The 112,889-nt window shown below is 52.5% G+C and carries 118 protein-coding genes, 1 other RNA gene, 1 pseudogene and 3 other annotated features (2 of these 123 only partly in view); of the genes and pseudogenes, 96 read left to right on the top strand and 24 right to left on the bottom strand.

The window, feature by feature from the left end:
* The 17 genes from EVJ34_RS03260 to EVJ34_RS03180 all read left to right on the top strand — a co-directional run.
* Nucleotides 1–98: the 3' portion of a hypothetical protein gene (locus EVJ34_RS03260; RefSeq protein WP_131484675.1), read on the top strand. 610 nt of this gene lie to the left of the window's left edge; only the last 98 of its 708 coding nucleotides appear in the window; its start codon lies off the left edge, out of view; its stop codon occupies nt 96–98.
* 138 nt (nt 99–236) lie between these two features.
* On the top strand, nt 237–824 hold the full coding sequence (locus EVJ34_RS03255; protein ID WP_236636627.1) for a Maf family protein: 588 nt from the start codon (nt 237–239) through the stop codon (nt 822–824).
* Nucleotides 825–853: 29 nt separating this feature from the next.
* Complete coding sequence (radC, locus tag EVJ34_RS03250) at nt 854–1,477, top strand: RadC family protein (protein WP_236636626.1); 624 nt, start codon at nt 854–856, stop codon at nt 1,475–1,477.
* A gap of 61 nt (nt 1,478–1,538) precedes the next feature.
* A complete protein-coding gene (locus EVJ34_RS03245) occupies nt 1,539–1,982 on the top strand; it encodes a hypothetical protein (RefSeq protein WP_236636625.1) in 444 nt (147 codons plus the stop codon).
* A gap of 127 nt (nt 1,983–2,109) precedes the next feature.
* Nucleotides 2,110–2,946 (top strand): DUF2785 domain-containing protein, encoded by an 837-nt coding sequence (locus EVJ34_RS03240; RefSeq protein WP_131484672.1) that lies wholly within the window; start codon nt 2,110–2,112, stop codon nt 2,944–2,946.
* 205 nt (nt 2,947–3,151) lie between these two features.
* On the top strand, nt 3,152–4,189 hold the full coding sequence (locus tag EVJ34_RS03235; RefSeq protein WP_021066877.1) for a rod shape-determining protein: 1,038 nt from the start codon (nt 3,152–3,154) through the stop codon (nt 4,187–4,189).
* A gap of 13 nt (nt 4,190–4,202) precedes the next feature.
* Nucleotides 4,203–5,093 carry a rod shape-determining protein MreC gene (mreC, locus tag EVJ34_RS03230; protein WP_131433530.1) on the top strand — a complete coding sequence of 297 codons (891 nt, stop codon included), beginning with the start codon at nt 4,203–4,205 and terminating at the stop codon, nt 5,091–5,093.
* A 1-nt stretch (nt 5,094) separates the two neighbouring features.
* A complete protein-coding gene (gene mreD / locus EVJ34_RS03225) occupies nt 5,095–5,589 on the top strand; it encodes a rod shape-determining protein MreD (RefSeq protein ID WP_131434278.1) in 495 nt (164 codons plus the stop codon).
* Nucleotides 5,590–5,594: 5 nt separating this feature from the next.
* Nucleotides 5,595–6,263 carry a septum site-determining protein MinC gene (locus EVJ34_RS03220; protein ID WP_236634492.1) on the top strand — a complete coding sequence of 223 codons (669 nt, stop codon included), beginning with the start codon at nt 5,595–5,597 and terminating at the stop codon, nt 6,261–6,263.
* Between the two features lie 5 nt (nt 6,264–6,268).
* On the top strand, nt 6,269–7,126 hold the full coding sequence (gene minD / locus EVJ34_RS03215) for a septum site-determining protein MinD (RefSeq protein ID WP_131433534.1): 858 nt from the start codon (nt 6,269–6,271) through the stop codon (nt 7,124–7,126).
* Between the two features lie 42 nt (nt 7,127–7,168).
* Nucleotides 7,169–8,494: a ribonuclease E/G gene (locus EVJ34_RS03210; protein WP_131484671.1), complete on the top strand. Its 1,326-nt coding sequence runs from the start codon at nt 7,169–7,171 to the stop codon at nt 8,492–8,494.
* 55 nt (nt 8,495–8,549) lie between these two features.
* Nucleotides 8,550–8,621 (top strand) — a sequence feature (ribosomal protein L21 leader region).
* A 15-nt stretch (nt 8,622–8,636) separates the two neighbouring features.
* Nucleotides 8,637–8,945 (top strand): 50S ribosomal protein L21, encoded by a 309-nt coding sequence (gene rplU / locus EVJ34_RS03205; protein ID WP_015881153.1) that lies wholly within the window; start codon nt 8,637–8,639, stop codon nt 8,943–8,945.
* Nucleotides 8,946–8,948: 3 nt separating this feature from the next.
* Entirely contained in the window at nt 8,949–9,284 is a 336-nt protein-coding gene (locus tag EVJ34_RS03200; protein ID WP_031200131.1) for a ribosomal-processing cysteine protease Prp, read from the top strand.
* A 12-nt stretch (nt 9,285–9,296) separates the two neighbouring features.
* Nucleotides 9,297–9,578, top strand: a complete 282-nt coding sequence (rpmA, locus tag EVJ34_RS03195) for a 50S ribosomal protein L27 (protein WP_016508537.1) — start codon at nt 9,297–9,299, stop codon at nt 9,576–9,578.
* 76 nt (nt 9,579–9,654) lie between these two features.
* The gene (locus EVJ34_RS03190; protein WP_131433541.1) at nt 9,655–10,095 is read left to right on the top strand and encodes a Spo0B domain-containing protein; all 441 of its coding nucleotides are present in this window, start codon (nt 9,655–9,657) and stop codon (nt 10,093–10,095) included.
* Nucleotides 10,096–11,385, top strand: coding sequence for a GTPase ObgE (gene obgE, locus EVJ34_RS03185; protein WP_034776868.1), 1,290 nt, complete (start codon nt 10,096–10,098; stop codon nt 11,383–11,385).
* Nucleotides 11,386–11,400: 15 nt separating this feature from the next.
* Nucleotides 11,401–12,687: a hemolysin family protein gene (locus EVJ34_RS03180; protein ID WP_368665985.1), complete on the top strand. Its 1,287-nt coding sequence runs from the start codon at nt 11,401–11,403 to the stop codon at nt 12,685–12,687.
* Nucleotides 12,688–12,731: 44 nt separating this feature from the next.
* On the opposite strand, the gene EVJ34_RS03175 is transcribed toward EVJ34_RS03180, so the two are convergent.
* The 4 genes from EVJ34_RS03175 to EVJ34_RS03160 all read right to left on the bottom strand — a co-directional run bounded on the left by EVJ34_RS03175 (nt 12,732) and on the right by EVJ34_RS03160 (nt 15,967).
* A complete protein-coding gene (locus EVJ34_RS03175; protein WP_131433547.1) occupies nt 12,732–13,508 on the bottom strand; it encodes an NUDIX domain-containing protein in 777 nt (258 codons plus the stop codon).
* Between the two features lie 124 nt (nt 13,509–13,632).
* A complete protein-coding gene (locus EVJ34_RS03170; protein WP_131484669.1) occupies nt 13,633–14,214 on the bottom strand; it encodes a DedA family protein in 582 nt (193 codons plus the stop codon).
* 105 nt (nt 14,215–14,319) lie between these two features.
* A complete protein-coding gene (locus tag EVJ34_RS03165) occupies nt 14,320–14,859 on the bottom strand; it encodes a transcription repressor NadR (RefSeq protein WP_131484668.1) in 540 nt (179 codons plus the stop codon).
* Entirely contained in the window at nt 14,837–15,967 is a 1,131-nt protein-coding gene (locus EVJ34_RS03160; RefSeq protein ID WP_236636623.1) for a cysteine desulfurase family protein, read from the bottom strand. Before EVJ34_RS03160 ends, EVJ34_RS03165 begins: the two co-directional genes overlap by 23 nt.
* 95 nt (nt 15,968–16,062) lie before the next feature.
* On the opposite strand from EVJ34_RS03160, the gene EVJ34_RS03155 reads away from it, so the two are divergent.
* The 8 genes from EVJ34_RS03155 (at nt 16,063) to yajC (ending at nt 23,612) form a co-directional block, all read left to right on the top strand.
* The gene (locus EVJ34_RS03155; protein ID WP_131484666.1) at nt 16,063–17,502 is read left to right on the top strand and encodes an L-aspartate oxidase; all 1,440 of its coding nucleotides are present in this window, start codon (nt 16,063–16,065) and stop codon (nt 17,500–17,502) included.
* Nucleotides 17,456–18,325, top strand: coding sequence for a carboxylating nicotinate-nucleotide diphosphorylase (nadC, locus tag EVJ34_RS03150; RefSeq protein WP_131484665.1), 870 nt, complete (start codon nt 17,456–17,458; stop codon nt 18,323–18,325). Before EVJ34_RS03155 ends, nadC begins: the two co-directional genes overlap by 47 nt.
* The gene (gene nadA / locus EVJ34_RS03145) at nt 18,288–19,367 is read left to right on the top strand and encodes a quinolinate synthase NadA (protein ID WP_131484664.1); all 1,080 of its coding nucleotides are present in this window, start codon (nt 18,288–18,290) and stop codon (nt 19,365–19,367) included. Before nadC ends, nadA begins: the two co-directional genes overlap by 38 nt.
* 83 nt (nt 19,368–19,450) lie before the next feature.
* On the top strand, nt 19,451–20,038 hold the full coding sequence (gene ruvA / locus EVJ34_RS03140; RefSeq protein ID WP_021066894.1) for a Holliday junction branch migration protein RuvA: 588 nt from the start codon (nt 19,451–19,453) through the stop codon (nt 20,036–20,038).
* A 10-nt stretch (nt 20,039–20,048) separates the two neighbouring features.
* Nucleotides 20,049–21,044, top strand: coding sequence for a Holliday junction branch migration DNA helicase RuvB (ruvB, locus tag EVJ34_RS03135; protein ID WP_131433561.1), 996 nt, complete (start codon nt 20,049–20,051; stop codon nt 21,042–21,044).
* Between the two features lie 20 nt (nt 21,045–21,064).
* Nucleotides 21,065–22,108: a tRNA preQ1(34) S-adenosylmethionine ribosyltransferase-isomerase QueA gene (gene queA, locus EVJ34_RS03130; protein WP_131484806.1), complete on the top strand. Its 1,044-nt coding sequence runs from the start codon at nt 21,065–21,067 to the stop codon at nt 22,106–22,108.
* Nucleotides 22,105–23,250, top strand: coding sequence for a tRNA guanosine(34) transglycosylase Tgt (gene tgt / locus EVJ34_RS03125; RefSeq protein ID WP_131484663.1), 1,146 nt, complete (start codon nt 22,105–22,107; stop codon nt 23,248–23,250). Before queA ends, tgt begins: the two co-directional genes overlap by 4 nt.
* Before the next feature lie 83 nt (nt 23,251–23,333).
* Nucleotides 23,334–23,612, top strand: coding sequence for a preprotein translocase subunit YajC (gene yajC, locus EVJ34_RS03120; protein ID WP_021066898.1), 279 nt, complete (start codon nt 23,334–23,336; stop codon nt 23,610–23,612).
* A 25-nt stretch (nt 23,613–23,637) separates the two neighbouring features.
* Here the strand turns inward: yajC and EVJ34_RS03115 are convergent, their stop codons facing one another.
* Complete coding sequence (locus EVJ34_RS03115) at nt 23,638–24,792, bottom strand: NAD(P)-binding domain-containing protein (protein ID WP_131484662.1); 1,155 nt, start codon at nt 24,790–24,792, stop codon at nt 23,638–23,640.
* A gap of 177 nt (nt 24,793–24,969) precedes the next feature.
* Here EVJ34_RS03115 and EVJ34_RS03110 point away from each other — a divergent pair, with 177 nt between their 5' ends.
* Both EVJ34_RS03110 and EVJ34_RS03105 read left to right on the top strand, forming a co-directional pair.
* Entirely contained in the window at nt 24,970–26,754 is a 1,785-nt protein-coding gene (locus EVJ34_RS03110) for a methyl-accepting chemotaxis protein (RefSeq protein WP_131484661.1), read from the top strand.
* Nucleotides 26,755–26,757: 3 nt separating this feature from the next.
* Nucleotides 26,758–27,066, top strand: coding sequence for a hypothetical protein (locus EVJ34_RS03105; RefSeq protein ID WP_131484660.1), 309 nt, complete (start codon nt 26,758–26,760; stop codon nt 27,064–27,066).
* A 101-nt stretch (nt 27,067–27,167) separates the two neighbouring features.
* Here EVJ34_RS03105 and zupT read toward each other — a convergent pair whose 3' ends face one another.
* On the bottom strand, nt 27,168–28,022 hold the full coding sequence (gene zupT, locus EVJ34_RS03100; RefSeq protein WP_131484659.1) for a zinc transporter ZupT: 855 nt from the start codon (nt 28,020–28,022) through the stop codon (nt 27,168–27,170).
* A gap of 219 nt (nt 28,023–28,241) precedes the next feature.
* Between zupT and secD the strand changes: the two are divergent.
* The 7 genes and pseudogenes from secD (at nt 28,242) to aspS (ending at nt 39,571) form a co-directional block, all read left to right on the top strand.
* Nucleotides 28,242–30,456 (top strand): annotated as a pseudogene (gene secD / locus EVJ34_RS16030) (protein translocase subunit SecD).
* 102 nt (nt 30,457–30,558) lie between these two features.
* Entirely contained in the window at nt 30,559–32,850 is a 2,292-nt protein-coding gene (recJ, locus tag EVJ34_RS03085) for a single-stranded-DNA-specific exonuclease RecJ (RefSeq protein WP_131484656.1), read from the top strand.
* A gap of 1 nt (nt 32,851) precedes the next feature.
* Nucleotides 32,852–33,370, top strand: a complete 519-nt coding sequence (locus EVJ34_RS03080; RefSeq protein WP_034776883.1) for an adenine phosphoribosyltransferase — start codon at nt 32,852–32,854, stop codon at nt 33,368–33,370.
* 188 nt (nt 33,371–33,558) lie between these two features.
* Complete coding sequence (locus tag EVJ34_RS03075) at nt 33,559–35,748, top strand: RelA/SpoT family protein (protein WP_131433579.1); 2,190 nt, start codon at nt 33,559–33,561, stop codon at nt 35,746–35,748.
* 16 nt (nt 35,749–35,764) lie between these two features.
* On the top strand, nt 35,765–36,208 hold the full coding sequence (gene dtd / locus EVJ34_RS03070; protein WP_131433581.1) for a D-aminoacyl-tRNA deacylase: 444 nt from the start codon (nt 35,765–35,767) through the stop codon (nt 36,206–36,208).
* Nucleotides 36,209–36,246: 38 nt separating this feature from the next.
* Nucleotides 36,247–36,482 (top strand) — a binding site (T-box leader).
* 39 nt (nt 36,483–36,521) lie between these two features.
* Complete coding sequence (gene hisS, locus EVJ34_RS03065) at nt 36,522–37,802, top strand: histidine--tRNA ligase (RefSeq protein ID WP_131484655.1); 1,281 nt, start codon at nt 36,522–36,524, stop codon at nt 37,800–37,802.
* The gene (gene aspS, locus EVJ34_RS03060) at nt 37,799–39,571 is read left to right on the top strand and encodes an aspartate--tRNA ligase (RefSeq protein ID WP_131484654.1); all 1,773 of its coding nucleotides are present in this window, start codon (nt 37,799–37,801) and stop codon (nt 39,569–39,571) included. Before hisS ends, aspS begins: the two co-directional genes overlap by 4 nt.
* A 38-nt stretch (nt 39,572–39,609) precedes the next feature.
* On the opposite strand, the gene EVJ34_RS03055 is transcribed toward aspS, so the two are convergent.
* Together EVJ34_RS03055 and EVJ34_RS03050 are read right to left on the bottom strand one after the other, a co-directional pair.
* A complete protein-coding gene (locus EVJ34_RS03055) occupies nt 39,610–39,801 on the bottom strand; it encodes a hypothetical protein (protein ID WP_131484653.1) in 192 nt (63 codons plus the stop codon).
* On the bottom strand, nt 39,798–40,148 hold the full coding sequence (locus EVJ34_RS03050; RefSeq protein ID WP_131484652.1) for an iron-sulfur cluster biosynthesis family protein: 351 nt from the start codon (nt 40,146–40,148) through the stop codon (nt 39,798–39,800). Before EVJ34_RS03050 ends, EVJ34_RS03055 begins: the two co-directional genes overlap by 4 nt.
* Nucleotides 40,149–40,266: 118 nt before the next feature.
* On the opposite strand from EVJ34_RS03050, the gene EVJ34_RS03045 reads away from it, so the two are divergent.
* Nucleotides 40,267–41,979 (top strand): ABC transporter ATP-binding protein, encoded by a 1,713-nt coding sequence (locus EVJ34_RS03045; RefSeq protein ID WP_131484651.1) that lies wholly within the window; start codon nt 40,267–40,269, stop codon nt 41,977–41,979.
* Nucleotides 41,980–42,067: 88 nt separating this feature from the next.
* Nucleotides 42,068–43,102, top strand: a complete 1,035-nt coding sequence (locus tag EVJ34_RS03040; RefSeq protein WP_131484650.1) for a zinc-binding dehydrogenase — start codon at nt 42,068–42,070, stop codon at nt 43,100–43,102.
* Nucleotides 43,103–43,144: 42 nt separating this feature from the next.
* Here the strand turns inward: EVJ34_RS03040 and EVJ34_RS03035 are convergent, their stop codons facing one another.
* Nucleotides 43,145–43,789 carry a YczE/YyaS/YitT family protein gene (locus tag EVJ34_RS03035; protein WP_131433597.1) on the bottom strand — a complete coding sequence of 215 codons (645 nt, stop codon included), beginning with the start codon at nt 43,787–43,789 and terminating at the stop codon, nt 43,145–43,147.
* Nucleotides 43,790–44,134: 345 nt separating this feature from the next.
* Between EVJ34_RS03035 and EVJ34_RS03030 the strand changes: the two genes are divergently transcribed.
* The 3 genes from EVJ34_RS03030 to EVJ34_RS03020 all read left to right on the top strand — a co-directional run bounded on the left by EVJ34_RS03030 (nt 44,135) and on the right by EVJ34_RS03020 (nt 46,474).
* A complete protein-coding gene (locus EVJ34_RS03030) occupies nt 44,135–45,349 on the top strand; it encodes a DASH family cryptochrome (protein WP_131484649.1) in 1,215 nt (404 codons plus the stop codon).
* 75 nt (nt 45,350–45,424) lie between these two features.
* A non-coding RNA gene (ssrS, locus tag EVJ34_RS03025) (6S RNA) lies at nt 45,425–45,611 on the top strand.
* Between the two features lie 95 nt (nt 45,612–45,706).
* Nucleotides 45,707–46,474: a tRNA threonylcarbamoyladenosine dehydratase gene (locus EVJ34_RS03020; protein ID WP_021066918.1), complete on the top strand. Its 768-nt coding sequence runs from the start codon at nt 45,707–45,709 to the stop codon at nt 46,472–46,474.
* Nucleotides 46,475–46,498: 24 nt separating this feature from the next.
* Here EVJ34_RS03020 and EVJ34_RS03015 read toward each other — a convergent pair whose 3' ends face one another.
* A complete protein-coding gene (locus tag EVJ34_RS03015; protein ID WP_131433601.1) occupies nt 46,499–47,806 on the bottom strand; it encodes a replication-associated recombination protein A in 1,308 nt (435 codons plus the stop codon).
* Nucleotides 47,807–47,866: 60 nt separating this feature from the next.
* Between EVJ34_RS03015 and cymR the strand changes: the two genes are divergently transcribed.
* Genes cymR through EVJ34_RS02995 form a run of 4 tightly spaced genes read left to right on the top strand, consistent with a single transcriptional unit; the run spans nt 47,867 to nt 51,223 of the window.
* The gene (gene cymR / locus EVJ34_RS03010; protein ID WP_131433603.1) at nt 47,867–48,274 is read left to right on the top strand and encodes a cysteine metabolism transcriptional regulator CymR; all 408 of its coding nucleotides are present in this window, start codon (nt 47,867–47,869) and stop codon (nt 48,272–48,274) included.
* An 11-nt stretch (nt 48,275–48,285) separates the two neighbouring features.
* A complete protein-coding gene (locus EVJ34_RS03005; RefSeq protein WP_201739643.1) occupies nt 48,286–49,428 on the top strand; it encodes a cysteine desulfurase family protein in 1,143 nt (380 codons plus the stop codon).
* A gap of 3 nt (nt 49,429–49,431) precedes the next feature.
* Complete coding sequence (gene mnmA, locus EVJ34_RS03000) at nt 49,432–50,553, top strand: tRNA 2-thiouridine(34) synthase MnmA (protein ID WP_034776905.1); 1,122 nt, start codon at nt 49,432–49,434, stop codon at nt 50,551–50,553.
* Nucleotides 50,474–51,223 (top strand): tetratricopeptide repeat protein, encoded by a 750-nt coding sequence (locus EVJ34_RS02995; protein WP_236636622.1) that lies wholly within the window; start codon nt 50,474–50,476, stop codon nt 51,221–51,223. The genes mnmA and EVJ34_RS02995 overlap by 80 nt, the downstream gene beginning before the upstream one ends.
* Before the next feature lie 44 nt (nt 51,224–51,267).
* Here EVJ34_RS02995 and EVJ34_RS02990 read toward each other — a convergent pair whose 3' ends face one another.
* The 3 genes from EVJ34_RS02990 to EVJ34_RS02980 all read right to left on the bottom strand — a co-directional run bounded on the left by EVJ34_RS02990 (nt 51,268) and on the right by EVJ34_RS02980 (nt 52,597).
* Entirely contained in the window at nt 51,268–51,714 is a 447-nt protein-coding gene (locus tag EVJ34_RS02990) for a hypothetical protein (protein ID WP_131433611.1), read from the bottom strand.
* Complete coding sequence (locus EVJ34_RS02985; RefSeq protein ID WP_131484648.1) at nt 51,711–51,986, bottom strand: hypothetical protein; 276 nt, start codon at nt 51,984–51,986, stop codon at nt 51,711–51,713. The genes EVJ34_RS02990 and EVJ34_RS02985 overlap by 4 nt, the downstream gene beginning before the upstream one ends.
* A gap of 62 nt (nt 51,987–52,048) precedes the next feature.
* Complete coding sequence (locus EVJ34_RS02980) at nt 52,049–52,597, bottom strand: VOC family protein (protein WP_236636621.1); 549 nt, start codon at nt 52,595–52,597, stop codon at nt 52,049–52,051.
* A gap of 118 nt (nt 52,598–52,715) precedes the next feature.
* Here EVJ34_RS02980 and EVJ34_RS02975 point away from each other — a divergent pair, with 118 nt between their 5' ends.
* From EVJ34_RS02975 to EVJ34_RS02905, 15 genes are all read left to right on the top strand, one after another.
* Complete coding sequence (locus EVJ34_RS02975; protein WP_131484646.1) at nt 52,716–53,402, top strand: magnesium and cobalt transport protein CorA; 687 nt, start codon at nt 52,716–52,718, stop codon at nt 53,400–53,402.
* 70 nt (nt 53,403–53,472) lie between these two features.
* Nucleotides 53,473–55,680 (top strand): SF1B family DNA helicase RecD2, encoded by a 2,208-nt coding sequence (gene recD2, locus EVJ34_RS02970; protein ID WP_131484645.1) that lies wholly within the window; start codon nt 53,473–53,475, stop codon nt 55,678–55,680.
* Between the two features lie 310 nt (nt 55,681–55,990).
* Nucleotides 55,991–58,630, top strand: a complete 2,640-nt coding sequence (gene alaS, locus EVJ34_RS02965) for an alanine--tRNA ligase (RefSeq protein ID WP_131484644.1) — start codon at nt 55,991–55,993, stop codon at nt 58,628–58,630.
* A gap of 37 nt (nt 58,631–58,667) precedes the next feature.
* Nucleotides 58,668–58,934 (top strand): IreB family regulatory phosphoprotein, encoded by a 267-nt coding sequence (locus EVJ34_RS02960; RefSeq protein ID WP_029595797.1) that lies wholly within the window; start codon nt 58,668–58,670, stop codon nt 58,932–58,934.
* A gap of 1 nt (nt 58,935) precedes the next feature.
* Nucleotides 58,936–59,358, top strand: a complete 423-nt coding sequence (ruvX, locus tag EVJ34_RS02955) for a Holliday junction resolvase RuvX (protein WP_029595796.1) — start codon at nt 58,936–58,938, stop codon at nt 59,356–59,358.
* Nucleotides 59,359–59,372: 14 nt separating this feature from the next.
* Nucleotides 59,373–59,672, top strand: coding sequence for a DUF1292 domain-containing protein (locus EVJ34_RS02950; RefSeq protein WP_021066932.1), 300 nt, complete (start codon nt 59,373–59,375; stop codon nt 59,670–59,672).
* A 71-nt stretch (nt 59,673–59,743) separates the two neighbouring features.
* Nucleotides 59,744–60,886 (top strand): endolytic transglycosylase MltG, encoded by a 1,143-nt coding sequence (mltG, locus tag EVJ34_RS02945; protein ID WP_131484643.1) that lies wholly within the window; start codon nt 59,744–59,746, stop codon nt 60,884–60,886.
* Between the two features lie 66 nt (nt 60,887–60,952).
* Nucleotides 60,953–61,594 (top strand): O-methyltransferase, encoded by a 642-nt coding sequence (locus EVJ34_RS02940; RefSeq protein ID WP_201739645.1) that lies wholly within the window; start codon nt 60,953–60,955, stop codon nt 61,592–61,594.
* A 16-nt stretch (nt 61,595–61,610) separates the two neighbouring features.
* Nucleotides 61,611–62,246, top strand: coding sequence for a uridine kinase (gene udk, locus EVJ34_RS02935; RefSeq protein ID WP_131434282.1), 636 nt, complete (start codon nt 61,611–61,613; stop codon nt 62,244–62,246).
* Between the two features lie 66 nt (nt 62,247–62,312).
* Nucleotides 62,313–62,786: a transcription elongation factor GreA gene (gene greA, locus EVJ34_RS02930; RefSeq protein ID WP_029595793.1), complete on the top strand. Its 474-nt coding sequence runs from the start codon at nt 62,313–62,315 to the stop codon at nt 62,784–62,786.
* Between the two features lie 55 nt (nt 62,787–62,841).
* Entirely contained in the window at nt 62,842–63,546 is a 705-nt protein-coding gene (mtnN, locus tag EVJ34_RS02925) for a 5'-methylthioadenosine/S-adenosylhomocysteine nucleosidase (RefSeq protein WP_131433627.1), read from the top strand.
* A 75-nt stretch (nt 63,547–63,621) separates the two neighbouring features.
* Entirely contained in the window at nt 63,622–64,581 is a 960-nt protein-coding gene (locus EVJ34_RS02920) for a beta-ketoacyl-ACP synthase III (RefSeq protein ID WP_131433629.1), read from the top strand.
* Nucleotides 64,578–65,810 carry a beta-ketoacyl-ACP synthase II gene (gene fabF, locus EVJ34_RS02915; protein WP_131433631.1) on the top strand — a complete coding sequence of 411 codons (1,233 nt, stop codon included), beginning with the start codon at nt 64,578–64,580 and terminating at the stop codon, nt 65,808–65,810. The genes EVJ34_RS02920 and fabF overlap by 4 nt, the downstream gene beginning before the upstream one ends.
* A 66-nt stretch (nt 65,811–65,876) precedes the next feature.
* A complete protein-coding gene (locus EVJ34_RS02910) occupies nt 65,877–67,409 on the top strand; it encodes a peptide ABC transporter substrate-binding protein (protein ID WP_131484642.1) in 1,533 nt (510 codons plus the stop codon).
* Nucleotides 67,410–67,612: 203 nt separating this feature from the next.
* Nucleotides 67,613–69,271, top strand: coding sequence for a peptide ABC transporter substrate-binding protein (locus tag EVJ34_RS02905; protein WP_131433635.1), 1,659 nt, complete (start codon nt 67,613–67,615; stop codon nt 69,269–69,271).
* A gap of 117 nt (nt 69,272–69,388) precedes the next feature.
* On the opposite strand, the gene trpS is transcribed toward EVJ34_RS02905, so the two are convergent.
* Nucleotides 69,389–70,390, bottom strand: a complete 1,002-nt coding sequence (gene trpS, locus EVJ34_RS02900) for a tryptophan--tRNA ligase (RefSeq protein WP_131433637.1) — start codon at nt 70,388–70,390, stop codon at nt 69,389–69,391.
* Between the two features lie 47 nt (nt 70,391–70,437).
* Nucleotides 70,438–70,645, bottom strand: a binding site (T-box leader).
* A gap of 46 nt (nt 70,646–70,691) precedes the next feature.
* The gene (locus EVJ34_RS02895) at nt 70,692–71,060 is read right to left on the bottom strand and encodes a DUF3899 domain-containing protein (protein ID WP_131433639.1); all 369 of its coding nucleotides are present in this window, start codon (nt 71,058–71,060) and stop codon (nt 70,692–70,694) included.
* Nucleotides 71,061–71,332: 272 nt separating this feature from the next.
* On the opposite strand from EVJ34_RS02895, the gene EVJ34_RS02890 reads away from it, so the two are divergent.
* The 5 genes from EVJ34_RS02890 to EVJ34_RS02870 all read left to right on the top strand — a co-directional run bounded on the left by EVJ34_RS02890 (nt 71,333) and on the right by EVJ34_RS02870 (nt 77,251).
* A complete protein-coding gene (locus EVJ34_RS02890) occupies nt 71,333–72,949 on the top strand; it encodes a peptide ABC transporter substrate-binding protein (protein WP_131433641.1) in 1,617 nt (538 codons plus the stop codon).
* 302 nt (nt 72,950–73,251) lie between these two features.
* The gene (gene opp3b, locus EVJ34_RS02885) at nt 73,252–74,178 is read left to right on the top strand and encodes an oligopeptide ABC transporter permease (protein ID WP_131433643.1); all 927 of its coding nucleotides are present in this window, start codon (nt 73,252–73,254) and stop codon (nt 74,176–74,178) included.
* Nucleotides 74,178–75,203, top strand: coding sequence for an oligopeptide ABC transporter permease (opp3C, locus tag EVJ34_RS02880; RefSeq protein WP_131433645.1), 1,026 nt, complete (start codon nt 74,178–74,180; stop codon nt 75,201–75,203). Before opp3b ends, opp3C begins: the two co-directional genes overlap by 1 nt.
* 24 nt (nt 75,204–75,227) lie before the next feature.
* Nucleotides 75,228–76,301: an ABC transporter ATP-binding protein gene (locus EVJ34_RS02875; protein ID WP_131433647.1), complete on the top strand. Its 1,074-nt coding sequence runs from the start codon at nt 75,228–75,230 to the stop codon at nt 76,299–76,301.
* Nucleotides 76,301–77,251 (top strand): ABC transporter ATP-binding protein, encoded by a 951-nt coding sequence (locus EVJ34_RS02870; RefSeq protein ID WP_131433649.1) that lies wholly within the window; start codon nt 76,301–76,303, stop codon nt 77,249–77,251. Before EVJ34_RS02875 ends, EVJ34_RS02870 begins: the two co-directional genes overlap by 1 nt.
* 73 nt (nt 77,252–77,324) lie before the next feature.
* Here EVJ34_RS02870 and EVJ34_RS02865 read toward each other — a convergent pair whose 3' ends face one another.
* Nucleotides 77,325–77,855 carry an HD domain-containing protein gene (locus EVJ34_RS02865; RefSeq protein ID WP_131433651.1) on the bottom strand — a complete coding sequence of 177 codons (531 nt, stop codon included), beginning with the start codon at nt 77,853–77,855 and terminating at the stop codon, nt 77,325–77,327.
* A 223-nt stretch (nt 77,856–78,078) separates the two neighbouring features.
* Here EVJ34_RS02865 and EVJ34_RS15790 point away from each other — a divergent pair, with 223 nt between their 5' ends.
* The 4 genes from EVJ34_RS15790 to EVJ34_RS02850 all read left to right on the top strand — a co-directional run bounded on the left by EVJ34_RS15790 (nt 78,079) and on the right by EVJ34_RS02850 (nt 80,933).
* Entirely contained in the window at nt 78,079–78,216 is a 138-nt protein-coding gene (locus tag EVJ34_RS15790) for a hypothetical protein (RefSeq protein ID WP_201739646.1), read from the top strand.
* Nucleotides 78,217–78,395: 179 nt separating this feature from the next.
* Nucleotides 78,396–78,794 (top strand): transcriptional regulator SpxA, encoded by a 399-nt coding sequence (gene spxA / locus EVJ34_RS02860; protein ID WP_131433653.1) that lies wholly within the window; start codon nt 78,396–78,398, stop codon nt 78,792–78,794.
* 180 nt (nt 78,795–78,974) lie between these two features.
* Nucleotides 78,975–79,631, top strand: coding sequence for an adaptor protein MecA (mecA, locus tag EVJ34_RS02855; protein ID WP_131433655.1), 657 nt, complete (start codon nt 78,975–78,977; stop codon nt 79,629–79,631).
* A 69-nt stretch (nt 79,632–79,700) separates the two neighbouring features.
* A complete protein-coding gene (locus tag EVJ34_RS02850; protein WP_131484641.1) occupies nt 79,701–80,933 on the top strand; it encodes a DUF2254 domain-containing protein in 1,233 nt (410 codons plus the stop codon).
* A gap of 42 nt (nt 80,934–80,975) precedes the next feature.
* On the opposite strand, the gene EVJ34_RS02845 is transcribed toward EVJ34_RS02850, so the two are convergent.
* Nucleotides 80,976–81,698 (bottom strand): SDR family NAD(P)-dependent oxidoreductase, encoded by a 723-nt coding sequence (locus EVJ34_RS02845; RefSeq protein WP_131484640.1) that lies wholly within the window; start codon nt 81,696–81,698, stop codon nt 80,976–80,978.
* A gap of 81 nt (nt 81,699–81,779) precedes the next feature.
* Between EVJ34_RS02845 and cls the strand changes: the two genes are divergently transcribed.
* Genes cls through pepF form a run of 3 tightly spaced genes read left to right on the top strand, consistent with a single transcriptional unit; the run spans nt 81,780 to nt 86,185 of the window.
* Nucleotides 81,780–83,291, top strand: coding sequence for a cardiolipin synthase (cls, locus tag EVJ34_RS02840; RefSeq protein WP_131484639.1), 1,512 nt, complete (start codon nt 81,780–81,782; stop codon nt 83,289–83,291).
* Nucleotides 83,292–83,303: 12 nt separating this feature from the next.
* The gene (locus tag EVJ34_RS02835) at nt 83,304–84,365 is read left to right on the top strand and encodes a competence protein CoiA (protein WP_131484638.1); all 1,062 of its coding nucleotides are present in this window, start codon (nt 83,304–83,306) and stop codon (nt 84,363–84,365) included.
* Between the two features lie 17 nt (nt 84,366–84,382).
* Nucleotides 84,383–86,185 carry an oligoendopeptidase F gene (pepF, locus tag EVJ34_RS02830; RefSeq protein ID WP_131433665.1) on the top strand — a complete coding sequence of 601 codons (1,803 nt, stop codon included), beginning with the start codon at nt 84,383–84,385 and terminating at the stop codon, nt 86,183–86,185.
* Nucleotides 86,186–86,403: 218 nt separating this feature from the next.
* Here the strand turns inward: pepF and EVJ34_RS02825 are convergent, their stop codons facing one another.
* Entirely contained in the window at nt 86,404–87,177 is a 774-nt protein-coding gene (locus EVJ34_RS02825; protein ID WP_236636620.1) for a DsbA family protein, read from the bottom strand.
* Between the two features lie 84 nt (nt 87,178–87,261).
* Entirely contained in the window at nt 87,262–87,843 is a 582-nt protein-coding gene (locus tag EVJ34_RS02820) for a CYTH domain-containing protein (protein WP_201739912.1), read from the bottom strand.
* Between the two features lie 108 nt (nt 87,844–87,951).
* On the opposite strand from EVJ34_RS02820, the gene yjbM reads away from it, so the two are divergent.
* Genes yjbM through EVJ34_RS02805 form a run of 3 tightly spaced genes read left to right on the top strand, consistent with a single transcriptional unit; the run spans nt 87,952 to nt 90,275 of the window.
* Nucleotides 87,952–88,596 carry a GTP diphosphokinase gene (gene yjbM, locus EVJ34_RS02815; protein WP_131433667.1) on the top strand — a complete coding sequence of 215 codons (645 nt, stop codon included), beginning with the start codon at nt 87,952–87,954 and terminating at the stop codon, nt 88,594–88,596.
* 11 nt (nt 88,597–88,607) lie between these two features.
* Nucleotides 88,608–89,405, top strand: coding sequence for an NAD kinase (locus EVJ34_RS02810; protein ID WP_034776962.1), 798 nt, complete (start codon nt 88,608–88,610; stop codon nt 89,403–89,405).
* 3 nt (nt 89,406–89,408) lie between these two features.
* Nucleotides 89,409–90,275, top strand: a complete 867-nt coding sequence (locus EVJ34_RS02805) for an RluA family pseudouridine synthase (protein WP_131484637.1) — start codon at nt 89,409–89,411, stop codon at nt 90,273–90,275.
* Nucleotides 90,276–90,315: 40 nt separating this feature from the next.
* Here EVJ34_RS02805 and EVJ34_RS02800 read toward each other — a convergent pair whose 3' ends face one another.
* Nucleotides 90,316–91,482, bottom strand: coding sequence for an FtsW/RodA/SpoVE family cell cycle protein (locus EVJ34_RS02800; RefSeq protein WP_131433672.1), 1,167 nt, complete (start codon nt 91,480–91,482; stop codon nt 90,316–90,318).
* Nucleotides 91,483–91,631: 149 nt separating this feature from the next.
* On the opposite strand from EVJ34_RS02800, the gene fabI reads away from it, so the two are divergent.
* Nucleotides 91,632–92,405, top strand: coding sequence for an enoyl-ACP reductase FabI (fabI, locus tag EVJ34_RS02795; RefSeq protein WP_131484636.1), 774 nt, complete (start codon nt 91,632–91,634; stop codon nt 92,403–92,405).
* Nucleotides 92,406–92,490: 85 nt separating this feature from the next.
* Nucleotides 92,491–92,679: a hypothetical protein gene (locus EVJ34_RS02790; protein ID WP_021066964.1), complete on the top strand. Its 189-nt coding sequence runs from the start codon at nt 92,491–92,493 to the stop codon at nt 92,677–92,679.
* A 2-nt stretch (nt 92,680–92,681) separates the two neighbouring features.
* On the opposite strand, the gene EVJ34_RS02785 is transcribed toward EVJ34_RS02790, so the two are convergent.
* Nucleotides 92,682–93,191, bottom strand: coding sequence for a YjcG family protein (locus tag EVJ34_RS02785; RefSeq protein ID WP_131433676.1), 510 nt, complete (start codon nt 93,189–93,191; stop codon nt 92,682–92,684).
* Between the two features lie 174 nt (nt 93,192–93,365).
* Between EVJ34_RS02785 and EVJ34_RS02780 the strand changes: the two genes are divergently transcribed.
* The 7 genes from EVJ34_RS02780 (at nt 93,366) to EVJ34_RS02750 (ending at nt 98,967) form a co-directional block, all read left to right on the top strand.
* The gene (locus EVJ34_RS02780; RefSeq protein ID WP_131434288.1) at nt 93,366–93,911 is read left to right on the top strand and encodes a phosphatidylglycerophosphatase A family protein; all 546 of its coding nucleotides are present in this window, start codon (nt 93,366–93,368) and stop codon (nt 93,909–93,911) included.
* On the top strand, nt 93,911–94,495 hold the full coding sequence (locus EVJ34_RS02775; RefSeq protein WP_131433678.1) for a phosphatase PAP2 family protein: 585 nt from the start codon (nt 93,911–93,913) through the stop codon (nt 94,493–94,495). The genes EVJ34_RS02780 and EVJ34_RS02775 overlap by 1 nt, the downstream gene beginning before the upstream one ends.
* Nucleotides 94,492–95,022, top strand: a complete 531-nt coding sequence (locus EVJ34_RS02770) for a hypothetical protein (protein WP_131484635.1) — start codon at nt 94,492–94,494, stop codon at nt 95,020–95,022. The genes EVJ34_RS02775 and EVJ34_RS02770 overlap by 4 nt, the downstream gene beginning before the upstream one ends.
* Nucleotides 95,022–95,213, top strand: coding sequence for a hypothetical protein (locus EVJ34_RS02765; RefSeq protein ID WP_131484634.1), 192 nt, complete (start codon nt 95,022–95,024; stop codon nt 95,211–95,213). Before EVJ34_RS02770 ends, EVJ34_RS02765 begins: the two co-directional genes overlap by 1 nt.
* Before the next feature lie 170 nt (nt 95,214–95,383).
* Nucleotides 95,384–97,402, top strand: coding sequence for a BglG family transcription antiterminator (locus tag EVJ34_RS02760; protein WP_131484633.1), 2,019 nt, complete (start codon nt 95,384–95,386; stop codon nt 97,400–97,402).
* Between the two features lie 3 nt (nt 97,403–97,405).
* Complete coding sequence (locus tag EVJ34_RS02755) at nt 97,406–97,672, top strand: PTS sugar transporter subunit IIB (protein WP_131433686.1); 267 nt, start codon at nt 97,406–97,408, stop codon at nt 97,670–97,672.
* Between the two features lie 32 nt (nt 97,673–97,704).
* Nucleotides 97,705–98,967: a PTS ascorbate transporter subunit IIC gene (locus EVJ34_RS02750; RefSeq protein ID WP_131433688.1), complete on the top strand. Its 1,263-nt coding sequence runs from the start codon at nt 97,705–97,707 to the stop codon at nt 98,965–98,967.
* Between the two features lie 53 nt (nt 98,968–99,020).
* Here the strand turns inward: EVJ34_RS02750 and EVJ34_RS02745 are convergent, their stop codons facing one another.
* Both EVJ34_RS02745 and EVJ34_RS02740 read right to left on the bottom strand, forming a co-directional pair.
* Complete coding sequence (locus EVJ34_RS02745; RefSeq protein ID WP_029595769.1) at nt 99,021–99,308, bottom strand: FHA domain-containing protein; 288 nt, start codon at nt 99,306–99,308, stop codon at nt 99,021–99,023.
* A gap of 273 nt (nt 99,309–99,581) precedes the next feature.
* Nucleotides 99,582–100,313, bottom strand: a complete 732-nt coding sequence (locus tag EVJ34_RS02740) for a hypothetical protein (RefSeq protein ID WP_131433690.1) — start codon at nt 100,311–100,313, stop codon at nt 99,582–99,584.
* Nucleotides 100,314–100,464: 151 nt separating this feature from the next.
* Between EVJ34_RS02740 and EVJ34_RS02735 the strand changes: the two genes are divergently transcribed.
* From EVJ34_RS02735 to EVJ34_RS02695, 9 genes are all read left to right on the top strand, one after another.
* Nucleotides 100,465–101,037 carry a GNAT family N-acetyltransferase gene (locus EVJ34_RS02735; RefSeq protein ID WP_131433692.1) on the top strand — a complete coding sequence of 191 codons (573 nt, stop codon included), beginning with the start codon at nt 100,465–100,467 and terminating at the stop codon, nt 101,035–101,037.
* The gene (locus EVJ34_RS02730; protein WP_131484632.1) at nt 101,034–101,747 is read left to right on the top strand and encodes an alpha/beta fold hydrolase; all 714 of its coding nucleotides are present in this window, start codon (nt 101,034–101,036) and stop codon (nt 101,745–101,747) included. The genes EVJ34_RS02735 and EVJ34_RS02730 overlap by 4 nt, the downstream gene beginning before the upstream one ends.
* Nucleotides 101,740–102,300, top strand: coding sequence for an NADPH-dependent FMN reductase (locus tag EVJ34_RS02725; RefSeq protein ID WP_131484631.1), 561 nt, complete (start codon nt 101,740–101,742; stop codon nt 102,298–102,300). Before EVJ34_RS02730 ends, EVJ34_RS02725 begins: the two co-directional genes overlap by 8 nt.
* Nucleotides 102,301–102,369: 69 nt before the next feature.
* A complete protein-coding gene (locus tag EVJ34_RS02720; protein WP_034776991.1) occupies nt 102,370–102,609 on the top strand; it encodes a hypothetical protein in 240 nt (79 codons plus the stop codon).
* A 71-nt stretch (nt 102,610–102,680) separates the two neighbouring features.
* On the top strand, nt 102,681–103,772 hold the full coding sequence (locus tag EVJ34_RS02715) for a virulence factor (RefSeq protein ID WP_131484630.1): 1,092 nt from the start codon (nt 102,681–102,683) through the stop codon (nt 103,770–103,772).
* A gap of 242 nt (nt 103,773–104,014) precedes the next feature.
* Nucleotides 104,015–104,209 carry a hypothetical protein gene (locus EVJ34_RS02710; RefSeq protein WP_131484629.1) on the top strand — a complete coding sequence of 65 codons (195 nt, stop codon included), beginning with the start codon at nt 104,015–104,017 and terminating at the stop codon, nt 104,207–104,209.
* Between the two features lie 100 nt (nt 104,210–104,309).
* Nucleotides 104,310–105,119 (top strand): BsuPI-related putative proteinase inhibitor, encoded by an 810-nt coding sequence (locus EVJ34_RS02705; protein ID WP_236636619.1) that lies wholly within the window; start codon nt 104,310–104,312, stop codon nt 105,117–105,119.
* A 117-nt stretch (nt 105,120–105,236) separates the two neighbouring features.
* Nucleotides 105,237–106,052: an ammonia-dependent NAD(+) synthetase gene (nadE, locus tag EVJ34_RS02700; RefSeq protein ID WP_131484628.1), complete on the top strand. Its 816-nt coding sequence runs from the start codon at nt 105,237–105,239 to the stop codon at nt 106,050–106,052.
* Nucleotides 106,053–106,086: 34 nt separating this feature from the next.
* On the top strand, nt 106,087–106,953 hold the full coding sequence (locus EVJ34_RS02695; RefSeq protein ID WP_131484627.1) for a PhzF family phenazine biosynthesis protein: 867 nt from the start codon (nt 106,087–106,089) through the stop codon (nt 106,951–106,953).
* Between the two features lie 249 nt (nt 106,954–107,202).
* On the opposite strand, the gene EVJ34_RS02690 is transcribed toward EVJ34_RS02695, so the two are convergent.
* A complete protein-coding gene (locus tag EVJ34_RS02690; protein WP_131433706.1) occupies nt 107,203–107,592 on the bottom strand; it encodes a disulfide bond formation protein B in 390 nt (129 codons plus the stop codon).
* Nucleotides 107,593–107,702: 110 nt separating this feature from the next.
* On the opposite strand from EVJ34_RS02690, the gene EVJ34_RS02685 reads away from it, so the two are divergent.
* From EVJ34_RS02685 to EVJ34_RS02665, 5 genes are all read left to right on the top strand, one after another.
* Nucleotides 107,703–108,581, top strand: coding sequence for a transcriptional regulator CcpC (locus tag EVJ34_RS02685; protein ID WP_131433708.1), 879 nt, complete (start codon nt 107,703–107,705; stop codon nt 108,579–108,581).
* Entirely contained in the window at nt 108,578–109,699 is a 1,122-nt protein-coding gene (locus EVJ34_RS02680) for an N-acetyldiaminopimelate deacetylase (protein WP_131433710.1), read from the top strand. Before EVJ34_RS02685 ends, EVJ34_RS02680 begins: the two co-directional genes overlap by 4 nt.
* A 269-nt stretch (nt 109,700–109,968) precedes the next feature.
* On the top strand, nt 109,969–111,357 hold the full coding sequence (locus tag EVJ34_RS02675) for a cytochrome ubiquinol oxidase subunit I (RefSeq protein ID WP_131484626.1): 1,389 nt from the start codon (nt 109,969–109,971) through the stop codon (nt 111,355–111,357).
* Nucleotides 111,358–111,371: 14 nt separating this feature from the next.
* Complete coding sequence (locus EVJ34_RS02670) at nt 111,372–112,403, top strand: cytochrome d ubiquinol oxidase subunit II (protein ID WP_131433714.1); 1,032 nt, start codon at nt 111,372–111,374, stop codon at nt 112,401–112,403.
* A 107-nt stretch (nt 112,404–112,510) separates the two neighbouring features.
* Nucleotides 112,511–112,889, top strand: partial view of a potassium channel family protein gene (locus EVJ34_RS02665; protein WP_131433716.1) — the 5' portion only. It continues 284 nt past the right edge of the window; 379 of the gene's 663 nt are visible here — the first part of the coding sequence; it begins with the start codon at nt 112,511–112,513; the stop codon falls past the right edge of the window.

The following is a 112,889-nucleotide window of genomic DNA, read 5'->3' as shown; positions in this document are numbered from 1 at the left end:
ATCGCCCGGACCTCGATCAACTCGTTGAGGACCGCTACGTGCCGGCGCAGACGTTCACCCCGAAAGACATCCCGGTGTACGACTATACGACGCCATGATTCGAACGTCCCTTCAAAAGAAGGGGCGTTTTTTTGAGGCGTCGCGCATTGTAAACGCCTGCCCGTTTGCCTACAATCGACAGTGAAGTGTGATACGGGAAAGAAGGCCGTTACGCACATATGGAAGGAGTCGTTACAATGAAACCAACACAGAAACGTGTCATCCTCGCCTCGATGTCGCCGCGTCGGACCGAGCTGTTGACCCAGGCCGGTATTTTGCATGAAGTCATTCCGTCAAACGTCATCGAAGGAACGAACGGACGGGAACATCCGGACGAATATGTCGGACGCCTCGCCCGCGAGAAAGCGATGGACGTCGCTCGAAACAACCGTGACGCCGTCGTCGTCGGCTCAGATACGGTCGTCGTCTTAGACGGTGCGATTTTAGAGAAGCCGAAAGACCGGGACGACGCAAGAGACATGCTGCAACGGCTTTCGGGAGCGACGCATGAAGTACTCACCGGCGTCAGCATCATCGGGCCCGAGCGGCAAGACTTGTTCGTCACGACGACGCACGTCACCTTCATCGATATCCCGGACGCGTGGCTCGACGGCTACCTCGATTCGACGGAGCCGTACGATAAAGCTGGCGCCTATGGCATCCAAGGGTCGGGCGGTCTGTTCGTCGAACGGCTCGAAGGCGACTTTTATAACGTCGTCGGTCTGCCAATTCGTCCGCTCGTCGAGACGCTCGAGCGACACGGGGTAGCGCCGCGCTTTCTGTGAATGAAGCGAAAGTTGGTGAAGGAATGACCATGGTGCTCGACCGAAGTGTTGAATCCGCGATCGCCCGGCTACTCCAAATCGGGGGCAGGGGTGGCGACCCGCACGAAACGGCCCGACGGCTGTCCGATGTGTATCCTTCGCTTCGGGCGCTGTCGCAGGCGTCCGTGAGCGACCTCTGTCAAATCGAGGGCATGACGAAAAAGAAAGCCGAGCAGTTGCTCGCAGCGTTTGCGATCGGTCTCCGTTACGTCGAGGAACCGAAAGTGGAGACGCCGACAATCCGTTCGCCACAGGACGCCTATGAACTGCTCCGTGACGAACTCCGGCTGTTGAACCAGGAGCATTTCATCTGTCTATATCTCAACACGAAAAATCAGCTCATCGCGCGAAAGACGCTGTTTGTCGGCGGGCTCAACTCATCGATTGTTCACCCACGCGATGTGTTCCGCGAAGCGCTCAAACTGTCGGCCGCTTGTTTCATCGCCGTCCATAATCACCCGAGTGGCGACGCGACTCCGAGCCGGGAAGATATCGAGGTGTCAGAACGGCTCGTCGAGGCGGGCCATATCGTCGGTATCGCGTGTCTCGATCACGTGATTATCGGGGAAGACCACTACGTCAGTATGAAGCAGCGGGGCTACATGAACGGTTGAGACTGGAATTTATTTTCCAAATGAGATATCCGTTTGCTATACTAATAGACGAGGTGTTCATATGGAAAAACTGATTTGGTTATTAATGCTTGTTGTCGCGATTGTCGCGAGTTTCGTCCCGCTCGAACCACTTGTATTATCACTCGTCGTGTTTGCGTTGTTCGTCTTCATTAGTGTGGCACTGTTTCAACGGTTCCAACGAGAAGGCCATTGGCTCGACCACGTCTCGCCGCTCGTCGGTGTCGGCATCGGGATTGCTGCATGGATCGCATATGCGGCTCTGTTTGTCGCCTGGTTCAATTCCTCGCTTGATTTACAGGCGTGGCAGGTCATCCCACAACTCATTTTCATGTATATCGGGGTTTATCTGTTCGTCGTGACGACGTCGAGCTTTTTGGCAGGTGCGACCCGACAACAACCGTCGCGGTTCTTTCGACCGGTATTGATCTTTACTGTATTTTTTTACGGGGCGATGCTCTTGATCCCGCTCCAACCGGGCCTCTAAATATTATGCGAACGAAGCAGGCGCATCCGCTCCTGCTTTTTTGTGTTGGAAGGAGTCATCAACGGCTGCGTCGAACACCGAGAGTAGACGTTGGCATACGACCTACGAAGAAGGAAGGTGATCAGATATGAAAGAGGAAATCCTTTATCAAGAACAAGAGTTGAAGTTGATGTTGACGGACATCAAGGACAGGACGGTTCGATTACAAGAATTAGACGAGGAGCGGGTCATTCGATCGATGCTCCATCACATCGGCTCGACGGACCCTGAACTTCGAGATCAGTTGATTTATACGCTCTTTTACCGGTTCATCATCGAAGACGAGCAACTGACGAACGAACAACTGACTGATCTATTCAATACGACGCTCAAATACCACTTGTTTCACGGCATCGGAGAAGCGGCATCAGATACCGTCTTCACGCGATCGTTCTCGACGTTATTGATCGCCTTGATCGTGCATCAAGACCGCCAACAAGGATTTTTATCGGAACCGGATCTCGAGATGTTGAAGGCAAAGCTCCTGGCGTATCTCGATTGTGAAATCGATACGAGAGGGTACGTGCCCACAAAAGGTTGGGCCCATGCGATTGCCCATGTGGCCGATACCTTTGACGAGCTCGTCTTGCATCCATCCCTTGACGAGACGGAGTTCGGTGAGATCCTCGAGGCGTTGTGGGACAAGGTGATGTTTCCGTCCGTTTACTTACACGACGAGGATGAGCGCTTGCTGAATCCCATCTTCGCCTTGCTCGGTCGTGGGATGGACGAACATGAGATCATCGTTCTGTTAGAAGGCTTACCTGCCCGATTGAGCGTCCAAAAACAACAACTTGAGCCCGAACAGTATTGGCACGTCGTCCACAACCTGAAAACGTTTCTAAAGAGTTTCTTCGTGAAATTGTACGATGTAAACCGACCGATGCTTCAAACCGCCGTATTCGAGACGTTAAAGCAGATTTGACGAGAACCCATAAAAATCTAGGCAGGCGCTTTCACGTGCTTGCTTTTTTGATTTGCCTTTTTGTCGAAAAGAAGGCACACTAATATACGGTGAGACAGGACTGAGATGAACGTTATTGTAAATAACCTGTAATCGAATGAACGTTTTCAAACATGATTTTTCCGTTATAATAAAAAATAGTGTAACCAAGAGAGGAGCAGCACGTATGTTTCGTAGTTTTAACCGAGAAATCGGAATCGACCTTGGAACGGCAAATACGCTCGTTTATGTAAAAGGTCAAGGCATCGTTGTTCGTGAACCGTCCGTCGTGGCGTTCCGCACAGATACAGGTAGAATTGAGGCCGTGGGTAACCAGGCCAAAGATATGATTGGACGTACGCCGGGCAACGTCACGGCACGCCGTCCGATGAAAGATGGGGTAATCGCTGATTTCGAAACGACAGCGACGATGATCAAATACTTCATGGAGCAAGCACAGAAATCAAAGAGCGGTTTGTTCTCATCGAAGACGAACGTCATGATTTGTGTGCCAAGCGGCATCACGTCAGTCGAAAAACGTGCCGTCGAAGACGCAGCCAAGCAAGCGGGCGCGCGTGAAGCGTACACGATCGAAGAACCGTTCGCGGCAGCAATCGGCGCCGGTCTCCCGGTTTGGGAACCGACAGGCTCGATGGTCGTCGATATCGGTGGCGGTACGACCGAAGTCGCAGTGATTTCACTCGGCGGCATCGTGACGAGCCAATCGATTCGTGTCGGCGGTGACGAAATGGATGACGCCATTATTCGTTACATCAAAAACAAATACAACCTCATGATCGGGGAGCGGACGTCAGAGACGCTCAAGATGGAAGTCGGTTCGGCTCGCATCGATGCTTCGAACGAGAATGAGAAAATGGAGATTCGCGGTCGCGACCTCGTGACGGGTCTTCCAAAACAAATTGAAGTCTCGGCAGCTGAAGTGTGCGAAGCACTTTCGGATACGGTCGAAGCGATTCTCGCAGGCGTGAAACAAACGCTCGAGCAGACGCCGCCGGAACTTGCGGCTGACGTCATGGACCGCGGCATTGTCCTCACAGGCGGTGGAGCACTCCTTAAAAACTTGGATGACGTCATCTCGGACGAGACACACATCCCGACACTCGTCGCGGATGAGCCGCTCGATTGCGTCGCCATCGGGACAGGCAAATCTCTTGAAATGATGGACGTCCTCCGTTCAAAATCAGGCATCTCGTCGCGTCGATGAGTGGTGACACACGATGAGCCGGTTCGTACGCAATAAAAAGCTCATCATCACGCTGATCGGTATCATCTTATTCGTTGTGATTTTAGGGGTTTCGATTCGAGGACGGTCGGAATCCGCCTGGTACCAAGACGTCACGCGTGATGTGGTCGGAACGTTCCAACGGGTGTTCACGGTGCCGATCGGCTGGATGGACAGTACCGTGTCCTCGATTTCGAACGTACGAGATATTTATGAAGAGAACCGTCAGTTGAAACAACATTTGACGAAATACGCGGAAGTGTCGGTCGAGGCCGATGACCTGCGCCGTGAGAACGAAGAATTACGGCAAATGGTCGAGGCGTCCGACACGTCGCTCCGTGACTTTGACTTGATTCCCGCTGAAGTGATCGGGCGTACGCCGAACGACTGGCAACGCTACGTGACGGTGAACGTCGGGGAAGAGCGCGGCGTCGAGAAAGGCATGGCCGTCACGGCCGCCGGCGGAATGGTCGGTCGCGTCATTCAGACGAGTGCCTATACGTCGCAAGTGCAGCTCCTGTCTGACAACAACCGGACGAACAACGTCTCGGCTGTCGTCAAAGACGCTGACGGCAAGGCAACGTATGGGACGATTGACGGCTTCGACAGCGAGACGAACGAGCTCTTCTTCACGAAGGTGTCGAACAGCGTCAAGTTGAAAGAAGGCGAGATCGTGTCGACGTCAGGTCTCGGCGGACGTTATCCGGCAGGCCTCGTCATCGGTACGGTCGAGTCGATTGAAACCGACGAATACGGCGTGTCTCAAGTCGCTCGCATCAAACCCGAAGCGGACTTCAACGAGTTCTCGCAAATGTTTGTCATCGATCGAACGCTCGAAGAACCGTTTTTGACGGGTCCCGAGGAAGGAGGAGCAGCGGGTGAGTAACATGAAAGTGTTCATCGCCCTGTTCCTCCTCTTTCTTATTGAAGGGACATGGGCCGCCATCTTCTCATGGCACTATGTGACGCCGTTCTTGTATTTGACGTTGATCGGCTTGATGTACGTCAGTTTGTATGGCCGTTGGGAGTCGGCGCTCGGATTCGGTCTCGTTTTCGGGCTGTTGTATGACATCGTCTACACCGACTTGCTCGGAATTTACTTATTTACTTTTTCACTCATTCCTCTCATAGTCAGCTTCGTGTTAAAATATATAGGTGAGAATTTCTTCTCGGTCGTCATCACGTTCACGTTCATGATTCTCGTGTTTTCCTTCGGGATTTTCAGTGTCATGACGGCGGTCGGTGGGACAACCATGACCATTCAAACACTATTAGTTGAACAGATTCCAGGGACGCTCGCCGCCAACGCTGTCGCCATCGCACTGTTATATGTGCCGATGACGAAGTATGTGGCGCCGCGGCCTGTAGCGAAAAGAGGGTAGCCATGATGGAGCGTAAACGACATATTACGATAAAAGGACATCGCAACGGGATTGCAATCCACTTCAATCCACGGAGTGGCATCGATGAGGTGCTCGGAGAGCTTGAGGCCACGTTACAAGAGATGGAGCCCCCCTCTGGGCAGATTGCACTCAAATTGCACGCGGGTACTCGTTACATCGACGAGGAGCTGTCACGTCAAATTCGTGAAGTCGTCGCTCGTCATGGCGTTTTTTATATCGAGGAGCTCTCGAGCGAGGTCATGTTGACCGAAGAGGCGAAAGCGACTTACGGCAAAAAGACGTTCCACTACCATAGCGGGACGATTCGAAGCGGACAAGTGCTCGACTTCGATGGTTCGGTACTCATTATCGGGGACATCAACCCGGGGTCCGAAGTTCGGGCGACGGGCAGTATATATTGTTTAGGGACGATACGAGGAAATGTGCGTGCCGGTGTCGAAGGATGGGAAGAAGCGGTCATCACCGCCAGTCTGCTCCATCCGAAGTTTTTAGCAATTGGTGAACACGTGCTCACGTCAGACGACGACGAAGAGCTTCCGGAGATCGAGATGGGATGCGCGTATCAGACGAATCAGGGCATTGAAATGACGCGTCTCCGTCAAATCATGACAGGGCTTAAAGACGCATATGCAATGGAATTACAGAGAGGGTGAGTTTGATGGAGCAAGTAGTAGAGCCTGTACATACAGCGAAAGAAGTGAAGAAAGGTCGGGCCATCGTCGTGACGTCGGGGAAAGGTGGCGTCGGGAAGACGACTACGACCGCGAACCTCGGGACGGGTCTCGCATTGTCTGGCCACTCGGTCTGTCTCGTCGATACGGATATCGGTCTGCGGAACTTGGATATCATCTTAGGACTCGACAACCGGAGCATCTATAACCTCGTTGACGTCATCAACGGCCAGTGCAAGCTGCATCAGGCGCTCGTCCGTGATAAGCGGTTCGAAGAGATGTATCTCTTGCCTGCGGCCCAGTCGAAAGATAAGACGTCGGTCCAACCGGAGCAAGTGAAAGAAATCATCGACCAGTTGAAGACGGAATACGACTTCGTCTTGATCGACTGCCCGGCCGGTATCGAGCAAGGTTTCATGAATGCGATTGCCGGTGCCGACGAGGCTGTCGTCGTGACGACGCCTGAGAAGGCGGCTGTCCAAGACGCGGACCGCATCATCGGGATGCTCGAGCAAGCGGAACACGTCGCTGCACCGAAACTGATCGTGAACCGTGTCAAGAATCACCTCGTCGAATCAGGCGACATGCTCGACATCGATGACATCATGCGCATCTTGTCGATCGACCTGCTCGGCGTCGTCGTGGACGATGAAGAAGTCATCGCCGCCGCGAACCGCGGGGTGCCGGTCACGATGAATCCGGACAATCACGCCGGACAAGCGTACCGCAACATCACACGCCGCATTCTCGGTGAGTCGGTGCCGCTCATGTCCATCCAGACCGAACAAAAACCGGTCGGCTTCTGGGCACGGCTCATGATGAAATTTGGAATGAAAAAAGCCTAAGGCAACGCAAGTTGCCTTTTTGTGTCGAAAGGAGAGATCTGTGTGCGATTGATTTATGAACGGACCCCGTCCATTGAGCGGGCCATGCTCGTCGATGGGGAACGCCTCCTTGAGGTCGAGGAACGTTTCATCGACCAACTTTCAGTCGGGACGATTCTCGAGGCCGCGATCGAACGGATTCACCCGTCGCTCGGCGCCGCGTTTTTGACGACCGGCGAGACGACGTTCTTCCTGCCGATTGCCGAGACGCTCAAAGCGCTCGAGGCATATCCGAACGTGCCGGGCATCGGCCAAGCGGCCGTCGTCGGTGACAAACGCCTCGTCCAAGTGACGAAAGAAGGTATCAACGGCAAACACCATAAAGTGACGGAAAACATCCGCTTCGGCGGACGTTACATCGTCTACTTCCCATACGGCCGGCGCAACCTGTATAGCCGCAAGCTCGACCTCGTCGCCCAGGACCGCTTGTCGAAGGTGTTTGAGCTCGAAGAAGCGGAAGGCGTCTTGTTCCGCACAGAGTCGGGGCAAGCGAGCCCGGACACGCTTCAAGAAGAACTCGCCTTGCTACGGGCGCGTGCGAGCGACGTCATCACGGCACGTCGCGGACAGGATGAGCTGCTATGTGAACAGTTCGTGCGCCGTCATGCGGTCGATTCGGTCATATTGAACGACAAGGAAGCACAAGAGCGATTGACGCGGCTCGAGGTCGACGTCGAACGCCATGTCGGTAAAGGCCGGATGAAGGAAGCGGCCCGGCTCGACGGGGCGATCGAGAAGCTCGGACAGCGCGTCGTCTGGCTCGAAGGCGGCTCGTACGTCTTGGTCGAACAAGTCGAAACGATGACCGTCATCGACGTCAACAGCGGCAAGAACGTCGCCGTCAAGGACAAGGGACGGGCGGCCGACACGATTAACGAGGCCGCACTCTATGCGGTCATGGAGCAACTTCGGTTGCGCAACATCGGCGGTATGGTCGTCATCGACTTCTTACGCGGTTCAAAAGATGGACAGGCCCGGCTCTTGAAGAAGATGAAAGAGCTCGGGGCCCGCGACCCACGCCGCGTCGAAGTATATGGCTTCACGCGCATGGGCTTGTTCGAGCTATCGCGGGAGCGCACGGGACGTTCGATGCAAGACCGGATGACGCACGACGGGAAGCCGTCGAAGCTCGCCGTCTTCTCTCGGATCGAGCGCGCCTTGATGGAGCTCGTGCCGGAAGTCGAAGCGGTCGTCGTAAGCCTTCCGAACAAGTGGCACGACACGTCATGGGACGGGTTTGACTGTGCGGTCCTCCTCGTCGAAGGGGAAGCGGACGTGGCGTTCTACGGGACGCTCGAGGAATGTCAGAATTTCGTATCTCGTCATTGACAACGATTGAACGAGAGTGGTATTATCTATAACGTTAGTTCGTTTGGAAGCACCCAAATGGCTACAACCGCACAGAACGGGTTGAAACGGTTTCGCCCTGCCCTGGATGGCGAGTCTGAGTTTAATAAGGAGGTGCACGTATATGTACGCAATCATCAAAACTGGTGGTAAGCAAATCAAAGTTGAAGCAGGTCAAGAGATCTACATCGAAAAACTCGATGCTGATGTCGAGGGTACTGTAGAATTCGGTGAAGTTCTTTTCGTTGGTGGTGACGATGTTAAAGTCGGAGCTCCACTCGTAGAGGGCGCTAAAGTTGTCGGTACTGTGGTAAAACACGGCCGCGCTAAGAAGATCACTGTCTTCAAAATGAAAGCTAAGAAAAACTACCGTCGTAAGCAAGGTCACCGTCAGCCTTACACGAAAGTTCGCATCGAGAAAATCGAAGCGTAAGCTATGATTCGAGTAATGGTCAGACGAGACGAGACGAAGTCGATTCGTTCCGTCGAAGTGACAGGTCACGCCAACTTTGCTGAACCCGGTTCTGACTTGGTATGTGCCGGCGTTTCTGCCATCATCTTTGGGGCATACAACGCTGTCGAGGTACTCGCCGGTCAGTCGCTTCTTGTAGAAATGGCAGACAAAACAGAGGGTGGCTACTTTTATGTCGAGACGTATCCTGACGTATCACCGGAGGATATGACTCGCACCCAATTGTTATTAGAAGGGATGCTCGTGCAACTAGACACGATCGCCCATAGTTACGGTGATTATATCCAAATTGAACAATAGGAGGTGGACCTCATGTTACAATTGAACCTTCAGTTCTTCGCATCGAAAAAGGGAGTAGGATCGACTAAAAACGGTCGTGACTCGATTTCGAAACGCCTCGGCGCTAAACGCGCTGACGGACAGACTGTTTCAGCTGGATCGATTCTCTACCGTCAACGCGGTACGAAAATTCACCCAGGTGAAAACGTCGGCCGTGGTGGCGACGACACATTGTTTGCAAAAGTTGACGGCGTAGTACGCTTCGAGCGTCTTGGTCGCGACAAGAAACAAGTGAGCGTTTACCCAGTTGCGTAAGTAGAACCACGCAAAAGACTCTAGCCACTTATTTGGTTAGAGTCTTTTTTACTAGTTTTACCTAGGAGAGGATTGCATGAACTCACAGGCAGCACTGAAACTATTATCGACCGTCCGTCACGAATGGATGAATCGGCTTCAGATGATCTCCTTGTATGCGGCGCTCGAGCCTGATAGACTCGAGGAGCTGTACGAGCGATATCGTCAGCACGCCGACGAGGAGAGTGCGCTTATTCGCTTGGATTTGCCGACGACGAGTCTCGTCCTCATGCAAGCGAATTGGGAAGGACGGTTGACCTACAAGGTGTCGGCCGACCGCGTGTCGCTCGACGACGCGCGCGTGGCGGACAAGCTTGTCCGTCTTCTGTCAGGAACGGATGGACCGATTCATGTGACGTTCACGGACGGACTGATGGTCCGCGTCTTCGGTCATGTGCCGGATGGCGTGTTCACGTCAGACGAAGTGTACGAGCAGACAGTAGAGTGTTCTACGTTCGTTATAAAGGAGGGGAATTAAATGTTTGTCGATCAGGTTAATATTTTTGTAAAAGCTGGAGACGGCGGTAAAGGGATGGTTGCGTTCCGCCGCGAGAAGTATGTTCCAGACGGTGGACCAGCAGGAGGAGACGGCGGTCACGGTGGTGACGTCGTATTCGAAGTAGAAGAAGGATTGCGCACGCTCGTAGATTTCCGCTTCTCGAAAAAATTTATCGCCCACGATGGTGAAAAAGGGATGTCGAAAGGCATGCACGGACGAAAAGCGAAGCCGCTCGTCGTCAAAGTCCCACCAGGCACAATCGTGTTCGATGCATCGACGGATACGGTCATCGCCGACCTTACCGAGCACGGCCAACGGGCCACGATCGCCAAAGGCGGCCGCGGTGGTCGCGGGAACTGTCGTTTCGCGACGCCAGCCAACCCGGCACCAGAGATCGCCGAGAACGGCGAGCCAGGTCAAGAACGCGAATTGCGTCTTGAGTTGAAATTGCTTGCTGACGTCGGTCTCGTCGGATTCCCGTCAGTCGGGAAATCGACGCTCTTGTCAGTCGTTTCGTCGGCACGCCCAAAAATCGGCGCGTACCACTTCACGACGATCACACCGAACCTCGGTGTCGTCAAGACAGCGGACGACCGTGACTTTGTCATGGCGGATCTTCCTGGACTCATCGAAGGGGCGAGCCAAGGCGTCGGTCTTGGTCACCAATTCTTGCGTCACATCGAGCGGACGAAAGTCATCGTCCACATGATCGATATGAGCGGCATGGAAGGACGCGACCCGTTCGAAGACTATACGACGATCAACCGCGAGCTCGAGTCGTACAACTTGCGCCTCCTCGAGCGTCCGCAAATTGTTGTCGCCAACAAGATGGACATGCCGGATGCGCCGGAATTATTGGAAGAGTTCCAAAAGAAAATCGGAGATGACGTCAAAGTCTTCCCGATTTCGGCACTCGCCAAAGAAGGACTCCGCAACCTACTCATCGAAGTAGCTAATCTCGTGGACTCGACACCTGAGTTCCCACTCGAAGAGCTCGAAGAGAAAACGGCCACACCACGTGTCGTTTATCGTTACGAGAAGGAAGAGAAAGGGTATCAGATTCATGTCGATGAATACGAACGCTTCGTGATCACGGGGCCTCGCATCGAGAAGCTCTTCAAGATGACGAACTTCGATCACGACGAATCGATTAAACGCTTCGCGCGTCAAATGCGTCAAATGGGCGTCGATGACGACCTTCGCAAGTTGGGTGCCGAAGACGGTAGCGTCGTCGCCATCTTAGACTTTGAATTCGAATTTGTCGAATAATCTTTTATTAATGAAATGGAGTGTGAAGTAAACGTGGACCCTGTGCCCTCGTCTAGTTTAATTCTTTATGCAGTTTTAGTTATGTTGTCAGCTTTCTTCTCTTCTGCCGAGACCGCGCTCTCGAGTGTGAACCGTGTTCGAATGATTCGCATGAGTGAGGACGGGGACAAGGGCGCCAAGCGCGTCCTCCACCTCGTCGACCGGTTCGACGACACGCTCTCGACGATCCTCGTCGGGAACAACATCGTCAACATCGGTGCCGCGACAGTGTCGACGGCGATCGCCACGAGCATCTACTCGGGCGGTACCGGGCTCGTCATCTCGACGTTCGCGACGACCATCGTCATCTTGATTTTCGGTGAGATTTTACCGAAGTCGCTTGCGAAAGAGTTTGCGGAGAAGTACTCACTTCTCATCAGTGGTATTCTCATCTTCCTCGTCAAAGTCTTGAAACCGGTGACGATGATCTTTACCGGGTTGAAGAAGTTGGTGCTCCGTATGATCGGGATGAACGATAAAGAGCCGTCAGTGACGGAAGAAGAGTTGAAAGTGCTCGTCGATATGGGAGAAGAAGAAGGGGTGCTCGGCGAGACCGAAGCGGAACTCGTGCATAGCGCCTTTGCCTTCAACGACATCACCGTCGACGACGTGTTGACGCCGCGGATCGATATCCTCGCCGTCGACATCGACGATACGCTCGAAGAGATCAAAGACACGATCTTTAGCGGTGGACATTCGCGTCTACCGGTGTATAAAGACTCGATTGACAACGTCATCGGGGTGTTGTCAGAACGTGATTTCCTTCGTTCGATGATGCGTGATGAAGTGACGGACGTGCGTTCACTCATTCGTCCGCTCACGTATGTATCGCCGCAGACAAAATTGATTGAGCTGCTTCCTGTGCTCCAGCAAAAACAATCGCACATGGCTGTCGTCCTCGACGAATTCGGCGGGACGGCCGGCCTGATCACACTCGAAGATATGCTCGAGGAGCTCGTCGGAGATATTTGGGACGAGCACGACGAATCGATCGTCTATTTAAGACGACTTCGTGACGGCGTCTACGAGTGTATGGCCGACATGGATGTCGATGAGTTTGCTGATGAGATGGGAATTAAAGAACCTGAAGTAGATGCCAACACGATGGGTGGTTGGATCGTCGAACTGTTAGGTGACATTCCAGAGAAAGGTGCGCGTGTCACGTATGATGACATGACGTTCACCGTTCTCCACGTCGAAAAGCGTCGGATTCGCAAATTGCTCGTCGAGACGGGGCAATCCGAACCGGTCGAACAAGCGTAAACGAACAAAAGGAGGGACCGCCAACCGGCGGTCCCTCCTTTTGTTTAGACGGTATGATGGCGCTCGACACGTTCGAGCAGTTCGTATGGCCGGACTTTGTAGATGGCGTGCGGCATATACGTCGGGTCGATTGCATCGACGAGACGCATCTGGAAGTGATCCCGTTTGATATAGTCACCGACGTTCGACGCATCGACTTTGAAGAAGCCGACTTCTTGTGTCTCGCCTGCTTGTGGTTGCAAGTCGCCGGAGACATAGCGGGCGCGGAATGTGACGCAGAGGACGCGCGAGGAGACGTTTTGGTAGATACCGGTGATGCCCTCGACTTCGATGTCGACCCCGGTCTCTTCTTTCACTTCGCGGTGCACGGCCTCGACAATCGACTCATGCTCTTCGACTTGACCACCCGGCATCTCGTACGTGTCGCTCCGGTGCGTGTTCTGGACGAGCAATACTTCACCGGCCTCGTTCGTGACGTAGGCGGTCACGGAGACGATTGTACGCGGTGGCGTATAGTGACCGGTCGGCATCATGAATTCTTCGCTCGACTTAATATATAAATCTTTTCCGAGACGGGCTCGCTTCTTCATCGCCTCACGGCGCAAGCCGCTCGAGCGATAATCGCGTTCGACTTGTTCATAGTGCTCGCGGTCACGGTATTCCCATAGGGCCATGACCTCGCTCTTGTCGTCGGTCACCCAACGACCGACGAGACGGGCGCCGTGCGATACCTGAATCGGATACAGGTATGTATGGAAAAACTCGGTGAATTCATCTAAGCGTTCAGGACGGATGGTGTACGTTTTTCGACGATGGAACATGGTAATTCCTCCTTTGAAGGTGGTATCTCTATTCCGAGAAAAAAACGCTTTCCTCACTACTCTCTATTCGGTACCGTATCCGTTTTTCCCTCTATTCAAAAAAAGTCAGCTCGAGCGCATCTGCTCAAGCTGACTTTTTAAATAGCCGTGGATTCGTGCGGACGTAGCGGACGAGGAAGAACAGCCCGATCCCGATCCCAACATACGGCAAGAACCCGTGGGTGACCTCGCCGATTTGACGCCAATTACTGCCGAGCATCATCCCGAGTTTGACGAAGAGGAACGACCAGACGGCGAAGATGACGACGGTCACCGTCAAAAACTTACGGAACGATAACCGCATGACGCCGGCGCTGACGGCGAACAGCTGACGCCAAATGACGCTCAGACAGACAATCCAGGCACCGTACGTCTCGAACCAAGTCTCGGCGCGGCGTTGTTTCGCCTCGCTGATGCGGAACGACCGATAGAGACGGAGCGCGACAGGGCGTCCCCCGTAGCGGCCGATCCCATACAGGACGATTTGACTGATGACGAACGCCGACCAGGCAAGCAGGAAGACGAACAGGAACGAGACGTCGAGGGAACCGGTCAAGTAGCCCCCGTAAGCGAGCACGAGCTCGTTCGGGATGAGTTGGATGAAGATGCCGAGCGGGACGCTGAAGACGCCGCACCCGAGCAACAGTTGCTCGAGAAAGTGCCACATGACCGTTTCCCCCCTTTCCAAATTTTGTACAGGATGCATTCCATCCATCAGTATAACGAACATGAGGCGAAAGCAAAAGAAAAGATGTCACGTATTTGTGACATCTTAGTCGAGCTCGGAGACGAGGACACCGAGCCGCTCGAGTTCCGAGACGGCGGCATCGATGGCGTCTTCACTATCGGCCTCGAGCGTATGGATATGCAACCCACCCGTCAAATGCGACAGCGGGGCGGCCTGGTTCGCCTCGACCCGTTCGAGGAAAGCACGGACGTCGCGGCGGCTCTTCACCATCAGTTGGCCCGTCAATGACCCGTAGACCGGATGATCGATGATGACGTCGCGAATGGTGACACCTTCGTCGACGATGGCGTTCATTTCGGTCTCCATGGCCTCGGCCTCGTGACGACAGACGATTTTACGGGTGTAGGAGGACGGTGACGCCTCACCCGGTAAATAGACGTACCCGCGGGCGGTCGCGACGATTTGATGACCCTTCGCCTTCAAGAGCGACAAGTCTTGGACGACGACTTGTCGACTGACGGCGACACGGCGGGCGAGCTCGGAGCCGGTGATCGGCTCGGAACTCTGTTCAATCATTTCCAGTAACGTGCGCCGGCGTTCTTCACCGGCTAAGCGTTTGTTCATAAGATCCAACTCTCCTTGCTAAAGTGACGATGGCTTCGGCGAGTGCCGTCGTAGCCTCGACGGTCGTATCTTCGCCGAAAGAAATGCGGACGAGTCCGTGGCAGGCGCTCGTTTCATAGCCGAGCGACTCGAGCATCCGGTTCGGTCCGTTTTGGCCGGCCCGACAAGCTGACCCCGCTGAAACTTGGAACCCGAGTCCGTCTAGTTCGGTCATCCACCATTGTCCGTCCCGCTTGTTCGAGACGAACGAGAAGATGGCAGGGCTCTGCTGGTCGAACTCGAGCCATTTTACGTAAGACGATGTCTTCTCTTTCAAGATAGCACGAAACGCTAAGAAATTTCTTTCATGACGTGTCCGTTGTTCATGACGGTCAGTGAACGCTTTGACAAAAGCGCAGATGCCGGGCACGTCGACCGTCCCGGGTCGGATGCCGTACTGATGATGTCCCGGATAATAAGGTGGGGGTAACAGCCGTTCCATATAGAGTCCCCCGACGCCTTTCGGTCCCCCGACTTTATGGGCGCTGAACGAGTAGGCGTCGATGCCGTCGACGGAAACCGGAATCTTGCCGAGCGCCTGGACGCCGTCGACGTGGAACAGCACTTTCTTATATTTCAATTGGCACAGGATCTTGTGGAGCGGTAGTGTCCAACCGGTGTCCGAGTTGACGTGTTGAAACGTGACGAGCCCGATATCCCGATCGAGCAGATGCGTGAACGTCTCGTGGTCGAACCGCCCGTTCTTCAGTTTCAGGCGGTGGACGGTTACGCCTTCGGCTTCCCACTCGTCGAGGAGGAGGGCGACCGAGTCGTGCTCTTGCCACGATGTGATGACTTCACGTCCTTTCATACGTTTCCGGAGACTCGTGAGGGCGATATAGTTGCTCTCGGAGCCACTCCCGGTGAAGAGGAGCTTGCCGCGGAGCATGTCGAGTCCGAGCGCCTGCTTCAACAACCGTCGGGACTCGGTCAAGTAATCCTCAGCCATATAGCCGTGTGTGTGGAGGGAAGACGGGTTACCGTATACGTTTCGTGCCATCGCCACGTAATGGTCGAGAGCGGATTTTGTCATCGGGTGCGTCGCCGCATAATCAAAGTAACGGTTCATCGTAAGTTCCCCTTTTCTCATGTTGTCTTCTTCACAAAATTATGCGAAACTAGTTTACAAGTCAACATTACATATGAAAAACAGGTGATATACAGATGTCTTTACAGTTAGAAAGGGTCGATGTGTTGATTATCGGGGCCGGCTTGGCCGCGGTGACAGTCGCGCTCCATTTGCCTCAAACGTTGAACGTCTTGCTCGTCTCCAAGCGCGAAGTAACAAGGGCGAACTCGGACATGGCCCAAGGCGGGATTGCGAGCTCGTATTTGGAGCCGTCGAGCGTCGATCATGAGCGGGATACGCTCGTCGCCTCGAAGATGGCAGCCATTCCTGAACGAGTGTATATGCTCGTCGAAGAAGGACGGAGCGCGATTGGCGATTTGGAGCGCTTCGGAGTCGTCTTTGATCGGGACGGTGCTGCATATGCCGTCGGCCGTGAAGGGGCACATGGGATGAACCGAATCTTTCACGTCGGTGGGGACGAGACCGGGCGTCACGTGATGGCGACGCTTCGTCGACAATTGCCAGACAATGTGACCGTCATGGAACACGTCTTGATTGATACGTTGGTGAAGACAGATGGCTGCGTCAGTGGCGCGACCGGTTACAACGGTGAGACGCGCCTTCACGTCCAGGCCGGCGCCGTCGTCTTGGCGACTGGGGGCATCGGTGGACTCATCGACTGGACGTCGAATTGTCGCTCGGTCACAGGGGACGGGCTCGTCTTAGCGGAAGAGGTCGGGGCCCGACTGACAAACTTGTCGCGGATTCAGTTCCATCCGACGCTGCTCGCGGTCGATTCGCCTCATCTCGTGACGGAAGCGCTGCGCGGAGCTGGAGCGATGCTCGTCGATTCGTCAGGACGTCCTGTGATGGCCCACCATCCGCTCGGAAGCCTCGCCCCGAGAGACGAGGTCGCTCGGACACTCACGCGTCATGACGGTCCCGTCTACTTGGACACGAGCCGCGTCGAGCGGATCAAGGAACGGTTCCCGAAACTGGTGGCGACATGTGACATGCACGGAATCGACATCCGCCGCATCCCGGTACGGCCCGGACTCCATTTCCATATGGGTGGTGTCGACGTCGATGCCGACGGTCGTACGTCCGTCGCTGGGTTGTATGCGGTCGGTGAGGTCGCCGATTCGGGTGTCCATGGGATGAATCGACTCGCGTCAAATTCGTTACTCGAATGCTGGGTGTTCGGGAAGCGGGTGGCGGCAGCGGTGACGGTAGAGGAGAAGGAGAAGCCGTTCACGGTAGACGAGACGACCGTATACGAGATATCGGTTGATCTGTTCAGCCGCTATCGGCAACAGATTGGGAAATGGTTGACCATCTCGCCCCAGATTGGCGACATCACAAGTTTCTTAGAAAATACCCATGAACTGCCACAGACGAAACACGTGTCAAGACAATTAAGTGAACAGACGTTGAGTCTGAAAGCGGCACGCCTTTTGGCCCATGCCGTCATGAGAACGGAGGCTTCTAATGAACAAAATCGCATTACGCGAACAGTTGATAGCATTTTTACATGAAGACATCGGTTTCGGGGACGCCTCGAGTGCATTGATTGACCACCGCGAGACGTCCCTCGCCACGATCAGCGCCAAAGCAGACGGGGTCTTCTGCGGCATGGACGTCGTCCTTGAACTAGCGCAGTTACAGCGTTTCGTCGTCGAGTCATGTCAGCCGGACGGTACGGACGTTGTGGCCGGTGACGCGCTTTTTGTTTTGCGCGGCAAGACGCGGACGCTCCTTGAGACGGAGCGTGTGCTGTTGAACCTCGTCCAGCATTTGAGCGGGATTGCGACGATGACCCGGCGCTGTGTCGAACGCCTCGATGACCCGACGATCGCCGTCACGGACACGCGGAAGACGACGCCGGGGCTCCGCATGCTCGAGAAGCATGCCGTCCGTTCGGGTGGGGGAAAGAACCATCGGCTCCGGCTCGATGATGCCATCATGATCAAAGACAACCACATCACGGCACTCGGCGGCATCACGAACGCGGTTGAGCGCGCACGGACGCTGGCCGGTCATACGACGCCTGTCGAAGTCGAGGTCGAGACGCTCGAACAATTGCATGAGGCGATTGCGGCGAACGCGGACATCATCATGTTCGACAACCGGACGCCGGAAGAGTTGAAGTCGTGGCGCGCGCTCGTCCCGCCACATATCAAAACGGAGGCGTCAGGCGGCATCACCGTCGAGACGATCGCCCAGTATCGCGGTTCGGGCGTCGACGTCATCTCGATCGGGCAGTTGACCCATTCAGTGACGGTGCTCGATTGTAGTCTAAATCTTGTAGGGGGAATCAAACATGCAATTACTCGGAACGATGCCAGCACAATACGCTGACTTGACGATTGAACAGATGGAATCACGGATTGAAGCCATCAAAGCACGGCTGGGCAGAAGCTTATTTTTGCCGGCCCATCACTATCAAAAGGACGAGGTCGTCCAATTCGCAGATGCGACCGGAGATTCGCTCCAACTCGCACGGCTCGCCGAACAGATGAGTGACGCTGAATTTATCGTCTTCTGTGGCGTCCATTTCATGGCCGAGACGGCGGACATGCTGACACGCGATGACCAGGTCGTCATCTTGCCGGACATGCGGGCCGGATGCTCGATGGCAGACATGGCCGATATCGATCAGACGGAGATCGCGTGGGAAGAACTGACGGTTACGTTCGGCGACGGTATCATCCCGATCACGTACGTCAACTCGACGGCAGCCATCAAGGCGTTCGTCGGAAAGAACGGCGGCGCGACGGTCACGTCGTCAAACGCGCATGACATCGTGCATTGGGCGCTCGAGGCGGGAGAGCGGGTTCTGTTCTTGCCGGACCAGCATCTCGGACGGAACACGGCGTTTGACTTAGGTGTGCCGCTCGCAGCGATGGCCGTCTGGGACCCGCTTCGGGAACGGCTCGTCTACGAAGGGGACATCGAGGACGTGCGGGTCATTCTGTGGAAAGGGCACTGTTCGGTCCACGAGAAGTTCAACGTCGCCCAAATCGAGGCACTTCGGAAGAACGACCCCGAACGACGCATCATCGTCCATCCGGAATGTACGTTCGATGTCGTGCAGGCGGCGGACGAGGCCGGGTCGACGTCATACATCATCGACCAAATCGAGGCGAGCGCGCCGGGGACGAAGTGGGCAGTCGGCACCGAGATGAACTTGGTCAACCGACTTGCGGCGACGCACCAGGAGCAAGATATCGTCTCGCTCAACCCGTACATGTGTCCGTGCTTGACGATGAACCGCATCGATTTGCCGCATCTGCTTTGGGCGCTCGAGTCGCTTGAGACCGATCCCGTCAATATCATCCGCGTCGATGAAGAGACGACAAAGTGGGCGACACTCGCCCTTGAACGGATGCTCGCACGCTAAGGACAGGCAATCGCCTGTCCTTTTTTCGTGGCGGCGGTTATGGTACAATGAATGCAGTTTTCCTATGAAGAGGAGATATGACCGTGATTGAATTCGTAAAAGGCTCCGTCGCCTATGTGTGCGCGGAATATATAACGTTGGATGTTTCGGGCGTCGGCTACAAAGTACATGTGCCTAACCCGTTTTTTTATCGTGAACAAGACGAACATGTAATCGTGTTTACGCATCATTATGTGCGTGAAGATCAACAGACATTGTACGGTTTCCGCTCACGCCGGGAACGCGAACTGTTCAATAAACTGCTCGGCGTCAACGGTATTGGACCGAAAGGCGCGCTCGCCATCGTCGCCTCGGGCGATATGGATGCCCTCATCGACGCGATCGAGACCGAGAACGAGAAGTACTTGATGAAGTTCCCGGGTGTCGGCAAGAAGACGGCCAAACAGATGGCGCTCGACTTGAAAGGCAAGCTGTCCGAGCTCGCCCCGGACTATGTGCCGAACACCGGCTTATTTGCCCAAGGCGCGTCCGAACTCGACGAGGCGTGCGAGGCGCTCGTCGCACTCGGATACTCGGAGCGTGAGATTACCCGTGTCCGCAAGGAATTGAATTCAGAAATATTGACGACAGACGCTTACATAAAGCGCGCCCTGCAATTGCTATTGAAATAAGGAGGAGACCATGGACGAACGATTGTTGTCACAATCCCATCAACAATATGAAGACTCAGAAGAGTGGAGCTTGCGTCCGCAAAGGTTCGAGCAATATATCGGGCAGGAGAAGGCGAAAGGCAACTTGTCAATCTTCATCCAAGCCGCGAAGCTACGAAGCGAGACGCTCGACCACGTCCTCCTTTACGGTCCCCCGGGACTCGGAAAGACGACCCTCGCCCAAATCATCGCTAACGAGATGGGCGTCGGCATCAAGACGACAGCCGGTCCGGCCATCGAACGACCGGGTGACCTCGCCGCGATCCTGTCGACGCTCGAACCGGGCGACGTCCTGTTCATCGATGAGATTCATCGCTTGAGCCGCACGATCGAAGAGATTCTCTATCCGGCAATGGAAGATTACTGTCTCGACATCGTCTACGGACAAGGCGAGATGGCGCGAAGCGTCCGCATCGACTTGCCGCCGTTCACGCTCGTCGGCGCGACGACGCGGGCCGGCATGTTGTCGGCGCCGCTCCGTGACCGCTTCGGTGTGACGTTGAAACTTGAATACTACGAGACGCATGAGCTCGCCGCCATCGTCAGCCGGACGGCCCAACTGTTCCGCCTGTCAATCTCACCAGAGGCGAGCGGTGCCATCGCGAAACGTTCACGTGGCACGCCGCGGATCGCCAACCGGCTGTTACGCCGGGTCCGTGATTTTGCCCAAGTGGCAGGTACGAAAGAAATCGACCCAGAGCTCGCTTCAAGTGCGCTCGACCGGTTGCACGTCGACGCCCTCGGGCTCGACGAGGTCGACCACCGGCTGTTACGGGCGATGGTCGAACGGTTCGGCGGTGGCCCGGTAGGACTCGAGACGCTCGCCGCAACAATCGGGGAAGACGCCCAGACGATTGAGGACGTGTATGAGCCGTACTTGTTGCAGCAAGGTTTCCTGCAACGGACGCCACGCGGCCGGATGATTACCCAGTACGCAAAGACGCATTTTGGCTATGAAGAGGAGTAAACGATATGCAAGACATTCAATTGAACGTAAACGATTATGATTTTGACTTACCAGAAGAACTGATCGCCCAAGTACCGCTTCTCGATCGGACAAGCTCACGACTGCTCGTCCTCGACCGCAAAACGGGCGACATCGAGCATCGTCATTTCCGCGACGTGCTCGACTATTTACAGGCAGGCGACGCGCTCGTCGTCAATGACTCACGCGTGCTCCCGGCCCGACTGTTCGGGGCGAAGCAAGAGACAGGCGGGAAAGTCGAACTCCTTCTCTTGAAACAGACGGAAGATGATGTGTGGGAAGCGCTCGTCAAACCCGCGAAGAAAGTCCGCGTCGGCGCCATCGTCGAGTTCGGCAACGGATTGCTCCGGGCCGAATGTGTCGAAGAGCTCCCGGAAGGCGGTCGCCGCTTCAAATTTGATTACGACGGCATCTTTTATGAGATTTTAGATGAGCTCGGTACGATGCCGCTCCCGCCATACATCCGTGAACAGCTCGACGACCAGGACCGTTATCAGACGGTGTACGCCCGTGAACGCGGGAGTGCGGCCGCACCGACGGCAGGCCTTCACTTTACGGAAGAACTGCTCGCGGCGGCGGAGGCGAAAGGTGTCAAGTTGATCCCGCTCACGCTCCATGTCGGGCTCGGCACGTTCCGTCCCGTCACGGCCGATACGATTGAAGAGCACACGATGCATAGCGAGTATTTCGAGCTATCAGCCAAGTCGGCTAAAGCGCTCCGCGACGTCCGTGCAAATCACGGACGCGTCTTCGCGGTCGGGACGACATCGACCCGGACGCTCGAGACGATCGTGCGCGACCATGGGGATTTCGTCGAGTCATCGGGCTGGACGGACATCTTTATCTACCCAGGCGTCGAGTTGAAGGCGATCGATGGACTGATCACGAACTTCCATCTGCCGAAGTCGACACTTGTCATGCTCGTCTCGGCGTTCGCGTCGCGCGACATCATCTTGAACGCGTACCGCACGGCGGTACAAGAACGTTACCGCTTCTTCAGCTTTGGGGACGCGATGCTCATCACGAGGAAGGAAGAGAACAAATGACCAAACACGCAGTCACATATGAACATATCCACACATGTAAACAGACGGGAGCGCGGCACGGAATCGTCCATACGCCGCACGGGTCGTTCGAGACACCTGTCTTTATGCCGGTCGGCACACAGGCGACCGTCAAGACGATGGGACCGGAACAAGTCAAGGCGATGGGAGCGAACATCATCCTGTCGAACACGTACCACCTTTGGATCCGTCCAGGACACGAAGTCGTCAAACAAGCCGGCGGCCTTCATAAGTTCATGAACTGGGACGGTGCGATTTTGACGGACTCGGGCGGCTTCCAAGTCTTCTCGCTCGCCGACCTTCGCAACATCCAAGAAGAAGGCGTCCATTTCCGCAACCACTTGAACGGCGACAAGTTGTTCTTGTCACCGGAGAAAGCGATGGAGATTCAAAACGCGCTCGGTTCGGATATCATGATGGCGTTCGACGAGTGCCCGCCGTTCCCGGCGACACACGAATACATGAAGAAATCGGTTGAACGGACGAGCCGTTGGGCAGAGCGTTGCCTCGCTGCACACGAGCGTCCACAAGATCAGGCGTTGTTCGGCATCATTCAAGGTGGAGAGTACGAAGATCTCCGTCGTCAAAGTGCGGCTGATCTCGTCTCGCTCGATTTCCCAGGTTATGCCGTCGGTGGATTATCAGTCGGCGAACCGAAGGACGTCATGTACCGCGCTCTCGAGTTCACGACACCGTTCATGCCGGAGAACAAGCCGCGCTACTTGATGGGCGTCGGTTCACCGGACGCGTTGATCGAAGGTTCGATTCGCGGTATCGACATGTTCGACTGCGTCTTGCCGACACGGATCGCCCGCAACGGGACGCTCATGACATCGAAAGGCCGTGTCACGATCAAACATGCGAAACATAAGACGGACTTCGGCCCAATCGACGAGAAGTGCGATTGCTACACGTGTAAGAACTATTCACGCGCGTACGTCCACCACTTGATTCGTGCCGACGAGATGTTCGGACTTCACCTCTGCTCCACACACAACCTTCACTTCCTCGTGAACTTGATGAGTCAAGTACGTCAAGCCATCCGCGAAGACCGTCTCTTGGACTTCAAGGAAGAGTTTTTAGAAGAATATGGGTATAACAAACCGAACGCCAAGAATTTCTAATTGTTCTGACAGCGATTATGTGACAACGTTTCAGTTTCACGGTATAATGAACCTGATATTGAAGGAAAGGGTGAATTTTACGCATGGAAACTCTCGTAGCACTATTACCGATGATCCTTATTTTCGTCGTGTTCTACTTCTTGTTGATCCGTCCGCAGACGAAACGTCAGAAGGAAGTACAATCGATGCAAAACGCGCTTGAGCGTGGGGATCACGTCGTAACAATCGGCGGCCTTCACGGCGTCGTCCACCAAATCGAAGACACACAAGTCACATTGAAATGTGACCAGTCACTCCTCAAGTTCAATCGCAGTGCGATTGCTGAAGTGACGAAAAAAGGCAACTCTTCATTCGCCGAGTAACCAAACAACGCCTGACCATCACTGGTCAGGCGTATTTTTGTGCAGAAAATAGTTGGGGGATGATCCGTCGGGCCGCCTCTTGTCCGCCATAGATGGCACGGGCGAACGGTCCGACGATTAAATCGGCATAGGCACCGGTCATATAAAAATGATCGGTCCAAGCGAGTGTCTCATCGAGTACCGGAGTCCCGCATGGGGTGAGCGGCAAGTCGAGTTGCTCGAGGAGCGGGCGGAGAAACGACTGGTTGACATCGAGCGGGCGAATGCCGGTGCAACAAACGATCTCAGACGACGGGAGAGCACGTCCGTCGACAACTAGCTGGTCGTCACGCCGGACCGCTTCTCCGATCACATGATTGATCAGGCCTTGGCGGATGAGTCGTTTCACTTTGAGGACGAGGTCGTTCGGAGACGTACCGGGGCGACGCTCGGCTTTGACGAAGGAGCGTTTCCCGACCCAATCGTCATCAAGTTGATGGAACGCACGCAAGCCTTTCGGTCCCATAAAGCTACGGTCTGCGTCGAACTGACTCACCTCGAGCGGTCGTTTCGTGACGATCGTGACGCGATGTCCTTTGTGATGCCGAGCCAAGGCGTAATGGAGCGCTGTAATCCCACCACCGACAATCGTCACTTCTTCTTGCTCTAGTGGTTCATCAGCTGAAAAAATATGTCGGCAACCCGGAACTCCGGCCCATTCTGGAAGACGGACGACGTTCGACTGTCCTGTCGCGACGATGACTACGTCGGCTGTGATCCGGCGATTTTTCGTCTCAATGATGTAGACGTCATCGAGGCGCGACACCCGTTCAACAGGGGCGTTCCCGATGAAGCGGGACGTTAGCTGCCAGTCGTCAATCATCTGGTCACAGTGATCGTTGAACAAGGCGAGCGAAGGACGTCCGAACGTGTCTTTAAAGTGATGGGAACCGTAATCATAATTGGCGGCAAACTGCTTCAGCGCGTGCGGGTTGGACGAGAGATGATGAACACGCGTCGAGCGTAAATGTGACATCGAGATGCGTCCGGTTTGTGTTTTCCAATTGCTGAGCGGGGACTCGTTCGCGTCGATCATCATCAAGTCGTCGAGTGCTCCACCTTGTTCTAAGTAGGAGACGGCGATCGTCATGCCATGAATGCCGCCGCCGACTATCAAAATTTTTGTATGTGAAGAAATCATTGTTCCACCTCATAAGTAGTAATCATTACGATTTGTATCATAGCGGAAATGACGTCTTTTTGTCAAACTGTGTCAATACGACGAATCATCCACCTGTTTTCTAAAAATCAAATTGAATCGTGAAAACGTTTGCATTATTGTCAAGTTGAGAAGAATTGGAAAGAAGGAGAAGAAGACATGGATGTGAAACGATTGCTACGCCCGCTATATAAATGGAAGGTCCGGCGTCGCCCTGACCGCGTGACAGGACGCTCGTCGATGCGGCGCAAGATGGCGATGGCGCTCGTACCGACGTTGATCGCTTTATTGATCGTCGGGGCGCTCGGCTCGTACCAATTACAGAACGCGACGTCAGAGTATGACCGGGTGTTGAACGAACGGCTCCAAGACATGCTCGTCGCTGAAGACTTAGCGCTGACCGTAACGGATGCCGAGCGCTACTTGAACTACTACTTGCTCGTCTCGAATTCGAAGACATTGATCAGCCTTGAGGCTTCCCAGACGAAACGCGATGAGTTGATGACTACGCTCCAACAGTCGACGGAAGACCCGAAAGTGCTCGCGTCGCTTGATGATCTCGAGAAGTTCAATCAACATCTCGACACGGAAATGGCGCGTGTGATCGACCTGCGTCAGCAGCAAGACGAAATTGGTTATAAGACGGTGCTCAATACGAGCGTGACGCCGACGACGGACCGTGTCCGGATGACGGTGACCGATCTCGTCACGTATCAAGGTGAAGCCCTCGCCGCTGAGTCGGAAGCGGTCCAGGCGAGTGCCGGGCAATCAATCATTTGGATGATCGTCATCAGCGTCATCGGTGTCGCTGTCGGTTTACTTTCGCTAGTGGCGCTTCAAAAACTGTTCTTGAAGCCGATCAATCGTCTCGTCCGTGAAGCCCGAGTCGTCGCGGAAGGGGATTTGACCGGAGGCGATATCGAGGTCGGTTCGAACGATGAACTCGGTGACCTCGTCACGGCGTTCAACGATATGAAACGCAACCTCGTCGGACTGATTCGCCAAGTCGGAGCGGCCTCGGATAAAGTGACGGCCTACTCAGAAGAGCTTTACGCCAGCACGGACCACGTCGCCACGACGACGCAAGGCGTGGCCGGGCTGTTCGAACAGATGAACGTCAACGCTCAAGTCTCGGCAAAACGGGCTGAAGAAGGGACGTCCGGCGTCAACCAAGCCGTCGTCGGCTTGAACCAGATCGCCGCGGCCTCGCAAGGCGTGAACGAACAGACGATCCATACGCTCGAAGCGGCGAGTGGGGGACTTGAGACAATCCAGTTGGCCGAACGACAAATGCGTGAGATTCAACAAGCGAACGACTTGACGCAACAGATGGTCAAGCGTTTGTCGAACCAGTCGCTTGAAATCGAGAAAATCACGCGTTCGATCACCGCCATCACGGAACAGACGAACCTACTTGCCTTAAACGCCGCCATCGAAGCGGCACGGGCTGGTGAACACGGGAAAGGGTTTGCTGTCGTCGCGGCCGAGGTCCGAAAGCTCGCCGAAGAGTCGAAACAGTCGGCAAAACAAATCCAAGCGGTCGTCGTCGATATCCAGCGTGATACGTCAGAAGTTGAGTCCGCGTTTGACGTCACGAGTCAACACGTGACGAGCGGCGTCACCCAAATGGGAGAAGTCGCCGGTGCGTTCCGTGAAATCGTCTCCGTCATTCAAGAGACGTCCCGTCAAATGAGTGAGATCGCGGCGGCAACAGAAGAAGTGAGCGCGAACACGACCGAGGTCGCGGTCTCGGTCGAAGATATGTCGACGAATGCCGTGTCGACGCAACGAAGCGTGGAAGAGGCGGGTGCGAACGTCGAAGAGCAACTTGCCGCCATCCAAGAAATCAACGGCATCGCCGAGACGATGAGCCATATGTCGGTCGAATTGAAAGACCTCGTGCATTTGTTTAAGACGTCGACTACTCCATCTCAAGAGGTCTGAAAGGTGAACCATACACTTGCATGGATTGAGATATTACTCGATCAAATGGCGAGTGATGCAGAAAGGGACGACGCTGCTATCGATTTGGGTTATATCTCAGAAGATGAGGCTGTGGAAGCCGCCTTGTTGACCGTTGTCCAAGACGAAAAGACGGATGAGATGATTCGAGCGAGTTGCGGAGAATCGTTGGCCCAAATCTGGATTGTGCAAAACCAGGTAAGCCATGAAAAGTTAGCGCTACTGACTGGAATCGCTAGGGATGAAGCAATGTCGGTAATCAAAAAGGAAAACTTGGAGGATATGCTAGAGTAGGCAACGGCTCCATATCGTTCGTTCAAACCCAAAAAGAGGCCGTAGAAACGAATTGTTCCTACGGCCTCTTCCTATTTACGATTTTTTGAGCGTTCGGTTCATCACATTAACAAAATCAGACTCGCTGCCATGACCATCATACCGGCGACCATTCCGTACACCGCGTGGTGGGCCCGACCGTATTCACGGGCGGCTGGGAGTAACTCGTCGAGCGAGATGAATACCATGATGCCACCGACGGCCGCGAACAAGAGGCCGAACACTGTGTCACTCAAGAACGGCATCAAGAGAAGGAAACCGACGACCGCTCCGAGCGGTTCCGCAAGTCCCGACAAGAACGACAACTTCAATGCTTTCTTCCGCGATCCGGTCGCATAGTAGATTGGGACCGAGACGGCGATGCCTTCCGGGATGTTGTGGAGTGCGATGGCGATGGCGATGGCGAGTCCGACGGCCGGGTCGTCGAGAGCGGAGATGAACGTGGCCAAACCTTCAGGGAAGTTATGAATCGTGATGGCGAGCGCCATGAACAATCCCATTTTATGAAGTCGCTGCTTCGTCTCTTGATTCAACGGGACGCGATCGGTCGCCGTCGTCGCAAGTTCTTGTGATGATGGGTCGTTTTGCATCGTCTCGACAAATTTGACTTCGTGCGGGTTTTCTGGCGACGGGATGAACTTGTCGATCAAGGCGATCAACAACATCCCGCCGAAGAACGCGAGGACGGTGTAGAGTGTCCCAGCCTGCTCGCCATGGGCCCCGACGAGTTCATCGAGCGCTTTCGGGAAAATCTCGATAAAGGATACGTAAATCATGACCCCACCTGAGAAGCCAAGGGACACCGACAAGAATGCCGTATTGGTCCGTTTGGCGAAGAAGGCGATCATACTTCCGATCCCCGTCGCGAGTCCAGCGAACAGCGTCAGTAAAAAGGCATAGAGTATCGTACTATCCATTGGAAAGGACTCCTTTACTTGTAGTGTGTAAGTTGATAACCACATCATAGCTCAAGTTTTGCCCTAATGCAACTTTTAGTCGCAAGCGCAAAAAAACGTGGGAAATCAACGTGTGGGTGTTACAATTTTAGGAAAACGATTGATAAATGTTTAGAATATTTGTAATGTTAACGAGAGAAGTTTTTTAACAGAACAGGTGTTTAGAAAGGAAATAGTCGTATGTACAAAAAAGGGAATATTGCGATCTTTGCGGTCATCATGATCGCAACGATCTTGCTCGCCGCCTTGACGACGCCATGGGTCGTGAAAAACACGAACCTCGGCCTCGACCTCAAAGGCGGATTTGAAGTGTTGTACGAAGTCCAGCCGCTCGAAGACGGCGATGTCATCGATCAATCAGCGATGAATGCAACCGTTCGCGCCATCAACAACCGGGTCAACGTCCTCGGCGTCTCGGAACCGGACATCCGGATTGAAGACGAGAATCGCATCCGCGTCCAACTCGCAGGCGTAGAGAACCAAAACGATGCCCGCGAAGTGCTCTCGTCGACAGCCCAGCTCACGTTCCGTGATGTGGATGATAACGTCCTCCTCGACGGGAAAGACCTCGCTCCGCGTGGCGCAGCACTCAGCTATGACCCACAAGGCAACCCGGTCGTTGAACTGACGTTGCAATCGGCGGACCAGTTCGGTGAAGTCACGTCGCAAATTGCCCAGCGTCCGGCACCGGAAAACCGTCTTGTCATCTGGCTTGATTATGAAGAAGGCGATACGTACGCCGAAGAGATTCAAAAAGAGAACTCGAAGATTGTGTCGGATGCATCTGTCACGTCCCCGATTCTATCGGATAAAGCCATCATCTCAGGTGGCGGCATCGATGCCGAGAGTGGTCAACGTCTGGCTGACATCTTGAACGCCGGTGCGCTCCCGGTCAAACTTGAAGAAATCTATTCGACGTCGGTCTCAGCCCAGTTCGGTCAAGACGCGCTCGACAAGACCGTGTTCGCGTCTCTCATCGGGATCGCGGCCATCTTCTTGTTCATGTTGTTCTTCTATCGTTTACCTGGTCTCGTCTCGATCATCACGCTCATTTTGTATATCAATTTGATCATGTTGTTCTTTAACGGGATTAACGCCGTCTTGACGCTTCCTGGGATTGCCGCTCTCGTCCTCGGTGTCGGGATGGCGGTCGATGCGAACATCATCACGGCCGAGCGCATCAAGGATGAACTCCGGTCAGGAAAGTCGGTCCTCTCAGCATTCCGTGCCGGGAACCGACGCTCGCTCAGTACGATCATCGATGCTAACTTGACGACCCTCATCTCGGCAGCGGTCTTGTTCTATTTCGGGACGAGCTCGGTCCGTGGGTTCGCCATCATGCTCATGATCTCGATTGCGATGACGTTCATCTCGAACGTCTTCATCTCGCGTTATTTGATGCACCTCCTCGTCTCGAGTCGTCTATTCGACAAACGAAAAGGCTGGTTTGGTGTGAAGGAGAGTGAAATCCGTGAACTTTAAGCTCACTGAATTAAACTATGTGAAACATATGCGCACGATGTTCATCGTCTCGTGTGCCATCGTCATCATCGGTCTCGGCATCTTGTTCTTCCGCGGCTTGAACCTCGGAATCGACTTCGCATCCGGGACACGGGTCGAAGTCTCGACCGATTCACAAGTGTCGCAAGAAGAATTGGCGTCAGCGTTTGAAGAAGCCGGTGTCGATGAAGACATCTCGTCGGTCCAATACGCGGAAGGCGGAACGCTCGCCAACGTGACGTTCGTCGGCCAGCTCGCTCAAGACGAAGTCGCCTCGGTGAAGACCGTGTTCACGGAAACGTTCGGGAACGATCCGAACATCAGCACCGTATCGGCCGAGGTCGGTCGTGATATCGCTCGGAATGCCATCTATGCGGTCGCACTCGCGTCGCTCGGGATCATCCTCTATATCACGTTCCGCTTCCAATTCTCGTATGCGGTCGCAACGGTCGTCGCCATGCTTCACGATGCGTTCTTCATGATCGTGGCATTCTCCATTTTCGGTATCGAGGTCAACTTGTACTTCGTCGCCGCCGTCTTGACGATTATCGGTTATTCGGTCAACGATACGATTGTGACGTTCGACCGCGTCCGCGAGAACATTCAGGCGTATGAGAAGGAACGGAAAATCAAATCGATGGACGTGTACCGTGACATCGTCAACACGTCGATTCAAGAGACGATCGTCCGCTCGGTCAACACGGTCATCACTGTGCTCTTGACGGTCATCGCCTTGTACGTGTTCGGTGCCGAGTCGATTCGCGGTTTCTCGATCGCATTGCTCATCGGTCTCGTCATGGGGATGTACTCATCGATTTTCATCGCCTCGTACTTGTGGATGCTCCTCAAAGGCATGTCGCTCAACAAAAAGAAAGAAACCGCCCCAGAGGCGTAACAGCAGGTCTCCCGCATCGTTCGGGGGACCTTTTTTGAATGTCAAGACGGCACTTCACTCGCTCGTTCTGATATAATCAACAATTGATTGGAGTGAAGGACTATGTATCATGCAAAGAAACGATGGGTGTATCCGGAGACGGATACGACCGCGGTTGAACAGCTACAGACAGAACTGAATATATCGGAGCAACTCGCGACGCTCCTCATGCAACGGGGGCACCGCGACGTCGAGGCGGCGAAGGCGTTCCTGCACGTCGAGGATGAGCTTGAGTTCCACGACCCGTACTTATTTGAACAGATGAACAAAGTCGTTGATCGTTTGAAACGCGCGGCCGATGACGGCGAGATGGTGCTCATCTACGGCGACTATGACGTCGATGGTGTCAGCGCTTCGGCGGTCATGTGGCACGCTTTGACCGAAATCGGTGTCATGGCAGAATGTTACATCCCGAACCGTTTCACGGAAGGATACGGTCCAAACAAAGAGGCGTTCAGCTGGGCGGCGGGTGAAGGGTTCACGCTCATCATCACGGTCGACTGTGGGATCTCAGGGATCGAAGAAGCAGCGCTCTTAAAAGAGCTCGGTGTCGATTTGATCATCACCGACCACCACGAGCCGAAAGAGACACTTCCAGACGCGTTCGCCATCATCCATCCTCACATCGATCCGTCGTATCCGTACGACAAACTCGCCGGGGCAGGCGTCGCGCTCAAAGTGGCCCATGCCGTGCTCGGTCGGATGCCGGAAGAGTTGCTCGACTTGGCCGTGCTCGGTACGATCGCCGACCTCGTCCCGCTTGACGGGGAGAATCGCTTACTCGCGAAGCTTGGTCTGAAGGCGCTCGATGATTCGAAACGTCCTGGAATCCTCGCGCTTCGAGAAGTGTGTGCGTTGACGGACGGGACGTTGAACGAGGAGTCGGTCGGTTTTGCGTTCGGACCACGGATCAACGCCGCCGGTCGTCTTGATTCGGCGATGCCAGCACTCCAGATGTTGCTCGCTGAGAGTGTCGAGGAGGCACTCGAATTGGCCCAGAAGCTCGACAAACAGAATAAAGAACGCCAAGACATCGTCAAAACGATCGCGAAAGAAGCGACAGAACTTGTCGAGGCCTCGATGACGGACGACCGTGTCCTTGTCGTCGCCAGCGAACACTGGAATCCGGGCGTTGTCGGAATTGTCGCATCACGACTCGTCGAGGCGTACTATCGTCCGGTCATCCTGTTGTGCCATGACCCGAAAACGGGGAAGGCGAAAGGTTCTGGCCGTTCGATCGACGGGTTCGACTTGTTCAAAGAACTATCACAAAATGAAGACATCTTGCCGCACTTCGGTGGACACCCGGCCGCAGCCGGAATGACACTGTTATCGGAGAACGTCGCCGAACTGCGCCGACGTCTGAACGAACAAGCCGAATCGATTCCAGACGAGACGTTCGTCGCTCGTGTCAATGTCGACTTGAAGCTCAACGTGAACGACGTATCGCTCGATTTGATTGCAGAGATCGGGAAGCTCGCCCCGTTCGGGATGGGCAATCCGTCACCGCGCGTCGTCGTGGCGGACGCAAGACTTCGTGATATCCGTCAAATCGGACGTGACAACACCCATTTGAAAGTTCAACTCGCCGGGGACAAGCGAGAACTCGACGGCATCGGCTTCGGCTTCGGTCACGTCGTGTCCGAGATTTCGAAGATGGCCAACGTTTCGGTCATGGGCAGTCTGCAGGTCAATGAATGGAACGGGATGCGCAAACCGCAGCTCATGATTCAAGACATCCGTGTCGACGGGTTTCAAGTGTTCGACTACCGCGGCAAGAAAAATTCGCTCGACGAATTGAAACAGCTCCCGGGCGACACGACGTCGTTCGTGTCGTTCCAAGGGCGGGACGACTTCCCGCTCCACGACCTTGATACGCCGCTCAAGCCGTTCGTCGTCTTGCTTGATTTACCGGACGAGGAAGAGGTGCTTGCGGACTTGTTGACCGAGGATGTCGAGCGTGTGTACTGTGCGTTCGGACAAGGCGGATCGTTTTTTGAGAAGTTGCCGACGCGAGAAGATTTCCGAACATATTACGTCCATATGGCGACGTGCGAACGGAAACACTTGCGTGAAAACTTGATTCGTTTGTCAATTGAGCGAAAATGGTCAAAAAATACGATTCAATTTATGCATCAAGTATTCTCTGAACTCGAATTTCTTGTTACAATGGAAGACGGACTGCCTGGAGTGAATCCAGAAGCGCCGAAACGTGATTTGACCGAAGCGCCGTGTTACAAGCGCCGGGTCGGACGAGTCCAACTCGAGGAGCGTTTCACCTATGCGTCGTTGGCAGAACTGAAAGAGCGGTTACAATCATTGCGATCGAACAAGATGCAGGAGGCTTACACATAAAATGGATTTCAAACAGCATATTAAAGAAGTAGCGGATTACCCGAAAGAAGGAATCAGCTTCAAGGACATCACGTCACTCATGCAAGACGGCCCGGCTTATAAAAAAGCGGTCGATGAGCTCATCGCTTACGCACAAGAGCGCGGTGCGGAACTCATCGCGGGTCCAGAGGCACGCGGTTTCGTCGTCGGTTGCCCGGCAGCGTATGCACTCGAACTCGGGTTCGTCCCGGTCCGTAAAGAAGGCAAGTTGCCACGTGAGACGGTTCGCGTCTCTTACGGACTTGAATACGGTACAGACATTTTGACGATGCACAAAGACTCAATCAAACCTGGGCAACAAGTCGTCATCTTGGATGACTTGCTCGCAACAGGCGGCACGATTGAAGCGACGATCAAAATGATTGAACAGCTCGGTGGCGTCGTCGCCGGAATCGGATTCTTAATCGAACTTGATGGACTCGGTGGACGTGAGCGACTCGAAGGATACGATGTGTTCTCACTCATCCGTTACGAAGATTAATCAAAGGGAAGCGATGGCTTCCCTTTTTTGAATAGTTTTTGAGGAAAATAACCCGCAACCTTTGACAGGTCGTCAGATTTTTTCGATAATAGAAAGTAAAATTAGAATATATACATGTACGTTAACTACTACCATGCTTCGACTTGTCCGAGTCGATTGGAGCGGTAAGAAAAAGGGTGTCGAATGTTATGACCAAAAAACAAATCGTAAGTATTGAGGACCTTCTCGACGCGCTCGGGGAGTATATGGGTGAAGACGAGATTGCCGAAGTAAGACGCGCTTACGAATACGCCAAACTGCATCATACCGGTCAGTTCCGACGTTCCGGCGAACCCTACATTCTGCATCCGGTCCAAGTGGCCGGTATTCTCGTTGATATCGGGTTAGACGCGACGACGATTATCGGTGCGCTTCTTCACGATGTCGTTGAAGACACGGACATCACGCTCAAACAGCTCGCTGACGAGTTTGGAGTCGAGGTGGCTATGCTCGTCGATGGGGTGACGAAGCTCGGTAAAATCAAATATAAATCGAAAAAAGAAGAACTCGCTGAAAATCACCGCAAGATGATTATCGCGATGGCAGAAGATGTGCGTGTCATTTTGATCAAACTCGCCGACCGTCTGCATAATATGCGGACGCTTCAACACATGCCAAAAGAGAAACAAGTTCAAAAGGCGGAAGAAACGCTCGAGATCTTCGCACCGCTTGCCCATCGGATGGGGATTTCGACGATCAAATGGGAGCTCGAGGATATCTCGTTACGTTATATCAACCCGCAGCAATACTACAAGATCGTCTCGATGATGAAACAGAAACGCACCGAACGGGAAGCGCTCGTCACATCGGTCATCACAGAAGTGAACGCCGTCCTTGAGGATGTGAGCATTGAAGCCGACGTCAACGGCCGCCCGAAGCATATTTACTCGATTTACAACAAGATGGTGAAGCATAAGAAAGAGTTCAATGAAATTTATGACTTGATGGCGGTCCGGATCATCGTTGATTCGATTCGTGACTGCTACGCGGTCCTCGGCATTATCCACACGCAATACAAGCCGATGCCAGGCCGATTCAAAGATTATATCGCCATGCCGAAACCGAACATGTATCAATCGCTCCACACGACGGTGATCGGACCGAAGGGTGAGCCGCTCGAAGTACAAATCCGGACGAAGGACATGCACTTCATCGCCGAGTTCGGGATTGCCGCGCACTGGGCGTATAAAGAAGGAAAGAACGTCGCGACGAACGGATTCGATGAGAAGATCGCCCACCTTCGCGAAATTTTAGAGTTGCAAAAAGATACGACTGACGCCGAGGAGTTCATGGAGTCGCTCAAAGTCGATTTCTTTAGCGACATGCTCTACGTCTTCACACCGAAAGGGGACGTTTTCGAGTTGCCGAAAGGCTCGGTCCCGATCGATTACGCCTACCGCATCCATACCGAGATCGGTCACCGGATGACGGGCGCAAAAGTGAACGGACGGATGGTGCCGCTCGACCATAAACTCGAGACAGGTGACATCATCGAAATCATCACGTCGAAACATAGCTATGGACCGAGCAAGGACTGGCTCAAACTCGCCGTCTCGAGTCAGGCGAAGAACAAGATTCGCCAATGGTTCAAGCGCCAACAGCGTGAAGAGAACGTCGAGAAAGGCAAAGAACTCGTCGATGTCGAAATCAAGAAGCTTGGCTTTGAGCCGAAAGAAGTGATTGACGACCAGTCGCTCGCCGTCGTCGTCGAGAAGTTCAACTTCGGGAACGAGGAAGAGATGTACGCCGCGGTCGGCTATCATGGCATCACGGCCGCCCAAGTCGCCCATAAGTTGACGGAGAAGCAGCGCAAAGAGCCGAAACTCGAGCTGTCGGATGCGATCAACGAATTGAAAGTCAGTCAGTCACCGAAGAAGAAGACGGCAGAGGCCGGCGTCTCGGTGAAAGGGATCGACAACATGCTCATCCGCATGAGCCGTTGCTGTAATCCAGTACCGGGCGACGAAATCGTCGGGTATATCACGCGCGGACGCGGCGTGTCGATTCACCGGAAGGACTGCTTGAACATCATCAATGAGCAGCATCCGGAGCGGCTCCTCACGGTCGAGTGGGAAGTCGGTCAGGCGAAAGAGAAGAACTATAACGTCGATATCGAGATCACCGGATACGACCGTTCAGGGCTCTTGAACGACGTGCTCCAAGCCGTCTCGGCGACGAACACGAACATCGTTGCCGTCAGCGGACGCGGGGACCAGAACAAACAAGCTCGTATCTCGATGACGATCTCGATTCCGAACGTGAACCATCTGCAAAAAGTCGTCGACCGGATTAAGCAAATCTCGGACGTGTACTCGGTCAGCCGAGTCATGATGACGTGACGAAAGGAAGATATCAGTGCGTGTATTGTTGCAACGAGTGAAAGAAGCGTCCGTTACCGTCGATGAGGAGACGATCGGTCAAATCGAGGCCGGCTATCTGCTCCTCGTCGGGGTGACCCACGAGGACACCGAGACGGAAGTGAACTGGCTCGCCGATAAGGTGGCCGGACTTCGTGTCTTCGAGGACGCGGACGAGAAGATGAACTTATCGATTCAAGACGTCGACGGCAAAGTGTTGTCCGTGTCGCAGTTCACGCTTTACGGGGACACGCAAAAAGGCCGCCGTCCCGCATTCACGCAAGCGGCGAAGCCGGACATCGCGGAACGACTTTATGAGAAGTTCAACGATCGTTTACGGACGCACGGTCTCGTCGTCGAGACCGGGAAGTTTGGGGCGATGATGGATGTCGCGCTCGTCAATGATGGACCGGTCACGCTCATGCTCGAAAAAAACGCTTGACAGAAGCGGGCGAAATTCGGCATCATGAATCATATAACCTAACACCTACGATAAAGAAGAGTACGGTCACCCCACCAGCAAAGAGAGCGATGCCGAGGCTGAAAGCATCGACTGGATGATGACCCGAACGACACTTTGGAGGTGCTTCCTTGAACTTTTAGTAGGGGGAGCCGTTTCATCGGGCGTTAACCGATTTCGAGTGGCAGAGTTTCAAGTATTGGCTCTGCAACGAGGGTGGTACCACGGGAAACTTTAACAGGCTCTCGTCCCTTTGCGGACGAGGGCCTTTTTGTATTCTAAGGAGGGAAATTGGATGAAAGCACCACGCGGCACACAAGACCTGCTTCCGGGCACGGTCGAGACGTGGCAGTATGTCGAAGAGAAACTACGCGACATTAGCGCCCGTTACAACTATAAAGAGATTCGTACCCCGATTTTTGAAACGACCGACCTGTTCACACGCAGCGTCGGCGAGACGACGGACATCGTCCAAAAAGAGATGTTCACGCTCGTCAAGAAAGGCAAGGACGAGTATACGCTCCGTCCAGAAGGAACGGCCTCGGTCGTCCGCGCTTTCGTCACGAACAAGCTGTTCGGTAGCCCCGACCAGCCGACGAAATTGTATTACATGGGACCGATGTTCCGCTACGAGCGTCCACAAAAAGGACGCTTCCGCCAATTGCACCAATACGGTGTCGAGGCGATCGGCAGCAGCGACCCGGCCGTCGACGCGGAAGTGATCAGCCTCGCCTACACGATTTACAAATCGTTCGGCCTCAAAAAAATCAAAGTCGTCGTCAACTCGCTCGGTGACGCCGAGAGCCGCAACGCTCACCGCGAAGCGCTCATCCGCCACTTTGAGCCGGTCCAACACGAACTTTGCCAAGATTGCCAGACGCGGCTTCATCAGAACCCGCTTCGCGTCCTCGATTGCAAAGTCGATCGCGACCACCCGTCGATGAAATCGGCACCTTCGATTCTCGACTTCTTGAACGAAGAGTCGAAGACGTACTTCGAAAAAGTACTCGCGCACTTGGATGCGCTCGGCGTCGCCTACGTGGTCGACCCGACGCTCGTCCGTGGTCTCGACTACTACACGCACACGGCGTTCGAGATCATGTCGGAAGCAGAAGGCTTCGGCGCCATCACGACACTATGCGGCGGTGGACGCTATAACGGTCTCGTCCAAGACATCGGTGGACCGGACATGCCGGGCATCGGTTTCGGGATCGGGCTCGAGCGTCTCATCCTCGCTCTCGAGAACGAAGGGGTGCTCCCATCACTCGAGACGGGACTTGACGTCTTCGTCGTCGCCCAAGGCGGGACGGAAGTCGAAGTGACGGCGACACGCTTGTTGCAACTGCTTCGCATCGAAGGCTTCAAGGCGGACCGTGACTATCTCGGCCGCAAGTTCAAAGGACAATTCAAACAAGCCGACCGTTTGAACGCGAAGTTCACCGTCATCCTCGGAGACGATGAAGTCGAACGCGGCTCGGCATCCCTTAAGGTCATGGCGACCGGGGAACAAGTCGACGTGCCACTCTCGGCCGTCGCAGACAAAATTCGTGAACTATCGGAAGGAGCAGGACAATGATCGGACGCACACATATGAATGGCCGCGTGACAGAATCACTGATCGGTCAAGACGTACAATTGAAAGGATGGGTCCAAAAACGTCGCGACCTCGGAGGCCTCATCTTCATCGACCTTCGTGACCGCACAGGTATCGTCCAAGTCGTCGTTCGCCCGGAAAACGAAGCGGTGCACAAGCTCGCCGAGTCGATCCGCAGCGAATACGTACTCGATATTAAAGGGACCGTCCTCGAGCGTGAGAATAAGAACCCGAACATGCCGACCGGAAACATCGAAGTCATCGCCTCTGAAATCAACATCTTGAACGCGGCGAAGATGACACCGATTCCAATCGGCGACGAGGCCGAGAACGTATCAGAAGACCTCCGTCTCAAATACCGTTACCTCGACCTCCGTCGTCCGGCGCTCCAAGAGACGTTCCGTCTCCGTTCGAAGGCATCGAACACGATCCGTAACTTCTTGACGGAAGAGGAGTTCCTCGAAGTCGAGACACCGATTTTGACGAAGTCGACACCAGAAGGCGCGCGTGACTATCTCGTCCCGAGCCGTGTCCACGGCGGCGAATTCTATGCGCTTCCGCAATCACCGCAGTTGTTCAAACAACTCCTCATGGTGGCCGGATTCGATCGTTACTTCCAAATCGCACGCTGCTTCCGTGACGAAGACCTTCGGGCCGACCGTCAACCGGAATTCACACAAGTCGACATCGAGACGAGCTTCATGGACGTCGAAGACTTGATGGCGATGATGGAATCGATGATGGCGCAAGTGATGGAAGCGACGCTCGGTCGCACCGACACGCCGGCCAAGTTCGAGCGGATGACACACGCGGAAGCGATGCGTCGTTTCGGTTCAGACAAACCGGACACACGTTTCGGTCTCGAACTCATCGACGTCGCGGACGCTGTCACAGGTGCCGGCTTCAAAGTGTTCGACATGGCCCTCGAGTCAAACGGACAAGTGAAAGCGATCAACGTCAAAGGCGAGGCGGACAAGTTCTCGCGTAAAGACATCGACAAGCTTCAAGAATTCACAGCCGTATACGGTGCGAAAGGTCTCGCTTGGCTCAAAGTGACGCCAGAAGGCTTGAACGGACCGATCGCCAAGTTCTTCGACGAGACGTATGCGCAGAAGTTGATGGACGCGACGAACGCAGAAGCGGGCGACCTGCTCCTCTTCGTGGCGTCAAAACCGACTGTCGTCGCCGACAGCCTCGGCGCACTTCGCGTCAAACTTGGTCATGAGCTCGGACTCATCGACGAGTCGAAGTTCAACTTCCTTTGGGTGACCGACTTCCCGCTCGTCACGTTCGAAGAAGAAGACGGCCGTTTCTACGCCAACCACCACCCGTTCACGATGCCAAACCGTGACGACCTCCACTTGCTTGAGACGGACCCGGCGAGCGTACGCGCCCTCGCCTATGACCTCGTCTTGAACGGTTATGAGCTCGGCGGCGGATCGCAACGGATTTATGAGCGTGACATTCAAGAGCGCATGTTCAAATTGCTCGGCTTCACAGAACAAGAAGCAGTCGACCAGTTCGGCTTCTTGCTCGAAGCGTTCGAATATGGCACACCGCCGCATGCGGGTATCGCACTCGGTCTCGACCGTCTCGTCATGATCCTCGCGGGTCGTTCGAACCTTCGTGACACGATCGCCTTCCCGAAAACGGCGTCGGCGAGCGATTTGCTCACGCAAGCACCAAGCCCGGTCGCGGACGCGCAACTTCAAGAGTTGTCGATTCGGACAGCGGTGAAAGAGAAAAAATAAGCAATCAAAAGGAGGTTCGCCGCGGCGAACCTCTTTTTTTAGTGATTTTGTTGTTCCATCTTTTTCGCCGTCCGTTGAAGCGCGAACCCGAACGCGAACAGCGACGCGATCACGGCCGTCATCGTATAGACGGAGTCCGCAAAAGCAAGATAGATGCCGAACAGGCCGAGCCCAAAGCTGAGGAAAAACCAAATCCAAAGGCTCGGATGATCTTTCAGTGCCTGTTTCATCGGCTCGGGACATTCAACTGGCAACCGGTCCCATCGGTCACGAGCAAGTTCGAGTTAAACACTTGGCCGTTACTCTTTAAGACGAGCGTCCGTTTATCGTCACGATAGTCGATGATCATCTCCTCGTCCAAAAAGATTTTTGTCCAGTTTTTGATGAGGATCGGGCCGACGTTCGAATCAATCTCGACGTCTTCCGGTGTCGTCTCGGTCACGTAGCGAATTTCGAAGATACCGCTATTGCCACAGCCGCAACCTTCCGTCTCATAAAACAAGTGCATCTGTCCGTCAAGGTCGCCTTTTAAAGCATCGATCCGCTCTTTAGCGTGTTCTGTAATGTGTACGTTCATAGGTATCACTCCTTACTTCCATTATACCGCGCTTGAAAAAAGATTGAAAAAGAAGTGCTTCCCGTTTTCCACTTCCTGCAAAAAGGCGTAAACTATTTGTTTAGAAGGGGGAAACGATATGATCTCACGTTTTTTTAGTTATTACCGTCCACACAAGAAATTATTCATCCTCGATTTCTCGTTCGCCATCCTCGTCGGCCTGCTCGAGCTCGGCTTTCCGCTCGCCGTGCAATGGTTCATCGACGATCTGTTGCCGGGTGGGGAATGGAACTGGATTATCATTATCAGCATCGGCTTGCTCATCCTTTACATACTTGCCATGATGATGCAGTACGTCGTCAACTATTGGGGACATAAGCTCGGAATCAATATCGAGACCGATATGCGCGAAGAGCTGTTCACCCATATCCACAAACAGTCGTTCCGTTTCTTTGACAACCATAAGACCGGCCATTTGATGAGTCGGGTGACGAACGACTTGTTCGATATCGGCGAAGTGGCGCACCACGGGCCTGAAGATTTCTTCATCGCCATCATGACGCTCCTCGGTGCGTTCGGGATCATGTTCTCGATCGACCCGCAACTCGCGCTCGTGACGGTCGTCGCCGTCCCGTTCCTCGTCATCATGATCACGTATGCCAACAAAAACATGAATAAGGCGTGGCAAAAAATGTACACAAACATCGGCGAAGTGAACGCCCGCGTCGAGGACAGCGTCTCTGGAGCGCGTGTCGTCCAGTCGTTCACGAACGAGACGTTCGAAATCAACCGCTTCCAGAAAGATAACAACTTCTACCGTGGTTCGAAAATCGAGGCGTACCGGGTCATGAGTAAGTCGCTCGCCGGGATTTACATCACGACGCGGCTCATGACGTTGCTCGTCCTTGTCTATGGCGCCTATTTGACGTATCAAGGGCAACTGTCTTACGGGCAGCTCGTCGGGTTCATCCTCTATATGAACTTGCTGATCAAGCCGATCGAGAAAATCACGGCGCTTCTCGAGATGTACCCGAAAGGGATGGCCGGCTTTAAACGATTCACGCAACTGCTTGACGAGGCACCGGACATCGAGAACCGTCCGGACGCCGTCGACGTCACGACGCTGAAAGGTGATATCGCCTTCCAAAACGTCTCGTTCGGCTACTCGGACTATCGGCAAGTGTTGACCGACATCGACCTCGACATCAAGTCGGGTACGACGGTCGCCCTCGTCGGGACGAGCGGAGCCGGGAAGACGACGATTTGTTCGCTCATCCCGCGTTTCTATGACGTGACGAGCGGTGCCATCACGATTGACGGCATGGACATCCGCAATATGACGAAAGAGAGCCTGCGCCGTCAAATCGGTATCGTGCAACAGGATGTGTTCTTGTTCGCGGGAACGCTCCGTGAGAATATCGCTTACGGGAAATTGGACGCGACGGACGAAGAAATCCTTCATGCGGTCGAGAAGGCGCATTTGAACTCGCTCGTCGACGAATTGCAGTACGGTCTCGATACACAAATCGGGGAGCGCGGCTTGAAACTGTCGGGCGGACAGAAACAACGGATCGCCATCGCCCGGATGTTCTTGAAGAACCCACCGATTTTGATTTTAGATGAGGCGACGTCCGCGCTCGATACGGAGACGGAAGCGATCATTCAAGACTCGCTCAATGAGCTCGCGGCCGACCGGACGACGCTCATTATCGCGCACCGCTTGGCGACGGTGAAAAATGCCGACCGTATCCTCGTCGTCACCGCTGACGGCATCGTTGAGGACGGGACGCACGATGAATTGAGCACAAAAGGCGGCGTGTTCGCCGGATTGCTCAGACGCCAACAACTATAAACGTCGAACAGCCACCAGATTTTTGGTGGCTGTTGTGCGTGAGTGGGGTATAGACAAGGAATGATTGTAATGAGGAGGAAAACAATTGATGAAAGCTGTACAGGTCATCGGTTATGGTGACGTCGATCAATTACAAGTCGTCGATGTTCCGATTCCGAGCCCGAAACAAGGAGAAGTGCTCGTGCGCGTGAAGGCGTGCGGGATTAACAATACAGAGATATGGATGCGAGAAGGCGCGTATGGGACGGACAAAGAGTCCGGTTGGCGACCGGAAGGGGTCCAGTTCCCACGGATCCCGGGTTCCGATATCACGGGCGAAATCGTGGAGGTCGGCAGTGGGGTCGAGGAGACGATGGTGGGCCGTCGTGTCATTTTGTTCCCGTTCACGTCGAGCGGAGCGGGCGGAGAAGAGCATATCGCTGACGATATGTCGTTCATCGGCTCCGAATACGACGGCGGCTATGCCGAATACGTCGCTTGGCCGGCCACGCTCTGCTACGACATGCCGCTCGACAGCTTTGTCGATAGCGCCGTCTTCACGGTGAGCGGGTTGACGGCGTGGCATATGAACGAACAGATTGAGATTCAGCCGGGGCAGACGATCGTCGTCACCGGTGCGAGCGGCGGGGTCGGGTCGTTCAACGTCCAAATCGCGGCGAATGTGCATGGCGCGAACGTATTTGCCATCGTCGGTGACTTGAAAGATGAAGCGAAGCTGAAAGAGCTCGGGGCGAGTCATGTCTTTTCATACCGGTCCGAGACGCTCGCCGACGAGATACTGGAGACGAACGGAGGACCGGTCGATGCCGTACTTGATGTCGTCGGTGACGCCTTGTTCGCAACATCGCTCGAGGTGCTAAAGAACGGGGGCAAGTTCTGCATCTCTGGTTCGGCCGGGGGACAACAGACGAACCTCGACTTCCGGACGATGTATTTGAAACATATCACCATGTACGGTTCCGTGCTCGGCACACGGGCCGAGTTTCAAGCGATGCTCGCGGCGATTGAAGCCGGGAAGGTCCGGCCCATCGTCGATCGGACGTTCCCGCTCGCTGAGGCGCGGGACGCGCAGACATACTTCAAGCAACGGGGCAAGTTCGGAAAAATCGTCCTCGTCCCATAACGAAAAGAGAGGAGACCGGACTTTGTCCGATTTCCTCTTTTTTTATGCCACGACCTTTGCCCGGTCGATGACCGAGACGAGGCGCCGGAACTGTTCGAGCCAAAACTGGAAGAACGGGCCGATCAAAAAGATCGACAGTACCGTTCCGAAGAAGACCGGTCCACCAAGTATCCAGCCGATCAAGCAAGCCGTCAGTTCCATCCACGTCCGCATCATGCGGACCGACGTGTTGAAGCGGTCGGCCAAGGCGAGTGTTAATCCGTCCCGTGGTCCGGCCCCGTAACCGATGGCGACGTACAGACCGGCACCCATGCCGATGACGAAGATGCCAAGAATGAGCCAGGCGATATTGAGCGCGATGCCGTCAAGCTGCGGCAACCAATGGTGGTCGAGGATCAAGTTCATGAACACCCCGACGAAGACGGCGTTGACAAGCGTCCCGAACTGGGGCCGAATCCGGTCCAGTATGTACTTGCAGAGGACGAGCAAAAGACCGACGAGCAAAATGATCGTCCCAACGGAGATCGGAGTATGGCGGGCGAGGCCGAGATGGAGCACGTCCCACGTCGAGACGCCGAGGTCGGCCGTGATCATCATCGACGACCCGAGGGCGAGCAGGAACAGACCACTCATGAATAACGCCCACTTCAAACTGATTCGTAAAGATTGTACCCATACCGCGTGCATGATGGTCGCCTCGATTCCCTAAAATGTTCCATCATCATATCATATCTGGTTTCAACGCAAGAAAAAAACGCCTCGGACGAAGTCCGAAGCGCTTTGCTCACTTTTTAGGTGTCGATGCTTTTTTTGCTTTGTTCTTTTTATAGTAATCGTAGACGAACGGTGCGACCGCCGTCGCGACTTTAATGAGTGTACCGAATTTACCTTTTCTAGCCATGTTGCTGCACCCCTTTCTGTTTCTAATGATGTATATTCCACCCGTTGCGGAATTGAAAACATATTTTGGACAGCTTCATCTTATGTAAGACCAGCATCTATGACCCATAATGAGGTCAGGAGGCGAAATCAATGAAGACGATTATCTGGTATCAAAACGATTTACGGGTCGACGACCATCGTCCGCTCGAGGAGGCGCTCCGGCACGAGGATACGATTGAAGGGCATTACTTCATCCGCGAAGATGAGCTCTCGGAGAACCGATTCGGACATACCTCGCTAGGACCACGGCGGCTCCGATTTTTGAACGAGTCACTCGACGACTTGGCCGGTTCGCTCACAGCGCTCGGTATTCCACTGTTCGTCCATGTCGGCCATCCGCTCGACGTACTCGACTTGACCGACCGGCTGTTGTTCCAACGGTCGATCGGTTATAACGAACGGCTGCGCGAACAAGAGGTCGTGTCCGCGTGGCAAGGCGAACGTCAGGCGTTCGACGGATTCACGCTCTATCCACGGGAAGAGGTTCCGTTCGAGAAACTGCCATTTCTGTTTACCGAGTTCCGCAAGGCGATGGAACAAAAGGCGCGTCCAGAACGATTGATTGAGCGGTCGAGTGAAGGCCTTCCGTGTCCTGTCAATTTTCCGGTCGCCTATGAGCGCAAGCAATTGGACGAACGGTCCGCGTTCCCGTTCAAAGGAGGGGAACTGGCCGGGCGGGAGCGTCTCGCCGCGTATTTGGCAGGCCCGGTCCGGACGTATAAAGAGACACGGAACGGCTTCGGGGTCGACGACTCGTCAAAGCTGTCGGCTTACCTCGCCAACGGCTCATTGTCACCGCGCCGTATCCTGTCTGACCTAGAGGCGCATGAGCGGGAGAACGGGGCGAACGAGTCGACGTATTGGCTCTATTTTGAACTGCTCTGGCGCGAGTTCTTTCAATGGGTCGCACTCGAGCAAGGCAAACGACTGTTCCGCGCCCAAGGCATCCGTTCGAAACCGAAGACATGGCGCGTCGATGAGGACGTCATCGCACGTTGGCAAGCGGGTGAGACGGGCGTTGATTTCGTCGATGCGTTCATGCGTGAATTAAATGAGACGGGGTGGATGTCAAACCGGGGCCGTCAAATTGTCGCGAGTTACTTCGCAAAAGAACTCGGGCAAGATTGGCGCATCGGTGCGTCCTATTTCGAATCGATGCTCATCGACTATGACGTGGCGAGCAATACCGGTAATTGGGCGTACCAGGCAGGCGTCGGCAACGACTCACGAGATCGCCGTTTCAACATCGCGCGACAACAAGATACGTACGACCCGACCGGTGCGTTTCGTAACAGCTGGTTGTGACGAAACTGTCATGCAAAGTCAGCGTTTCTGATTGACTTCTTTTTACAGACAGTGCTATAGTAAGGTCAACAGATGGGATACCTGAGGTGTACGAGAGCCGCCTTCGTTATTTTGAGCCAACACTTTGAATACGGGAGACCGAACTGCCATCCAGATCAACTGCCTCATCACGTGCAGGAGGACTTGTGAAGGGGACGCTAGGTCACCCACCTGCTTAAGCAGGTTCAAAAGCAGGGCATCGTCACGGCACTCCGGGCCCCATCGATTTTATTTGTAAAACGTCGCTAGACGTCTTTTTTTTGATTATAATTCCGAGTAAAATAGTGTGAGAAAATAGAATTAATTTGGAGGAAGAGTATGTTACACCAGTTTTCACGTAATGAGTTAGCCATCGGTCAAGAAGGTTTAGAAGCATTAAAAGGAAAGACGGTCGCCATCCTCGGTGTCGGCGGTGTCGGTTCGTTCGCGGCCGAAGCACTCGCCCGGAGCGGTGTCGGACGCATCGTCCTCGTCGATAAGGACGACATCGACATCACGAACGTCAACCGCCAAATCCATGCGCTCTTGTCGACGGTCGGGCAACCGAAAGTCGAGGCGATGGGAACGCGTCTCCTCGATATCAACCCAGAGCTCGAACTCGTCAAACTAAAAATGTTTTATACAGAAGAGACGTTTGAAGAGTTCTTCGCCCAAGACCTTGATTTCGTCATCGACGCCTCGGATACGATCATCTATAAGATTCATTTGATTGTCGAGTGCAAACGCCGGGGCATCCCGGTCATCTCAAGCATGGGTATGGCCAACAAGATGGACCCGACGCGTATCAAAGTCGTCGACATCAAGGACACGACGTATGACCCGATCGCGAAGATGGTCCGTACGCGTCTCCGCAAAGAGCGCATCCATAAAGGCGTTCCGGTCGTCTTCTCCGACGAGTCACCGATCGTGACACGCGAAGATGTGAACGAGGTCGTCGGCAAAAAAGACGCCCCGATCCGTAAAGCGAAGATGCCACCGAGCTCGAACGCGTTCGTCCCGTCGGTCGCAGGGCTCGTCGCTGCCGGCTATGTCATCAATCAAATGCTCGAGACAGCGGGTGTCGAGATCAACCGCATCCAGAAATGAAAAAACGACGCCGGCTCAAAAGAGTCAGCGTCGTTTTTCCCAATAGTCGAGCCGTTTTTGGAGCTGTTGCTCGAAGCCACGGCTCGTCGGCGTATAATATTTAGGACGTTTCCGGGCCAAGTTCTCCGGCCAATAGTTTTGCGGGACGTACCCGTCTTTCTCGTCGTGCGGATATTTGTAACCGGCGCCGTTGCCGAGCTCGCGGGCACCTGGGCTGTGCGCATCGCGGAGATGGACCGGGACCGGACCGCCTTCGACCGTGCGGACGTGATGCATCGCCTTGTCGATGGCGGTGATGACCGCATTCGACTTCGGTGCCGTCGCGAGATAAAGGACGGCCTGGGCCATCGGGATGCGTGCTTCTGGGAAGCCCACATGTTCGCTCGCGCGAGCGGCGGCATCGACGATGACGAGCGCGTTCGGGTCGCTAAGACCGATATCCTCGGCCGCATGCACGTAGAGACGGCGCATGATAAAGCGCGGCGATTCGCCGGCCTCAATCATGACCGCGAGCCAGTATAGGGCCGCATCCGGGTCAGAACCACGGATCGACTTGATGAACGCCGAGATGACGTCGTAATGTCGATCACCCGTCTTGTCGTATTTGATCGCCTTTTGTTGAATCGACTCTTCGGCGACTTCGAGCGTGATCTCGATTGCCCCGTCGACTTCAGGTGTCGTCAACACGGCCAGTTCGAGCGCGTTCAACAATACACGGTAGTCACCGTCCGCCATTTTGATATAATGGTCCACGGCGGCTTCTTCAATCTTGACCGGATAATTGCCGAGTCCTTTCTTGTCGGACAAGGCTCGCTCCAAGACGACGCGCAGTTCGTCTGGTCCAGGCGGTTCGAGCCGAAACACGGTCGCGCGCGATAGTAACGCCGCGTTGACCTCAAAACTCGGGTTTTCGGTCGTCGCCCCGATCAAGATGAGCTTGCCGGCCTCGAGTGCCGGGAGCAACGCGTCTTGTTGCAGTTTATTGAAACGATGAATCTCGTCTAAAAATAAAATCGTTCGTTCTTGTTCAAAGTCGAACCGGGACTCGGCCTCACGGATGACGCTTCTGAGCTCATCGAGTTTGGCCGTGACGGCGTTCAATTGAACGAACGTCGCTTTCGTATAATTCGAAATGACACGGGCGAGCGTCGTCTTGCCCGTTCCCGGCGGTCCGTACAAGATAATCGTGCCGAGGCGGTCGGCCTCGATGGCCCGGCGCAACAACTTGCCTTCGCCGATGATGTGGCGTTGACCGATGACTTCGTCTAACGTTTCAGGCCGCATCCGGTTGGCGAGCGGGCCGCTATTCGATTGCTGAAATAAATCACTCATACGTACACATTCCTTTCGACAAACGTTTGTTCGATTAGTATAGCAGAAGGAGACATGAAGATGAAAATATCTACAAAAGGTCGTTATGGATTGACGATCATGATCGCATTGGCCCGGGAAACGGACAATAAACCGCTCAGCTTGAAAAAGATCGCGGCCCGTCACGACTTGCCGGAACATTACTTAGAACAGTTGATCGGTCCACTCCGCAATGGCGGACTCGTCAAGAGCGTCCGTGGGGCGTACGGCGGTTATCAGCTCGTCAAACCGGCGACAGACATCACGGCAGGGGAAATCATCCGCCTGCTCGAAGGGCCGCTCATGATCGTCGAAGACTCGGAAGCGGACGATGCCGTGAAACGGAAGCTTTGGGATAAAATCAAAGCCGCGATCGAGAAAGTGCTCGAAGAGACGACACTTGCCGATCTCGCTGAAGAAGATTCAGACGGCTATATGTTCTATATTTAAAGGTGAGGTGAATGAACATGAATTACTTTGATCATGCCGCAACGACGCCGATGCGCGCCGAAGTGCTCGAAGCGATGACACCCTATTTGCTCGAGCAATACGGGAACCCGTCAAGCATCCACGGCATCGGCCGGACGGCTCGCGCCGCGTTAGACGCTTCGCGCCGGACACTTGCCACGTGGATCGGGGCGACCCCGAACGAGATCGTCTTCACGTCGGGTGGGACCGAGTCGGACAATTACGCATTGTTTGGTACGGTGTACGCGAATCAACATAAAGGCAAACATGTGATCACGACGAAAATCGAGCATCACGCCGTCTTGCACGCGATGGAGCAACTCGAACGGGAAGGTTTCGACGTGACGTATCTCGATGTCGATGAGACGGGTGCGGTGACGCTTGAGTCCGTCCGCGATGCGCTTCGAGACGACACGATCCTCGTCTCGGTCATGTACGGAAACAATGAGGTCGGCACGATTCAGCCGATTGAACAAATCGGAGCGCTTCTCGCCGACCATCAGGCTTATTTCCATACGGACGCTGTCCAAGCGCTCGGTACGGAAACGATTGACGTCAAGGTGCTCGGTATCGATTTATTGTCGGCCTCGGCCCATAAAATCAATGGCCCGAAAGGTATCGGTTTTCTTTTTATAAAAACAGGTGTAAAATTAGCGACGCGTTCTTTTGGAGGACAACAAGAACGGAAACGTCGAGCCGGCACGGAAAATGTTCCGGGTGCCGTCGGGTTCCAACAAGCAGCCGAACTGGCCAAAATCGAACGGGCCGAACGGGTGAACGTCTACCAACAGATGGCTGAGGCGCTCTTCGGGCGACTCGATGAACTCGGAGTCGAGTATGACGTGAACGGGGCGAACCGCTTGCCGCACATCGTCAACTTGTATCTCCCGGGCATCGAGCTCGAACCGTTCCTCATCATGATGGACATGCGTGGCTTCGCCATCTCGAGCGGCAGTGCCTGTACGGCCGGGTCGATTGAGCCGTCACACGTATTGACGGCGATGTTTGGGACGTCGGACCGGACGAAACAGTCCGTCCGCATCAGCTTTGGACACGGTAACTCGGTCGAAGACGTGGAGCGGCTCGCCGAACGACTTTCTGAAGTCGTCTCGACATTCACGAACGGAGTGAGATAAAAGATGAACTTACGCACAAAAGCCCCTGCCGAGACGACGGTCGTCGTCGGGATGTCAGGCGGCGTCGATTCATCGGTGACGGCCCATCTGCTGAAAGAGCAAGGCTATAACGTCATCGGGATTTTTATGAAAAACTGGGACGATACGGACGAAAATGGCGTCTGTACGGCGACGGAAGACTATGAAGACGTCATTGCGGTCGCCAACCAAATCGGGATTCCTTATTACGCGGTCAACTTCGAGAAAGAATATTGGGATCGCGTCTTCGAATATTTCTTGGCCGAGTACCGCCTCGGACGGACGCCGAATCCGGACGTCATGTGTAACAAGGAAATCAAATTCAAAGCGTTCCTTGATCACGCACTACGCCTCGGGGCCGACTTCGTTGCGACCGGACATTATGCACGGGTCGAGTACGTCGACGGTGAGCATCGACTCTTGCGTGGGAAAGATGACAATAAAGACCAAACGTACTTCTTGAACCAATTGTCACAAGATCAACTCGCGCGGACGATGTTCCCAATCGGACACATGGACAAAAAAGACGTCCGTGTCATCGCTGAAGAAGCGGGACTCGCGACAGCGAAGAAAAAAGATTCGACGGGCATCTGCTTCATCGGAGAGCGCAACTTCAAAGAGTTCCTCTCGGAGTATTTGCCGTCACAACCAGGCATCATGCAGACGCTCGATGGAGAACAAAAAGGAAACCATGACGGGCTCATGTATTACACGCTCGGTCAACGCCACGGCCTCGGCATCGGCGGCGACGGGGACCCATGGTTCGTCGTCGGCAAAAACGTCGAAGAAAATATTTTGTACGTCGGCCAAGGGTTCCATCACGACGCGCTCTATTCGGACGCGTTGCTCGCATCGAAACTGTCATGGACAGGCGCCGTCCCAACAGGGGAGTTCCGGGCGACGGCGAAATTCCGCTACCGTCAACAAGACGTGCCTGTGACGATCGCACCACTTGAAAATGGCGAAGTGCTCGTCAAATTTGATGAGCCACAACGTGCAATCACGCCAGGCCAGGCGGTCGTCTTCTATGACGGCGACATCTGCCTCGGCGGTGCGACGATTGACGAAGCGTATCGAAACGGAAAACGACTCGACTATATCGGATGAGGTGATGATTTTGAACGCAAACGAATTAGGCATCCAAGCGATGCAAGAAGGTGAGTTCGAACAAGCTGCCAAGCAGTTCAACGCTGCCATCGAGGCGAACCCGACGGACCCGACCGGTTACGTCAATATGGGCACGCTCTTGCAAGCAATCGGTGACCATGAACGGGCTGTCGTCTTTTACGACAAAGCACTCGAACTCGACAACGCGTTCGGCGCGGCCCATTATGCGAAAGGTGCGCTCGCCTATGAGCTCGAACAGCTCGACTTGGCCGAGGCATCGCTTCGTCAGGCGCTCCTTGCCGGGATGGATGACGCCGACCTGCATTTCATGCTCGGTTTGACGTACAAGGCGATGGGCGACTTCGTCCGGGCGTTGCCACGTCTCCGTGAAGCGATGAAGCAGGCACCGGAAGACGTCGAGATTTCATTCCAGCACGGGCTCGCGCTCGCACAGAACGAACAGCTCGACTTGGCCGTCGAAGCGCTCGAGCATACGCTCGACCTCGACGCGAGCCATACGGACGCCCGCTACAACTTGGCGATTGCCTACGCGTTCCTCGGTGAACAAGACAAGACGTACGCCGAGCTTGAGCGTGTGCTCGAGTTGCAACCGGACCATGCGCTCGCGTATGACGCGAAAGCGAAAATGGATGAATTGCTCGGTAACTAAATGAATAAAGCGCTTCTCGCAGTTTTTGCGAGAGGCGCTTTTTGTTAGTCCCAATAATGAAAAATGACGTTACCGACCGTCTCTGGTTTCCAATATTTGATTTCTCCGCGCTCCGCTTTGTTCAGAAACGGCTGTAGCGACAAATCGAACCGCTCATTCAACTCCGCCGCTGACGGAATCTGATAGGTGTCAGGAAACATGTCGGTCAGTTCGGGTACATCGATGTACTCGTACTCAAATGGTTCGAGTTTGGAGATGCCGATGACAGGATAGTTTCTGCTGAGAAGCACATACATAGTTTGCTCACTCCAGGTGATCGTCGCCTGGTGATAATTCGGAGTGATTTCGTCCCCAATAGTAAAGGAACAGATTCCTCGTTTCATTCGAGTGAACTCAAAACAAATCGATTTGAACGTCTTCCAATCCGACCCTGGGGCGGAACAGTCGCCGTATGAAAAGCCGGTGATACATTCCGGGAGAGTGAGCGTCATGTCGACACCTCCCCGATGACCCAAATCAAAAAATTAAAAGTCATCAATACCAGTGTGCCGGCGAGCGCGATGTAGTTCCACAAAACACCTTTTCCGGATTTAGTTTGTCGTACACCATCGATCAAGATTAGGAAACTCGTGCCGAATGAGACGAGCGTCAACGCTGCAAACGAAGTGGGGCGGTCGAGCGTAGGAAACGCATCGATGACGAAATAGAGTCCGAGCGTAAGCAAGATTAACCCAATCATGATTAGAAGTGGGAAGAAACGCATAAAGCACAACCTTTTCCATTTTCTCTCATCTTATCATGTGGATTGTCGAGCGTACATGTGAATCAAAGTTGCTTCGTTGTGATTTTTACCGGCTCGCCAGCAAATTCGCCGTACGCTTCGTCCATGTTTTTCGTATACAGTTCGATGACGTTCTTGTTTGGGTCTTTGAAGTAAGCCGAGCGCTCTTTACCGTTGGCCGTCTCGTCCTCGTCCCACGTCCGTAGTTTTGTCGGGATATTCGATGCCTCTAACACTTCGAGCGCTTGGTCGAACGACTCCATCGGAACGAAAAATGCGCAGTGGACATGGGCGCCACCCTCGTCATAGAGCGTATCCCACTCGGTCACGTCCTCTTGGCGATTCGATTCTTCTTCTGACGTGAAATCTCGTTTAAGCCAAAGGCCGAGGCGCGTGTTCCCGCCGACATAGAGCCACGTCGCCCAAGGTTCGTCCGCGTGCTCCTGTGCCGCGCTTGGCTCGGCATCATCACCGACCCATTGCTCGACGACGGGTAGTCCGAGTTTGCCGTGCCAAAAGTCGACGGCCTCCGTCATGTCGGTCACTTCTAATACAAGTTCACATAAGCCACTGATTGGAATACGTTTCGTCATACATAGTCCCTCCTTCATAGGTTCACTCGAACAGTTCCCGCTTTGATTCGACGAAAAACGTGCATAGCCGTCCGAATGTTCGGGAAATGGATTAGCAATGTGAGAGGGGAGAAGATTTATGCGGATGTTTAGTTTGATCAGTGTCGTTATCTTTTTCATCATCGAATGGTTCATGCTCGGTCGTCTGTTCGCGGCCATCGACGAACGTTTAGCGACGGGCGAATGGACAAACAATCTCTTGTTCCAAGTCGTCGTCGAGTCGGAGCGGGCGATGACCGTCTTGTTTCTCTTGTTCGCGACGTTTTTCGTGCTCAGCATCATCATGCATTGGGTATTGTCGGCGAACAAGTCCTGGTCTGTGACGTTTGGTACGGTCGGTGTTGCCTGGGTCGTCCCGTCCCTGCTCGCACTTGTAGCTTGGTTCATCCCGAACCCGTACGTCCAGCTCGTGATGGTCCTATTACAACTGACGTTCATCCCGCTCATCCCGTTCATCGGACAGACGGTACGGCTCGGCCATGTCCTGCTCAACTGGGGCGTCCATGTCGTGGCCACAGCCATCGTCCTATTCGTCCAATGGTCATCGATCGAGCAATTGTTTCGCATCGAGCAGACTGAGCTGTTTGAACGGCTCGAAGGATACGTCAACTCGGGAGAGTTGGAACGGTTCGAGCGGTTACTTGAAACCATTGATGTGGAACAACTCGAACGAATCTTGAACCGGATTGATGTCGATCAATTGATTCGGATTCTCGAACGGGTCGATCTCGACCAGCTTGAGCGCATCCTCAACCTGTTCAGTTAGGCGATTTGTCCTATCGTTTCAACTCGGGCTATAATGGGGGATGGAAAACTAGCTGGAGGTGGCTCGAATGATGGCAGCACCTTACGAGTTGACAGGAAAAGTCATCCGCGTCCTGTTTCAATCGGAAGAAGAAGCGCACACGATCGCGCTCGTACGTATAAAAGAAAAGAATTTTGAGACAGACGAGACCGAGATGGTCATCGCTGGCGTCGGTGTCGGCATCGAGAAAGGAGAAACGTATAAGGCGCACGGTCGACTCGTCGATCATCCCCGGTTCGGAAAACAAATGAAGGCCGAATGGATTCGCCGCGTCGTCCCGATGACGAAGCGCGCGGCCGTCCGCTTTTTGACGAACGGTTCGTTCCCTGGAATCGGACAAAAGACGGCCCAGAAGATTGCCGACGCACTTGGAGATGACTGTATCGACCAAATCGTCAAACATCCGAGCCTTCTGTCGAACGTCGACGGGTTGAAAGAGAAACAGGCCCGCGTCATCACCGAACGGTTGAACATCTTGTATGGGGTCGACCAATTGCTATTGTTTTTGGCGCCGTTCGACGTGACGCCGCGTCTCGCCTCGAAGATTCATAAAGAATACGAAGGGCGGGCGATGGAGACGATTGAGAAAAATCCATACGCCCTCATGTATGACGTGCAAGGCATCGGCTTCAAGACGGCCGACGCCATCGCCGCCCACTTTGGCATCCAAGGGATTCATCCAGAACGGATCGCAGCGGCCGTGTTATACGTGCTCGAGCTCGAGCAAGGGAACGGCCACTTGTTCGTCACGGCCGACCAACTCGCGAACGAGATGCCGCGCATCATCGGCGGCGATCCGGGCGAGGCACTCGTCTCGGCACTCGAGACGCTCGCGACCGATGAACGTGTCATCGTCGAGGACGGGGTCGTCTATCATCCGCGTGTGTACCGGGCCGAACAAAAAGCGGCAGAGGAACTCGCGCGCATCATGTCGACCTCGACGACAGAAGACGTCGATATGACGACGATCTTTGATGCGGTCGGACGCGTCGAAGAGATGTTCTCGATCGAGTATGCGAAACAACAACGGGAAGCGATCGAGCTTGCCTTGAAGTCCCCGCTTATGGTGCTGACAGGTGGACCCGGGACCGGCAAGACGACCGTCGTCAGAGGAATCATCCACGCGCTCAGCGACGTGTTCGACTGGAAGCTCGAACCGGTCCAGAACCAACCGTTCCCGTTCGTGCTCGCCGCACCGACCGGCCGGGCCGCGAAACGGCTCAGTGAGTCGACGGGCTTGCCGGCCTCGACGATTCACCGTCTCTTAAAGTTTGATGGTAGCTCGTTCCAAGTCGATGACACGAATCCGCTCGTCGGAAAAGTGCTCATCGTCGACGAGGCGTCGATGATCGATATCTTCTTGTTCCGCAGTCTGCTCCGGGCCGTGCCGAACGGGATGAAAATCCTGTTCGTCGGGGACCGGGATCAACTGCCTTCGGTCGGACCGGGCCAAGTGCTCGCCGATTTGATGGCGACCGACGGCATCCCCGTCGTCCGTCTTGACGTCGTCCATCGACAGGCGTCCGAGTCGAGTATTCTGCGTCTGGCGCATGCGCTTAACGCAAAACAGATGCCGGACGATTTACTGGCGGCGCTTCCGGACCGCCGCTTCTATACGGCCAACCAAGAGACGGCACTTCAGGCGATCTGTCAGATGGCGGGTGCCGCACTACGGAAAGGCTACTCACCGTTCGATATTCAAGTGCTCGCCCCGACGTACCGCGGGGTTTGCGGCATCGACGGGTTGAACGAGGCGCTTCAAAACGTGTTCAACCCGAAATCGGCGGCCCGGGAAGTGAAACACGGTAACCGAACGTATCGGAACGGGGACAAGGTGCTGCAGCTCGTCAATAACGCCGAGGAGAACGTCTATAACGGTGACATCGGTGAAATCACGAACATTTTCTATGCGAAAGAAAACGTCGACAAGGTTGATAAAATCTATATCCGCTTCGATCAGACCGAGGTCGAGTATAATCGGAGCGAATGGGACCAGTTCACGCATGCCTATGCCATCACCATCCATAAGTCGCAAGGGTCCGAGTTCCCGATCGTGCTCATGCCCGTCTTCTTCAACGGCGGCTTCCGCTCGTCGCGCAACTTGATTTATACGGCCGTCACGCGAGCGAAAAAGAGTTTGCTCTTGTTTGGGGACGTGCGTGCGCTCGAGGCGGCGACACGCGAAGAGGAACCGGTGCGCCGGACAAAACTCGTCGAACGGCTAGGCGGCAAGTCTTGACGTCTCCCGATTGACGTGTGATAATGACCAATAGAAAACTGAAACGATTAAAGACGATGAAGGAAATGAGTACGTCGTAACCGCCTCACCAGAGACATCTTCCTAGGCTGTGAGAAGATGGGGGTCCGGTCGACCGAAGCTAGTCTGGAGTCCCCACTCACCCTGGGCGCCTCATCCGCGTTATCGGATGTTCGAGGCACGGCTTTGCCGTGCGAACGAGGGTGGTACCACGAAGCGATGCTTTCGTCCCTTTCCACAGGGATGAGCATCGCTTTTTTTCGTTTCGTTTAAACTGAAGGAGGAATTGTTGATGAAACCGCTCAAACCATTAACTGGCGCACAGATTCGCCAAATGTATTTAGATTTCTTCAAATCGAAAGGACACAGTGTCGAGCCGAGTGCCTCGCTCGTACCGGTCGAGGATCCGACGCTTCTTTGGATTAACTCAGGTGTCGCGACGCTTAAAAAATACTTTGATGGCCGCGTCATTCCAGCCAACCCGCGCATCGTCAACGCGCAGAAGTCGATTCGGACGAACGACATCGAGAACGTCGGGAAGACGGCTCGTCACCATACGTTCTTCGAGATGCTCGGAAACTTCTCGGTCGGCGACTATTTCCGCGAAGATGCGATCAAATGGGGCTGGGAACTTCTCACGAGCGATGAGTGGTACGGACTCGATCCGGACCGTCTGTCGGTGACGATTCACCCGGAAGATGAAGAAGCGAAACAAATCTGGCTCGCACTAGGCGTTCCGGCTGACCGAATCATCCCGCTCGAAGAGAACTTCTGGGAAATCGGTGAAGGCCCGTCTGGCCCGAACACAGAAATCTTCTTCGATCGTGGACCTGCGTTCGGCGACGACCCGACCGACCCAGAATTATACCCGGGCGGCGAGAACGAGCGTTACCTTGAAATCTGGAACATCGTCTTCAGTCAGTTCAACCATGACGGGCACGGGAATTATACCGAGCTCCCACGGAAAAACATTGATACAGGGATGGGTCTCGAGCGGATGGCGAGCGTTATGCAAGACGTGCCGACGAACTTCGATACGGACTTGTTCATGCCGATTATCCGTGAGACGGAGAAAATCAGTGGCGAGACGTATCGCACCGACAACAGCAAAGATGTGGCGTTCAAAGTCATCGCTGATCACATTCGGACCGTGTCGTTCGCGATTGGTGACGGGGCGCTCCCGTCGAATGAAGGCCGTGGCTACGTCCTTCGTCGTCTGCTCCGCCGTGCCGTTCGCTATGCGAAGATGTTAGGCATCGAGCGTCCGTTCATGTATGAGCTCGTTGACGTCGTCGGTGACATCATGGTCGACTTCTATCCAGAAGTTCGGGAGAAGAAAGACTTCATCAAGAAAGTCGTCAAGAACGAGGAAGAACGTTTCCACGAGACGCTCCATGACGGTCTTGCCATCTTGAACGAAGTCGCGAAAGCACAAAAAGCGGCCGGTTCGAACGTCATTAGCGGAGAAGATGCGTTCCGTCTTTACGATACGTACGGTTTCCCGCTCGAGTTGACGATTGAGTATGCGGAAGACCATAACCTCTCAGTCGACGAGGACGGCTTCAAACAAGCGATGAACGCTCAGCGTGAACGCGCTCGGACGGCCCGTGCCGACGTCGAGTCGATGCAAATCCAGTCAGATGTTCTTGCGGAAATCACACTCCCGTCATCATTCGTCGGGTACACGAACCTCGGCACGGAAGCAAAAATCATCAGCTTGATTCACGACGGTGAGCTCGTCGACGTCGTTGCAGCCGGCGAAGAGGCGCAAGTCATCCTCGACCAGACTCCATTCTATGCAGAGAGCGGCGGACAAATCGGTGACAAAGGTCAAATCGTCGGGTCGGACTTCGTCCTTCACGTAAAAGACGTCTCGAAAGCACCGAACGGCCAAAACTTGCATACGGTCACGGTCACGTCAGGTGTCGCCAAGGCAGAAGTCGCGGTAACGGCGACGGTCGACTTCGACTCACGTCAAGCGATCATTAAAAACCACACAGCGACGCACTTGTTGCATCGCGCGTTGAAAGACACGCTCGGAGAGCACGTCAACCAAGCGGGTTCACTCGTGACACCAGATCGTCTTCGCTTCGACTTCTCGCACTTCGGTCAAGTGATGGCTGAAGAGCTTCAGTCGATCGAGCGTCAAGTGAACGAACGCATTTGGGCGTCGATTGCTGTCGATATCGAAGAGATGAACATCGCCGACGCGAAAGCGAAAGGTGCGATGGCGCTCTTCGGTGAGAAGTACGGGGACGTTGTCCGCGTCGTCGCGGCCGGTGACTCGGTCGAGCTTTGCGGTGGTTGCCACGTCGGCAACACGGCTGAAATCGGACTCTTTAAAATCTTGTCGGAGTCAGGCATCGGAGCCGGCACACGTCGCATCGAGGCGGTCACGGGCGCTGGGGCTTACGAAGTAATGAATCAGCACATCGAGACGCTCGAGACGGCAGCAAAACTGCTCAAGACAAAACCGCTCGAGGTGCCGACGCGTGTCCAAGCGCTTCAAGCTGAAATGAAAGAACTCGAACGCGCGAGCGAGTCGCTCAAAGCGAAGCTTGCGAACATCGAAGCGTCGTCACTCACAGACGCCATCGAGACGTTCGGAGATGTCCAATTGATCGCCAAACGCGTCGACGGACAAGACATGGACGCGCTCCGTGGCATGGTCGACGACTTGAAAGGCAAGCTCGGTTCAGCCGTCATCTTGCTCGGTTCGGCGAACGGCGACAAGGTTAACCTCGTCGCAGGAGTGACGAAAGACTTGAACGACCGCGGCTTCCATGCCGGAAAATTGATTAAAGAAGTGGCAACACGTTGTGGCGGAGGCGGCGGTGGCCGTCCTGACATGGCGCAAGCCGGTGGCCGTGATGCGACAAAACTGGACGAAGCATTGAAGTTTGCTTCACATTACGTTCAATCACTGGCATAATAGAATGTGAAGTGCAAACGGAAAGAGGTGGATTCTTGTGAGCCAAATGGATCGCACGATGCAATTCAATTTTCCAGAAGATGATAATCGAGCCAACACTCGGGAAACGCTGATCACGGTGTATCAAGCACTCGAGGAGAAAGGCTACCAACCGATCAATCAAATCGTCGGATACTTGTTGTCAGGTGACCCTGCCTACATCCCGCGTCATAACGATGCGCGAAACTTGATTCGCAAAATCGAACGAGATGAACTGCTCGAAGAGCTGGTCAAATCGTATTTGAACGATCGTAGAGAGGATTAATATGAAGCGAGTCATGGGGCTCGATGTCGGTTCGAAGACGATTGGGGTCGCCGTGAGCGACCTCATGGGATGGACGGCGCAAGGTGTGGAGACGGTCTACTGGACTGAGCCAGACTTTGACGAAGCCGTCCGTCTGCTTCAACCGATTATTGAGCAGTACGATGTGAAAGAAGTCGTTGTCGGTCTCCCGAAGAACATGAACGCGACAATCGGACCTCGGGGCGAGGCGTCACAGGCGTTTGCCGCGGCCCTAACCGAGGCGACCGGTTTGCCGACGGTTCTCGTCGACGAGCGTTTGACGACGATGCAAGCGGAGCGGATGCTCATTTCAGCAGACGTCAGCCGAAAAAAGAGAAAGGCCGTCATCGATAAGATGGCAGCCGTCATGATTTTACAAAACTACCTGGATCGCGCAGGCAAATAAAGGAGGAATTACGTATGGCAGAACTTAGCCGTAACGAAGAAGAAATGTACCGAATTCCAGATGAAAATGGAGACGAGCATTTATTCGCAGAAATTTTCCGTATGACGAGTGACCGCACGAACAAGACGTTTGTCGTTCTTGAGCCGGTCGGTAACCCAGAGACGGAAGACGAAGACACAATCGAAGTATACGCGTTCGAAATCGAAGAACTTGAAGATGAAGAGTTCGTCTTGAAGATCGTTGAAGACGACGCTGACTTCGAAGAAGTCATGGAAGCGTTCGATATCGTCAATGACGAAGTTGGATTAGACTAATACGTGGACGGGCGGCTAGGGGAAACCCTCGTCGCCCATCTTCATAACAGAAGAACAGGGGAGAAATGCGCATGAACCATCCATCGATGTTTGATGAGAAGCGTGCACGTAACCGGATCGTTCGGCGAATTACGGTCATCATCCTTGCTGTCTTTCTTCTAGTGATCGCCACAGGTGCCGCGGTGTCGTATGCGTTCGTGAAACGATCGCTCGAACCCGTCGACCCGTCTTCGACCGAAACGGTCGAGGTCGAGGTTCCGCTCGGTGCAGGTTCTGGGTACATTGGTGAACTACTCGAAGAGAATGGGCTCGTGAGGAATAGCACGATTTTCCGTTTTTACACACGGTTTAAAAATGAATCATCGTTCCAAGCGGGGACGTATACGTTGTCTCCGTCACAATCACTTGACGAGTTGATCGCCACGTTGAAGACGGGGAAAGTCATCGTCGTCCCGGATATCAAATTGGTGATCCCGGAAGGCTTTACGATCGACCAAGTCATCGCGCGTCTCGCTAAACAGGCTGATATTCCGAAAGAAGAAATCTCGGACCAACTGAGCGACGAGGAGTATATCCGCTCGCTCGTCAATGAGCATGAGATGTTGACGGACGAAGTGCTTGCCGACGGGATTTATCACCCGCTCGAAGGGTATTTGTTCCCGGCAACGTATGAGTTCGACAAAGGTGTGACGCTCACTCAGATTATCGATGAGATGCTCAAGCCGACCGAACAACTCTATCTCGAGTACGGGGATGCGGTCAAAGCGTCGGGACGCACGTTCCATGAGACGCTCTCGCTCGCCTCGGTCGTCGAGAAAGAGGCGGTCTCGACGGAAGACCGTCAAGAGATCGCGGGTGTGTTTGAAAATCGTCTGGCCGATGGCATGAAGTTGCAGTCCGACCCGACCGTCTGGTATGGTACCGGGGAGACATCGATTTTCACATCGTTCAACGACCTTGAAAACGACTCGCTCTATAACACGTACCGCTACGAGGGCATCCCGATCGGACCGATCGCTTCGGTCAGTCGTGACGCGCTCGTCGCCACACTCAATCCGAACGATACGGATAACGTTTATTTCTACGCCCGACCACCGCGGGAAGGATTCCCGAACGGGGAAGTCTTGTTCGAAGTGGAGTACGAGGCGCACCAACAGAACGTTAACAAGTATCGTTCAGAATGGGAAGCGTTCGAAGAAGCAAACAACAATTGACGGATATGCGACCGGAAGCCTTGGCTTCCGGTCGTTTGAATGATTAGAGAGGTTGAGGTGTACGACGTGGAACATTCATCCTATGAAGGTTACGTGGAGAACTTGGTCACGCCCCGGTCGCCGCTATTGGCGGAGATGGAGGCGTTCGCCCGAGAACATCACGTGCCGATCATGGACTTGACCGGATCAGAAGTGTTGCTGTCGCTTCTCGCGATGCAACGTCCGAAACGTATTCTTGAGGTCGGTACGGCAATCGGATACAGTGCGATTCGAATGGCTGAACTGTTGCCGGACGCGGAAATCGTCACGATCGAACGAAACGCCCGACGTCACGAAGAGGCACTCGGCTTTATCGGACGCTCGAACGTATCGGACCGGATCACTGTCATTCATGGTGATGCGGTTGAATTGATTGGGACGATTGAAGGAGAATTCGATGCGGTCTTTATCGACGCGGCCAAAGGTCAGTATCAAAAATTCTTTGATGGGTATGGCGCTTTAGTACCAATTGGTGGTACGATTTACAGCGATAATTTATTTTTACGAGGGGACGTCCTGCTCGAGGATGTGTCAGTGCTTGACCGTCGACGCCGCCGGCTCGTTCGTCTCGTAAAAGAGTTTACTGAACAATTGATGGCACGGACCGATTATCATACTGCAATTTTGCCCCTTGGTGATGGCCTAGCAATCAGTCGTAAATTACGATGAGGAGGATTTAACTTTGATGCAACATAAACCCGTCATTATCGGCGTGGCCGGGGGGACCGGATCAGGAAAGACGACCGTGGCCCGCGCGCTCGTGGATGCGTTCAAAGGACAATCGGTCGTCATGATCGAGCAAGACGCGTATTATAAAGACCAGTCAGAGATGACGATGGAAGAACGATATAAGACGAACTATGACCATCCGTTCGCATTCGACAACGATCTATTGATCGAGCATATCAAACAGTTACAAGAGCATCAGGCCATCGAGAAACCAGTGTATGACTATGCGGCGCATACGCGCTCGGACAAGACGATTTTGATCGAGCCGGTCGACGTCGTCATCGTCGAAGGCATTTTGGCGCTCGAGGACGACCGTCTTCGGGATTTGATGGATATTAAAGTGTTCGTTGACACGGATGCGGACGTCCGGATTTTGCGCCGGATGCAACGTGATCTCAATGAGCGGGGCCGCTCGATCGACTCGGTCGTCGCCCAATATACGAACGTCGTCCGGCCGATGCATCTTCAATTTTGTGAGCCGACGAAACGCTATGCGGACATCATCGTGCCTGAAGGCGGAGAGAACTTTGTCGCCATCGATTTGCTCGTGACGAAGATTCGCTGGGTGCTCACCGAACGCAACCGGGCGTAAGGGAAATAAACGTTTTCAATTTAACCTGGCTGTAATATACTAGGAGACAATGAAGGAGTGACAGAAATGGCTGAAAAACAACATTACATGACGTTAGACGGAAAAGCGAAGATCGAAAATGAATTGAACGAACTGAAGACGGTGCGCCGTAAAGAAGTCGTTGAGAATATTAAGATTGCCCGCGATTTCGGAGACTTGTCTGAGAACGCTGAATATGATGCAGCGAAAGAAGAGCAAGCAATGGTCGAAGGACGCATCGCTCAATTGGAAGAGATGCTTCGCAACGCAGTCATCATCCAAGATGACGTGGCCGACAACTCGATGGTCGCTATCGGAAAAACGGTAACGTTCTTCATCCAAGAAGATAACGAAGATGAGACGTACACAATCGTTGGTGGCGCCGAGGCAGATCCGTTCACAGGGAAAATCTCGAACGAATCACCGATTGCTAAAGCACTTCTCGGCCGTACGGTCGGGGACGTGGTCAACGTTCAAACACCAGGCGGCGACATGGTCGTCGAAATTAAAGAAATCAAGTAACACAAATGAGCGACATCCATCTGGAGGTCGCTCTCTTTCTGAGGAGGCATATACAATGAAAATCGGAATCATCGGCGCGATGGAAGAAGAAGTGAACTTGCTCCGCAACGAATTGACGGAGCGGACTGACACAGAGATTGCCAATTATCACTTCTATGAAGGATACCTCGGCAACGTCGAAGTCGTCATTTTGAAATCAGGCATCGGTAAAGTGAACGCTGCCATCGGGACGACGCTCTTGATCGACAAGTTTAAACCGGACGTCGTCATCAACACCGGTTCAGCCGGTGGCTTCAAAAAAGGAATGAAAGTCGGCGACGTCGTCGTATCGACCGAAGTTCGACACCACGACGTCGACGTGACGGTATTCGGCTACGAGTATGGTCAAGTTCCAGGGATGCCGGCGGCTTATCAGGCTGACGCGCACTTGATGGACGTCTGTAAAGAAGTCATTGAGAGCCTTCATGATGTGAACGTCCATACCGGTCTCATCGTGACGGGCGACTCATTTATCAACGACTCGAAGCGAGTGGCCGACATTCTCGGACATTTTGATGGCGTTGCCGCCGTTGAGATGGAAGCTGCACCGATCGCGCAGACATGTTATCAATTTGGGGTACCGTTCGTCGTGACCCGTTCGATCTCGGACAGTGCCGATGAAGAAGCGAACTTATCGTTCGACGAATTTTTGGAGACGGCATCGATTAACTCGGCGAAAATGGTCATGGCCGTCACGAAACGACTCGGTCAAAGTGAATAATCGAGAGGGATGCGTTGACATCCCTTTTTTATTCCCTTATATTAGTACCAGATACTAAGAATAGGGGTCATCAATATGAACATTGGAATCATTGGCATCGGTTCGTTCCTTCCGGACAACCGGGTCACGAACATCGATTTGGAAAAACGAATGGATACGAGCGACGAATGGATTCGGACCCGGACCGGAATCGAGGCGCGCCATTTGGCCGACGCTGACTTGAGTGTTGCCGATATGGCGACGCAGGCTGCTGAGCGAGCGCTTCAAAGCGCAGGGGTGTCGATTGAAGAGATTGACGCGATCATCTGCGCGACGGCGACGGCGCCATCATTCCCGGCGACAGCGTGTCTCGTCCAAGCCAACCTCGGCGCCAAGCAAGCGGTCGCCTTCGACGTCAGCGCCGCGTGTAGCGGCTTCATCTTCGCGATGGATACGGCGAAGAGCATGATGCTCGCGAAAGGGTTGAAGCGCACACTTGTCATCGGAGCAGAGAAGATGGGCAACTTGATCGATTGGGACGACCGTTCGACCGCTGTTCTATTCGGTGACGGGGCAGGTGCCGTTGTGCTCGGCGAAGACGACGTCGCCGCCATCGAGTCGGTCGTACTCGGAAGTGACGGAACCGGCGGAAAGTTCTTATATGAGAACGAAGAAGGTAAAATTGTCATGAACGGACGGGAAGTGTTCAAATTCGCGGTCCGTAAGATGCCTGATATCGTGCTAGAAGCGCTACAAGGGGCCGGGAAGACGATTGAGGACCTCGATGTGCTCGTGCCGCACCAGGCGAATCGACGCATCATCGACGCAGCGATTGAACGGTTAGGCATTGACGAAGAGAAAGTTGTCGTCACAATCCAAGACCATGCGAACACGTCAGCCGCTTCAATCCCGCTCGCTTTGGCTGAAGCGATCAAGCAAGGGAAAATTTCAAACGGGCAAACGATTGTCGTCGCCGGTTTCGGTGCCGGGCTCACATGGGGAGCGAGCTGTCTAACATGGAATAACGCTAACATCACGGAGGAGATTAACGCATGAAACGAGTAGTCATCACAGGATTAGGAGTCGTTTCCCCACTCGGGAACGACGTTACGGCAATGTGGGAGCGACTGTTGAACGGGGAAAATGCAGTCGATACGTTAACAAAGATTGATATTAGCCAGTATCCGGCGAAAGTCGGGGCGGAAGTCAAAGAGTGGAACATCGATCACTTGGTCGAGCCAAAGGAAGCACGCAAGATGGATTCGTTCATCCAATACTCGATTTTAGCTGCTGACGCCGCACATCGGGATAGTGGTCTAGATGTGAAAGCGATCGCGGACGATGTCGGGATTTGGATCGGAAGCGGAATCGGTGGTGTCGAGACCATCGACAAACAAGCGAGCATCTTGCATGAACGGGGACCACGCCGCATCAGCCCATTCTTCATCCCGATGATGATTCCGAACATGGCGAGCGGTCAAGTCTCGATTTACCTCGGGGCGAAAGGGCCGAGCAACTGCTCGGTCACAGCTTGTGCATCTGGAACGAACTCAATCGGGGAAGCGTTCAAAGTCATTCAACGCGGTGACGCGCTTGCCATGTTCGCGGGTGGGGCCGAAGCGCCGATCACACCGCTCTCGTTCTCAGGATTTTGTGCCAACAAGGCGCTATCGACGAATCCGGATCCGAACACGGCATGCCGCCCGTTCGATGCGAACCGTGACGGTTTCATCATGGGTGAAGGTGCTGGCGTGCTCGTCCTCGAGGAATATGAGCATGCGAAAGCGCGAGGAGCCAAAATGTATGCGGAAGTCGTCGGGTACGGCATGAGCTCGGACGCTTACCATATCACGGCACCGTCACCAGAAGCGGAAGGCGGTTCGAAAGCGATGAACGAGGCACTTCGTGACGCGGGGATTCGTCCGGAAGACGTCCAGTACATCAACGCACACGGGACGAGCACACCACTCAACGATATGCTCGAGACGAAAGCCATCCACAACGTCTTCGGGGACCATGCGCACAACTTGGCCGTCAACTCGTCGAAATCGATGATCGGGCACTTGCTCGGTGCAGCCGGCGGAGTCGAGGCCGTCATCACGGCGCTATCGATTCACGAGGGGCGGATTCATCCGACAATCAACTGTGAGACACCGGCAGACGATTGTGATTTAGACTATGTCCGTGACGGAAATCGGGAACTTGATATCCAGTACGCACTGAGCAACTCGCTTGGCTTCGGGGGCCACAATGCGACGCTCGCCTTCGCGAAAGTGAACGACTAATAGTAGAAAAAAGTGATAAAAACGGGTAGGGTATAAGGGTTGGTCTAACAGAGAGGAGAATGCAAGATGAAACGATTTTTCATCGGTGCCGCCTTGTTGGGTTCAGTCCTTATCCTTTTTTTCGTTATTTGGTACGGACAACGAGAGCAGGCACGAGAATTACTACCACCAGAAGAACAGATCGTGACGATCCATGGGGAAACGTTGCCGGAGCAGCCGAACACGTTGCTCGCAATTGATCCGAGTTCACAAACCGTGTTGTCGCATATTTATGAAGGATTATATCGCTTTGGAGCAAACGGTGAGATTGAACCGGGACTCGTCGAGACGATGACACGTTCCGAGGACGGAGCGACGTACACATTTAATTTGAAAGCAAGTCAAACCGTGAACGGGAACGCGATCACGGCTGAAACGTTCGTCGACCATTTTCGGATGCTCGCCGATGACGATACGAATTCCCCGTTCAGTTTCCTCCTCGGTGACATATTGAACGCGAAAGCGATCAGTCTCGGGACGAAAGAACCCGAGATGCTCGGTGTGAAAGCAATCGACGAACAGACGCTTGAACTCACGCTCGAGCGGCCGATGGAAGGGTTTGAGCAAATCTTGGCGATGCCAGCTTTTTTGCCTCAGACGATGATTGGGGAGTGGCGAAATCTCGATGTGAACGGACCGTTTCAAGTCGAATCAATCGACGCGGCCCAGACGACGTTAATAAAAAATGAAACATACTATGACGCGGATCGAGTCACGCTTGAGAAGGTTGTCATCTGGACGGATGAGGGGTTAAGTTCAGAGCCCGACGGTATTCATCCGATTCCTTATGGTACGGATGAAGGGACGCTGGAGTCACTCGAAGGCAAGCTCGTTGATATCCCGCGGAGCGGTGTCTTCTACTTAAAACCGAACGTCGACGAGTATCCGTTCGATGATGCCGATTTCCGGCGTGCGCTCGCGCTCACCTTAGACCGTGAAGCAGTAGAAGAATCGCTCGCACGGGCCGAACGGACGACCGAACGATTGCTCGTCACCGATCAAACGAAGATGGAAACGACGCTTGAAGGTGAAGCGGCGACACTATTCAAAGACGTGCTTGATCGGCTCGAGGAAGAGGAAATCGAGATTGAGTTGCTCAGTTTTGTTGATGAAGAGGCGAGACAGATTGCCCGGACGATTGAAACCGAACTCGAACAACTTCCCGGTCTTCAAGTGAACGTCGTCGAGTTACCGCTCGGAGACAAAGTTAGGAAAGAAGTCGCAGGCGACTATGCGCTGTCGCTTTCAGGATGGCAGCCAGATTATCCAACCTTCAGTGCTTATTTGACCCAATTCGAGACAAATAACTATTTGAACTCGAGCGGGTACACCGACGAAACGTTTGACCGGCTGATGAATGAAGCTCGGTCGACAGAAGCACTTGCAGACCGGAATGAGACGTATCGACAAGCGGAAAAACGATTGTTGGAAGAAGCTGTCGTTATCCCAATCTATCAAGCTGGAAGATCTTACGCCGTCGATTCCAGATATGCGGAAATCGGGTTTCCGGTCATCGGTCCTTCGTACGTCCTAAATTTTTCTAAAGTTTTTGAAAAATGAGCTAAAAGCCCGTCTCCCTAGGCGGGCTTTTAGCCTATAATAAAAATTTTTTAGAAAAATCAAAATAAACACTTTGCAAAATTATCAGAATATTGTATTATTGCATCAACGGGATTGTGGTAGCAAAATTTGTAAAGTGAAATATCAGAATTTTCTACCATCGTTCATTTCGTTAAACCGAAAAAAATCAGGGGGTCATCGCAATGAATAAGAAAAAAGGTTTTGCTTTAGCAACGTCGGTAACGCTTCTATCTAGCGCATTCCTAGCAGCTTGCTCGGGTGGGGAAGAAGAGACACCATCAAACGGAGAAGGTTCAGAAGGTTCAGCTGATGAAGCGCAAGTCCTCAACTTGCTCGATAGCTCGGACATCCCTTCACTTAACCCAACACTCGCGACTGACGCGGTATCGTTCAACGTGTTGAACAACGTTAACGAAGGTCTTTATCGTATGAACGACGAAGATAACCCGACACCAGGGATCGCGGAAGATCATGACGTCTCTGAAGACGGGAAAACGTACACGTTCAAAATCCGTGAAGGCGCAACTTGGTCTAACGGTGAGCCTGTAACAGCGAACGACTTCGAATACGCTTGGAAAGAAGTCCTTAACCCGGACAACGCTTCACAATATGCTTACGTCATGTCAATCATCGAAGGTGCTGAAGCCTACAACACTGGTGAAGGCGAGCGCGACGCTGTCGGCGTCAAAGCACTTGATGAGCAGACACTTGAAGTTAAATTGACTGCACCAGCAGACTACTTCCTCGGCCTCACAAGCTTCGGCGTATTCATGCCTAAACTTGAATCGTTCGACAAAGAGCAAGGCGAGAACTTCGGTACGTCTGCAGAGACAACGCTCTACAACGGACCGTTCAAACTCGAAAGCTGGGAGCGCGAGCAAGGCTGGAAAATGGTCAAAAACGACGACTACTGGGATGCTGAAGCCGTCAAACTTGACGAAATCAACGTCAAAGTCGTTAAAGAAGTTTCAACAGGCGTCAACTTGTACGAAAACGGCGACGTTGACCGCACTGGTTTGACTTCTGAACTCGTTGCGCAATATCAAGACAACGAAGACTTCTCTACTGTCGTCGAGCCAACACTCTTCTACCTCCAGTTCAATACTGCGGTTGAAGCACTCGACAACCAAAACATCCGTAACGCGATTGACGCGGCATACGATAAAGCAGCGATCTCTGAAACGCTCCTTGCGAACGGTTCAATCCCTGCCAACTACCTTGTACCAAAAGACTTCGTAACTGGACCAGACGGCGCGGACTTCCGTGAAGCGAACGGCGACATCGGCGGCTACGACGTGGACAAAGCGAAAGATCTATGGGAAAAAGGACTTGAAGAAATCGGTCAAGACTCTGTCGAAATCGAGCTCCTCAACTACGACTCAGAATCTGCGAAGCAAATCGGTGAGTTCATCAAAGGTGAACTTGAGAAGAACCTTCCAGGTATCACGCTTACAATCAAGCAACAACCGTTCAACAACAAACTTGACCTTGAGAACAAAGGTGAGTTCGAGTTGACATTCGCTGGATGGGGCCCTGACTACCAGGATCCAATGACATTCGTTGACCTCTTCGTCACTGACGGACCATACAACCGTGGTAAGTGGTCGAACGAAGAATTCGACAAACTCATCGAGTCTGCGAAATCAAGCACAGATGCTGAACAGCGTTGGGCTGACCTTCAAGCTGCAGAGAAAATCGTTCTTGAAGAGAACGCGATCTCGCCAGTTTACCAACGTGGATCGGCTCGCCTCACGAAGCCGTATGTTAAGGACATCGTTGAACACGCGTTCGGCGCTGACTACTCATACAAGTGGGCTTACATCGAAGGCAAAGAGCAATAAGAAACAACACGTATACAAAAAAGAGACGGGGACGCCTGTCTCTTTTTTTGTGTCATCAAATTAAGCTAACACACTACACAAAAAAGCCGCCCTTTGAACGCAAAGGGCGGTTTCATCTTATTTTTTCACTTTGGCACGTTTTCGGTTGAGGCCCATCGCTTTCTCGATTTTGGCGAGATTTTTATTGGCGACAGCTTCTGCTTTTTCACGACCTGCATCGAGGATGGCGTCGAGCTCAGGCGAATCGACGAGTTCATGATAGCGATTCTGGATTGGCTCGAGCAAAGCGACGACGGCTTCGGCGACATCTTGCTTGAACGTCCCATAGTTCGAATCTTTGTAACGCTCGACAAGTTCATCAATCGGCGTATCGGTCGAGAGCGAGTAAATCTCAAGTAAGTTCGAGATGCCCGGTTTGTTCTCCCGATCGAAGCTGATGATTCCGCTCGAGTCCGTGACCGCACTCTTGATTTTCTTGCGGATGATGTTCGGTTCATCGAGCATCGAGATGAAGCCTTTCGCGTTCGTGTCCGATTTCGACATCTTTTTGACAGGGTTCGTCAAACTCATGATGCGAGCGCCTTCTTTTTGAATGAGCGGCTCAGGAATCGTGAACGTCTCATAATATCGTTTGTTGAAGCGTTCAGCCAAGTCACGCGTCAATTCGACGTGTTGTTTTTGGTCATCTCCGACCGGGACGAGCTCTGTCCCGTACAAGAGGATATCGGCTGCCATGAGCGTCGGATAGACGAACAGTCCGGCGCCGATGTTTTCACTGTTTTGTGATTTGTCTTTATATTGCGTCATCCGGCCCAGTTCACCCATTCCCGCAATACATGTCAACATCCATCCGAGTTGGGCATGCGCCTTCACTTCAGATTGGACGAAAATCGTCGACTTTTCAGGGTCGAGACCGCAGGCGAGATAGAGTGCCGCAAGTTTGCGCGTATTGTCCATCAACTCGACCCGGTCGAGCTGGACCGTGATCGAATGGAGATCGACAACGCAGTAGAACGCTTCATGTTCTTCTTGGAGCTCGACGAATTGTTTCATCGCGCCTAAGTAGTTACCGAGCGTCACGACGCCGGTCGGTTTAATGCCAGAAAAGATTTTTGCCATGATTGCACCTCCAGAGAATATAAAAAACCGCGGTTCCCCGCCCGATAAATCGGGACGAATAACCGCGGTGCCACCCAAATTTGCATGAAGTTCATGCCACTTGATCGCGTTAACGGGCGTACCCGTCTCGCCGTACTACCGTTCAGGCGAGCCACTCCGAAGTCCATTCGCTCGACGCTTTCCATCTACTCGCAGCAACGTAGACTCTCTGGGGGAAAGGGGATTCGAGGTACTTGTCTTCTTCTCTGTGTTTCCTATTGTTCTAGCCATAGTGTAGCATATCGCCCATGAAATCGGAAGGTCAAACGAAGGTGATCACGTAGGAGAGAATGATGCTACCGACACCTACATATACCCAACGCCAAGCCGATTGTTTTTGAGATGCGCGTTCTTCTGGTGTCGCTTCTTCGTCTTCTTCGTAATCCGGGTCAATTTCTTTCAATTTGGCGCGTCGGTTCCGTTTAAACCCGTACATGATGCCGTCAAAAAGTCCAGACGCGCTCATTTGAGAGAACATACCGATCGCAAAGACGAGCATCCCAGCGACGAACAAACCGCCACTCAAATGAAACAATAACGTTTCATCTTTGTAATAAGATACGCTCGACCAGACCGTATAGGCAATTGTGACAATTCCCCAAACGATTAATATACTTCTAAAATTTTTCAATGTGACAAACTCCTTTCAGTGTGGATGGACTCCAGCGAGTCATCCGCCTTATGGCTCTATGATACCTGTTGATTAGTGAAGAAGGCGAGAAGTTCGTGTTGAAAATGACAGCGGTTTAAGAGGGAGTTGACAGTTTCATTAAAAATTTTTTACAATAGCCCTAACGTTCTTTCGTCGGATACAAAATGAAATATTCAGAAAATTAAAGAAAAAGTAAGATGTTATCGTCCGACGAAACGCCATGCTTCACGATTCAGAAAGGGGACATCGCAATGAAGAAAAAATCGATTTTGCTCATGATGACACTCATCTTGGCACTCGGTTCAGTGCTCGCCGCTTGCTCGACTGGCGGAGACTCTGACGGCGGTTCGTCTTCGAACGGAGAAAAAGTTCTCCGCTTGACGGACACGTCTGATATTACAACGGCTGACCCGGCGCTCGCGACGGACGCAGTCGCGTTCAACTTGATCGCCAACACGATGGAAGGACTTTACCGTCTAGATCAAGACGGGAATGCCGTTCCAGCCATCGCCGAAGGAGAACCAGAAGTGAACGAAGACGAAACGGTGTATACGTTCACACTTCGTGACGCGGAATGGTCAAACGGCGAACCTGTCACAGCGAACGACTTCGTCTACGCTTGGCAACGCGCCGTGGATCCTGAAACAGGTTCACAATACGCGTACATCATGAACACAGTTAAAAATGCTGAAGCGATCAACACAGGAGATCTTCCAAAAGAAGACCTTGGTGTGAAAGCAATCGATGAGAAGACGCTTGAAGTCACACTCGAACGTCCAGACCCATCATTCATCTCACTCACGTCGTTCGGTACGTTCACACCGATCAACGAAGCGTTCGCCACTGAAAAAGGTGCGGATTTCTCGACGACTCCAGAGAACCACATTTACAACGGTCCATTCACATGGTCGGAGTGGGATCGTGAGCAAGGGTACGTGTTGACGAAAAACGACGCGTATTGGGATGCTGAAAATGTATCACTTGAGAAAGTCGACGTTCGTGTCGTCAAAGACACGTCGACTGTCGTCAACTTGTATGAAGCAGGAGAAGTCGACTACGCTGGCCTCTCATCTGAACAAGTTGCTGCTTTCCAAGAGAACGATGACTATAACACAGGCCTTCGTTCAAGCGTCGGTTACTTCAAATTCAACCATGAAGATGAAGTCTTCGCTGACGTCAACGCTCGTAAAGCGATCGCTCGTGCAGTCGACCCAGCCGGGATTATCGACCAACTCTTGAACAACGGTTCAATCGCCACGACTTCATTTATCCCGAAAGACTTCATCAAGTATGAAGACGGCACGGATTACACAGAAGGCGTGACACACTTTGAGACGAACGCTGATGAAGCGGCATCACTTTGGGAAGAAGCGACTGGCGGCGAAGCTGCTACAATCGAACTTCTCTCATTCGACAGCGAAGTATCGAAACAAATCTCAGAGTATATGAAAGGCCAAATCGAATCGAACTTACCGAACGTGACTGTGAACATCTCACAACAACCGTTCAACAATAAGCTCGAACTCGAAGCGAACGGAGAGTACCAAATGTCATTCGCCCTTTGGGGACCTGACTATCAAGATCCGCTCACTAACCTTGGCATCTTCACGTCTGACAACGGTCAAAACGACATCAACTACAAGTCTGCTGCCTATGACAAGTTGATTGATGAGGCATCTGCTGAAACTGCAATCGATGCTCGTTATGACAAATTTAAAGAAGCTGAGACGCTCTTGATCGAACAAGATCAAGCCATCATGCCGATTTATCAAGCTGGTGTGGCTTACTTGCTCCGTCCAAACGTCGAAAACTTCAACCGTCAACTATTTGGTGCTGATTACCAGTATAAATACGTCGACATCAACTAAAAGAGAAGGGGGCATGCATCATGCATGTCCCCCCTTTTCTAAAAAAAAACCGGAAATGAGAGAAAATACTATTCAAATGTTTTGTTGGTAAAGTATAATGTAGTAACAGTGAAAATTCAGAATACTTTACAAACTAAGGATTCTTTAATTTTCATGTGCTGTGCTAAGAGCCTTGAGATGACGTTTGACCTATTCTTTCAGAAAATTCCTTTCATTTTGTGAATTCAAGAAAAGGGCAATATGTCATAATGACGCTGTTGGTGCAAGCATAGACACATTAGAAAAACAGGGGGTATTTATTTATGGGACGTTATATTCTGCAACGGCTGACTTACGGCCTCATCACGTTCTTCTTGATTGCGACGTTCACGTTTTTCCTGATGGACCTGCTTCCAGGTTCGCCTTACCAAAACCAGGAGAAATTGACGGAGACACAAATTCAGCTCTTGAACGATCGTTACGGACTCAATGATCCGCTTCCAGTTCGTTATGCGACGTACTTAGGGAACCTTGTGCAAGGTGACCTCGGCGTGTCATTCCGTACGGCCAACCGGCCAGTGACGGAGTTGATTATGGAACGAATTGGACCTTCGGCACAATTAGGTATTCAAGCATTAGTCCTTGGTACTTTTGTTGGGTTGTTGCTCGGAATCGTAGCAGCCATCCGTCATAACACGTACATCGACTATGGTTCAATGTTCATATCGGTTATCGGGATTTCTGTCCCATCATTCGTATTTGCCGCCCTCCTTCAGTACTATGTAGGGGTTAAGTTGCAAATCCTCCCTGTCGCGTTTTGGGATTCACCGGCGCATACGATTTTGCCGACCATCTCGCTCTCGCTCGGTGTCACGGCGGCGATTGCTCGTTTCGTTCGTACCGAGATGCTAGAAGTGACCGGACAAGATTATGTCACGCTCGCGAAGGCGAAAGGATTGACCGGGAATGCCATTGTTTGGAAACACATGGTGCGTAACGCGATGATTCCTGCGATCACGATTCTTGGACCGATGACGGCAGGCCTATTGACAGGGACGTTCGTTATCGAAAAAATCTTTGCGGTTCCTGGACTTGGTGAGTTGTTCGTCACGTCTATTACATTGAATGATTACTCGGTCATCATGGGCACAACGCTCTTCTTCTCGGCCTTGTTCATTATTATCATTCTACTTGTCGACTTGCTCTACGGAGTCGTTGACCCACGTATTCGTCTTGGGGGGGATAACTGATGATTGAAAATAAAAAGAATTTCGAGCAGTTCGACCAAGACATGTTCCAACGTGTCGAGATGAATGAACAGCTCGGTGAACGAATCGCCGGTAAAAGTCTGAACTTCTGGCAAGACGCGTGGATGCGCTTAAAGAAAAACAAAGCGGCGATTTTCTCGTTGTCGATCATTGTCATTCTCGTATTACTCGCATTGTTCGGTCCGATGCTCTCAGGCCGCGATGCTTACGAACAAAATATCTCTCAAGCAAAACTCCCGCCTAAAGTCACTGGACTCGAATGGGCAGGATTTGATGGCATGGCCAACCTTGGTGGCCGTGATATCGACTTCTATGAACAGAAGAATGTCGAAGAGAACTTCTGGTTCGGTACGGACTACCTTGGCCGTGACCTTTGGTCCCGTGTTTGGGAAGGGACGCGCATCTCACTCTTCATCGGTTTGATGGCCGCCATCATCGATACGGTCATCGGTGTCGCTTACGGTGGAATCTCGGCTTACTTCGGTGGACGCACAGATAACATCATGCAACGGATCGTTGAAATTTTGACAGGTGTTCCGAACTTGATTTTGATTATCTTGTTCATTCTGATCTTTGATCCAGGGGTATTCACCATCATCCTCGCGATGACGATTACCGGTTGGATCGGAATGAGTCGACTCGTCCGTGGTCAGATCTTAAAACTTAAGAACCAAGAGTTCGTGTTGGCCGCTCGTACACTCGGTGCGTCAAGCAACCGTTTGATTTTCAAACACTTGATTCCGAACACGCTCGGCGCCATCATTATCACGCTCATGTTCACGATTCCATCTGCCATCTTCTTCGAGGCGTTCCTCAGTTTCATCGGGATCGGGCTTCAACCGCCGCAAGCGTCACTCGGTACGTTGATCAACGACGGATACAAAGAGCTACGGACGTTCCCGTACTTGCTCGTCATCCCGTCAGTCATCATCGTCTTGCTCATGGTCAGCTTCAACTTGCTTGCCGATGGCTTGCGTGATGCGTTCGACCCGAAAATGCGTAAATAATTATAGAAACAGGGGGACTCGTGAATGGAAACGATTTTATCTGTCCGAGACTTAGCGGTCTCGTTCCATACGTATGCTGGAACGGTACAAGCCGTTCGCAACGTATCGTTTGATTTGAAAAAAGGCGAGACGCTCGCCATCGTTGGTGAATCGGGTTCTGGTAAATCCGTCACATCGAAAGCGATTATGCGTCTGATCCCAAACCCGCCAGGTGAAATTACGAACGGAGAGATCTTGTTCGAAGGTAAAGATTTGGCGAAGTTGTCGGAAAAAGAAATGTTGAAAATTCGTGGCCGTGATATCGCCATGATTTTCCAAGACCCAATGACATCACTCAACCCGACGATGACGATCTTTAAACAGATTGCTGAAGGATTGAAGCAGCACCAAGGTCTCACGGGTGAGGATGCGAAGAAGCGTACGCTCGAATTGCTCACACTCGTTGGGATCCCGAACCCAGAGGCACGTCTCAAGCAATATCCGCACCAACTTTCAGGTGGTATGCGTCAACGGATCGTTATCGCGATCGCACTCGCATGTAACCCGAAAGTGTTGATTGCCGATGAGCCGACGACGGCCCTCGATGTAACGATTCAAGCTCAAATTTTGGAGCTCTTGAAAGATATTCAACAAAAGACGGGCACAGCGATCATTTTCATTACGCACGACCTTGGTGTCGTGGCGAACATGGCAGACCGTGTTGCCGTCATGTACGCCGGAAAGATTGTTGAGAAAGGGACGGTCGATGAGATCTTCTACGAGCCACGTCACCCATACGCATGGGGCTTGCTCGGATCGATGCCACGTCCGACCGACGACCCGAATGAGGCGCTTCCGGCGATCCCGGGAACACCGCCAAACTTGCTCAACCCGCCTAAAGGCGATGCTTTCGCACCACGTAATCCGTATGCGATGAAAATCGACTTTGAAAAAGAACCACCGATGTTCCAAATTAGTGACACGCACTATGCGGCGAGCTGGTTACTGCACCCACAAGCACCGCAAGTGACGCCGCCACGAGCCATCCGTGACCTTGCTCTCAAGTACCGTCCGGACAGCGCGTTCGCGAAATCGATTTTGAAAGGTGGTGCTGAATAATGGAACGCGAGAAATTACTCGAAGTAAAAGACCTGAAGCAGCACTTTAAAATTGGCCGAGGTCGCGTCGTCAAAGCGGTCGACGGTATCTCGTTCGATATTTATAAAGGCGAAGTACTCGGTCTCGTTGGCGAATCAGGTTGTGGGAAATCGACGACAGGTCGTACCATCATCGGACTGTATGACGCGACCGATGGAGACGTCATCTTCAAAGGCGAGAACGTCCACGGGAAAAAGAATAAAGCTGAAAAGCTGAAGTTCAACCGGGCTATGCAAATGATTTTCCAAGATCCATACGCATCGCTCAACCCACGGATGACAGTCGCTGATATCATTGCTGAAGGTATTGATATCCACGGCCTCGCTAAGACGAAAGAAGACCGGATGAATCGTGTCTATGACCTCCTTGAAACAGTTGGTCTTACGAAAGAGCACGCGAGCCGTTACCCACACGAATTCTCGGGTGGACAGCGTCAGCGGATCGGGATTGCCCGCGCTCTCGCAGTCGAACCAGACTTCATCATCGCCGATGAGCCAATCTCGGCTCTCGACGTATCGATTCAAGCCCAGGTCGTCAACTTGATGAAAGAATTGCAACGCGACCGTGACTTGACGTACTTGTTCATCGCTCACGATTTGTCGATGGTCAAGTATATCTCAGACCGGATCGGTGTTATGTATCAAGGTCACCTCGTCGAACTCGCTCCTGCAGCGCGTTTGTATGAGAACCCAATCCACGCTTACACGAAGTCGCTTCTCTCGGCGATCCCGCTTCCGGATCCAGAGCATGAGCGCACACGTAAGCGGATCGTATATGAGTCAAAATCACTCGGTGCCGTCGGACGTTCGGATGAAGATTCAAGCATCCCGCCGCTCCGCGAAGTCGAGCCAGGTCATTACGTCTCGTTGACAGACGAAGAGTACGAAGCGTATAAAGCGCAACTCGTATAACCAGAAAGTCCCGAATCCAAAAGGATTCGGGACTTTTTTGAAGGCAAATAAAAACACCGTCAATCAGACGGTGTCAGGCGTTGGAGATGCGTGGCAAGTTCGAGAGCCGTTCGACGACCGCGTCAATCAAACGGACACGGGCCAAGGCGTCTTCGATGTCCATCGTCTCGTAGTGGTGGAGACCGCCTGGTTGTTCGACGTACGTATCGGCATCATGGACGAGTTGTTGGAGCGGTGTCCGTTGAATTCGGCTAGGCGGTAAATAAGAATCGGTATGAAGTAAAATCATGACCGAGACCTCTTTTGCACGTGCCGGATCTTCTCCGAGTCGAATCAATAGTTTATGAGCGCGTTCGGCTCCTTTAATGGCGTGGATATCGTTTTGGCGATACAAGTCGTAGTTCCATTTTCCTTCGGTATACCATTCGTAATGACCGATGTCATGGAGTAGGGCGGCTTTCGTTGCTAAATCCGTATCGAGTCCTCGTCGCGTCGCCAATTCGAGAGCGCGTTCACACACATCGACGGCGTGTTTTAGACCGGAACGGGTCAAGTATTTCTGGGTGACCGGGTGTTGCATAATCGTCTCTAACGTAATTCTCATATTCGCTCTCCTCCTTGGTGATTTCAAAGGTTATTTCTATTAACTATACGGGAATTGAATAAGAAAAGCAAATTTGGAACATGTGAAATGATGAAAAACAGTAAGATTGTTCAACCATTTTCATAAGAATGTGCTATAATTTAATTGTAGATTAGTGCAAGTTCAAGATTTTCAGATTCAGTAACGGTCGGTCGAGTCCTTATGACGTTGGGGGTGAGAGACCATGAAAGAGCGTGACAAAGTATTGCAAAAGAAAAAGAAACTTCTAAAGGAAGTCCTGAAGAAGAAATTGAAAGACTTACAAGTGAAGCCTGGCAAAGAGACGGTGTCCCAACCGGTTTCTCGGATGCCGGCGTCCTAAAACGGTCGATCAAGGGTCGCATTCTCCTGAATGCGTCCTCTTTTCTTACTTGAATGAGAAAAGTTATCATTGAAGTTTCAATAATTAAGAATTATTATAATTAAGTGAACGATTTTTTGGGTATACAAATAGAGTCACTTGAAAAAGATGAACGAACACTTGATCAGGGAGGAACGAAAATGGTCACACTGTACACGTCTCCGAGCTGCACATCGTGCCGAAAAGCACGCGCATGGCTCGAGGAGCATGATATCCCATTCACGGAACGGAACATATTTTCAGAACCACTCTCACTCAATGAGATCAAACAAATCTTGCGTATGACAGAAGATGGGACGGATGAAATCATCTCGACTCGATCTAAAGTTTTCTCGAAAATCGACGTATCGGTCGATGCGCTTTCACTCCAACAACTATACGATTTGATTCAAGAATATCCTGGACTGCTCCGCCGTCCGATTTTGATTGATGATAAACGTCTTCAAGTCGGGTACAACGAAGATGAGATTCGTCGATTCTTGCCGCGCAAGGTCCGGACGTTCCAACTTCAAGAAGCGCAACGACTCGTCAACGAGTGAGGAAGCATACTGTCTAAGCAGTGTGCTTTTTATTATTCCGTTTTTCCGATAAAATAATAGTATCAACCCCATCATCAATAGATTGACACGTTAAAAAAAGGGTACTATGATAACAAGACAATTTCCCCTCTCCTCCTTAATTGTTGAAGTAGGAGTGAGGTGAGAAGGGAGTGGACAATCGTGAAAATTGAGCGCATCAACGACAACACCGTCAAATTTTTCATTACGTATGTCGATATCGAGAAACGCGGTTTCGCTCGTGATGAAATCTGGTATAACCGAGAACGTGGTGAGCAGCTGTTCTGGCAGATGATGGACGAAGCGCACGAACGAGAAGATATCTCGTTTGATGGTCCACTATGGATACAAGTACAAGCGTTTGAAAAAGGACTTGAAGTGACCGTGACAATCGCGAAGAATGTGATTGACTCTGAAGACGACTCTGAGCTCGGTTCACTACTGCGCTCGGCAATCGATGAGGCACGCGATCAGCAATCGGTACTTGATCAATTGAGTGAACTTGATGAAATCGAAGCCGAACCGGAGGCGTGGGCTCCGCTCGCTATGGAGACGGATGACTTTGAGGCGATCATCTCGCTTAGTAAACGCGCAGGCGAGGCGTTGAATAACGTCAACCTCAAGTTATTCCATTACGAAAATCGGTATTACTTGTGGATTGACTTCCCAGACGAGATGGAACCGGAAGAAGAAGAGAACGTATTGAGTCTCTTGGCCGAGTATTTGACGTTCAGCACGCAGACGTTAGCGATGCTTGAAGAATACGGTAAACTCATTCTCGACGGGGATGTCTTCTCGAAAGTCCGTCACTATTTCTAAAACCCCAATCGCCTGTTCATATGGACAGGCGATTTTTTTACCAACTTATACATACGAAGAGGTGTCTTGATGCTCAAGCGTTTACAACTGATGTTAGCCGATAGTGCCTGGTTCGTCCCATTCTTGTACGGGGTGGGAGGAATCGCGTTGACGTTCCTTACCCAATATTTTGGAAGTTTTTTTCGAGAACTGTTACCGGAAATCATTTATTTAGACAAGGATTCAGCGGCTTCCGTTCTATCATCGTCATTCACTAGCCTCATGACGATGATGACGTTCAGCTTTTCGACGATTCTCGTCGTCTTGACAACGTATTCGTCGCAATTCTCGCCCCGGACAATCAATAACTTTTTGACAAACTCGGCGTCGAAGCATACGCTCGGCTTGTTCATTATGACGACCGTATACGGCATTACGAACTTATTCCTCATCCGGACGTCGGAAGAGGATGCCGTGCTCGCGTCAGGCATCAGCGTCCTGCTCGTGGTCAGCTCGATTTGGGCGTTCGTTAAATTCATTCAAACAATCAGCGTCTCGATTCAAGCTGAACGCCTGTTATCATCGTTGCATCGTGAGGCATTATCTGTCATCGAAAACCAAAGACGTGCGATCGAAGAGGAAGATATGTACATCGTCCCGAAACGTGCGATTCACATGTTCGAGGGTCAGGCGGTCTACGCTTCTCGGACGGGCTATGTCCAACTGTTCTCCAGCGAGAAGCAGGAAAACCACGACATCGACTTCGAATCGGTCGTCGCCGTTGGGGACTTCGTGGCGAAAGGAGATATTCTCGGCTATTGGCTCGCGGAAGAAGCACCTGATCTCGACGTTTTTCAAATCGGCGAAGTCCGCTCCTCGATTCAAGACCCGGCGTTCGTCATCGAAAAGTTGAGTGAGATTGCATTGAAAGGCGTTTCACCAGGTATCAATGATCCGAATACGGCGATTCACGCGATCCACTACATCGGGGATATTTTACGTGAACTGAGCCGATTGCCTGCAGGTGACTTTTTATTCTCAAATGACAAGAGTAACTGGCATGCGAAACGTAAAACGATGGAAGCGACGCTATTTGAGGCGTTTGCCCCGGTCAAGACGTACGCGAGCCATGATATCTTTGTGATGGCTTCCGTCTTCGAGGCGATTCGGATTGCCCGACTCCAAGCACATCCGTCGCTCGATGAGACGTTCGAAGACTTCATCGATTACTTTGAGGAGGCACTCGACCTAGATGAGTTTCATCCAAGAGAGAAAGCGTTCTTGACGAATCAAATGACACAAGCACGGAAAATACAAGATTGACGAAAAAGGAAGGGGCCCGAGAGGACCCCTTCCTTTTTTACGTCATGAGAGGGTGTAACCCCCATCGACGGTGATGGCTTGGCCATTGATGTAGCTTGACGCCTCGCTCAATAAAAACGTCACGACCGGCGCCACTTCATCCGGTTTGGCGGCATGTCCCCGGAAATGATGCGCCATCGCCTCTTGAAACTTGGCCTCACCACTGTACAACTTGTGACTGAGTGGGGTGTCGACCGGCCCAAAGCAGACCGCATTGAAGCGGACTTTCCCTTTCATTCGATGGGCGAACGTCTTCGTCAAGGCGATGACGGCCGCTTTGGATGCAGCATACGGCCCGAGCATCGGCGGGAATTTAACGTGACCGACGATTGCGGCGTTATTGACGACGCTCGCTCCATTGGCAAGGAGCGGGATGGCGCGTTGGATGAGTCGGTTCGTCGCGAGCACGTTCAGTTCGAATACGTCATCGAACGCGGACGTCGGCAAGCGTTCCGGTGTCCCAGGGCGTCCAAATGTCGCTGCGTTATTGAATAGTCCATCTAACGTGATGCCCTGGTTCTTGAGTTCGTCCATCATCGCCTCGATCCCGTCAGGTTGAGACAAATCGCATGCCACGAACGTGATGCGAGCTGATGCCGCCTCGATTTCTTCGCCTCGTGCCTCATCCCGACCGACGCCGATGACGTCATGTCCTGCTTCTGCTAACCGTAAGGCGACGGCCCGTCCAATCCCGCTCGTCGCTCCTGTAATCAAAAATGTGCCCATATTTCGTTCGCTCCCCTCAAAAGATAGTGTTAAGTTGTATAATTATGATAATACAAGATAGAAACGGGGTCAGTTTATAATATGTTGCGACGCATACAAGTCCTTTTATCCCTGATTTTGCTCGCAGGTCTCATTGCCGTATTATCATATTACTGGAGCTCTCAAGTGATCGGCTTGTTTTCAGTGCTCGTATTTTTGACGACGTTCAGCATTTTGCTCGTCATCTTGCTCGAGAACCGCAATCCGCAACGGACGCTCATTTGGGCGATCGTCATGCTCGGATTCCCGGTCGTCGGTCTGTTCGCTTATTTCGTGTTCGGACAGAACTACCGTCGAAAGCGGATGTTCAAAGAAAAAGCGATGCTCGATGAAGAGACGTACCTCGCGTATCGTCAGAAGGCGATGACGCTGTCACCGTCACTCATGTTCTCCCACGACGATTATGAGAAACTGCTTCATTTGACGTCGTCACTTAATCAATTACCCGTCTCGTCGAATACGTATACGCAAGTGCTGACGAACGGACAAGAAAAGTTTTCGAAACTGTTGCCAGCCTTGAAAGGAGCGACTCGTCACATCCATCTCGAATATTATATTTTCCGGGAAGATCGTATTTCTCGGGAAATTCAACGTATTTTGATCGATAAGGCGAGAGCGGGAGTCGAGGTCCGCTTTTTGTACGACGCCGTTGGATCGATTCATACGAGCGGGACATTTTTCGACGAGATGCGTCAAGCGGGCGTCCACGTGAAAGCTTTCTTTCCTGTCGTTTTACCGCTCGTCTCAAGTAAGACGAACTACCGGAACCATCGGAAAATCGTCGTCATCGATGGGACAGAGGCGTTCACCGGCGGCTTAAATGTCGGCGACGAGTATTTAGGCGAACACTCGAAGTTCGGCTTTTGGCGCGACACGCATTTGTACGTCAGAGGGGAAGGGGTGTCAGAGCTACAACTGATTTTCCTACAGGACTGGTACTACATGACGGGTGAGCGCCTGTTCACCCCGTTCTATCTCGAACCGCTCGAGACGGTACGAAGTGCGAGTGGGGGCGTTCAAATCGTGGCGAGTGGGCCGGATGAACCGTATGAGACGATGAAGTCGATTTATTTCGCGCTCATCAACGCTGCGAAAAAGTCGGTCTACATCTCGTCCCCGTACTTGATTCCTGATGAAGACATCATGAGTGCGCTCAAGACCGCCTCCCTCTCCGGAATCGATGTCAGGATTGTGCTTCCGAGCTATCCGGACCATAAGATTGTGTTTTATGCGAGCCGGTCGTATTTTGAAGAGCTGCTGAGCGCCGGAGTGAAAATCTATTTGTACGAGAAGGGGTTCATGCACTCGAAAGTCATCGTCGTCGACGACGGGTTGGCCACGATTGGGACGGCAAACATGGACTTCAGAAGCTTCCACCTCAATTTTGAGGTGAACGCCCTCTTGTATAACACGAACTCCGTCCATCAGCTCAAGCAAGATCTCTATAACGACTTTGAAGGATCACACGAGTTGGAGATTCGGGCGTTTTCGGAACGATCGTACTTCATCAAACTCGTCGAATCATTGGCTCGAATGTTTTCACCACTACTATGAGGGGGGAGCGGAATGCGATTTGCTATCGATCGGACAGGAGGGTATGTGGATGCCCTTACGTTGAGTCGGGAGCGAATCGAACCGTTTGCCCCTTTCGTGTGTCCTGAATGTAGGGAGCGGGTCATCGTCAAGCAAGGCGCGAAACGGCGTCTCCATTTCGCCCATGTTCATCCGTGCGGTCGTGGCGAATCGACAGGACACCACGAAGACAAATGGGGCGTCCGGCAATGGCTTCAAACGCAAGGCTATGCTGTCGAGCAAGAAGTCATCCTCGGTTCACGCCGTGCCGACTTGATTGCGACACGGGACAAGGAACGAATCGTCGTTGAGATTCAGGCGTCCTCACTCCCGGTCGAGTCGTATGGCGAGCGGACACGGTATTATACGGAACGTGGACTAGACGTCGTCTGGTTGGCGAGTGGATTAGAACCTAGCGCTTGGCCTTCATTGCAGCCGTGGATGCGTCACGAACTGTTTAGACGGCATGGCCTCCTTGTTCCTTGCAAGCAAGCACTTTATCGTTTCACCGGGTTCCCGATATCGGTTCGACGCGGCGTTGGTCATTGGCAGAGCATATCGTCATTCACTAGTTCGCCGTTCGAATGCTATTATCGTTTCGACGCCCAGCAATGGGCTCAACTCGTCCGGCGCCGCCGGATGACCCCGCCTTACCCGACGCAACAGTACCGCCGACTCGTCTTGAACCGACTGTATCCGATTGGGATGTTACCGTCCCTCCTGCCGAGTTACTGTTATTTGCCGTTGCCCTCGCTTTGGGGCGTTCATGTCCATCCGTTCACGTTTCAGACGGTGCTTTATTTAAATCGGCGTGAGCGTCCTACCGACTCCGTTGCGTGGAGCATCGAGAAGACGTGCCGCCAGTTTGGTGTGACCCCGACAAGCGACTTTCTCCAAGCGTTTGAAGTACAATGGAGACAACTCTTGAACGTGTTTGATGTGACGGAGTCGGTGCGGGATTGGCACGTCCCAAAGACGCTAGAGACGGCCCTTCTCCACGATCTTCGATTATTTCAAGGGTTTCAGCGATTCATGGCGAAATCGTATACAAACTAGGAAAAGGAAGTGGACATATGTCAGAAGTACTTACACGAAAACAAGTACCCGTCGAGGAGACGTGGAACTTGGAGACGATTTATGCGGACGATCAGGCGTGGGAACACGATTTTGAGGCATTGAAAGCAAACGTGCCGGCCTTGGTCGCGTTTAAAGGTAAACTCGGGGAATCAGCCTCTACTTTGTTTGAAGGCCTGCAACTTCGCGACGACATCTCGCGTCAATTGCATAAACTGTATACATACGCCCATATGCGTTATGACGAAGATACGTCGAACAGTCATTACCAAGCGTTGAACGACCGGGCGGGCTCGCTCGCGGCCCAAATTTCGGCTCAGCTCGCATTCATGACGCCGGAATTGCTCGCCATCGATGAGAGTCAAATCGAGGCGTTCATGGCGGAACACGAATCGCTCAACGTCTATCGCCATGCGTTCGACGAGTTGGCGCAAGAGCGTCCGCACGTGTTGACGGAGGCCGAAGAGGCGATTCTCGCTCAAGCTGGTGACGTGCTCGGCCAGTCGAGTTCGACGTTCGGCATGCTCAACAACGCCGATTTGAAATTCCCGAAAGTGAAGAACGAGAAAGGTGAAGATGTCGAATTGACGCACGGCCGTTACATCACATTCCTCGAGTCGAGCGACCGTAGCGTCCGCGAAGGGGCGTTCAAGGCGATGTACGGCACGTACGAGCAATATTTGAACACGTTCGCCTCGACATTGTCAGGCAGCGTGAAGAAGGATAACTTCTATGCGACGGTCCGTAAGTTCGAGAGTGCCCGTCAAGCGGCGCTCCATCATAACGCCATCCCGGAAGCGGTATACGACGGTCTCGTCGAAGCGGTGAACGAGCGCCTCGACTTGTTGCATCGTTACGTCGCGCTTCGGAAACGGGCACTCGGTGTGGACGAGCTCCATATGTATGACTTGTATACGCCGCTCGTAAAAGACGTGGACATGAAAATCCCATATGACGAAGCGAAAGACTTGATGGTCGAGGGGCTCGCACCACTCGGGGACGAGTACGTCCAAATCGTCAAGGACGGTCTTGATTCACGTTGGGTCGACGTCCGTGAGACGCGTGGCAAACGGAGCGGGGCCTATTCTTCAGGTGCGTATGACACGCAACCGTTCATCTTGATGAACTGGCAAGACAACGTCAACAACTTGTTCACACTCGCCCATGAGTTCGGCCATTCGGTCCATAGCCATTATACACGGGCGTCGCAACCGTATCCGTACGGAGACTATTCGATCTTCGTGGCGGAAGTGGCATCGACGACGAACGAGGCGCTCTTGAACGATTATTTATTGAAGACGCGCACCGACCGTCAAGAGCGGCTCTATCTCTTGAACAACCAACTTGAGACGTTCCGTGGCACGTTGTTCCGTCAGACGATGTTCGCCGAGTTCGAGCATATGATTCATAAAGCGGCACAAGACGGTGTCTCGCTTACGCCTGAGTATTTGAACGAGACGTACCTCGAACTGAACAAACGCTACTTCGGGGACGAGCTCGTCATCGATGGCGAGATTGCCTTCGAATGGGCACGAATCCCGCACTTCTATTACAACTACTACGTCTATCAGTATGCGACAGGCATCTCGGCGTCAGCCGCGTTGTCGCAACAGATCATGGACGAAGGGGAGCCGGCCGTCCGTCGATACATCGACAAATTCTTGAAAGCCGGGTCGAGCGATTACCCGATTGAAGTGTTAAAAGCGGCTGGCGTCGATATGACGACGAAAGCACCAGTACTCGCGGCACTCGATCAGTTCGAGTCTGTGCTCGACGAGATGGAAGCGTTACTCTTCCAATAAGAGAAGCGGGGCGTGAACATTATGTGACAATATGAACAAAGTGCTTGTCAGGTCGCGCTCGTCTCGGTATATTATAAGTGTGAAATCAATCACAAACCCCTTTATTGACCGTAAACTTTCTCCCAACCTGTGATCTGTATAGATACTCGGGTAACAGTGTTCTCCGTCCCCGCGGGGAACATTGAAAAACCCACGGCTCCCCGGCCGTGGGTTTTTTGTCATTTATTCGTCGCCCAAGCTTGGCCGCTACAGCCCGGTACAGGCCGGCAACGTTGTTGGAGTGACAATTTTTTTAATTCTCTTTCGATGACAGGCTTGTCGAGCTCTAAAATGAAAGCGAGCTCGGTGATTGTCGAGGCATCATAACGTCTTAACACTTTCTCGACGTCCCAACCAGTCTCGCGTGTTGGCACATAGCCGAGCAGTTCGGCCATGACGGCCTGATAGACGTCATACGGGTAGAGTCCTTCAATCTTGAGCGCCTCGTCACGGGTGACGAACGTCAAGGCGGGAAGCGATTCAATCTCCCAGTCTTTCAAAATCTCGTGATCGACCGCGAGTGCGCTCAGCAGTTGATTGGATTGGATATCAGCGGCCAACTCATCGATGTCGAGTCCATAGCCGACGAACGAGCGGGCAATCTCCCATAAGTCGTTGTCGTTAGAGCTATCCTTCAAAAAGATATCGTTAATATGCAAGTGGCGCATGAAGCGCATCGCATGACGTTTCCCTTGTAACTCCATAGCCTTGATCATCGTGAGAAGGCGAACCTCTTCTTGACATCCGCCAACACAACTAGGAACCGTCGAAACCATACGGAAACGAATCAAGTGCCCGTATTCAAGTTCGAGTTTTTTAATGAGTGTCATCACGTGAAGCCCGTCAGGATCTGAGATGTCCATGAAATAGAATAACTCTAATGGCTTATATGTTACTTGGATAGAAGATTCTTCCAATGAACAGGATGACTCATTACATTGTTCAAGTTCCATTGTGTCGCCTCCTCTCGTAAACAAAATCAAATAGATTGTATGCTCATTGTAGCAACGAAAAAAAAAGGTTGGCAACGTATCTGCTCAACCTTGGTTTCGACGCATCTTTTCTTCCATGAATCGAACGATTTTATTTTTGGCGGGCCGGAGGGGGATGTCATGGCGATGGAGAAGCTGTTCAAACGCAATTTTGCCTTTCGCTTCATCGGTCACTTCAAATTCTATTTCATAGTCGTGAATCTCCAAATAATGACTTTCGTCGAGGACGAGCAGACCGTCTGGCGTCTCGATTTCCGCGCGTTTCGTCTCAAGGCGACCGAGGTGGTCGAGCGGTCCGGTCAAATCAAACGAAGCAAGCGCCTCTTTCATTTGATCGTCATGGATGATGCCGTATTTGAACAAGTTCTCGGCTTCTGTTTCATTGATTGGGGCGTGCGTCTCGAGCAGTCCGACGTCATGCGGTTGTTTGAGTGTCAACACTTGGCCGTGTTTTTTCTCCCGAATCCGGAGGGCAGCCCCATGGCTCTTCAATTCGAACGTCGGCGTGTCGAAGTAATCGTTCGCTTGCCATTTCACTTTGTCCGTTAAATCGTAGGCGGCGAGCAACGTCTCATATTCGTCTTTCGTCAACATCGATTTAAATTCAATTTCCACTTCTTGGGTCATAAATCATCGCTCCATTCTATGAACAATTGTTCGTTTATGATACCATACTATCGGATACATACGGAAAAAGCAGGGTTTTTCCGAAATGAACGAAAGTGGTGACAGCATATGCAATCAATGGATTGGGATCAATTTTTAGTGCCGTATCAAATCGCGGTCGATGAACTGAAAGTTAAATTCAAGGCGATTCGGAAACAATTTAAATCTCAAAACGACCACTCCCCGATCGAGTTTGTGACAGGCCGGGTTAAACCGGTCGGTAGCATTCTCGAGAAGGCGAAGCGAAAGCAAATTCCTAACGACAAGTTGTCGACAGAGATGCAAGATATCGCTGGACTTCGCATCATGTGCCAATTCGTGGACGATATCGTCCACGTCCTCGAACTGCTCCATCACCGGACCGACTTCAAGATTGTCGAGGAACGCAACTACATCACGAACCAAAAGGAATCGGGCTATCGCTCTTACCATTTGATTCTTGAATACCCGGCCCAGACAATCCACGGCGAATTCCCGACACTCGTCGAAGTTCAAGTGAGGACGCTTGCGATGAACTTTTGGGCGACGATTGAGCACTCGCTCAACTATAAATACGATGGAGATATGCCGATCGAGGTGCAAGAGCGCTTACGTAGGGCGGCTGAGGCGGCATTTTTGCTCGATGCCGAGATGAGCCAGCTCCGCGTCGAAATTCAAGATGCACAGCAAGTGTTCCGGGATAAAGAAATGAACGTCCAAACGGACCAAGACTAGGGGGCCAAGGCATGCAGTTTGCGATTGTAGCACGGGGAGACGCGCGTTCGGCCGACATTGCGCGCGAATTGACGAATAAATTGACCGAGGCGGGTCACTCGGTTTCGAAAGAGCCGCGAATCGTCGTCTCGGTCGGTGGGGATGGGACGATGCTCCAAGCGTTTCATGAATATATCGACCGGCTTGATGACACGTTGCTCGTTGGGATTCATACGGGCCATCTCGGGTTTTACGCCGACTGGCAACCAGACGAGCTCGACGAGTTGACGGAGATGATCACGAGCGAGTCGTTCGAACCGGTATCTTATCCGCTCGTCGAGGTGCTCATCGATTACGAGGACGGGACGACCGAACGACAACTCGCCATGAACGAGTGTACGATTAAAAACTATAAACGCACGCTCGTCTGTGACTTGTCGATTCGTGATGATTACTTCGAGACGTTTCGAGGTGACGGGTTGTGCATCTCGACACCGTCCGGCTCGACGGCCTATAACAAAGCACTCGGTGGGGCCATCGTCCATCCGTCGATTGAAGCGATACAAGTGACAGAAATGGCATCGATCAATAACTTGGTGTACCGGACGATCGGTTCACCGCTCTTGTTACCGAAACATCATCAAGTGAAGATCGAGCCGCACACGAAAACCGAATTCGAACTTGCGTTCGACCACCAAGAAGCGTTATCTTGGTCGAACGTGCGCTCGATTCGCTGTGCAGTCGCGAAAGAAAAAGTGACGTTTGCCCGGTTTCGCCCGTTCCCATTTTGGCGACGAGTCCGGGAATCGTTCATCGAGGAAGGGAAGTAACCGATGTACGGATTCACATTGCATCGCGTCGCGGAGACAACCGTCCCGCTGCGCGATTTTTTAATGACAGACTGCGGCATCTCGCGCAAAATGTTGACTCAAATCAAACAAGGCGGTCTCATCCTCGTCAACGGTGAGCCACGTACCGTTCGCTATGATATTCAAGAAGGTGAAGAAGTGACTGTCCATTTCCCGGTCGAACAGCCGGCGGCGGCGATGGTCCGCTCGTCACGCCCGCTTACGATCCTGTTTGAGGACGACTATTTGCTCGCCGTCGACAAACCGGCTGGAATCGCGACGATCCCGTCCCGGCTCCATCCGGACGACACGCTCGCCAATGCGGTGCTCGGATATTACGAACGAATCGGGTTGCAGTCGGCGATTCACGTCATCAACCGGCTCGACCGTGACACGAGCGGTGTCGTCTTGTTCGCTAAATATGCTTACGTGCACCATCGGTTCAGTGAACTGCAACAGACCGGTGGCTTGTCACGGACGTATCTTGCTCTTGTCGAAGGATCAGTTTTCCCGCAGACAATCGACGCTCCGATCGGCCGTGCCCCAGACTCGATTATGGAGCGGGTCGTGACAGCGGACGGACAGCGAGCCGTGACCCACGTTCTTGAGGCGGAGGCGCACGGTGCATATACGGCATTGACGATTGTCCTCGAGACCGGGCGGACACATCAAATTCGCGTCCACCTGCGCCATATTGGACATCCACTCCTTGGGGATACGATGTATGGCGGCAAGCCTGTGATCGACCGTCACGCGCTCCATAGCGCCTCGGCGACGTTTTGCCACCCGATGACAGGGGAGAGACTCGTGATTGAGGCGGCATACCCGCATGACTTTCGACTAGAAGCGTAATACAAATAGTCCCGCACTCAGCTGAGTGCGGGACTATTGTTTAATCGTCATCAAACATATACGATTTTGATTTCGAAGCGACGTTCATGACGAGGCCGATGGCAATCATGTTCATGATAATCCCGGTCCCCCCGTAACTGATGAACGGTAAAGTCAGACCGGTGATTGGAAGGACACCGATCGTCATCCCGATGTTTTGGAAAATCTGGAACGTGAACATGGCGATGACGGCGGTCACGATGTAACTACCGAACGGACTGCTCGCTTCAAGCGCGATATGAATCATCCGGTATAAGAACAGGAAGAAGACGATAATCACGATGGCGGCCCCGATAAACCCATAATGTTCAGCGATGACGGCGAAAATGAAGTCGGTCTGTGATTCTGGCAGATAGACCAAACCTTGGCCGTAGCCGGCCCCGAACATTTGACCAGACCCGATCGCCTGAAGCGATTTGATCAACTGAAACGCCAAGTCGTCGGAATACTCATACGGGTAAATCCACGCTTGGAATCGGTTCAAGGCGTGGCCTGGCACAAAGCTTTGCAACACCTCAAAGTGGGAGAAGAACAAGTACATGAAACCGCCAATCGTCACGGCAGCAGCGCTGAACAGACCGAGCAGCCACTTCCAGCCGATCCCGGAGACGATGATGATGGCGCCGAGCATCGTGATGAGAACAAGCCCGGTCCCTAAGTCTGGCTGGGTGACAATCAGTCCGAGCGGCGGAATGGCGAGTAATACAAGTTTCATTAACAGCCACGTATCCTGTTGGGACGAGCCGTAACGTTTATTATGGTCGTAGACGATCGTGGCCATGGAGATGAGTAAAAACAACTTCATGAATTCGGCCGGTTGGAAACTGAAACCAGGCACGTTATACCAGCCGTACGCCCCGTTAATGTTTGGAACGAGCGTCGTATCCCGGAGCGGAATCAACCCAACTAGTAGCAAGAGCCCGAAGGAATAGAGGTACCAGTGAATTTTTCGCAACTGTTCGTATTCGATCGTCATGATGGCGAACATGGCCACGAACCCGAGAATGTAACGGATTCCTTGATCGAATGCGAAGTTGATATGTTGTAATCGTGTCGGCAACATCGGTTGTGCCGTGTAAATGGCACCTAGACTGATGATCATCAAGAAAAAGACGATGGTCAAAAGTGTTGTGTCTAAACTTCTTAAATAAGATTGAATGCGGTTCATGATGAAATCGTCTCACCCTTTCTATACGTATTTTATCTTACCGTAAGTTAAAAAAATCGCAATACGTTACGCGCTAGTTGACAAAACAGACACCATTCTGTAATCTGATAACAGATGTTATAACCAGGTACTAAAAAGGGGAGTTTACGATGTCAATCTATCCAACGTTAACGAATAAGACGTATGTCGTCATGGGAATTGCCAATAAACGCTCGATCGCATGGGCGATCGCGAAGACGCTTGACGCGGCAGGTGCGAAGCTCGTCCTCACGTATGCAGCCGAACGCTTCAAGTCAGGTCTTGAATCGCTTGCGGCCGATTTGAATGGCGAAGCGCTACTTTTAGAATGTGACGTCACGAACGACGAAGCAATCGATACGACGTTCCGCACGATTCACGAACAAGCGGGCCCGATTCAAGGGATTGCTCATTCAATCGCCTTTGCGGACAAAGAAGCGCTTCGCGGCGAATTCTCAGAGATGACGCGCGGTCAGTTCGCACAAGCGCTCGACATTTCGGCGTACAGTTTGACAGCAGTCGTCAAAGCGGCCAAACCGTATTTCGCAGAAGACGCATCGGTCATCACACTCACGTACCTTGGCGGTGAGCGCGTCGTCCCGAACTATAACTTGATGGGTGTCGCAAAAGCAGCTCTCGACTCGAGCGTCAAATACTTGGCGAACGAGTACGGACCGCACGGCGTCCGCGTCAACGCGATCTCGGCAGGACCGATTCGTACGTTGTCGGCCAAAGGTGTCGGCGACTTTAACAGCATCTTGTCTGAACTCGAGCAGAAGGCGCCGCTACGACGCAACGTCTCGGCAGAAGAAGTGGCCTCGACGGGCTTGTTCTTGTTGTCGAGCATGGGCAGCGGTGTGACGGGAGAAATCATCCACGTCGACAGCGGTTATCATATTTTGTGAATCTAAGGGAAGGGCGCAGCGATGCGCTCTTTTTTGTATTATCCGGACCGTATTTCGGGTAAGGACCTGAAAAGGAGGTTGGATCATGGGTCCTTATCAGATTGATTTTACGGTCGTCCAATATGGAAATCGCCAAGTTCAACCGACAGAACGGGCGAATATCGAGCCGGTCACACGGATTCAACGCGTCCAACGAATCCGCCCGCGCCAAGAAGAATGGTTAGAAGCCGAACAACAAAACAGCCCCGGTCGATTTGTCGACCGGAGCGTATAATCTTATCCGCGGAACCGGAACGTCTCATAGACGTTCCATGTTTCGTTTTCGAGCTCATACATGACGGCCATACGGTTGACCGTCTCCTCGAAATGAACTTGCTCCATGCGCATCCGTTCGAGTACGTCGAACAGTTCGGCATCGGTCAAATCTTGCCCGATGGTGATGTGCGGAAGAAATTCATATTTTGGAGGCTGGTTGAGGAGCCCCTCGTGGAGCTTGTCCTGTAGCGCTGACAGTTCGCGCGTCGGCAACACTTTTAAGTAGAGGACGTTGTTCGTCGGTGCGAACGAGCGAACCCCATCGATTTTTAGTTGAATCGGTTTGGTCGTGTCGGCGACTTGTTGCAAATACTCGAGCACTTTCGGTAAATCGGCTTCGTCAATCTCGGTGCGCTCCTTGATCGTCACGTGTGGTGAAATCAAGGCGTACTTCGTGTCATACCGCTTCCGGTACGAGTTGGCGAAATCTTGAACTTGTTTTGATGGAAATAAGACTACCCCAATCTTCATTCCAGTTCCCCCTTTATAAAGTGGTCTACTTTTTTATGATGACCGATTTAATGAATGAAGTCAAAGCGGGCTTAGTCTTTTTTTCGAGTTTTCAGTATAATAGAGATTGAGTACTTCGAGAAGCAATCTTCTCGAGATGAAAGGATGTGTAGCGGGAGGATTCCCGCCTATATGATGAAACATGTACCACACTCAAGAGACGTACGCGAGGCCGCACGGGCTCGCTTGATTGAACGGGGCGTATCGATTGAATCGATTGCCGAGATCGTCTATCAAATGCAGGCGCCGTATTCGCCACATTTGTCATTGAAAGAATGCACGGAATCGGTCGAAGCCGTGTTAGATAAACGCGAGCTCCAACATGCGATTCTCGTCGGGTCAGAACTCGACATGCTGGCCGAGCGCGGACAGTTGTCCGAGCCACTTCTATCGATTGTGGCGTCGGACGAAGGCTTGTTCGGTGTCGATGAGACGATTGCCATCGGGGCTGTCAACACATATGGTTCCATCGCCGTCACGACGTTCGGATACTTAGACAAAGCGAAGATCGGTATCATCAAACAGCTCGATACGAAAATGGAAGACGGGCAAGTCCATACGTTCATGGATGATCTTGTCGGCGCGATTGCGGCGAACGCATCAGGTCGCTTGGCGCACCGTTTGCGTGATATGACCGACTTTGGCGAAGACGAGATGCGGGAACGGAAAGGCTTATATTAATGACACCGCGCTCAAACATGTTGGCGATCACCGGGGCGATCAGTTTCGTGCTCTTCTCGGTGGTCGTTGTTTTAGGTTGGGTGGTGCCGGTTGATCGGTTCGTCACGTCTACGCTTGACCCGCTCGCCGGTCCGCTGTTCGTCTATGTGACCGAGCTCGGCAGCGTAAAAGTATTGATCGGCCTGTCGTTGATCGGCATGCTTTATTTTTTGTGGCGGGGTAACAGGTTCGAGGCGTTCCGCTTACCGATTGTCGTCATCACGACGCTACTTGTGACGCAAGGGCTGAAACTCATCTATGGTATCGACCGGCCGTCGATCGATGCGGCGCTCGACGCGACGACGTACAGTTTCCCGAGCGGTCACGCCTCAGGGTCACTCGCGTTGTACGGACTGGTCGCCGTGTTGGTATATCGTCGCAATAAGACCGTCGCCGGCTTGATGCTGCTCGTCACCCTGACGTTAGCCGTCTCGTTCAGTCGGGTCATCTTGAACGTCCATTATTTTAGTGACGTCATCGGAGGCTGGCTCGTCGCCCTTGTCATCGTGGCGGGGTCAGAAATGGTAAGGAGGAAACAAATTTGATTCTCATAACACAAGTCGAAACATGGTTGTTTATGGACCGAGATCGAGCGGATGCGGCGGAAATGCCGACAATCCTGGTCGAAAAGGACGCGTCCGGAGCCAAATCGTTCACCACGATGCGGACGCTGTTCCAACTGAAGAAATGGACAGGGCAACACCGTTTCGTGCCGTTTTTGTCGTGCGGTGAGGCGTCGTATCGCGCCTATGAAGTGTTTCATGTCGATGCGAAGCCCCCGTTCGCCATCCTTGAATCGGGGGGCGTATTGATGAAGGATAATGAGCGGGACGAGGCCTATGACAGCGCGCTTCAAGACGCAGGCGTCACGACAGACCGCGAGCGGATTGCGTTCGCAGCGGATTACCTTGAACGGGAACTCGGTGAACCGGTCATACTCGCCATCGATGAACCGGTCGCGTCGCATACCCGTGTCCCAGAAAATCTGTTCGTACCAGGAAACGTGATGCAGACGAGTGAACAACTGTTTGGCTGGGCGAACCGAGAACAAACGGAGAGAGGTGACGCATAATGAATGAATGGGAACAAAAGATTCAAGAACTTCTCGACGGTTCGGTCGAAGAGGTGCTCGTGCCAAAAGACGAGTTTTTAACGGTCCGTTCGCTATTGATCGACAAGGGCTGGATGTTTGAAGTCGTTGGCGAAGCGAAACACGGAGGCGTCACCATTTATCGGAAGAACGAAACAGGTTCGATAGAATGATTGATTTTAGATAAGGAAGAGGCGAGGGACACATGTGACCCTGCGCCTCTTTTTTCTGGACGCATGAGGAGAGACAGAAGTTTGGGAAACACGTCCCGAAAACCCTGTCGTAAACGCTTACAAATTTCGGGTGAAACTCACTTATACTAAACGTGTAGGAGGCCACTACCATGTTACTAAATGAAAAGAGCAAGCGGATTTTGAGTGTCATCATGCACGAACAACGAGTAACGATTGAATCGCTCGAGCTGATGCTCCCGTATTCACGACGGGCCATCGAGTATGAGCTGGAGCGGATTCAAGAATGGTTGCTTGATTGTGGACTGTCCGACATGAAAACGGACGGGGCGACGATTCAGTTGACGGTCACCCCCGAGCTGATGGAACGATTTGAACAGGCTGGATTGATTTGGGCCGAGGAAGAGCGCGAGTTGTTAATCGTGTTCTTCACATTAGTAAACCGTGAATTTTTATCGGCGTTTCATTTCCAACAGCTACTCGATGTCTCCAAATACACGGTGCAGGAAAGTTTGAATAGCGTGAAACGAAGCGCGGCGCATTTCGGTCTCGATTTCGCCTATACCCGAAAATCAGGGTATCACGTGAACGGACATCCGCAAACGATCGCCTTGTATTTATATCGGACGATTGAACGTCTCGTCACGCGTTCGACGAAGGAACGTCTCGTCAGTGCCGTGCTCGTGGATTGGGAGATCGAGTATGAACAGCTACTTCACCAACTGGAAACGTATGAGACGGTGAGGCAGTTCAAATTGGTCGAGATCCATCGTGAAAAGCTCGCCTACTTCCTATTGTTTGGAAGCCGAATGACGTTACCTACATCGACTGACACAGAGGACCTCGTCATGGCGGAAAATACGGATGACGTGCTTCGGCATCACTTCAGTCAAATGCCTCATCTTTGGGTGACGCTCGATATGTTGATCAAGAGCGGACCCAAAGTCGAGGAAGAGATGGATGAGGCGACGCAACATGAATTAGCTAGCGTCATGATGGATGTAATCGAACGGTTCGAATTGCTCAGTTGTACGTTCATCATCGAGCGAGAAGCGTTGTGCGAAAAACTCGTGCTTCATTCGAAAGCGACGATGCAACGCGTCTATACAGGACTCGAGGCACCCGAAGAGCTCGAACGTTATGTCATGAAAGAACACCAAGTGCTAAACGTGCTCGTGGAGCGGTCGCTCGAGCCGTTCCGGCAACGTCTCGGCAAGGACGTACCGGCGACAGAAGTCATGTATTATACGCTCCATTTTGCGGCGCATCTCCATCAACAAGGACAGCATCTCGATGACCAGATGAAAGCCATCGTCGTCTGTCCGAGCGGGATTAGCGTCTCGCATATGCTCGATCATATTTTAAAGAATCAATTCCCGGAGATCGTCTTTTTGCCGCCGATCTCTCAGCGGGACGTCGAGCAGTATGCGCCGCTCGTCGACTTGATTTTCACGACCGTCCCGTTGCCGCGAACGATTCATGAGTTGGCGAATGTCACACTCGTCCCGGCCTTGCCGACACGGCTTGAACAAATCCAGTTGAAACGTCAAATCGAGCAACGGTTTTTGAAACGGGGCGAGCCCATTGCGATTCAAATCGAGGACGTGTTGCAAGTCGTGAAAAAACATGCGACCGTCACCAATGAACGACAATTGCGCCAAGATTTGCGGGCGTTGTTGTACGCTGACACGACTCAAACTGTACACCAGGGGGGACAGCCGGTGCTAAATGAACTGATCACACGAGAAAATATCCAAGTGTTGGACAAAGTCGACGATTGGCAAACGGCCATCCGACTCGCAGCCAAGCCGCTCGAAACGAATGAATCGATTGTCACGAGTTATATCGACACGATGATTGACAACGTCACAGAACATGGTCCGTATATCGTCCTCATGCCGGACGTGGCCATTCCGCATGCCCGGCCCGAGGATGGGGTCCGAAAGCTCGGCATGAGCGTATTGAAAGTGGGGGACCCGGTCGTCTTTCCCGAAAATAAATCGGTGCGACTCTTCTTTGTGCTTGCGGCCATCGACCAGACGACACATTTGAAGGCGCTCGCCCAACTGACGGAATTACTCGGTAACGAGGAAGATTTAGCGATATTGTTGTCCGCTCAGGCGAGTGACGACATGTTACCGGTTATCAACAAATATTCTGAGGAGGAATGAATAATGAAAAAGATTTTAGTAGTATGCGGGAACGGGCTCGGTTCAAGTTTCATCATGGAGTTGAATGTGAAGAAGGCGCTTGATCAAATGGGTGCCGAGGCAGAAGTGTCGCACACGGATATCGCGACGGCACGTACGGAACCGGCCGACATTTATGTAGGGGCCAAAGACATCATCGGCACGCTCGATGACGGGACGCGGGAAATTGTCGCTCTTGAGAATGTCATGGACATCGAAGGGATCAAGGCGCAACTAGAAGGTAAACTGTAAACGACTTCGGGGGTTGGAAGGGGGAACAATGAATGCTTGATTTAATTATGCGGGACATATTAGGAACACCTGCCATCTTGGTCGGTTTATTCGCTTTGATCGGTCTTATGCTTCAAAAGAAAGATGTGGCATCGGTCGTCTCGGGCACGTTGAAGACAATCATGGGATTCGTCATTATTGGGGCCGGAGCTGGGGTCATCATCGCGGCGCTTGATATATTCGGACAGATGTTCGACGAAGCGTTTAGTATTCGCGGGGTCATCCCGAACAACGAAGCAATCGTCGCGGTCGCCCAAGACGCGTTCGGCGTCGAGACGGCGATGATCATGGTGTTCGGGATGGTCATGAACATCGTACTCGCCCGGTTCACACCGTTCAAATATATTTTTTTGACGGGTCACCATACGCTGTTCATGGCAAGTCTGCTTGCCGCGATTCTTTCGGTGTCTGGCCTTGAAGGAGTCGTCCTCGTCGCGGTCGGTTCGGTGTTGCTCGGGTTATGTATGGTGCTCTTCCCGGCGCTCTTGCAACCGTTCGTCCGTCAAATCACGGGTTCAGACGACTTTGCGATCGGCCACTTCGGTTCACTCGGGTATTTCGTCTCGGGTACGATCGGCAAGTATGCTGGCAACAAAGAACATTCGACCGAGCAGATCCAAGTTCCGAAGCAGCTCGGCTTCCTGCGTGACACATCGGTCGCTGTCTCGTTGACGATGACGCTCTTGTTTGTGGTCGTCGCCATCTTCGCCGGGCCAGGCTTTGTCGAGAGTGAGCTATCAGGCGGTTCGAACTATATCGTCTTCTCGATTATTCAAGCGATCACGTTCGCGGCTGGTGTGTATATCGTTCTCGCCGGGGTACGGATGTTGATTGCCGAGATCGTACCGGCGTTCAAAGGGATCGCTGACAAGATGGTCCCGAACGCGAAACCGGCACTGGATTGTCCGACCGTGTTCCCGTTCGCTCCGAACGCGGTCATCATCGGCTTCTTGGTCAGTTTTGCGGCAGGATTGATTTCGATGTTCTTCCTCCCGCTGTTCGGGCTCGCGATCATCGTTCCAGGGTTAGTCCCTCACTTCTTCACGGGAGCGACGGCTGGCGTGTTCGGGAACGCGACAGGAGGGCGACGCGGTGCGATTTTAGGTGCCTTCGCCAACGGTCTCCTCATTAGCTTCTTGCCGGCCATGTTGTTGCCGCTACTCGGGAACCTTGGCTTTGAGAGTACGACGTTCGGCGATTCAGACTTTGCGCTCGTCGGGATCCTCATCAGCTGGTTCGTCTCCTTGTTCACATGAAGCTGAATCCAAACGAAAGACCACGTCCGCATGGGCGTGGTCTTATTGTTGGTTTAGGCGTTTGAAGCCAATTTGATTTTTTGGCGTTTTAACTTGTGTAATAACCAGGCATGTAACACTTCACAAGAATGGTGAGGTAGGGTCAGTTCAACGAGCGGGTGTGACTGACCGAATATAGTGAAGCGCGAATGGTCCTCGTCGAGCATCGAGACTTGAATATCGGTCGCTTCTTGAAGCGAAATCCGTTGCTCGCCGGCTACTGCATCTTTTAGTTTCAGCATTTTTCCATTCGTCGCAAACTTGGTGAACGAAGACATTCCCTGTACTTTCAGTTGTTCCATCTCATGTATCTATCCATCCGCGTGATGAATAGATTTTCACCTCGCTTTCTCTATATTGCCTTCCATTCCTCCAGAAGGTTATTCCTAGTATACCGCCCTCGCGATAAAAGAAAAGACTTAATTTAACGAAAAATTAAGACAATTTGTTATCAATTTTTAAAAATAGTGTCACAGGCGCGTCGCTGAGGGATTTAGGACGTAATTCTTATGGGCGGGATAACAAAAAAGAACCTGATTGGATCAGGTTCGACAAAGATTCGTGCATGGATGAACTCAAAAACGTTCGATCTCCCACGTGCGCCGGCGATACGTCAATTGCCCCTTCAATGCGATCGATTCTTTCTTCGCGTCGAAATCTTCCTCGAGGACGGACATGTCCTCGTAACGTCCTGCGACATAGAAGGAGATTGATACTTGGCGATTGAACAGGCTCCGTTTCGTATGGTCGAAGTCGATGATCAACCCTTGCGGCGACAACGCTAAAATCTCATCGATGACTGGTAAGGGAATCGGAACGAAACTGATGTTACGGATGTCCCGGTCGAGCTTGCTTTGCAACACGCTCTGCAGGAAGTGCGAGATCGTCGACCAGTCTCTGATGTAGAGGCTGCTGTGACGGTCATTCGATTCGTTGAAAAAAGCGATCTCATTTTGAATCGAATTGAGGAACGGTCCCTTTAAGCCACGCTCCATGTGGCTGAGGAACAAAATCTCGGCAATCTCATGGTCCGACAACGATTCGAGCAGATGGTAGTCGGGAAAATCGATGGCGGTGAAACTTGTTTGATTGTTTAAGTATTTCGTCGAGAACGTCGACAGTTCATGCGCCTCGATATAGCGGAACCGGGTCCGGGAAGACTGCCTCATCCCTTTTATGTCCGTACGACAGATAATCATCGGGCGGGCGAGTGATAGCGCTTCGGTGACATCGCTCAGCGTCACGCCGTGAAGTGTAAAACGTTGCAGTTCTCGGTCTTGTTTAATATAGAACAACTGTTTTGACATGTTTATCCCCTCAGTTCAAAGTCACTACAGTTTGATTTTAGCAAATCCCTCTCAAGAGCGCCATGTTTGAGCGGTTCTGGAAGATTGAGATGATGGTTTTTTTGAGAAAATGGTTATAATTGAGGAAAAGAAGCAGAAAGGCGGATTCCATATGTGGGGGTTGAAAAAAAGTTTTCCTGAACTCATAACGAGTCGGTTCATTTTAAGAGAACTCGAACCCCGTGACGCGAGGGCGCTCTATGTGATTCTCTCGACCGAGGAAGTGATGCGCTATTACGGGTCCGATCCTTTGCTGGCCGTCTACGAGGCGAAGAACGTCATCGCTTATTTCAAAGACCAGTTCCAACAAGGCAAAGCGATTCGCTGGGCGATCTGTGATCGCGAGACGAACGAACTGGTCGGGACGATTGGCTTTCATAACTGGACGCCCCAATACTTCAGGGCCGAAATCGGCTTTGAAGTCGCACCGAACCATTGGCGTCGGGGTGTCGCCCATGAGGCGGCATCGGCTGTCATTCGGCACGGATTCGATGAGTTCAAATTTCATCGTATCTCGGCGCTCGTCGCCCCAGAAAATGAAGGATCGAACCGGTTAGTACAGAAGCTTGGATTCACGGAAGAGGGGCTGCTCCACGATTACGCTTATAGTCATGGCCGTTTTATGGACTTGACGATGTATCGTCTCTTGAAAGAGGAATGGAATGAAAGGGAGGAAAGACGATGAGACAACTTGTACTGTTACACGGCTTATGTGGCTCACCTGACTATTTTGAGGAACTCATCCCGACGCTCGATGCGGATGTGTATGCGCTGACGTTACCGGGACATGATGGGACCGAAGCTGGACCAGAGACGATGGACCAGTTCGCAGATTGGGTGCTCGCTGAGATACGTCTCCGAGAACTCGAACGGCCAATCGTATTCGGGCACTCATTCGGGGGCTATGTCACGACAAATCTCGTCCGCCGTTATCCGACCGAGCTGTCGGGATTCGGCTTGATTCATTCGACGGCGGCGGCTGACCCGGAAGAAGCAAAAGCCAAACGGAATCAAGCGATCGAGCGAGTGATGGCAGAAGGGGTCCATCCGTTCATCGATACGATGATTCCGGGGGTGTTTGCGGCTGACTCAGCCCACACCTTAATCGAGCGCGCGAAACAAATCGGGTATGCGATGTCGAAAGAAGGAATTATTTCTGCGCAACGGGCCATTCGCGACCGGGCCGACGAAACGGAGACCGTGCGCGAAACGAGCTTGCCCGGTCTATTCCTCTACGGGGACAAAGATCCGAACATGGACGCTGACCGTGCTTTCCTCGGCGCAGAACATCATACGAAACAAACTGTCCCAGGCAGCCATATGGGAATGATGGAGCAGCCTGAATTAGAAGCACGACTCATCAACAATTGGCTTAAGGAGGTGCGACATGTCTAAATTCAAGCTTGTTGCCGTATCAGGAAGTCTTCGAAAAGCGTCGTTCAACACGGCGTTGCTCCACTCAATCATCGAGCTCGGTCGAGACCGATTTGATGTCGACATCGCTTCGATTGAGATGCCGCTCTATAATGATGACTTGATTGATCCGAACGAACCTGACGTCGTACTCGCGTTCAAACAAGTGGTACGCGAGGCGGATGGTCTGCTCGTCGTGACACCCGAGTATAATCACAGCATTCCCGGTGTCTTGAAGAACGCAATCGATTGGCTGTCACTCGAACCAGGGACACCGCTCAGAGACAAGCCGGTCATGATTGCCGGTGCATCTCCGGGGATGCTCGGGACGGCGCGTTGTCAAATCCATCTCCGTCAAGTATTTGCCACAAATCGTGCGAACGTTTTACCAGGAAATGAAATTTTTATTAGTCATTGCAAAGAAAAGATTGATGAGAGCGGATTGCATGATGAGAAGTCGCGTCAACAAATCGACCGAGTATTATTGGAGTATTATAATTGGATTGATTTTTGGAAGCGTCACGCAAAAAAATAACTTGAAGTCGCCCTGAATGTTTGATAGAAATGAATTGTGAAAACACACACAAAGGGAGCGACAGCAAAAATGGAAACGTATATTGAACTGTACAATGGCGGCGAGTTAGAGGACCGGGCAGTCATCAATGACGGGATGACGTTCGGCCGGGTCACGATTGTGGAATTATTCTATCAGACGGGCCATATTTTCGGATACGTGAAAGCCGATGGAGAGAAACGATTCTTCCTCGAGCCGGTCGCCGGGGACGATACGTTCATCGTCGAAGGAGACCGTTATTCGCTCCAACAGTTCATCGCCCTATTTTGATGTTCACGACGCAAGCGACTCGCTTGCGTTTTTTTGTTGTTTTCGTCACGATTGAAGATGAGGTGATGAGAATGAAACTAGTAGCTATTGAACCAACTCCAAGTCCAAATAACTTGAAGATTATCGTGGAACCGGCGTTCACAGGTCGGGGTGTCACGTATGACAAGGCGAGCCGCGACATGCCTCCAATCATCGAGGATATCGTCGGGTTGCGTGGGGTCAAGTCGGTCTACGCGGTCTCTGACTTTCTCGCCGTCGAACGCCATCCAAAACACGATTGGCACGACGTCATGAACGAGATTCGTCGCGCGTTCGGGGAAGACGTGGCGGAAGTCGAGGCAAGCCAGATGGCAGCAGACTATGAACCGGTACATGTATCGGTCCAGTTCGTACTCGATGTGCCGATGCAGTTGAAACTCGTCAAAGGCGACATAGAAAAACGTGTCGGTCTGTCGAAACGGTTCGTCGACGCCGCACTCGACGTGCAAGCCCAAGTGAAAAACGTCATTCAAGACCGGCGTTGGGTCGAACAAGCCCCGCGTTACGGGGAACTCGAGGACGTGAGCGTTGTCGCGCAAGAAGAACTCGAGGCAGCTTATCCCGAAGAACGAGTCGCGCGCATCGTCGCCCGTGCATTCGGGCGGGAAGCCGACTATGAGGCGAATGCGAACCAGCTGCAATCAGACGATTGGAAAGCGCGACTGGCGTTCCTAGATGAACTCGAGGTCATTCCGGACAACATGGTATATTTCCGTCGAGCGCTCGAGGATAAGGTGATGGCGATCCGTCGACAAGCGGTCGTTATGATTGGCATGTTCGAAGAGAACCGGGAAGAGTACGTCACGTATATCGAACAGGCACTCGTGGACTCGTCACCAATCGTCCGTCGTACGGCCGGCGATACGGTATCGGACTGGGCGTTGCCGCAGTCTCAGCCGTCGATGATTGAGGCGCTCAAAGATAAGAGCAAGCTCGTCCGGTGGCGGGCCGCCCGGTTCTTGTTCGATTGTGGGGATGAGCAGGCGGTGCCCGCACTAAAAATCGCCGAAGACGACCGTGAGTTCGAAGTTTCCCTTCAAGCTCGTCTCGCGAAAGAACGGATCACGAGCGGGGAAACGGCGCTCGGGACGGTGTGGCAACAAATTTCGAATCGGACGAAGTAACAATCATTCGACAAATCAATATTTATCTTTTTTACAGTTACAGGAAGAGAGACGAATCAGCACGTGATTCGTCTCTCTTTTCTCGTATACAATTTGATAATTCATCCAAATGACTAACAATCGATACCAGTTATTCGACAGTTGGGTAAGTGGGCCTTTTGGCCTGTCGAACGATGTGACGTTTTTCCTTGAGAAACGTTGATACACTATACATATCTTATACCAACAAAGGAGCCATACTCATGATGCTTTTTGCAGAAACACCAGAACTCGTAGCCTATAAGGAAGTCGTCGATGGTATGATCACGGTCATCTTTGAGTCGATTCACAGCGAGACGTTCTCAATCTCTGCACAAGTTCGTTCCGACATCGACGTCGCTGATACATTGTTCATGACCGGTTGGCAGCAATACGTCGAAAACGTCCAAGTTTCATAATAAAGGTGAATAATATACGTAAACCCATTACAAACGTCTGCACGAACGTTTACACTAGTGCTATAGACGTTTTTTTATTTTTCAGAGGAGAGTGGGATACGTGAAGAAAACTTGGTTATTGGCCCTCGTCACAGCAATGATGTTGATTGTGGCGGCGTGCAGCAAAGAAGAAGCAAAACCGAGCGATGTGGACGACACAGCGTCGACACCGCCTGCTTTATTGACGCTCGATACGGACGTAAGCTATGACGCCGATTCGAAACAATTGTCTGCGACGGTAGCAATGACAAATCCGAACGAAGAGCCCGTCAAAGTAACGTTCAACTCGTCACAACGTTTCCAAATGACGGTGATGAATGATGAGACGACCGTCTTTGATTACGGCAGCGAATATATGTTCACGGAATCAATTATCGAAGAGACGTGGGCACCAGGAGAGAAGAAAGTGTTCGATGAAGTATTCCCACTCACGCTCGAAGCCGGGGACTATACAGTCGATTTCGTCGGACTGGCCCAAGTTGACGGGGCGCCTGAAATGGCGGTCACGGATCAACAGACATTGACGGTCGAAGCGGTCGAGACACCGACGGAAGAAGAACCGACCGAAGAACCGGGTGAGGAACCGAGTGACCAACCGAGTGACCAACCTGCACAATCGAACGGTGCGTTCCGCGATGTTGCCATCAAAGTAAACGGTAACACGATTGATGTGTCTGGCTACACGGATGTCGAAGAGTTTGAGTGGAGCGTGTCTGACGGTCATAACCTTTATGCCCAGGGAGCGGCAGAAGTGACGAGCGGCGGCTTTACGTTTGGCGTCCTATTGGACGAAGAGCCACCTGCTGGGAAGTCACTGTTCTTGGAGATGACACCGATCGGCGGAGACGTCTCTTCGTTCCGCATCCAATAATCGAACGGCGGAAACTGAGGTTTCCGTCGTTTTGTTTCGTGAATGAAACAAGTTGACGGCATTCACAGATTGTCAGACAATTAGGCAAACTGATACTTGATAGGGAGGAAGTTGAGAATGCAACAACATATTATCGATTCGACACACGTCAAACCATCCATCAATCCAGCCGAGGAGATTCGTCGCCGAATCGACTTTTTGAAGGCTTATGTCAAACGGGCAGGCTCGAAGGGGCTCGTCCTCGGAATCTCTGGCGGACAGGATTCGTCACTTGCGGGTAAACTCTGTCAGCAAGCGATAGAAGAATTACGTGAAGAGACGGGCGCCGACTATACGTTCTACGCCGTTCGTCTTCCTTATGGCGAGCAGCATGACGAAGATGATGCCAAACGCGCCCTCGAGTTCATCCGCCCGGACAAGACGTTCACGGTCAACGTGAAGCCGGCGGTCGACGCCTCGGGTGAAGCGTTCAAACAAGCGACTGGACTTGAGCTCGGAGACTTCCATAAAGGGAACACGAAAGCGCGCGAGCGGATGAAAGTCCAATACGACATCGCGGCCACGTTCGGCGCCCTCGTCGTCGGCACGGACCACGCTGCCGAATATGTGACCGGTTTTTACACGAAACACGGGGACGGGGCTGCCGACTTGACGCCGCTCACTGGACTGAACAAGCGCCAAGGCAAAGCGTTGCTCCATGAACTCGAAGCCCATGAGAGCTTGATTTATAAAGTGCCGACGGCCGACTTGGAAGATGACAAGCCAGGACTCCCGGACGAGGTCGCCCTCGGGATGACGTATGATCAGCTCGATGATTACTTAGAAGGGAAATCGGTAGACCCGGCCATCGCCGAACGGATCGAGACGATTTTCAAGCGGTCGCGCCATAAACACCATATGCCGGCCTCGCTCTATGATGAGTGGTGGCAATGATTTGATCATTATGTATGATTAAGGAGAGGGAATGATGTCTATTGATGTATATGTCGTCCATGCCTTTTCAAAAGACGGGGTAGGAGGAAATGCTGCCGGGGTCGTACTAGACGCAGACGTACTGACCGAATCAGAAATGAAACGGATTGCTAAAGATGTCGGCTTCAGTGAGACCGCATTTGTAAGTCATTCGAACTGTGCGGATGTCCGTATACGTTTTTTCACGCCTGAAGAGGAAGTCGATCTCTGTGGTCATGCGACAATCGCTGCGTTTCATGTGTTGAAGGAACGAGATCTTCTCGGGAGCGGACGATTTACGCAAGAAACGAAAGCGGGCGTGCTAGAAGTTGAGATACGAGATGATTTGACAATCATGATGCAACAACGACTTCCGGAATTCTTCCCTGTGACAGACCAGCAAGAAATTGCTGACTCGCTAAAAGTCCCACTTGAATCATTGGATGACCGCCTCCCCATTCAGATCGGTTTCACTGGACTGCGAGACGTATTGATTCCCATCAAATCGCTAACTGAATTATTATCAATTCGAGCGGATTTTCAAAAAGTGCGAGAAGTTAGTCAACGATATGATGTGGTTGGTTATCACCTCTTCACACTTGAAACGCTGGGAGATGCTACTGCTCACACTCGCAATTTTGCGCCGTTATATGGAATTGATGAAGAGTCTGCCACAGGAACGTCTAACGGGGCGTTAGCGTGTTATCTTTTTCAACAAAATATTGTTCCTAGGAATACGCTTCGATTTGTCATGGAGCAAGGGTATGTAATGGAACTTCAGTCAGAAGTCGTAGTGGAACTGACCGCAATGGGAGAGGATATCACTCAAGTAAAAGTTGGAGGGAAGGCAACTTTGCTGAGAGTAAATCATATGATTCTTTAAGAAACCTAAAAAAAAGAGTCAGCGCTCGTTTACAGTCTGAGAACCAGTCAAGGCACTGGTTCTTTTTTTATGGGTACCTTCCGAGATGTCGTCCATGCTTTCACGCACGAATTCGGGAGCCGCGCGACGGATCGCGGAGGCATTCGTAGTATAAAGGCATGGCCATAAAAAACACCCCATAAAAGTTGGATTTTCATGTCCAACTTTTATGGGGCAGTTCATTAGACCGGTTCTTTTGTGTATCATGGATTATCGCTTCGAGCGTGTCGGTACAAATTGGATGAGCAAAATGAGGGTGAACGCGATCAAGCTGAGCAGCGGGATCGTGAGGAACCCGAAGTAGTTTACCCAACGAATCAAGCAGTCGTTGCTACAGAACGCGTCGCCGTTCGGGATCCGTTCGAGAATGACGTGATAGAGTGCGATGGCCCAACCCGCCCCGGCCATGAGACCGACGAACAGTTTGTTCACGGACCGGTTCGAAAGGAGCACGGTCAAGTAATAGATGGCGAGCGGATACATAAATATGCGTTGGAACCAACATAACTTACATGGCACGTACAGCATGATTTCTGAGAAATAAAGACTGCCGAGTGTCGCGACGGTGGCGACAATAAAGGCAAAATGATGACGTTGCATGGGATTTCCTCCTGACGATTCAAAACTAATCGACAAACGTGATATGATACAGTGAAGCAATAACGTATCTAGTATACAGTCTTTGAAACGATAGAGAAACAGGTGACGTCATGCAAGTATCAGAAGTGGAAGTGTTGATCGTGCTCGCCGAAGAGTTGAACATGCGTAAAGCAGCGGAGCGGTTATTCGTCTCCCAGCCCGCGCTCAGCCAACGTCTTGTCACGATTGAGCACCAATGGGGTAAAAAAATATTCGTCCGCTCGACGCGCGGGCTCGCGCTCACGCCAGACGGTGAAAAAATCATCGATTTTGCGAAGAAGATGTACAGTGAAGAACAAGAACTTCGAGGCGAGTTGACGGCGCAACAAGGCGAGGTGTACGGTACGCTTAAAATTGCCGTTGCGTCGATTATGGGACAATACTGGCTACCGCGCGTGTTGAAACGATTCGTCGAGCGCTATCCGTCGGTCCGGGTCAAGCTCGTGACGGGCTGGTCTAGCGAGATGATGCGCTATATGCTAGAAGAAAATTTTCATATCGGTATTATCCGGGGAAACCCTGACTGGCGAGGCGAGAAGATGAAACTGTTCTCAGATTCGCTCCACTTGGTCGACTTGCGGATGACCGATTTAAAGCAATTAAAAAATAACGAACGTTCGTTCATTCAATTCAAGAGCGACTCGACATATTATCAAGAGATTCTCGAGTGGTGGCAAGAGCGTTTCTCGAGCCCGCCGCTCACGACGCTCGTCGTCGACCAAATTGAGACGTGCAAACAGATGGCACTCCATGGAATCGGTTTTGCGATTTTGCCGGAGTCGACGATTCGCGATGTTGAGGCGATCAATAAGATTCCGCTCACCTCGTCGAACGGCACGCCGCTCGTCCGAGATACGTGGATGTTGTCGACCGAATCGATGCTTGAGTTGGCGCAAGTGAAGGCGTTTTGGGAAATCGTGGATGAAGTGACAAAGGAGAGTGTGGAATGAGTTGGGCAATTGAAGCAAGACGTCAGTTACATTTGATTCCTGAACGAGGTTACGAAGAGTTTAAAACACAAGCGACGCTTGAGGAGCTGATTCGTTCTTTGAACTCGCCTCGGGTTCACATTTCGCACTGGCGCACCGGACTGTTCGTCCGCATCGACGGTCTTGTGGGTGAGAAGACGATTGGATACCGAGCCGACATGGATGGTTTGCCAATCATGGAAGAGACGGGCCTCGAGTTCGCCTCCGTCCATGAGGGAATGATGCACGCCTGTGGTCACGACGTTCACATGGCGATCGCCCTCGGTTTGATTAAACGTGCCGTCGAAGAGCCACTCGATCATGACCTCGTCATCTTTTTCCAACCGGCCGAAGAGGGTCCGGGTGGCGCCGAGCCGATGGCCATGTCGGAACTGTTCTATCATTTCCGTCCCGACGCGATGTTCGGCCTTCATGTCGCTCCGGAATACCCGGTCGGCACGATTGCGTCACGTCCAGGTGTGTTATTCGCGAGTGCGCGGGAGTTGCATCTAACGATTCACGGAAAAGGCGGGCACGGAGCTTTCCCACATGCCGGGATTGACGCCGTGATCGTCCAAGCTGCATTGATCATGCAACTTCAGACGATCGTCTCGCGTAACATCGATCCGATGGGCAGTGCAGTCATCTCGATCGGCAAGGTCACGGCCGGAACGAAAGAGAACATCATCGCGGATACGGCGAAACTTGACGGGACGATTCGCGCGTTATCGGATAAGGAAATGGTCGTGCTCGAGGGACGCATCCGCCAAATCATCGCTGGGGTGGAAATGACGTATAACGTTCAAATCGACCTCGAGTTCGGCAATCGCTATCATGAGGTCGTCAATGATGAACGCTATTTATTCCAGTTTGAAGAAGTGGTCGAAGAAGTCGGGTATTCATACAAGACGTGTGTTCCGGCCATGACTGGGGAAGATTTTGGCTACATGTTGAAACAAGTACCGGGGTTTATGGTCTGGCTCGGCGTGAACGATATGGGCTCAGGGCTCCATCAGTCGACGCTCAACCCGGATGAGCGGGCAATTGATGTTGCGATCGAGCTGTTCGACCAGTTCTTTAGAACGGCAATCATTAAATGAAGTGGGCGGGCACAACGGTGTCCGCTTTTTTGTGCGGAATGTGTCGGATTGTGCATAAACGGTTAAGGATTCGGGAAATAAATAAGACTTGTAAAGCGTCGATATTGTTAAGCATGCTCAAATGTGAACATTTTGCGAACTCAAGCATTGAGACATTACAGCGCTATATAAAATCATTATGATAAGGGTATCCAAGGGAAATCATCTGTGATGTTGCGCAATAGACATTGGTTTTAAAGCGCTAGAGAGAGATAGGAGGTAATCAATAGATGTTTCAAGATCCTGTCCTGATGAGCCGGGCGTTAACGGCACTCACGTTGGGTTTCCACGTGATTTTTGCCACAATCGGCGTCGGGGTTCCATTACTCATTTTATTGGCAGAGTTTTTAGGTATTAAAAAGAAAGATCCGAAATATACCTTGATGGCCCGTCGGTGGTCACGGGGTTATGTTGTCACCGTAGCGGTCGGTGTCGTGACAGGTACGGCAATCGGGCTCCAGCTGTCCTTGCTTTGGCCGAACCTGATGCGGGTCGCCGGTCAAACGATCGCCCTTCCATTGTTCATGGAAACGTTCGCTTTCTTCTTTGAAGCAATCTTCCTCGGGATTTATTTGTACACGTGGGATCGTTTCAAAAATCCGTGGCACCATATGCTCGTCGGAATTCCGGTCGCGGTCGGTGCCTTGTTCTCAGGTTTCTTTATTACGACTGTGAACAGTTTCATGAACCAGCCGGTCGGGTTTGATATCGTTGACGGACAGCTTGCCAACGTGAGCCCGCTCGAGGCGATGTTCAGTCCGGCGATGCCAACGAAGATGGCACACGTTTTGACGTCGGCGATCTTGACGTCAGCGTTCATTCTAGCAGCGATCGCGGCCGTCCAGTTGCTCCGTCAACGTCGGAATCAACTCGACAAGCTGTCGATTGAGTATCATAAAAAAGGTCTTCGCTTGACGATGACCGTCGCACTCATCTTTGCGATTGCGACTGCTCTCGTCGGGGACTTCTCAGGTAAATACTTGGCGAAGTATCAGCCGGACAAATTGGCGGCTGCGGAATGGCACTTTGAGACCTCCTCAGAAGCCGAGCTCATCTTGGGCGGTTGGCTCGAGGAAGATGGGGAAGGCGGTTACGAAGTACGTGGCGCCTTGAAGATCCCGTATGCATTGTCCATCTTAGCGGGCGGTGTACCGAACTACGAGGTGACAGGTCTTGATGAATTCGCGAAAGAAGATCAGCCACCTCTATTCATCCACTATCTGTTTGATGCGATGGTCGGAATTGGGATGCTCCTCGCACTGATTTCGTTCTTGTTCGTTCTCGGACGCTATATCAAGCGACTGCCTCAATTCAGTAAACCGATGCTTATCGCCATCGCAGCGGGTGGCCCGCTGGCGATGATGGCCATCGAGTTCGGTTGGTTCTTCGCTGAGTTCGGTCGCCAGCCTTGGGCGCTTTACGATTTGATGCGCACGAGTGAGGCGGCGACGACATCAGCGAACGTCGGTTGGATGCTTATCGCCTTTGCGATCCTGTATGCAGTTCTTGGCGTGGTCACGGTACTCGTCTTGACTCGTCTGTTCAAGGACAACCCAGTAGGGAAAGAACTAAAACAATCGGAGCATCGCGGTGAAGCGATGTTCGCGGATGAAGTGTGATCGGAGGGTATGATATGCAGATTCAAGAACTAGGGATTGCCGTATTATGGACGTTTCTATACGGCTATCTTATCGTCGCATCGATTGATTTCGGTGCCGGCTTCTTCGCTTTCTATAGTAAGTACACGAAGCGGGACCACATGATCAACCGTCTGATTGCACGGTATTTGTCGCCGACATGGGAAGTGACGAACGTCTTCTTCGTCTTCTTCTTCGTCGGGATTGTCGGGTTCTTCCCGGATACGGCTTACTATTACGGGACAGCACTTCTCGTGCCGGCTTCGGTCGTATTGATTTTGTTGGCGATTCGCGGAAGTTTCTACGCATTCGCCAACTACGGTTCAAAAGAGAGCACGCTTTACATGTTCTTGTATGGGGCGACCGGCTTATTGATTCCGGCCTCGATGTCGACCGTGCTCACGGTCAGTCAAGGCGGGTTCATCAACGAGACCGAGTCGGGCGTCTTCTTTGATGGCATGAAGTTGTTCACCAACTTCTACTCATGGACCGTAGTCTTCTTGGCAATCGTGTCGGTACTCTACATCAGTGCCATGTTCCTGTTGTTTTACGCGGACAAGGCGCGTGATGTTCAAGCGGTTCCGCTCGTTCGGAAATGGGCCTTGTTCTGGAGCGTGCCGACGATTATCGCGTCGGGCCTCGTCTTCTTCGGGTTGAAATCGCAGGCGGCTTGGCATTATGAGAGTATTTTGGCAGGCAACTGGTGGTGGTTCGCCGCAAGTTTCATCTTCTTCATTGTAGCGGTCTCATTCGTCTACTTGAAGCGGAACTACGGCCTCGCGTTCTTGATGGTCATGGGTCAATTCTTTATGGCCTGGTTCGGATATGGCTATACGCACTTGCCGTATATCCTCTATCCGTACATCGACATCAACGGAAGCGTCGTCAACGAATCGATGGCGGTCGCACTCGTCGTCGTCTTCATCCTCGGATTGCTCCTTCTCGTACCGGCGCTGTATCTCTTGCTTCGCCTGTTCTTGTTCGACAATGACTATGTACGCGGAAAGCGTTCGAGTGGTAAAGCGTAAGACCGGATGATTCCGGTCTTTTTTTGTATAGTTTTTTTGAAGGGAATCGGTTACACTGTACGAAGAATCGGGAACAGAAACAGCGTAGGAAAGGGATGTATGAAATTATGACAGGTGAATTTGCAGTCATCGGATTAGGACGGTTTGGCGGTTCGATCGTACGTGAACTGTCTTCGAACGGGTATGACGTGTTGGCCATCGATGCCGATGAAGAACGTGTTAACGAGTTTATGGGACTGGCCACGCACGCGGTCATTGCGGATACGACAGATGAGAACGTGTTGAAGAGTCTCGGAATTCGTAACTTCGAGCACGTCATCGTAGCGATTGGGGAGAATATTCAAGCCTCGATTTTGACGACGCTCATTTTGAAAGAGCTCGGTGTTCAAATCATTACCGTCAAGGCGACGAACGATTATCACGAGAAAGTGTTGCGTCGTATCGGAGCCGATAACATCGTCCACCCGGAACGTGACATGGGTGTCC

Source organism: Exiguobacterium sp. SL-9 (assembly GCF_004336985.1).
Taxonomy (GTDB): domain Bacteria; phylum Bacillota; class Bacilli; order Exiguobacteriales; family Exiguobacteriaceae; genus Exiguobacterium.
This window is presented reverse-complemented; position numbering and strand designations above follow the sequence as displayed.

Excerpts from the sequence above, each read along its gene's own strand:
- EVJ34_RS03255 (WP_236636627.1), top strand. The coding sequence starts at position 237 with ATGAAACCAACACAGAAACGTGTCATCCTCGCCTCGATGTCGCCGCGT.
- radC (WP_236636626.1), top strand. The coding sequence starts at position 854 with ATGGTGCTCGACCGAAGTGTTGAATCCGCGATCGCCCGGCTACTCCAA.
- EVJ34_RS03245 (WP_236636625.1), top strand. The coding sequence starts at position 1,539 with ATGGAAAAACTGATTTGGTTATTAATGCTTGTTGTCGCGATTGTCGCG.
- EVJ34_RS03240 (WP_131484672.1), top strand. The coding sequence starts at position 2,110 with ATGAAAGAGGAAATCCTTTATCAAGAACAAGAGTTGAAGTTGATGTTG.
- EVJ34_RS03235 (WP_021066877.1), top strand. The coding sequence starts at position 3,152 with ATGTTTCGTAGTTTTAACCGAGAAATCGGAATCGACCTTGGAACGGCA.
- mreC (WP_131433530.1), top strand. The coding sequence starts at position 4,203 with ATGAGCCGGTTCGTACGCAATAAAAAGCTCATCATCACGCTGATCGGT.
- mreD (WP_131434278.1), top strand. The coding sequence starts at position 5,095 with ATGAAAGTGTTCATCGCCCTGTTCCTCCTCTTTCTTATTGAAGGGACA.
- EVJ34_RS03220 (WP_236634492.1), top strand. The coding sequence starts at position 5,595 with ATGGAGCGTAAACGACATATTACGATAAAAGGACATCGCAACGGGATT.
- minD (WP_131433534.1), top strand. The coding sequence starts at position 6,269 with ATGGAGCAAGTAGTAGAGCCTGTACATACAGCGAAAGAAGTGAAGAAA.
- rplU (WP_015881153.1), top strand. The coding sequence starts at position 8,637 with ATGTACGCAATCATCAAAACTGGTGGTAAGCAAATCAAAGTTGAAGCA.
- EVJ34_RS03200 (WP_031200131.1), top strand. The coding sequence starts at position 8,949 with ATGATTCGAGTAATGGTCAGACGAGACGAGACGAAGTCGATTCGTTCC.
- rpmA (WP_016508537.1), top strand. The coding sequence starts at position 9,297 with ATGTTACAATTGAACCTTCAGTTCTTCGCATCGAAAAAGGGAGTAGGA.
- EVJ34_RS03190 (WP_131433541.1), top strand. The coding sequence starts at position 9,655 with ATGAACTCACAGGCAGCACTGAAACTATTATCGACCGTCCGTCACGAA.
- obgE (WP_034776868.1), top strand. The coding sequence starts at position 10,096 with ATGTTTGTCGATCAGGTTAATATTTTTGTAAAAGCTGGAGACGGCGGT.
- EVJ34_RS03180 (WP_368665985.1), top strand. The coding sequence starts at position 11,401 with ATGGAGTGTGAAGTAAACGTGGACCCTGTGCCCTCGTCTAGTTTAATT.
- EVJ34_RS03175 (WP_131433547.1), bottom strand. The coding sequence starts at position 13,508 with ATGTTCCATCGTCGAAAAACGTACACCATCCGTCCTGAACGCTTAGAT.
- EVJ34_RS03170 (WP_131484669.1), bottom strand. The coding sequence starts at position 14,214 with ATGTGGCACTTTCTCGAGCAACTGTTGCTCGGGTGCGGCGTCTTCAGC.
- EVJ34_RS03165 (WP_131484668.1), bottom strand. The coding sequence starts at position 14,859 with ATGAACAAACGCTTAGCCGGTGAAGAACGCCGGCGCACGTTACTGGAA.
- EVJ34_RS03160 (WP_236636623.1), bottom strand. The coding sequence starts at position 15,967 with ATGAACCGTTACTTTGATTATGCGGCGACGCACCCGATGACAAAATCC.
- EVJ34_RS03155 (WP_131484666.1), top strand. The coding sequence starts at position 16,063 with ATGTCTTTACAGTTAGAAAGGGTCGATGTGTTGATTATCGGGGCCGGC.
- nadC (WP_131484665.1), top strand. The coding sequence starts at position 17,456 with ATGAACAAAATCGCATTACGCGAACAGTTGATAGCATTTTTACATGAA.
- nadA (WP_131484664.1), top strand. The coding sequence starts at position 18,288 with ATGCAATTACTCGGAACGATGCCAGCACAATACGCTGACTTGACGATT.
- ruvB (WP_131433561.1), top strand. The coding sequence starts at position 20,049 with ATGGACGAACGATTGTTGTCACAATCCCATCAACAATATGAAGACTCA.
- tgt (WP_131484663.1), top strand. The coding sequence starts at position 22,105 with ATGACCAAACACGCAGTCACATATGAACATATCCACACATGTAAACAG.
- yajC (WP_021066898.1), top strand. The coding sequence starts at position 23,334 with ATGGAAACTCTCGTAGCACTATTACCGATGATCCTTATTTTCGTCGTG.
- EVJ34_RS03115 (WP_131484662.1), bottom strand. The coding sequence starts at position 24,792 with ATGATTTCTTCACATACAAAAATTTTGATAGTCGGCGGCGGCATTCAT.
- EVJ34_RS03110 (WP_131484661.1), top strand. The coding sequence starts at position 24,970 with ATGGATGTGAAACGATTGCTACGCCCGCTATATAAATGGAAGGTCCGG.
- zupT (WP_131484659.1), bottom strand. The coding sequence starts at position 28,022 with ATGGATAGTACGATACTCTATGCCTTTTTACTGACGCTGTTCGCTGGA.
- recJ (WP_131484656.1), top strand. The coding sequence starts at position 30,559 with ATGTATCATGCAAAGAAACGATGGGTGTATCCGGAGACGGATACGACC.
- EVJ34_RS03080 (WP_034776883.1), top strand. The coding sequence starts at position 32,852 with ATGGATTTCAAACAGCATATTAAAGAAGTAGCGGATTACCCGAAAGAA.
- EVJ34_RS03075 (WP_131433579.1), top strand. The coding sequence starts at position 33,559 with ATGACCAAAAAACAAATCGTAAGTATTGAGGACCTTCTCGACGCGCTC.
- hisS (WP_131484655.1), top strand. The coding sequence starts at position 36,522 with ATGAAAGCACCACGCGGCACACAAGACCTGCTTCCGGGCACGGTCGAG.
- aspS (WP_131484654.1), top strand. The coding sequence starts at position 37,799 with ATGATCGGACGCACACATATGAATGGCCGCGTGACAGAATCACTGATC.
- EVJ34_RS03055 (WP_131484653.1), bottom strand. The coding sequence starts at position 39,801 with ATGAAACAGGCACTGAAAGATCATCCGAGCCTTTGGATTTGGTTTTTC.
- EVJ34_RS03050 (WP_131484652.1), bottom strand. The coding sequence starts at position 40,148 with ATGAACGTACACATTACAGAACACGCTAAAGAGCGGATCGATGCTTTA.
- EVJ34_RS03045 (WP_131484651.1), top strand. The coding sequence starts at position 40,267 with ATGATCTCACGTTTTTTTAGTTATTACCGTCCACACAAGAAATTATTC.
- EVJ34_RS03040 (WP_131484650.1), top strand. The coding sequence starts at position 42,068 with ATGAAAGCTGTACAGGTCATCGGTTATGGTGACGTCGATCAATTACAA.
- EVJ34_RS03035 (WP_131433597.1), bottom strand. The coding sequence starts at position 43,789 with ATGCACGCGGTATGGGTACAATCTTTACGAATCAGTTTGAAGTGGGCG.
- EVJ34_RS03030 (WP_131484649.1), top strand. The coding sequence starts at position 44,135 with ATGAAGACGATTATCTGGTATCAAAACGATTTACGGGTCGACGACCAT.
- EVJ34_RS03020 (WP_021066918.1), top strand. The coding sequence starts at position 45,707 with ATGTTACACCAGTTTTCACGTAATGAGTTAGCCATCGGTCAAGAAGGT.
- EVJ34_RS03015 (WP_131433601.1), bottom strand. The coding sequence starts at position 47,806 with ATGAGTGATTTATTTCAGCAATCGAATAGCGGCCCGCTCGCCAACCGG.
- cymR (WP_131433603.1), top strand. The coding sequence starts at position 47,867 with ATGAAAATATCTACAAAAGGTCGTTATGGATTGACGATCATGATCGCA.
- EVJ34_RS03005 (WP_201739643.1), top strand. The coding sequence starts at position 48,286 with ATGAACATGAATTACTTTGATCATGCCGCAACGACGCCGATGCGCGCC.
- mnmA (WP_034776905.1), top strand. The coding sequence starts at position 49,432 with ATGAACTTACGCACAAAAGCCCCTGCCGAGACGACGGTCGTCGTCGGG.
- EVJ34_RS02995 (WP_236636622.1), top strand. The coding sequence starts at position 50,474 with ATGACGGCGACATCTGCCTCGGCGGTGCGACGATTGACGAAGCGTATC.
- EVJ34_RS02990 (WP_131433611.1), bottom strand. The coding sequence starts at position 51,714 with ATGACGCTCACTCTCCCGGAATGTATCACCGGCTTTTCATACGGCGAC.
- EVJ34_RS02985 (WP_131484648.1), bottom strand. The coding sequence starts at position 51,986 with ATGCGTTTCTTCCCACTTCTAATCATGATTGGGTTAATCTTGCTTACG.
- EVJ34_RS02980 (WP_236636621.1), bottom strand. The coding sequence starts at position 52,597 with ATGACGAAACGTATTCCAATCAGTGGCTTATGTGAACTTGTATTAGAA.
- EVJ34_RS02975 (WP_131484646.1), top strand. The coding sequence starts at position 52,716 with ATGCGGATGTTTAGTTTGATCAGTGTCGTTATCTTTTTCATCATCGAA.
- recD2 (WP_131484645.1), top strand. The coding sequence starts at position 53,473 with ATGGCAGCACCTTACGAGTTGACAGGAAAAGTCATCCGCGTCCTGTTT.
- alaS (WP_131484644.1), top strand. The coding sequence starts at position 55,991 with ATGAAACCGCTCAAACCATTAACTGGCGCACAGATTCGCCAAATGTAT.
- ruvX (WP_029595796.1), top strand. The coding sequence starts at position 58,936 with ATGAAGCGAGTCATGGGGCTCGATGTCGGTTCGAAGACGATTGGGGTC.
- EVJ34_RS02950 (WP_021066932.1), top strand. The coding sequence starts at position 59,373 with ATGGCAGAACTTAGCCGTAACGAAGAAGAAATGTACCGAATTCCAGAT.
- mltG (WP_131484643.1), top strand. The coding sequence starts at position 59,744 with ATGAACCATCCATCGATGTTTGATGAGAAGCGTGCACGTAACCGGATC.
- udk (WP_131434282.1), top strand. The coding sequence starts at position 61,611 with ATGCAACATAAACCCGTCATTATCGGCGTGGCCGGGGGGACCGGATCA.
- greA (WP_029595793.1), top strand. The coding sequence starts at position 62,313 with ATGGCTGAAAAACAACATTACATGACGTTAGACGGAAAAGCGAAGATC.
- mtnN (WP_131433627.1), top strand. The coding sequence starts at position 62,842 with ATGAAAATCGGAATCATCGGCGCGATGGAAGAAGAAGTGAACTTGCTC.
- EVJ34_RS02920 (WP_131433629.1), top strand. The coding sequence starts at position 63,622 with ATGAACATTGGAATCATTGGCATCGGTTCGTTCCTTCCGGACAACCGG.
- fabF (WP_131433631.1), top strand. The coding sequence starts at position 64,578 with ATGAAACGAGTAGTCATCACAGGATTAGGAGTCGTTTCCCCACTCGGG.
- EVJ34_RS02910 (WP_131484642.1), top strand. The coding sequence starts at position 65,877 with ATGAAACGATTTTTCATCGGTGCCGCCTTGTTGGGTTCAGTCCTTATC.
- EVJ34_RS02905 (WP_131433635.1), top strand. The coding sequence starts at position 67,613 with ATGAATAAGAAAAAAGGTTTTGCTTTAGCAACGTCGGTAACGCTTCTA.
- trpS (WP_131433637.1), bottom strand. The coding sequence starts at position 70,390 with ATGGCAAAAATCTTTTCTGGCATTAAACCGACCGGCGTCGTGACGCTC.
- EVJ34_RS02890 (WP_131433641.1), top strand. The coding sequence starts at position 71,333 with ATGAAGAAAAAATCGATTTTGCTCATGATGACACTCATCTTGGCACTC.
- opp3b (WP_131433643.1), top strand. The coding sequence starts at position 73,252 with ATGGGACGTTATATTCTGCAACGGCTGACTTACGGCCTCATCACGTTC.
- opp3C (WP_131433645.1), top strand. The coding sequence starts at position 74,178 with ATGATTGAAAATAAAAAGAATTTCGAGCAGTTCGACCAAGACATGTTC.
- EVJ34_RS02875 (WP_131433647.1), top strand. The coding sequence starts at position 75,228 with ATGGAAACGATTTTATCTGTCCGAGACTTAGCGGTCTCGTTCCATACG.
- EVJ34_RS02870 (WP_131433649.1), top strand. The coding sequence starts at position 76,301 with ATGGAACGCGAGAAATTACTCGAAGTAAAAGACCTGAAGCAGCACTTT.
- EVJ34_RS02865 (WP_131433651.1), bottom strand. The coding sequence starts at position 77,855 with ATGAGAATTACGTTAGAGACGATTATGCAACACCCGGTCACCCAGAAA.
- EVJ34_RS15790 (WP_201739646.1), top strand. The coding sequence starts at position 78,079 with ATGAAAGAGCGTGACAAAGTATTGCAAAAGAAAAAGAAACTTCTAAAG.
- spxA (WP_131433653.1), top strand. The coding sequence starts at position 78,396 with ATGGTCACACTGTACACGTCTCCGAGCTGCACATCGTGCCGAAAAGCA.
- EVJ34_RS02850 (WP_131484641.1), top strand. The coding sequence starts at position 79,701 with ATGCTCAAGCGTTTACAACTGATGTTAGCCGATAGTGCCTGGTTCGTC.
- EVJ34_RS02845 (WP_131484640.1), bottom strand. The coding sequence starts at position 81,698 with ATGGGCACATTTTTGATTACAGGAGCGACGAGCGGGATTGGACGGGCC.
- cls (WP_131484639.1), top strand. The coding sequence starts at position 81,780 with ATGTTGCGACGCATACAAGTCCTTTTATCCCTGATTTTGCTCGCAGGT.
- EVJ34_RS02835 (WP_131484638.1), top strand. The coding sequence starts at position 83,304 with ATGCGATTTGCTATCGATCGGACAGGAGGGTATGTGGATGCCCTTACG.
- pepF (WP_131433665.1), top strand. The coding sequence starts at position 84,383 with ATGTCAGAAGTACTTACACGAAAACAAGTACCCGTCGAGGAGACGTGG.
- EVJ34_RS02825 (WP_236636620.1), bottom strand. The coding sequence starts at position 87,177 with ATGGAACTTGAACAATGTAATGAGTCATCCTGTTCATTGGAAGAATCT.
- EVJ34_RS02820 (WP_201739912.1), bottom strand. The coding sequence starts at position 87,843 with ATGACCCAAGAAGTGGAAATTGAATTTAAATCGATGTTGACGAAAGAC.
- yjbM (WP_131433667.1), top strand. The coding sequence starts at position 87,952 with ATGCAATCAATGGATTGGGATCAATTTTTAGTGCCGTATCAAATCGCG.
- EVJ34_RS02810 (WP_034776962.1), top strand. The coding sequence starts at position 88,608 with ATGCAGTTTGCGATTGTAGCACGGGGAGACGCGCGTTCGGCCGACATT.
- EVJ34_RS02805 (WP_131484637.1), top strand. The coding sequence starts at position 89,409 with ATGTACGGATTCACATTGCATCGCGTCGCGGAGACAACCGTCCCGCTG.
- EVJ34_RS02800 (WP_131433672.1), bottom strand. The coding sequence starts at position 91,482 with ATGAACCGCATTCAATCTTATTTAAGAAGTTTAGACACAACACTTTTG.
- fabI (WP_131484636.1), top strand. The coding sequence starts at position 91,632 with ATGTCAATCTATCCAACGTTAACGAATAAGACGTATGTCGTCATGGGA.
- EVJ34_RS02790 (WP_021066964.1), top strand. The coding sequence starts at position 92,491 with ATGGGTCCTTATCAGATTGATTTTACGGTCGTCCAATATGGAAATCGC.
- EVJ34_RS02785 (WP_131433676.1), bottom strand. The coding sequence starts at position 93,191 with ATGAAGATTGGGGTAGTCTTATTTCCATCAAAACAAGTTCAAGATTTC.
- EVJ34_RS02780 (WP_131434288.1), top strand. The coding sequence starts at position 93,366 with ATGAAACATGTACCACACTCAAGAGACGTACGCGAGGCCGCACGGGCT.
- EVJ34_RS02775 (WP_131433678.1), top strand. The coding sequence starts at position 93,911 with ATGACACCGCGCTCAAACATGTTGGCGATCACCGGGGCGATCAGTTTC.
- EVJ34_RS02765 (WP_131484634.1), top strand. The coding sequence starts at position 95,022 with ATGAATGAATGGGAACAAAAGATTCAAGAACTTCTCGACGGTTCGGTC.
- EVJ34_RS02760 (WP_131484633.1), top strand. The coding sequence starts at position 95,384 with ATGTTACTAAATGAAAAGAGCAAGCGGATTTTGAGTGTCATCATGCAC.
- EVJ34_RS02755 (WP_131433686.1), top strand. The coding sequence starts at position 97,406 with ATGAAAAAGATTTTAGTAGTATGCGGGAACGGGCTCGGTTCAAGTTTC.
- EVJ34_RS02750 (WP_131433688.1), top strand. The coding sequence starts at position 97,705 with ATGCTTGATTTAATTATGCGGGACATATTAGGAACACCTGCCATCTTG.
- EVJ34_RS02745 (WP_029595769.1), bottom strand. The coding sequence starts at position 99,308 with ATGGAACAACTGAAAGTACAGGGAATGTCTTCGTTCACCAAGTTTGCG.
- EVJ34_RS02740 (WP_131433690.1), bottom strand. The coding sequence starts at position 100,313 with ATGTCAAAACAGTTGTTCTATATTAAACAAGACCGAGAACTGCAACGT.
- EVJ34_RS02735 (WP_131433692.1), top strand. The coding sequence starts at position 100,465 with ATGTGGGGGTTGAAAAAAAGTTTTCCTGAACTCATAACGAGTCGGTTC.
- EVJ34_RS02730 (WP_131484632.1), top strand. The coding sequence starts at position 101,034 with ATGAGACAACTTGTACTGTTACACGGCTTATGTGGCTCACCTGACTAT.
- EVJ34_RS02725 (WP_131484631.1), top strand. The coding sequence starts at position 101,740 with ATGTCTAAATTCAAGCTTGTTGCCGTATCAGGAAGTCTTCGAAAAGCG.
- EVJ34_RS02720 (WP_034776991.1), top strand. The coding sequence starts at position 102,370 with ATGGAAACGTATATTGAACTGTACAATGGCGGCGAGTTAGAGGACCGG.
- EVJ34_RS02715 (WP_131484630.1), top strand. The coding sequence starts at position 102,681 with ATGAAACTAGTAGCTATTGAACCAACTCCAAGTCCAAATAACTTGAAG.
- EVJ34_RS02710 (WP_131484629.1), top strand. The coding sequence starts at position 104,015 with ATGATGCTTTTTGCAGAAACACCAGAACTCGTAGCCTATAAGGAAGTC.
- nadE (WP_131484628.1), top strand. The coding sequence starts at position 105,237 with ATGCAACAACATATTATCGATTCGACACACGTCAAACCATCCATCAAT.
- EVJ34_RS02695 (WP_131484627.1), top strand. The coding sequence starts at position 106,087 with ATGTCTATTGATGTATATGTCGTCCATGCCTTTTCAAAAGACGGGGTA.
- EVJ34_RS02690 (WP_131433706.1), bottom strand. The coding sequence starts at position 107,592 with ATGCAACGTCATCATTTTGCCTTTATTGTCGCCACCGTCGCGACACTC.
- EVJ34_RS02685 (WP_131433708.1), top strand. The coding sequence starts at position 107,703 with ATGCAAGTATCAGAAGTGGAAGTGTTGATCGTGCTCGCCGAAGAGTTG.
- EVJ34_RS02680 (WP_131433710.1), top strand. The coding sequence starts at position 108,578 with ATGAGTTGGGCAATTGAAGCAAGACGTCAGTTACATTTGATTCCTGAA.
- EVJ34_RS02675 (WP_131484626.1), top strand. The coding sequence starts at position 109,969 with ATGTTTCAAGATCCTGTCCTGATGAGCCGGGCGTTAACGGCACTCACG.
- EVJ34_RS02670 (WP_131433714.1), top strand. The coding sequence starts at position 111,372 with ATGCAGATTCAAGAACTAGGGATTGCCGTATTATGGACGTTTCTATAC.